Genomic DNA, 114,557 nt, shown 5'->3' on the forward strand with positions numbered 1-114,557 from the left:
TCTAGAGCGGTGGTTTGGGGCATCTTCCTGCCGCCTGCCGCCTGCCGCCTGCCGCCTGCCGCCTGCCGCCTGCCGCCTGCCGCCTGCCGCCTGCCGCCTGCCGCCTGCCGCCTGCCGGAGAATGGTCTTGCGGCAGACGGAGGTCTGGCGGGCACAACTGACTCGCCTTGATCGCTGGCGTACAGAGTGGATCGCGGGCCGATGCCGCGCTGGTGAGGAGCGGTCCTCGTCGGCCGGGCAGGCGGAGGCGTTCCAACCTGCGGCGCTCTGGCGGACGTTGCGGTGGTTCTACGGGCAGAAGCGCCACTCGGGCACGTGCCGGTCCCCCTCGTCCATGAGCGAGCGCGTGATCTACGAGTCGCGACACGAGCTGACGGCTACCGGCACTGGAGACGTCGGTCTTCAGCTCGCCGCAGCCTTTTACCCTTGAGCGAGGCCTCGGGGTCCAGCTTCTCCACCGAGCGTAGAGAAACCGTGCCATGAGACTGACCGGGATCGGCGAACAGGTCGTCAAAGCGATCCGGGCCCTCTCCGATGTCCTGCCTGAACCACGAAGCGCGGAAGATCACGCCCACCGGGGCTGACGGCGGCAGCGAGTAGCGGGAGATCCCGAATCGCCTCGGTACGTGTCAGAGCCGCTCACTTGGCTGCCTGCCATCCGTCTCGTCTCCGCAGGCGCTCCTCGGATCACACCACCAGGAGGAACCAGTGTCACGCCCGCAACTGCTCACCCCGCAGGAGAAGCTCGCCGACGCGAAGAAGCTGTTGAGCCTCCCGCGCATCGTCGTGATCTGCGGCTCCACCCGCTTCATGACCGAGATGAACGAGGCCGATCTGCAGGAGACCAAAGCCGGGAAGATCGTTGTCAAACCGGGCTGCGACATGAAGACGCCGCACGAACTCTGGTCCGAGCTTGTCGAGGCCGAGGCGCTCAAGGTTCGACTCGACGATCTGCACCGGGCGAAGATCCGGCTTGCTGACGAGGTGCTCGTAGTCGGCGACTACATCGGAGACAGCACCCGAGCCGAGATCGCCTATGCCCGGTCGCTGGGCAAGCCTGTGCGGTTCACGCACCCCGAAGTCGACCCGGACGCCTGACCGCACGCTGCCGCCTCGACAACCAGGACCGGCTGCCTGCCGCAGGTATCCCTCGGAATTGATCATCCAGGGAGTCCGACTGAACGGTCAGTCTGCCTGGCGTCTTCGCTGTGACCATTCCCGGACGAGACGAAGGTATCGAGGTCAGAGCAACCACGCTGGTCAGAAGGAGCGGCTACCTGCAGCGGTGCAGGTCTTTAGATTTCGTGGCCGGATCTCGTGAGCGATGGTCGGACGAGGCATGTCCGATGTGCGTCGGGACGGGCAGGTCAGGTCGGCCCCCGAAGGTCGGGCCGCCGCTGTGTATGGGGGTGCGGGGCTCTGATGGTGGCGCGGAGCTCTGATGGTGGCGCGAGGGCCTGATGGTGGTGCGCCGTGAGACGGCGGGAAGCTGTTCAGGGCCGCGTCGTTTCGTACCTGGTCAGGACCACGCCGCCGGCAAGTGTCCGCGTCTCCACCAGGTTCAGCTTCACCCAGCTGTCCAGTGCGGCGAAGAAGGGCGTGCCGCCGCCCACCAGGATCGGATGGGTGGCGATCACGTACTCGTCGATCAGCCCGGCGCGCATGGCCGCCCCGGCAAGCGTGGCGCCGCCGATGTTCATCGGGCCGCCGTCCTCGGCCTTGAGCCGGGTGATCTCGGCGATCGCGTCGCCGTTGACCAGTCGGGTGTTCCAGTCGACCTGGTCGATCGTCGAGGAGAACACCACCTTCGGCGTGTCCCGCCAGTTCCGCGCGAACTCGATTTCCGCCGGGGTGGCGTCGGGCTGCTGGTCGCCGGTCGGCCAGTAGGAGCTCATCGCCTCCCACAGCTTGCGCCCGTACAGCGACAGGCTGTTCGCCTGCTCGTGGTCGAGCCACCACTGGAACAGCTCGTGGCTCGGCGGTCCGCTCCAGCCGATGTCGTCGCCGTCCGCGGCGATGTAGCCGTCCAGGGTCAGGTTCATGCCGTAGATCAGTTTCCGCATGGCCCAGCCTTCCGTCCGTGGATGCCCGGCGTGTAGACCCGCGCGGCGCGGGAAACTCATCGGTGCGCGATGCGAGCTCGTCGGTGGTGCTCGTGCTCCGGCTCGGCGTGGAGCACTCGGTGGGTCGAAGGACGGTGGGGAGAGCGCGCGTCGTTCCCGCTCCTGGGCCGCGGCAGCGGTTCACGACGGTCCTGGAACCGGTTCGCGGCGAGGGCCCCGGTTCGGCCCCGGCGGGCGCGGTGGGCGTCACGGCTCCCGACGACGCCGGAGCCGCGGAACTCACGGCCCACGCCGACGACGACCGGGCCGTCGTCTCGGAGTCTCGCCAGCAGGCCCGGGGCCAGGGCGTGCGGCGCGACACCGCGGTCGTCAGCGGGCGGATCACCGACACCGCTCCTCACAGGGGCCGGCTCTCCGAATGCGGACGCGCGGACGAGTCGACGCGAAGACGAGTGGACGAGTGGACGCGCGGACCACGGCCGGATTCGTGAGGCGGGACGGCCGCCGGCGGTGCGTGCCGACCCACATCGCGGCCGCGGCACAGGCGACGCCGACGCCGACGCCGACGCCCGAGCGAACCCGCCGGCACCGCGCCGGAGTTGGCTCGTCCGGCCGGTGGCCCGAGCGACCGTTGGTTCAGATGACCATGACGCGGCGTCCGCGGGTGTGGCCGGCCCGGCTGTCGGTGTGCGCGGCCGCGGCCTCGGCGAGGGTGTACGACTTCTCGACCGGGATGTGCAGCCTTCCGCGCGCGATGAGGTCGGCGACCTCGGCGAGCGCGGCCGCCTTGTCGCCGGACACGCCGGAGAAGCGGACGCCGAGTGCCGGTGCCCCGAGATCACCGATGGAGATCACCTTCTGCGGGCTTCCGGTCAGCTCGACCAGCTCGCGGATCACGCCCGAGCCGGCCAGGTCGAGGGCCGCATCCACGTCCCCGAGCTTCCGCACCCGGCCGACCCAGCCGTCGCCGTACGTCGTGGCGAGGGCGCCCAGGCCCCGTAGATAGTCCTGATTCTTGGCTCCGGCCGTGCCGATCACCGTGATGCCGCGGTCACGGGCGATCTGCAGCACCGTCGAGCCGACTCCACCGGACGCGCCGCTGACCAGCAGTGTCTGCCCAGGACGCACGCCGACCTCGCGCATGATGCGCAGCGCGGTCTCCCCCACGGAGGGGTATCCGGCCGCCTCTTCGAACGTGAGCCCCTCGGGTATCCGCGCCCAGGAGTCCAGCACGGCGAACTCGGCGTACGTGCTCGATCCTCTGCCGAACACGGGGTCACCGGCCTCGATCCCTTCGACGTCCTCGCCGACCTCGTCCACCACACCGGCGGCGTCCTGGCCGACCCCGGCGGGCAGATCGACCGGATGGGTCTTCTGGAACTGGAACTGGCCTTCCCGGATCCTCCAGTCCACAGGGTTCACGCCCGCCGCCCGGACGGAGATGCGTACTTGGCCGGGGCCCGCATGGGGCTCCTCGGCGTCTATGACCTGCAGGACGTCCGGGCCGCCGAACTCGGCGAAGCTCACTTTTCTCATGCGGTGGACAGTAACACTAACCGTTAGCGTTTCGTATCGGTTATTGCTTTGTATTTGATAGCGTCAAGGAGTGACTGTGCCGCCCGGACGCCGTGAGCGTAAGAAGGCCGCGACCCGCCAGAAGATCGCGGACACCGCCCTGCGGCTCTTCCTGGAACGCGGGTACGACGCGGTGGGCATCCGGGATGTGGCTGCCGAGGCCGATGTGGCCGTGACCACGGTCTTCTCGCACTTCGCCGGGAAGGAGGCCCTGGTCTTCGAGCAGGACGAGGGCTTCGAGCAACGCCTCACACAGGCGGTCACCGACCGGGCGCCGGACGAGCCGTTGATCCCCGCTCTGCGTCGCGAGGTGCATGCTCTGGTGCGCCATTGCACGGCTGACAGCGCCGCCCCGGTCTGGCAGATGGTCACCGCGTCCCCCGCTCTGCGGGAGTACGAGGAGTCGATGAGGCTGCGCCACGCGGAGTCGCTGGCCGCGGCCATCGCGGCGGACCCTGGCCTGCCGCAGACGGAGACGGCCGGCCGGACCATCGCGCGGTTCGTGATCGACGCCTACGCCCTGGCCCGTGAGGCGGCCGACCCGCAGGCCGCGGTCGACGAGATCTTCCTGATGATCGAAGCGGCCTGGGAGGTCACCGGCGCGCGCTGAGACCCTCCGCAGGTGACATTTGTCGTCCACGGGATGATCGCGGAATGACTGAGATCGTTCTGATGTCCGACCCGAAGGTCGCAGCCGTGCCCGTCCAGGAGTGCGGTGAGCCGCTGGTGGACGTGCGCCGAGGCGGCGACCTGCTGGTCGACGACCGGAAGCTGTCGGACTCCGCCGGGGCCTTCGTCCACCTGCGGGAAGCGGTGCTCGAGCGACTCCTCGAAGCGCAGGTGCTGCTGCCTCGAGGACTGCGGCTGCTGTACGTCGAGGGATACCGCCCGCCGTCCCTGCAGCGACACTACTTCGACGAGTACGCGAACCAACTGCGCGCCGAGCACCCGGAATGGAGCGCGGAACAGATCCGCTCGGCGGCCAGCCGTTATGTGTCCCCGCCCGAGATCGCCCCGCACAGCGCCGGGGCGGCTGTCGACGTGACACTCGCCGACGCCGACGGGCGTGAACTGGACATGGGCACCCGTATGAACGCCTCTCCGGAGGAGAGTGCCGGTGCTTGCTACACCGCGGCCGGCAGTATCAGCGACGAGGCGCGCTCACGCCGAGGCATCCTCGGCACCGCGCTCACCGCTGCCGGCCTGGTCAACTACCCGACGGAGTGGTGGCACTGGTCGTACGGAGACCGCTACTGGGCCTTGGAACAAGGAGCGGCCGTCGCCCGCTACGGGGCCACAGAACTCGACGGCTGATCCCTACGTGGCCGGTCGGCTGCCCGGCCATGGCCGCCTTCTAGCCGAGCTTCCGGACGTGCGTGGTATCGGCGTCGAGGCGAGTGCCGTCGGCGCCGGACGGGGTGACTTCCGGTACCGGGGCGCCCCGGCCGTCGACGAGGGTGGAGTGCGGCTCGCCGGGCGCGAAGGCGTGGCGTTCGCCCCACTGCCGCAGAGTCAGGACGACCGGGAAGAGGTCGCGGCCGGCGTCGGTGAGTACGTACTCCTGGCGGCGGCCCGACGGTGCGGTGCGCTGGGCGACCAGGCCGTGAGCGGTGAGCTTGCGGAGGCGGTCGGTGAGGATGTTGCGGGCGATGCCGGTGCGCCGCTGGAACTCGGTGAACGACCGCGCCCCGTCCATCGCGTCCCGGACGACGAGAAGGCTCCACCGGTCGCCGACGAGATCGAGCGTGCGCGCCACCGGGCAGTCGGGGTCGGTCCAGTGAGGAGCGGCCCCGTCGGGGTTCGGGGCCCGGGTGCCGTTGCGCGCCATGAAGTCTCCCAATGAGTTGCGGATTGAAACCATTGTGCCGTAGCGTCAAATCAGTTGCAATCTGCTACTGAATGAAGATGGGGCGCTATGGACGTGTGGCGGAGGTTGCTGCTCGCGGTGGTGTGCGGTGTCGCCGTGGCGAGCGTCTACGCCGCGCAGCCGGTACTGGAACCGATGGCGCGTGACCTCGGTGTGCCGCAGGAGCACGCCGGCTGGATCGTCGCGATCGGCCAGTGCGGCTACTTGGCAGGGCTGCTTCTCCTGGTACCGCTGGGCGATGTGGGCGTCAACAGGCGCCGGCTCATTGCGGTGCATCTGGCGTTCACCGCGGCCGGGATGGTCCTCACGGCCTCGGCGTCGGGCGCGCGGGCGGCGTTCGTGGGGCTCGCGGCGGCCGGGCTGTTCGCCGTGGTCGTACAGACCGCGGTGGCCTACGCCGCATCGGTCTCGCCGCCTGCCGAACGCGGACGGAACATCGGGGTCGTGACCTCCGGCGTCGTGGTCGGGATCCTGGGCGCGCGGGTCGTCACGGGCACGCTCGCCGAGGTCTGGGGCTGGCGGAGCGTCTATGTGGTGCTCGCGGTGCTGTCGCTCGGGCTCGCGGCTCTCGTTCTCGTCGCGCTGCCGGCGGAGGAGGGAGGCGAACGATCTGCGGGGTACGGGCAGGCCGTCGTGTGCCTCGGTGGACTCTTCAGGCAGCGCCTCTTCCTGACGCGCGGGCTCATCGCGTTCTTCCTGTTCGCCTCGTTCGGAACGGTGTGGAGCGGGCTGTCCCTGTCGCTGATGGATGCGCCGTGGCGGCTGAACGAGAGTCAGGTCGGGCTGTTCGGCCTGGTCGGACTTGCCGGTGCGCTCGGCGCGGCACGTGCCGGGCGGTGGGCGGACGCGGGCCGGGCGGCCCCGGTCACCGGTCTCGCGCTCGGCCTGCTCGTCCTGTCCTGGGCGGTGATCGCGCAGCTCCCGTGGTCGCTGTGGCTGCTCGCCGCCGGCATCGTGGCTCTCGACTTCGCCGTTCAGGCCGTGCATGTCAGCAACCAGCACCTGCTCACCGCCGCGCATCCGGACCGCACCAGCAGCGTGATCGGCGGCTATATGGTCTTCTACTCGCTCGGGTCCGCGTTCGGTGCGGTCGCCACCACCGCCGTCCTCACCTCACACGGCTGGGCGGGTTCCAGTCTTCTCGGAGCCGGATTCGCGGCGTGCGCTCTGGCCGTCTGGGCGGTCGACAGGCGACTGTCTCCCGCGAGTGCGAAGCGGCCGACCGGGCTGGAACACAGTCTCGGGCCGTGAACGGCACGGTGAGCCGGATTCTGAGATTCCAGGATTGGTTCTCCGGACAACTTTGCATGGGCATGCGTTCGCATGCATACTATTTCTATGTCTAAGGTCCTCACCTCCCTGCCCATCGGCGAGCGCGTCGGCATCGCCTTCTCCGGCGGTCTCGACACCTCGGTCGCGGTCGCGTGGATGCGCGACAGGGGCGCCGTCCCGTGCACGTACACCGCCGACATCGGCCAGTACGACGAGCCCGACATCGCCTCGGTGCCCGGTCGCGCGTCGACGTACGGTGCCGAGATCTCACGTCTGGTCGACTGCCGTGCGGCGCTGGTCGAGGAGGGTCTTGCCGCGCTCACCTGCGGTGCGTTCCACATCCGCTCGGGCGGGCGGGCGTACTTCAACACGACGCCGCTCGGCCGTGCCGTCACCGGCACCCTGCTCGTACGGGCGATGCTCGAGGACGACGTGCAGATCTGGGGCGACGGATCGACGTTCAAGGGCAATGACATCGAGCGGTTCTACCGCTACGGGCTGCTCGCCAATCCGCACCTGCGGATCTACAAGCCCTGGCTGGACGCGGACTTCGTCACCGAACTCGGTGGCCGCAAGGAGATGTCGGAGTGGCTGCTCGCGCACGAGCTGCCCTACCGCGACAGCGCGGAGAAGGCGTACTCGACCGACGCGAACATCTGGGGTGCCACGCACGAGGCGAAGACCCTGGAGCACCTCGACGCGGGTGTCGAGACCGTGGACCCGATCATGGGCGTGCGGTTCTGGGACCCCGAGGTGGAGATCGCCGCCGAGACCGTGACCATCGGTTTCGAGCAGGGCCGCCCGGTGACGATCAACGGCAAGGAGTTCGCCACCCCGGTCGACCTGGTGATGGAGGCGAACGCCATCGGCGGCCGTCACGGCATGGGCATGTCCGACCAGATCGAGAACCGGGTGATCGAGGCCAAGAGCCGCGGCATCTACGAGGCGCCCGGCATGGCGCTGCTGCACGCCGCGTACGAACGCCTGGTCAACGCGATCCACAACGAGGACACCCTCGACAACTACTACACCGAGGGTCGGCGGCTCGGCCGGCTGATGTACGAGGGCCGTTGGCTCGACCCGCAGGCGCTGATGATCCGTGAGTCGCTGCAGCGCTGGGTCGGTACGGCGGTCACCGGCGAGGTCACGCTCCGCCTTCGGCGCGGTGACGACTACTCGATCCTGGACACCACGGGTCCGGCCTTCAGCTACCACCCGGACAAGCTGTCGATGGAGCGCACCGAGGACTCGGCGTTCGGCCCGGTGGACCGGATCGGCCAGCTCACCATGCGCAATCTCGACATCGCCGACTCGCGCGCCAAGCTCGAGCAGTACGCCGGGCTCGGCATGGTCGGCTCGACGCATCCCGCGCTCATCGGTGCGGCTCAGGCGGCGTCGACCGGGCTGATCGGCGCGATGCCGCAGGGCGGCGCCGACGCCATCGCCTCGCGGGGCCGGGTCTCCAGCGAGGACGAGATGCTCGACCACGCGGCCATGGAGTTCGGGACGGACTGACCGCCTGGCCGATCGACTGACGGACCGACCGCCTGGCCGGCCGGGCAGCGCCGGGTCGGTGCCGTCAGTCGACGTCCACGTTGTCCAGCAGGTGGAGGAGCGTGGACAGGACGCGGAGGCAGGTGTCGATCTCTGCGTCGGTGAGGTCGCCGTCGACCTGGCGCAGCATCGCCCGTTCGCGGTCGAGCACGGCGGTGACGGCCGCCAGGCCCGGTTCGGTGAGGCGGATCAGGGACGACCTTCTGTGCGCCGGGTTCGGGATCGATTCGGTCAGGCCGCGGGCCGTCGCCTCGTTGACCATGCGTTGCACGAACTGGCGGCTCAGCGCCTGCTCCCGGCCCATCTGCGGGACGGTCAGCGGACCGTGTGCGCGCAGCAGCGTGAGCACCGCGCGTACGCCCACGGACAGGCCCTCGGCCGGTACGTCCTGCTCGACCTTGCGCTGCGCGCGCCGGTACAGCGGGCCCACCAGGTCGAAGACCTCGGTGAGGCGGTCGGTCGGGCGGCGATCGGCCGGATTGCGATGCGGGGGAGTCGGTGGGGGTGCCGGGGTGCCGTCGCTTTCACTCATACCGTCATCATGACACCTCGGTTGTCATCTCCTTCAGGAAGTGACACCTTGGTTGTCATGAATCTGGATGATGTGTTCAGGCTCGACACCGGCCCGGCGGCCGACAGCGCGCAGGCGGCCGGCCCTCCGCTCGTACTGCTGCACGGCGGCTTCCTGGATCACGGCATGTGGTTCCGGCAGATTCCCGTACTGGCCGAACGCCATCGCGTCATCGCTCCGGACGCCCGCGGGCACGGGCGGTCCGCGGGCGCCACGGAGCCCTTCCGGCCCGTGGACGACGTGGCGGCACTGCTCCGGGAGTCGGACACCGGGCCCGCGGTGGTGATCGGCGTCTCGATGGGCGCGGCCACCGCGGTCGATCTGGCCCTCGAGTACCCGGACCTCGTTCGTGGCCTGGTCGTGAGTGGCGCCGGCACCAGCGAGCCGTATTTCACCGACCCCTGGACGACCGCCACCGCCGCAGGCTGGCAACGGGCCATGGCAGCCGGTGATCTGGACGCCTCGGTCGAGGCCTTCACCCTCTTCGCGGCCGGTCCTCGGCGCAGCCTCGACGAGGTCGACCCCGACGTGGTGGACCGGCTGCGGCGGATGGCCCGGGCGACCATGTCCCAACACACCGCCGACGAACCGGACTTCCTCCTCCCGGTCCACCGCACCTGGGAACGGGCCGCGGACATCGGCGTCCCGGTACTGGCCGTCAACGGCGCCGTCGACTCCCCCGATCACATCGGCATGGCCGAACGGCTCGTCCGTACCGTGCCCGACGGCCGCGCGATCTGCGTCGATGGGGCTGCTCACTACCCGAACATGGAACGGCCGGACGTCTTCGACCGAGCGGTCGGGGAGTTCCTGCGCGGCTTGTGAGGGGCCGCTCCGGCCGCAGTTCCCGCGTCCCGGTGCCCGAGCTCACGGGGTCCGACGACGAGCGCGGCGACGGCATGACAGCCTGAGGGCGGACCCAAGGGGAGGTGGTGGTCGCCTTGCGCGACTGGGAGTTGGCCAGGAGCTTCGACAGCGCCTCGGGCGAGGTGCGCTGGGAACGGCTGGGGGACCCCGCGGCGCCACCGGTGGTGCTGCTGCACGGGACGCCGTTCTCGTCGTACGTCTGGCGGGGCATCGCCCGTGCGCTGGCCGCGCGCCGTCAGGTGTACGTGTGGGACATGCCCGGCTACGGCAGCTCGGCGAAGTTCGAGGGCCAGGACGTGTCGCTGGCCGCCCAGGGCCAGGTCTTCGCCGAGCTGCTCCAGCACTGGGGACTCACCGAACCGGACGTCGTCGCCCACGACTTCGGCGGGGCGGTGGCGCTGCGCGCGCACCTGCTGCACGGGGCGCGTTACGGGCGGCTCGCGCTCGTGGATCCGGTCGCGCTCGCGCCGTGGGGGTCGCCGTTCTTCCGTCTGGTCGGCGAGAACGCGCAGGTCTTCGAGCAGCTGCCGCCGAACCTCCACCAGGCCCTGGTCCGTGAGTACATCAGCTCGGCCAGCAGCCCGGGGCTGCACCCGCTCGTGCTGGAGCGGCTCGTCGCACCATGGCTGGGCGAGCAGGGACTGCCCGCCTTCTACCGGCAGATCGCCCAGGCCGATCAGCGGTTCACCGACGAGGTCCAGGAGCGCTACGGGAGCATCGAGCTGCCCGTCCTGGTGTGCTGGGGGCAGGACGACACCTGGATCCCCGTGGCCAAGGCGCAGGAGCTGGCCGGGCTCATCCCGTCGGCCCGGCTGGTGCGGATTCCCGGCGCCGGGCATCTGGTCCAGGAGGACGCCCCCGCCGAACTCACCGCCGCGCTCACGGAGTTCCTCGGCTGACGGCGCCGTTCCCCGAGCTGGGCCTGCCGACTCCGAACCGGCGTCTCAGCGGCCCGCCTACTCCTCCTTCGCCCCCGTGTCCCGCGGGGGCGGCAGCAGTACCTGGTCGACGGCGTCGCGGAAGGACGGCCACAGGCCGGCGAACTCGTCGAGGGCGGCCTGCCCCGCCGGCGTCAGCTCGTAGTAGCGCCTCGGGGGCCCGGACGCCGACTCCTGCCAGCTGGTGCTGACGAAATCGTCCCGCCGCAGCCGGGAGAGCAGCGGATAGACCGTGCCCTGGCTGGTGGCCAGCGCCCCGGTCCGCTCCAGGTCCCGCAGCAGCTCCACGCCGTAGCGCGGTCCGCTCTGCATCATCGCCAGTACGCAGTACTCGAGCACGCCCTTGCGGAGCTGGCTCTCGGCCTTGCTCACCTTGCGATTGCTCGGGCTGCCCGGTTCCATGCAATGCACAGTACCTTGGTCGGGCCTCGGAGCGCGGCGGTGCGGGAGCGAAAATGGCTCGACCCCACTGCCCGATCCCGATGGACTGAACGACATGACCTCACACAGCACCCCGGACGTACCCGAAGAACTGCTTCCGCCGACCCGCAGAGCCCTGCTGCACCGCACGGCACGCGCCCAGTCGGAGGGCCGGTCCCCTTCACTCGTCGCCGCGGTGGTCAGGGACGGGCAGGTCGTCTGGAACGGGGCTCGGACCTGTGTGGACGGCCATGCACCGGACGACACCACGCAGTACCGCATCGGGTCACTCACCAAGATGTTCACCGCGGTCCTGGTGATGCGGCTGCGTGACGAGGGTCTGATCGATCTGGCCGATCCGCTGGAGAAGCACCTGCCCGGCACCGCTGCCGGCGAGGCCACCGTCCGCGACCTGCTCGCCCACACCGCCGGTCTCGCCGCCGAGGCTCCGGCGCCCTGGTGGGAACGGACCCCCGGCACCGCCCGCCCGCACCTCGACGACGTACTGGGCACGGATCCGCTGCTGCATCCGCCGGGGCAGCGGCACCACTACTCGAATCCTGGGTACACCCTGCTCGGCTCGCTGATCGAGAAGCTGCGCGGCGCCCCCTGGGCCGAGGTACTGCGCCGTGAGGTGCTCGAACCGCTCGGCCTGCGGCGCACCTCCGTGGGGCCCGAGGCGCCGCATGCGCGCGGCTGGGCCGTGCACCCGTGGGCGGACGTGATGCTGCCGGAGCCCTCCGAGGACCTCGGCCTGATGGCTCCGGCCGGACAACTGTGGTCCACGACAGCAGACTTGGCACGGTTCGCCGTCTTCCTCGTCGAGGGCGACGACCGGGTGCTGGGCGCCGAGACGGTCCGTGAGATGCGCAGGCCGGCGGCGCCGCTCGCGCCGGGCGACTGGAACGGTGGCTACGGGCTCGGCGTTCAGTTGATCCGCGCGGGCGAGCAGACTTTCGCCGGGCACACCGGTTCGCTGCCCGGCTTTCTCGCCTGCCTGCTCGTCAGCGAGGAGGAGGGGCTTGCGGCGGTCGCACTGGCCAACTGCACGTCCGGACCGGCTGTGGCGACGCTGACCGCGGAGCTGATCGCCATCGTCGCCGAGGCAGAGCCGCGCATCCCCGCGCCGTGGCGGCCGCTGCCCGAGGCGGACCCGGAGCTGCTCGCCCTGACGGGCTCCTGGTACTGGGGGACGCAGCACTTCGGGCTGCGGCTGGCCGCGGACGGCGGTGTCGAGTTCGGGCCGCAGAACGCCGGCGGCCGGCGATCGCGCTTCCGCGCCGCGGGCGACGGCACCTGGACCGGACTCGACGGCTACTTCGACGGTGAGGTGCTGAGGGCGGTGCGCGGCGACGACGGGGGCGTCAGCCACCTCGACCTGGGTTCGTTCGTGTTCACACGCGTGCCCTACGAGGCCGGTGCGCCCATCCCCGGCGGGGTGGACGAGGCGGGCTGGCGCGGCCTCGCGTGAAACGACGGGGCCTGTTTCACGTGAAACAGGCCCCGTCACCCCGTAACACGGCTCTCACAGCTGCAACTTGAAGCCCACATGCGAGGCGGTGAAGCCCAGCCGCTCGTAGAACCGGTGCGCGTCGGTACGGCTGACGTCGGAGGTCAGCTGCACCAGTTGGCAGCCGTCGTCCCGCGCGGTGTCCACGGCCCAGGCGATCAACTGGCTGCCGAGTCCACTGCCGCGCTCGTCCGCGTGTACCCGGACCGCCTCGATGACCGCACGCGTGGCACCCCGCCGCGACAGCCCGGGGATGTACGTCAACTGCAGCGTCCCCACGACGCGTTCGCCCCGTACGGCCACCGTGAGGTGCTGATTGGGGTCGTCGGTGAGGCGTTCGTGCGCGGCGAGGTACGGCGTGAGGTCGTCGGGTGACTCTCGCTGGGCGCCGAGGGGGTCGTCGGAGAGCATCGCCACGATGGCGGCGATGTCGGCGGTGCGCGCCGGGCGGATTTCCAGATCGGTCATGCTCCGGAGACTATGCCGAGACGGCAGCCTCTGCGGGCACGGCCTCAATGCCTTCGACTGCCCTGACCAACGGCGCCAGTTCAGGCTTTTCGGCTGCGGTGTCGAGGGCTTCGCGGAGTGCGGCGTCGTTGGTCGGCCGGGCCGCCGCCAAGAGCTGCCGGCCTTCCTCGGTGACGTCGGTGTAGATGCCCCGGCGGTCCGTGTCGCAGATGTACCGGGTCAGCAGGCCGCGGTCCTCGAGGCGGGCCACCAGGCGGGTGGTCGCGCTCTGGCTGAGTACCACCGCGTCGGCGACCTGCTTCATCTGGAGGTGGCCGCCGGTCCCGTTGTGCTGCCGGCTCAGCACGTCGAGCAGTGAGAACTCGCGCACGCTCAGTCCGTGGGCGCTCTGCAGCGCACGCTCGATATGTGCCTCGATCCGCCCGTGCAGCAAAGAGAGGGCGCACCAGCCCTGCGAGAGGGCGGTCAGGGCGGGGTCACTCGCGGCCATGTCTCTCCTCCGTCCGTCACGGATCCGGGCCTCCACGGATCCAGGCCTTCACGGATCCAGGCCTCGTCGATGAGGGCCTGGCACTCAGGATAGACCAGATCTGCAATAGCCCGCGCTTGCATTTAGTGCGCGTCTGCAATTATTGTCTCCGCTCGTAAGGATTCTCTGCATCTTCTGGAGGGCACTGCACATGCCTCTCGCAATCCTTGCCCTGGCGATCGGGGCTTTCGGGATCGGCACCACAGAGTTCGTGATCATGGGATTGCTCCCGGACGTTGCGGACACCTTCGACGTCTCCATCCCGCTCGCCGGCTATCTCGTCACCGGCTACGCACTCGGCGTCGTCCTCGGCGCCCCGCTCATGACCGCTCTGGGCACCCGCATCTCGCGCAAGCGCATGCTGCTCCTGCTGATGGGGCTCTTCATCGCGGGCAATGTGCTGTCGGCCGTCGCCCCCGCGTTCGGCGTGATGCTGGCCGGCCGGGTGGTCGCCTCGCTCGCGCACGGCGCGTTCTTCGGCATCGGCGCGGTGGTGGCCGCGGAGCTGGTCGCCCCGCAGCGCAGGGCCGGCGCGATCGCGATGATGTTCACCGGCCTGACGGTCGCGAACGTCGTGGGCGTCCCGCTCGGCACGTTCGTCGGGCAGAGCTTCGGCTGGCGGGTCACGTTCCTGTTCGTAGCCGCCCTCGGCGTGCTGGGGCTGCTGGGCGTCGCGCGTCTGGTGCCCGATCTGCCCAAGGCGGAGGGCGTACGGCTGCGCCACGAACTGGCCGCGTTCCGCAATGTGCAGGTACTGCTCGCGATGGCGATGACGGTGCTCGGCTTCGGTGGCGTCTTCGCGGCCGTCACCTACATCACGCCGATGATGACCGACATCGCGGGCTACGCCGACTCCTCGGTGACCTGGCTGCTCGCGCTCCTCGGGCTCGGCATGGTGGGCGGCAACCTGGTCGGCGGAAAGTTCGCGGACCGCGCCCTGATGCCCATGCTGTACGTCTCGCTCGGGTCCCTGGCCGTGGTGCTCGCGCTGTTCACGGTGACCGCGCACAACAAGGTCGCCGCCGCTGTGACGCTCCTGCTGATCGGCGGGCTCGGGTTCGCCACGGTGCCGCCGCTGCAGAAGCGCATCCTCGACCAGGCGTCGGGAGCGCCCACGCTCGCATCGGCCATGAACATCGGTGCCTTCAACCTCGGCAACGCCCTGTCGGCCTGGCTCGGTGGCCTGGTCATCGCCGCCGGCCTCGGCTACACCGCCCCGAACTGGGTGGGCGCCGCACTCGCGGCCTCGGCACTCGTACTCGCCGTCGTCTCGTCCACGCTCGAGCGGCGCGGGGCCGCCGGCAGCAGAGTCGTCACCGGCGCGCAGGCACTCACGGCCGTCCCCGAGGCCGAGCCGGCCCGTCGCTGACCGCGGGTGCCACGGCGGGTGGCTCAGCCGGCCGCCACGGTGAGCGGCGCGAACCTACGGGACCAGTCACCGGGCAGATCGGCGGTCCCGTACGTCATCACCGCGTTGAACCCGGCGGTGTCCACGTCCGGGGCCGCCTTGAGCCACCGCAGGAGTTCCTCGTGGCGTACGTCGATGTCGGTGCGCAGGGGACGGTCCGTGTGCCGGGCGAGGGAAGCGACCAGGGCCTTGGCCGTCTCGGTGTCCCGGGCGATCAGCGGGCCCACGACCTGGGTGTCCATGTTGGGCCAGGCCGCCGCGTAGCCGATCAGCTCCCCGTCGGCCTCGGCGACCCTGAACTGGTCGGCGAAGGCGGGGAGTCGGGCCAGGACATGGGTCCGGTCGGTGCCGAAGACCTCGGCGTCGATACGCAGTACTGCGGCGAGGTCCTCGCCGGTGGCGGCCCTGGTCGCGACATCGGGCAGCGGACCGGTCGGTGTGAAGCGGCCACGGACCATCTCGGCCCTGCCCACGGTCTTGAAGCCGAGCTCTTCGTACAGCGGCCGGCCGTTGGACGTCGCGTGCAGGGTCAGCGGAACGGGCCCGGTGTCCGCCAGAACCTGCTGCATCAGATGGCGTCCGATGCCCTGACGCGCATGCCGCTCGGCGACCAACACCATGCCGATGGCTGCCAGTTCGGGCCGGTCCACGGGCCCGTACGAGGTGACCACGCAGGCGGCGGCGAGTCCGCCGTCCGGATCGTCGATCCCGTACCCGCGGCCCGCCGCGAGGAGCAGGCCCCATTTGTGTTCCTCGCGGGGCCAGCCGCGGTCTTCGGAGAGGTCGGCGCAGGCCGTCAGATCGCGGACGGTGAGGGGCCTGGCGGGGGACGTGGCAAGTGAAGGTGTCGGCACGCGGTCAGGCTGGCTGACGTGCGCCCTCGGAGTCCACCTCTTTACCGGAGGCCGAACGTCGTTCACGGGAGGCCTCCCGTTGCTTTCGGCCACGCTTGGTCAGGCCCCAGGGCTTGAGGACCGAGACGGCCGCCATGAAGACGTAGGCGCTCAGCGAGACGATCGGTCCGGCGATGAGGCCGGTCGGATCGCCCAGTGGAGCCCCGGACGCGACCGTGGCGGCCGCGTCGGAGACTCCCGGGCGCAGCGCGAACAACGATGCGACGGTCGTGGCGAGGGTCAGCCAGAACTTGACGTAAACCCAACGGTGCCTGGCCAGCCCCCAGTGCGTGCCGAGCGACAGCACGAGGCCGCTCGCCAGCGTGAGCAACGCCAGCGGCAGGACCAGCCAGTCGGAGAAGATCTTCATCGAGCGGACGGCGGCTTCCGTCGTCGCCGCGGAGTCGGTGGTGATCGCCGCGACGGCCAGAGCGAGCAGTCCGAGCGTGAGCCCGAGCCAGCCGGCTGCGGCGGCGACATGGACAACGAGGGTGGCCCGGCGTGCGGGGCGGTCTAGTTTCACGTGAAACACGGTGCCGCGCGCACGGGATCAGGACGTCTGCCCACGGGAGTAACCGCGCCTACTGAGCCGGGCGTACGGACGGTGCCTGGGCGCCGCGGGCGTCATCGGCTCGGCGTAGCGGACCCCGGACGACCTCGGGCCGCGCGGAACGGGAACTGGGGGACGGGTACCCGTGCGACGGGCCGCACGCGGGGGAGACAGGCGGGAATCCGGCCGGGGCTCAGCCCAGATCCGGTGCGTGCATCGCCCGGACGCCCTCGATATTGGCGTCCAGGTAGTGGCGCAGCGACAGCGGAACCAGATGGACCGAGGCGATACCGACCCGGGTGAACGGGATGCGCACGATCTCGTACTCGCCGAGGGGTTCCTCGACCTCCGGCCCGTGCCGCAGAGACGGGTCGATGGAGGCCAGTCGGCAGACGAAGAAGTGCTGGACCTTGACGCCGGTGGCGCCGCCGTCCGACCCGATGTGCTCGACGGTGTCCACGAAGCAGGGCACCACATCGGTGATCTTGGCGCCCAGCTCCTCGTACACCTCACGGTGCAGAGCGTCGACGACGGTGGCGTCCTCCGGTTCCACTCCCCCGCCCGGCGTGACCCAGTAGGAATCCACTCCGGGCTTGGTGCGTTTGATCAGCAGCAGGCCATCGCCGTCGAGCAGGACGGCTCGGGCGGTGCGCTTGACCACGGGTCGGACGGTCATGCAAGGAATGTGGCCCGTGCCGTTCCACGTGAAACACCGCGCCCGGCTCGGTACGCCCCGGGCGAACGGTTCCACTGCGCCCCGACGGATCGCTCAGCTCCATGACGAGGCGGCTCGCAGCAGCCACTCGTGCGCCTTCGCGATGTGCGGCATCGCCAGCGTCCCCGTACGCACCACCAGGAAATACGTGCGCAGCGGCGGCACCGCGGGCTCGTGCAGTGCGACGACGTCCCCACGCGCCAGGGCGTCCGCGCAGAGATAGCGCGGCAGCACCGCGAGCCCCGCACCCGCCACCGCACAGGCGAGTACCGCCCGCAGGTCGGGCACCACGACCGTGCCCGAGGTGGCCGGCCGGGAGTCGAAGACCGCGGCCCAGTAGCGTGCGACGAACGGCAGCGACTCGTGCACCTCGACGACCGGCAGATCCTCCAGGGCATGAGCGCCCTCGCTACGGAGGCGGCCGGGGCCGATCCGCTGCGCGAGGCCGGGAGCGGCCACGAGCATGTGCTCCTCGTCGCAGAGCGCAGTCGCCGTGAGGAGCGCACCCCGCGGACGGGCGGTGGAAATGGCCAGATCATGGTGTCCGGCCGCGAGGCCCTCCAGAGCCTCCTCCGCATTGCCGAACGAGGCCCGCAGGGTGAAGCTCTGTCCGTCGTCGCCGGTCAGCGTCGTGAGGGTGGGCAGGGCACGTTCCGCGGTGAACTCCAACGGGCCCGCGAGATGGAGCGTGCGCATCGACGACTCCTGGTCGAGTCCGCTCTCCGCGATCTCCACCAGCGAATCCAGATGCGGAGCCGCCTTGTGCGCCAGCTCGTCGCCGATGGTCGTGGGCGTCACACCGCGCGCTTGCCGCAGGAACAGAGGCCGCCCCAACTGCCGTTCCAGCGTGCGGATCTGCGCGGTCACCGCGGGCTGGGACAGCCCGAGCAGTGCCGCGGCCCGGGTGAACGAACCGGCCCGGTGCACGGTGACAAAGGTGCGCAACAGGGCCAGATCCATCGAATGCCCCTCCCCTCCCATGTCCCCCGCAGGGCCCCAACTATAAATATGTCGATAGGTCGCTGTCGCTACCGTGATTGGACACTGACAGAGAGTCAACTAGCCTTGTGCAGGCGGTTCTTCGCGCGCAGAACCGGGACGGCCCGAGCCACGAGGGGGGAGGCTCGGGCCGTCCGTCTGCCGCGCTCGCGGACCGGCTAGCCGTGCGAGACGTCGAGTGCCCGCAGCACATCCGGGACGAGGTCGTCCGGGTCCTCGGCGCCGACCGAGAAGCGGATGAACCCCTCCGGCACCGCGTCGCCGCCCCAGCGCCCCCGGCGCTCCGCGGTGGAACGCACCCCGCCGAAACTGGTGGCTTCCTCGACCAGGCGAAGCGCGGCGAGGAAGCGCTCGGCCCGCTCCCGGGACTCCAGCGTGAACGACACCACGCTGCCGAAACGGCGCATCTGCCGGGCGGCGACGGCGTGCGCGGGATCATCCCCGAGTCCGGGATGGCGCAGGCCCGTGACATCTGTCCGCGCCCGCAGGGCCTCGGCGACCGCGAGCGCGTTGGCGTTCTGCCGGTCGACCCGCAACTGCAGGGTGGCGAGGGACCGGTGCGCGAGCCACGCCTCCATCGGCCCGGGGATGGCGCCGCCGATCTTCCGCCAGCGGCGAACGTCCGCCATGGCAGCAGCGTCCGCCCCGGTCACGTAACCGAGCAGCAGATCGCCGTGCCCGGTGAGCCCCTTCGTGCCGCTGGCCACCGAGAAGTCCGCACCGAGCGCCAGCGGACGCTGGCCGAGCGGAGTGGCCAGCGTGTTGTCCACCGCGACCTTGGCGCCGCGCTCGTGCGCCGCCGTCGCCAGACGGCGGATGTCGCACACGTCGAGGCCCGGATTAGACGGGGACTCGATCCACAACAACGAGGCGCCCTCGAGCAGTTCCAGCTGCGCGTCGCCGCCGGTGGGCGCGGTGCGCACCTCGATCCCGTACGCGGTGAGCTGCTCGCGTACGAGAGGCAGGGCCTGGTAGCCGTCGTCGGGCAGTACGGCCACATCACCGGTGCGCAGCTGGGAGAACAGGACGGCGGAGATCGCGGCCATGCCCGAGGCGAAGACCAGGGTCTCGGCCGGATCGACGCCGTCCGGCGCGGGCGCCTCGAGTTCACCGATGGCGCGCTCGAGATGCGTCCAGGTCGGGTTCTCGTCGCGGCCGTACGCATAGGGGCCGGCGGGGTCGCCCGGCAGGTGGAAGTGGGCGGCGAACACCGGCCCCGGCAGCGTCGGTTCGTGCTTCACGGGCTCCGGCATACCGGCCCGGACGGCCCGGGTGCCCTCGCCGACGAGCTGGTCCGATGTGCTGTCGCCGTGTGATGGGTGCTGTGTCATGCGGCGTCCTTGTCAGCCAGTGCCGCGCGGACTGCGCGGAGCAGTCCCGGAACCGCGGCTTCCACCATGTCCAGACACTCCTGGAATCCGTCCGGGCCCCCGTAGTAGGGATCGGGTACGTCCAGGCCGGTGTCGTCGTTGCCCGCCGCGGGGTCGTAGCTGCGCAGCAGACGTACCTTCGCGGCGTCGGCCGGTCCGGGTGCGAGCCGCTGCAGCGCACGCCGGTGGCCGGAGTCGAGGGCCACGACGAGGTCGAGCCGGTCGAAGTCCGCCGCGGTGAACTGCCGTGCGGTGAGGTCGCCGTCGTAGCCGTGCGCCTCGAGGACAGAGACCGTGCGTGGATCGGCGCCCTCGCCCTCGTGCCAGCCGCCGGTGCCGGCGCTCGACACCTCGATGCGGGACTCGAGTCCGGCATCGGCCACCCGGGCACGGAACACGGACTCGGCCATCGGGGAGCGACAGATGTTGCCCGTGCAGACGAAACTCACACGGAAGGGGACAGCGGCGCGGGTTTCGCGACGGGTTTCGGGGTCGTTCATCGGGATCGCTCAGTCACGGTCGTCGGGCAGGACCATGTTCATCGCCCAGGAGACGACGCTGATGATCAGGCCGCCCAGTACCGCGGTCCAGAAGCCCTCCACCTGGAAGCTCAGACTCAGCTTGTCGGCGAGCCACGAAGTGAGCAGCAGCATCAGCGCGTTCACCACCAAGGTGATCAGGCCGAGGGTGAGGATGAACAGCGGGAAGGTCAGCAGCTTCACGACCGGCTTGACGAGCCAGTTCACCAGGCCGAAGACAAGCGCCACCAGGATCAGTGTGAGCACCTTGCGGGGGGTGCTGTTGCCGGTCAGGGTGATCTTGTCCAGTAGCCAGATGGCCACGGCGAGTGCCGCTGAGTTCGCGATCGTCTTGACTACGAAATTCTTCATGTGTCTGATCGTGGCAGACGTGATCGGCGCCGGGCACCGGCGTGCGGCGGGGAGTGAGGGCGGACACGGCCATGAAGGCTTTTCGACTGGACGAGCTCGAGGCGGAGCGCGCGGCGAACAACGGCGCGTATCTCCAGTTCCTCAAGGAACGGAACATGTCCGTCGGCCTGTACGCGCTCGATGCGGGGGAGACGGATCCGCAGGCGCCGCACGCACAGGACGAGGTCTACTTCGTGGTGAGCGGCCACGCGTCCGTGACGGTCGGCACGGAGACGACCGCCGTCGGCCGGGGCAGTGTGGTGTACGTGCCGGCCAAGGTTCCCCACAAGTTCCATCACATCAGCGAGGACCTGAGGGTCCTCGTCGTCTTCTCGCCGCCGGAGGGCTGAGCTCCGTCGCACCGCCCACCTCACGCCCCATGGGAACCCTGAGGCGGCTCTCAGGGTTGGATCAGGGAAGGACAAGGGATCCGGGCGCCCCACGGGTGTGCCCCTCCGCCTAGCATCGAGGGCAGAGGCTCGGCGGACCGGAGTATCCGGGACCGGAGAGGCCGGGGACGCCAGAGACCGGAGAGATCCGGAGGAAGAGGTAGACGATGGACGTGCGGGAGATATTCGCGGGGTTGCCCTGGTGGGTGAAGTGGATTGCCGTGCCGGTGATCGCTCTCGTGGTGTTCGGCGGAGTGATCGGCTGGATCATCAGCGTCGTGGTCGGCCTGCTCTTCAAGGTCCTCGTCTTCGTGGCCCTCGTCGCCGGACTCATCTATGTCGTACGGAAGTTCATGTCCACCAGCTCATGACGACAGGGCCGCCCGGCCAGCTACCCAGCCGGCAGCGGCCCTTGTCGCGAGCAGGCAGCGCGGCGGACACGGCCGCGCACACCGCGCCGCGAGACGAACCGAGGCAGCCGCGCGGTGGAGAGGGACCGAGCCGGTGCGGCGCACAGGGCAGATGACGATGCAGATAAACGTTCCCCCACCCGGGGGAATGTTCCGGATGGAAGCTCCGCGCGACGCACGGCGCGGCTAAGGTCCGTAGGCGACGCGGAGTTGGGCCCTGTGGCGGGGCCATCCGCCAACCCCTGAGCGGGTTCCGTACGAGGTACCCCACGCACCTCGGGAGTGGACCTTGGCCACGCCAGTCAGCACCGCAGCACCGACCCTGATCGGTTCCGTACAGCGGGCCATGCGCCTGCTCGAGGCAGTCGGCTCGCACGAGCGCGGCGCCCCCGCCAAGCGGCTCGCGCGCGAAGCCGGCCTCGCCCTCCCCACTGCCTACCACCTGTTGCGCACCCTCGCCCACGAGGGATATCTCCGCCGTGAGCACGGTCTGTTCGTGCTCGGCGAGGCCGCCGAGCGGCTCGGCAGCAGCGGTGTCCGGCAGACCAGACGCAGCGTGATCAGCGAGGACATGGCCCACTGGCGCGACGCCGTCGGCGTCCCCGTCTACTTCGCGGTGTACCGCGGCGGCGAGGTGGAGGTGCTCGCCGTCTCCGACACCCCGGGCAACCCGGCCGTCGAGGAGTGGGCAGACTTCCGTGAGACGGCTCACGCCCATGCGATCGGCCAGTGCCTGCTCTCCCAGTTGGACGAGGAGGCGCAGCGCGACCACCTCTCGCGTTACCCCGTCGCCCCCACCACTGCCTACGGAGTTCCCGACGAGCAGGCCCTGTTGCGCAGACTTGCCGACACCGGCCGGATGCAACCGGTGGTGGAGTTCCAGGAGTACGCCCTCGGTTCCGTCTGCGCCGCCGTACCCATCACCGCGGGAGCGACCGCCGCCACCATGGCCATCTCACTGCCGCTGCACCAGGCCGACCGACTGACGCCCGCCGTACGTGAGTTGCAGCACGGTATCGGTCAGAGACTCGGCTCGCTGGCATTCTCTATCAGCATCTGAAAACTCACAGCTTGTGATCTCCTGGGTACGTTGAGCAAGATTCAGGTTGGGGCGGGAAGATGATTCCTGGCCAACTCGCCGCCACAGCAACGGGGTAGTTGATGCAAGAGTCCGTCCAGGCAGAAGTCATGATGAATTTCCTCGTCTCCGAGGAGCTCTCGTTCCGCATCCCGGTGGAGTTGCGGTACGAGGCGCACGACCCGTATGCCGTGCGGCTGACCTTCCACCTGCCCGGGGACGCGCCCGTGACCTGGGCCTTCAGTCGCGAGCTGCTCGTCGACGGGATCAACGGCCCCTGCGGGGAGGGTGACGTGCACATCGCGCCGCACAGCACCCAACTCAACGACGCCGTCATCCGGTTGCAGGTCGGCGCGGACCAGGCGCTGTTCCGGGCCGGGATCGCGCCGCTCATCGCCTTCCTCGACCGGACCGACAAGATCGTCCCGCTCGGGCAGGAAGCGACCCTGGAGGACTTCGACAGCGACCTGGACGACGAGCTCGGACGCATCCTCGCGGAGGAGCAGAGCGCCGGCTGACGATCCGCGCCTCCGCGATCATGCCGTAACGCTTCAGCGCTTGCGGCGCCTGCCCCCGCCGCCCCGGCCAGAGCGCCTCGGCGGCGTCTGAGCGCCTGACGGCCCGGCCGTGTCCGCCTCGGCGCCCGGACGGTCGGCGGACACCATGAGGGCCGCGAGGGCCGTCGTGAGCGGCACCGAGGCGACCAGTCCGATCGACCCGATCAGCGTGCGCACGATCTCCTCCGCGACCAACTCACTGTTCGCCACGGTGCCGACGCCCGACTGGGCGATGGAGAACAGCAGGAGCAACGGCAGTGCCGCACCGGCGTACGCGAGCACCAAGGTGTTGACCACGGAGGCGATGTGGTCACGGCCGATCCGGATGCCCGCGCTGTACAGCTGGCGCCGGCTCATCGTCGGATCGGCCTGGTGCAGCTCCCAGACCGCCGAGGTCTGCGTCACGGTCACATCGTCGAGTACACCCAACGAGCCGATGATGACGCCGGCCAGCAACAGGCCGCTCATGTCGATATCGGGATAAAGCCCGTGAATCAGTCCGGTGTTGTCGTCGGTGTTGCCGGTCAGTGACGCCCAGCCGATGAAGACGGAACCGAGCACGCCGATCAACAGCAACGAGATCAGGGTGCCCAGCACCGCGACCGATGTTCGCGCGGTGATGCCATGACACATATAGAGCGCGATGAGCATGATGGCGCTGGCCCCGACCACCGCGACCACCAGCGGATTCGAACCCTGCAGGATCGCCGGCAGGATGAACAGCGTGAGCAGCGCGAAGCTCACCACCAGCGCCACGAGGGCCATCAGCCCGCGCAGCCGGCCGACTACCACCACGGCGAGCGCGAAGATGCCGGCAAGCAGGGCCAGGGGGAGCCGCCGGTTCACATCGGTCACCGAGTACTGCAGTTCCTTCGGCGCGTCGGGGGCGTAGGCCACCACGACCTCCTGGCCCTTCTCCAGCTTCCGCGAGGTGTCGGGCTGGATGACCTCCTCGAAGGTGCGGCCCTTGTTCTCGCCGCTGGTCACCTTGATCGTCGCCTTCCCGCAGGTGCCCTTGGCACGCTGCTCGGCGGACGAGCCCTCCGGTGTCGAGGTGTCGCCGGTGGGCGGTGGCTGGGAGGCGTTGACGTCCTTGCAGTCGACGGTGTCGACGCGTTCGACCGTGGCCGATTCGGTCTGCCGGTCGAAGCCGACACCACTGCGTTCATGGCCGGGCGTGCCACCGGGCCAGAGCACGGCGAGCCCGACCACGACCGCCACCGCGAACGGGATCAGCACGGCGGCGATCACCTTGCGCAGGTGCCGGGACACCGGCGCGGCCGGGCCGTGGCTGTGGCTGTGGCCGTGGCCTGGGGCGGGCGGAGGACCGGGGGGCTCGGGCGGCTGCTGCATCGTGGTCACCTGTCGATCATCGCAAGAGCGTCGGGGGCCCTCTGTTCATCGCGGCCGTGATGACGCTAGCGTGGAGGCACGTTTGTACACGCGGGAGCTCGGAGCACCGGGCTGAGAGGGCGCTGAACTTCGTACGGCGGACCGGCCGATGCCGGATCCACGGACACGGAGAACCGCTGCGTCGACCGCCGAACCTGTTACCGGGTAATGCCGGCGTAGGGAGTAGGTCTCATGACCACATCGGACATCAGCACGTCTGCCTCCGGGAGCGACAGCGGCGCGGAGGCCGGACCGTCCATCGGCTGGCACAAGGCGTACATCGAGGGCTCGCGCCCCGATCTGCGTGTGCCGGTCCGCCAGGTGCACCTCACCAACGGCCATGCCGTCACCCTGTACGACACTTCGGGGCCGTACACCGACCCCGGGACTCGAACCGACGTCCGGCGCGGACTCGCGCCGCTGCGGGAGAACTGGATCATCGGGCGCGGTGACACGGCGGAGTACTCCGGCCGTCCCGTCCGGCCCGAGGACGACGGAATCAAGCACACCTCACCGCGCGGCGGCCTCGGGAACCTCGACGCCGTCTTCCCCGGCAGGCCCCGGCAGCCACGCCGTGGCCGCGACGGGCGGGCGGTGACGCAACTGGCGTACGCGCGCAGGGGCGAGATCACACCGGAGATGGAGTTCATCGGCATCCGGGAGAACCTGGATCCGGCCGTGGTCCGCGACGAGGTCGCGGCCGGACGCGCGGTCATCCCGGCCAACGTCAACCACCCCGAGATCGAGCCGATGATCATCGGCAAGCGGTTCCTGGTGAAGGTGAACGCCAACATCGGTAATTCCGCGGTCACTTCCTCCATCGAGGAGGAGGTGGACAAGATGACCTGGGCCACGCGCTGGGGCGCGGACACCGTGATGGACCTCTCCACCGGCCGCAACATCCACACCACGCGCGAATGGGTCCTGCGCAACTCCCCGGTCCCGATCGGCACCGTGCCGCTCTACCAGGCACTGGAGAAGGTCGACGGCCGGGCCGAGGAACTGACCTGGGAGGTCTACCGGGACACCGTGATCGAACAGGCCGAGCAGGGCGTCGACTACATGACCGTCCACGCCGGCGTGCGGCTGCCGTTCGTCCCGCTGACGGCGAACCGCAAGACCGGCATCGTCTCGCGCGGCGGATCCATCATGGCCGCCTGGTGTCTGGCCCACCACAAGGAGAGCTTCCTCTACGAGAACTTCGAGGAACTCTGCGAGATCCTCGCGTCCTACGACGTCACGTACTCGCTCGGCGACGGACTGCGCCCCGGCTCGATCGCGGACGCCAACGACCGTGCGCAGTTCGCCGAACTGGAGACGCTCGGTGAGCTGAACCGGATCGCCAAGCGCCATGACGTACAGACGATGATCGAGGGCCCCGGCCATGTGCCCATGCACAAGATCAAGGAGAACATCGACCTCCAGCAGGAGATCTGCGAAGAGGCGCCCTTCTACACTCTCGGCCCGCTGACCACGGACATCGCTCCGGCCTACGACCACATCACCTCGGGGATCGGGGCGGCGATGATCGGCTGGTGGGGCACCGCGATGCTCTGCTACGTCACGCCCAAGGAGCACCTCGGCCTGCCGAACCGCGACGACGTGAAGACCGGCGTCATCACGTACAAGATCGCGGCCCATGCGGCGGATCTGGCCAAGGGGCATCCGGGGGCGCAGGACTGGGACGACGCACTGTCCGACGCACGGTTCGAGTTCCGCTGGGAGGACCAGTTCAATCTGGCTCTCGACCCGGACACCGCGCGGGAGTTCCACGACGAGACCCTCCCCGCGGAACCGGCGAAGACGGCGCACTTCTGCTCGATGTGCGGCCCGAAGTTCTGCTCGATGAAGATCAGCCACAGCATCAACGAGCAGTTCGGCGGCCGGGACGTCGACGGCACGGCGTCCGACGAGGAGATCGCCGACGGCATGCTGAAGAAGTCCAAGGAGTTCGCGGAGGCGGGCCACCGCGTGTACCTGCCGCTCGCGGACTGACGCACACCTGGGCCTGCCGCACGGACGGTTCTCCTCAGCAGGCTGTCGTACTTCACCGTGTTTCACGTGAAACACGGTGAAGTACGGCGGAGTGCGGTGAACCGGGACGCTACTCGGGCTGGTGGTCGGGCCCGCCGAAGTCCGGACTGGTGAAATCCGGGCTCGAATAGCTCGGCGGCGGGCCCGCATCGGGTCCGCCGTCCGGGCTGCTGAACCCGGGCCGGTGGTAGCCGAGTTGAGGCATCCGGGCGACCTCGCTGCCCGTATCGCCGTCCGGGCCCGAGGAACTGGTCAGCGCCTCGCGCAGGAACGGCAGCACCCCGCGTTCGAGCAGTGCCTGGTGCCAGGCCTCTCTGGCCCGGTCGACCGCCGCGTCCCGCTCGGCGGTCGCATCCGCGCGCAGCGACGTCGGCGCGTTACGCAGCGCGGTGAGCAGCAGCCCCACCGCGGCGACGAGGATCCCCGCGGCCGTGAGCGCGGCGAACACCCAGCCGGTCGTCAGCAGCGCGTCGGCGACCGTCGGCTCAGGGCTGAGCATCTTCAGCACGTACCCGATGATCAGGAAGATGGCTGCTGCCGTACCGGCCAACACCGGCGCGAGCACGGCGAGTACGGCGACCAGGCCGGCACCGGCGGTCTCCGTCACCCCGCCCAAGCCGGTCGCGAGGCCCACCGCGCCCGGGCCCGTCCGGGAAGCGGGCTCGGTACGCATCCGAGCGCTCGGTCGGCGCAGCTCGCCGCGCAACTGAACGAAGTGCTGGTACTCGGCAGCGGCGGCCGCCGTGATGAGCGCCGTGGCGTTCAAGGCCATGGTGCGCAACTGCTCGACGGTCAGGCGGTCACCGACGTCGGCCAGATCCGGGTTGTGCTGGGCGGAACGCAGCGCCTCATCGAGGATCCGCTCGTAATCCTGGCGGTCCTCGTTCAGCAGGTGCGGAGCGCTGTTCATGTGCATCCCCCGATGCTCCGTAGGGCCCTGAGCCCGCGCGGTGGCGGGCGGTCGGGCGGAAACGGAGGAGAGCCTGCTACGGATAAGCCGATGGTAGAGCGGTTACGGCACGCGGTGACAGGGGGTTTCCGGAAATTGGCCCCCGGCGCGGCCCGGTCATATGTGACCTGCGTTTGCCGGGGTAACGATCAGTCTTCGAGCGGAAGTCGGCGGACCAGAAGCTTTCCGGCCATGGTCACACCACCGTCCATCGCGATCGCGAGCCCGTCCGCGTAGACGTGCGGTCCCTCGACCTTCGGCCCCTCCGAGTCCTCGCCCTCCTCGGACCCCACCTCGCCGAGCAGGTACGGGATCGGGCTGTGGCCGTGCACCACCCGCGTGCCGCCGAAGGCGTCGAGCAGCTCGCGCACCGCGGACGGGCCGGATTCGTCACGGAAGGCGAAGCGCTTGGTGAACTTCCGGAACAGTTCCCAGCATTCGTCCGCGTCCTTGCGGGTGAGCGCCTCGCGGATGGTGTCGTTGACGGCCTCGATGGAGTCGCCGTAGTCGAGGTAGACGGTGGTGTCGGAGTGCATCAGCAGATGCCCGTCCGCCAACTCCATCGCGTCGAGCCGGGACATCCACTGCAGATGGACGTCCTGCAGGCGGTCCATGTCCGATTTCTGACCGCCGTTCAGCAGCCAGGCGGCCTGGAACGTGGCAGTGCCCGCACCGGAGTTGACGGGCGTGTCGCCGAACCGCTTCGCGCCGAGCAGCAGCAGCTCGTGATTTCCCATCAGCGCCTTGCAGTAGCCGCCTGCTGCCGCCGCCTCCGCGGACAGCCGCATGACGAGGTCGATCACGCCGATACCGTCAGGGCCGCGGTCGGTGAAGTCGCCGAGGAACCACAGTCGTGCGTTGCCGGCCGACCAGGCGCCGTCCGTGTCGATCAGACCCTGCTCGTGCAGCGCTGCCGTCAGCTCGTCGAGATAACCGTGGCAGTCGCCGACGACGTAGAGCGGCCCGGGCGACCCGCCGTCGACCGGCTCCGAGGCAGCCTCGGGAACCGTCACCTGGACCGTGTCGCCCCGGTTGATGACCGGCAGATCGCGTTGGGTCGGCGTGTAGCCCTCGGGCTCCGCGGGCGGCGCAGCGGGCTCTGCGGGGGGCTCGCCGGTCTGCTGTACATAGGCGGGCACCCTGAAGTCGCGGACCGTGTCCGTCCGCACCGCGGGTCCCTGACCGGCCCCCTGAGTCATCGACCCCTCCACCACCGTCGCACCGCATTCCGTCACCGGATCGGGTCGCCTGGTCGCGGCAGCCCGAAGTGTCGTGCGCCCATCATAGGAATGCGGATCGCCGAGTGTGATGCACCAGGGGTGGTGAATCGAAGCGGGTCCGGCGGTGCACCGTGGTTTTCTCCCGAATTGAGGGTATGAGCGCGTTTTCGATCTCGGGATCGTGGCGCGGCGCCGCGTCCCGAAGTCGCCCTCCGGCACATCGGGACCGCCCGCGCCCGCTCCGAGTCGGTCGTCAGTCGGTCGTCAGTCAGTCGGTCGTCGTCAGTCCGTCGTCTAGGTCTTGTCGTTGGGCGTACGCGGTGGGCTGACGGTCGTGCGGGGCGGGCGGCGCTGGGACGAGGTCCGCACGATCAGCTCCGTCGGTATCACCTGCTCGACCGGTTGGTCGCCGTCGATGCCCTCGATCGCGTCGATCAGGAGCTGGATGACGGCGGTTCCGATGCGGCGGGGCTTCAGCGAAAGGGTCGTCATCGGCGGCTCGGTGTTGGCGTACACCGTCGACTCGCTGCAGCAGACCAGCAGCAGGTCGTCGGGGACGCGCAGTCCGTACCGGCGGGCGGCGGCGAGCAGGTCCGTGCCGTTGGGGTCGAAGAGGCCGTAGACCGCGTCGGGGCGGTCGGGGCGCGCGAGGAGCCGGTCGGCGGCGACGGCCCCGGCGCAGGGGTCGTGCGCCGGATAGGTCTCGTACACCGGGTCCTGGTCGACGTGCCGGCACCAGCGCAGGTACGCGTCCGTGGACAGCCGTGTGTAGGTGTCCGTGGTGGTGCCGGTGAGCAGGCCGATCCGGCGGGCGCCGGCGGCGGAGAGGTGGTCGAGGATGCCGAGGACGGCGGCCTCGTGGTCGTTGTCCACCCAGGCGGTGACGGGCAGTTGGCCTGCGGGGCGGCCGTCGGAGACGACGGGCAGCCCTTGGCGCATCAGCTCGCTGACGACCGGGTCCTGGTCCGAGGGGTCGATGACGACCGTCCCGTCCAGGGCGACGTTCGACCAGACGTCGTGTCTGGAGGTCGCCGGCAGGATGACCAGCGCGTAGCCGCGGGCGAGCGCGGCCGAGGTCGCGGCTCTGGCCATCTCCGCGAAGTACGCGAACTCGGTGAAGGTGAAAGGTTCATCCCCGTACGTGGTGACAGTCAGGCCGATCAGGCCGGACTTGCCGGTACGGAGCGTTCGGGCCGCAGCGGACGGGCGATAGCCCAGCCGTTCGGCGACCTCGCGGACGTGGCGACGGGTGGCGTCGGGGAGCCGGCCCTTGCCGTTGAGTGCGTCGGACACAGTCGTGATGGAGACACCGGCGGCGGCGGCCACGTCCCGGATGCCCGCTCGACTTTGCCGGGTCCCCCGAGACTGAGCCCGGCTTACCTGGTGCTTCCCTGCTGCTGTCATGGCGAGCCGATAGTAGGGCTCATGAGGGGCCTCGGCGGGGGCGCATATGCAGGCGTTGACAGGCACGTTTCTGCAAGGTGGTTCATGGTCAAGTCCCTTGAATTGTAAGGGAGTTGGGCGTTCCAGCGCCACTCTCCCGTCCGTGGGAACGCATGAGCCTGCCAAATATGCGATGTTTCGAAGAGGTCTCAACTCACCTGCACGGGTGACGCGCGCCACGGCGCGGGCCACCGGCGCACGGATCGGCAGGTCACGCCCCCTGGCCCGGCAGGAGGTCACGATCCCGCTGCGGCATTCGCAGTGGGCCCGAATCCTCATAGGGTGAGCAGTATTCGAACCTGGGTGTGACGAGGAGGACGTGCGGTGAGCGAGAAGAGCCCGAGGCTGCGTGCCGAGCTGGACGGTGTCCCGACGTACAAGCCGGGCAAGCCCGCCGCGGCGGGCGGACCGGTCGCCTACAAGCTGTCCTCCAACGAGAACCCGTACCCGCCGCTGCCGGGCGTGCTCGAGCGGGCCGTCGCCGCGGCGGGCAGCTTCAACCGCTACCCCGACATGGCATGTACGGGGCTGATGAACGAGCTGTCGGACCGATTCGGCGTCCCGCTCTCGCACCTCGCCACCGGCACCGGCTCGGTCGGCGTCGCCCAGCAGCTGCTGCAGGCCACGGCCGGTGTGGGCGACGAGGTGATCTACGCCTGGCGGTCCTTCGAGGCGTACCCGATCGTCACGCAGGTCAGCGGCGCGACCTCGGTCCAGGTGCCGCTGGACGCCGACGACGTGCACGACCTGGACGCGATGGCCGACGCGATCACCGAGCGGACGCGGCTGATCTTCGTCTGCAATCCGAACAACCCGACCGGCACCGTGGTGCGCCGGGCCGAGCTCGAGCGCTTCCTCGACCGGGTGCCGAGCGATGTGCTGGTGGTGCTCGACGAGGCGTACCGCGAGTTCATCCGGGACGCCGACGTCCCCGACGGCATCGAGCTCTACCGTGACCGGCCGAACGTCTGCGTGCTGCGCACCTTCTCCAAGGCGTACGGCCTCGCGGGGCTACGGGTCGGTTTCGCCGTCGCGCACGAGCCCGTGGCGGCGGCGCTGCGCAAGACGGCCGTGCCGTTCGGGGTGAGCCAGCTCGCCCAGGAGGCGGCCGTGGCGAGTCTGCGCTGCGAGGACGAACTCCTCGGCCGGGTCGGGGCGTTGGTGGCCGAGCGGACGAGGGTCGTCGATGCGCTGCGCGGCCAGGGGTGGACGGTTCCCGAGACCCAGGCGAACTTCGTGTGGCTGCGCACCGGTGAGCGGACGCTCGACTTCGCGGCGGCCTGTGAGGAGGCCGGAGTCGTGGTCAGGCCGTTCGCGGTTGACGGGGTGCGGGTCACGATCGGGGAGTCCGAGGCGAACGACCTCTTCGTGCAGGCGGCGGGGGCGTTCCTCAAGGAGTCCTGAGTCGGTCGTCCCGAGGCAGTGGTCCTCGGTCGGCGCGGGCCGGTCCTGTCGGGCCGGCCCGCGCCGCATCCCAACCGGCGCTGATATACGAACAATTCGGGCGGGCTCGTCGTCATGGCGAGCCCGCTTTCGCCTGCTCACGGGGCGATCGGCAGTGAAGGGGGACCCCCGCCGACCGGCCTCGAATCGCTGTGCTCCATAATGCTTGTGAATGTGAACGCGTTCACAAGCGTGTCTGTTCGGTCCCAGGATGTGTGGGACCAAACAGGCAAACTGCCGCTGTGACCACGGCGACTTAAGGAGACTGCGACGTGGACCTGGCTCTGGCGCCGGAAACCCTGGCGCGCTGGCAGTTCGGAATCACCACCGTCTACCACTTCCTGTTCGTCCCGCTCACCATCTCGCTCGCCGCCCTGGTGGCGGGCCTGCAGACCGCATGGGTACGGACCGAGAAGGAGAAGTACCTCAAGGCCACCAAGTTCTGGGGCAAGCTCTTCCTGATCAACATCGCGATGGGGGTCGTCACCGGCATCCTGCAGGAGTTCCAGTTCGGCATGAACTGGTCCGACTACTCGCGGTTCGTCGGCGACATCTTCGGGGCGCCGCTGGCCTTCGAGGCGCTCATCGCGTTCTTCTTCGAGTCCACCTTCATCGGCCTGTGGATCTTCGGCTGGGACCGGCTGCCGAAGAAGCTGCACCTGGCGACGATCTGGATGGTCTCCATCGGGACCATCCTCTCCGCGTACTTCATCCTCGCGGCCAACTCCTGGATGCAGCACCCCGTCGGCTACCGCATCAACGGCGAACGCGGCCGGGCCGAACTCACCGACTTCATGGCCGTACTCACCCAGAACACGGCCGTCGCCCAGATGTTCCACACCATGACCGCCGCCTTCCTCGTCGGTGGTGCGTTCATGGCCGGTATCGCCGCGTACCACCTGGCACGCAAGAAGCACGTACCGGTCATGAAGACCTCGCTGCGCCTCGGCCTCGTCACCATCGCCGTCAGCGGGCTGCTCACCGCCGTCAGCGGCGACACCCTCGGCAAGATCATGTACGAGCAGCAGCCGATGAAGATGGCCGCCGCCGAGGCACTGTGGGACGGCGAGGCGCCCGCACCGTTCTCGATCTTCGCCTACGGGGACGTCGACGAGGGGCACAACAAGGTCGCCATAGAGATCCCCGGCCTGCTCTCCTTCCTCGCCCACAACGACTTCAGCACCTTCGTGCCGGGCATCAACGACGTCCAGGAGACCCTCGAGAAGAAGCACGGCCCCGGCGACTACCGGCCCAACATCCCCGTCGCGTACTGGGGATTTCGATGGATGATCGGCTTCGGCATGGCATCCCTCGGCATCGGGCTGCTCGGCCTGTGGCTGACCCGCAAGAGGTTCCTGCTGCCGCCGGCGATGCGGGTCGGTGAGGACGAGGTGCCGCACCTGGTCCTCTTCCGGAACAAGCCACTGAGCGCGCGCATCTCGAAGTGGTACTGGCTGCTCCTGCTGTGGACGATGCTCTTCCCGCTGATCGCCAACTCCTGGGGCTGGATCTTCACCGAGATGGGCCGCCAGCCGTGGGTCGTCTACGGCGTCCTCAAGACCGAGTCCGCCGTCTCCCCCAACGTCTCGCAGGGCGAGGTCATCACCTCGATGTCCCTCTTCACCCTGCTGTACGCCGTCCTCGCCTTCATCGAGGTCCGGCTCATCGCGAAGTACGCCAAGGCCGGACCGCCGGAACTCACCGAGTCCGACCTCAACCCGCCCACCAAGATCGGCGGCGACGACCGCGACGCCGACCGGCCGATGGCCTTCTCGTACTGAGTAGCTGAGGAGAGCTGAGGTATGGAACTCCACGACGTCTGGTTCGTACTCATCGCCGTTCTGTGGATCGGCTACTTCTTCCTCGAGGGATTCGACTTCGGGGTCGGCGTCCTGACCAAACTCCTGGCGCGCGACCGCAAGGAACGCCGCGTCCTGATCAACACGATCGGGCCGGTCTGGGACGGCAACGAAGTCTGGCTGCTCACCGCGGGCGGAGCCACCTTCGCCGCGTTCCCGGAGTGGTACGCGACGCTGTTCTCCGGCTTCTATCTGCCGCTGCTGCTGATTCTGCTCTGCCTCATCGTGCGCGGCGTCGCCTTCGAGTACCGGCACAAGCGGGACGAGTCGCGCTGGCAGACCAACTGGGAGCACGCGATCTTCTGGACCTCGGTCGGTCCGGCCTTCCTGTGGGGTGTGGCCTTCGCCAACATCGTGCGCGGAGTCAAGATCGACCGGGAGATGGAGTACGTCGGGAACTTCTGGGACCTGCTCAACCCGTACGCGCTCCTCGGCGGGCTGGTCACGCTGAGCCTCTTCACCTTCCACGGCACGGTGTTCACCGCGCTCAAGACGGATGGCGAAATCCGCGTGCGGGCACGCAAGTTGGCGCTCGGACTCGGAGCGGTGACCGCGGCCCTCGCGCTCGGATTCCTGATCTGGACGCAGGCCGGCCACGGGGACGGGCAGAGTCTCGTCGCGATGCTGATCGCGGCGGTGGCGCTCGTCGCGGCGCTCGGCGCGATCAAACTGGGCCGGGAAGGCTGGTCGTTCGCGCTCTCCGGGATCACCATCGCGGCGGCCGTCGCCATGCTGTTCCTGACGCTCTTCCCGAACGTCATGCCGTCCTCGCTCGACGACGCCTGGAACCTCACCGTCACCAACGCCTCGTCGAGTCCGTACACCCTGAAGATCATGACCTGGTGCGCGGGCATCGCCACACCCGTCGTGCTGATGTACCAGGGATGGACCTACTGGGTGTTCCGGAAGCGGATCAGTACGCGTCACATCGCCGACGCACACTGATCCTTTCGTTCCCTGCCGGCCACGCGCCGTCGTCCGAGCGCCGTCGTCCGAGCGCCGTTTCACGTGAAACGGCGCTGTCTGGGGGCTGTTTCACGTGAAACCGATCGATCCTCGCCTGCTGCGCTACGCCCGGGCCACCCGCGTCTTCCTCGTCGCCGTGGTGGTGCTGGGGCTGGTCGGGGCCGGACTCGTCATCGCTCAGGCGATGCTCATCGCCGAGATCGTGGTGGGGGCCTTCGAGCACGGGCTGGGAACGGCCGACCTGACCACACCGCTCCTACTGCTCGGGGCGGTGGCGGTGGGCCGAGCCGTGGTCGGCTGGCTCACCGAACTCGCCGCGCACCGGGCCAGCGCCGCGGTCAAGTCCGAGCTCCGCAGCCGGCTCGTCCAGCGCGCTGCGGCGCTCGGACCGGGCTGGCTGAGCGGGCAGCGCACCGGCTCCCTGGTCTCGCTCGCCACCCGCGGGATCGACGCCCTCGACGACTACTTCGCCCGCTATCTGCCCCAGTTGGGGCTGGCGGTCGTGGTGCCCGTCGCGGTGCTGGCGCGGATCGTCACCGAGGACTGGGTGTCCGCGGCGATCATCGTCGGAACGCTGCCGTTGATCCCCGTCTTCATGGTGCTGATCGGCTGGGCCACCCAGAGCCGCATGGACCGGCAGTGGCGCCTGCTCTCACGGCTGTCCGGACACTTCCTCGACGTCGTCGCCGGGCTCCCGACGCTCAAGGTCTTCGGCCGTGCCAAGGCGCAGGCCGAGTCGATCCGACAGATCACCGGCGAGTACCGGCGAGCCACCATGCGCACCCTGCGGATCGCCTTCCTGTCCTCCTTCGCGCTGGAGCTGCTGTCCACGCTGTCGGTCGCACTCGTCGCGGTCACCATCGGCATGCGCCTCGTGCACGGCGAGATGGACCTCTACATCGGCCTCCTGGTGCTCGTCCTCGCCCCCGAGGCGTATCTGCCGATCCGGCAGGTCGGTGCGCAGTACCACGCCGCCGCCGAAGGGCTCGCCGCGGCCGAGGAGATCTTCGACGTACTCGAGACGCCCGTGCCGGCCGACGGCCGAGGAGCCGTCCCCGAGGGCGGGTTGAGCCTGGAGGACGTGACCGTCCGCTATCCGGGACGCCGGACCGCCGCCGTCTCCGGGGCGTCGCTCACCGTCGCCCCGGGGGAGACGGTCGCCCTCGTAGGCCCCAGCGGCGCCGGCAAATCGACGCTGCTGAACGTCGTACTCGGATTCGTGACCCCCGACGAAGGACGGATGCGGATCGGCGGCACCGACCTCGCCGAACTGTCCCTGGCCGACTGGCGCGAACGGATCGCCTGGGTGCCTCAACTGCCGCACGTGTACGCCGGAACCATCGCCGAGAACGTACGGCTCGCACGCCCCGACGCAACCGACGACGCCGTCCGCACGGCGCTGCGGGACGCCGGCGCGCTCGATTTCGTGGACGCACTGCCGCGGGGCGCCGACACGGCGCTGGGCGAAGGCGGCGTCGGCCTCTCGGCCGGGCAGCGCCAACGTCTCGCGCTGGCACGGGCGTTCCTGGCCGACCGCCCCGTCCTCCTGCTCGACGAACCCACCGCAGGGCTCGACGGAGCCACCGAGGCCGAGATCACGGCGACCGTACGGCGCCTCGCCGCCGGCCGCACCGTGCTCCTCGTCGTACACCGTCCGGCCCTGCTCGCCGTCGCCGACCGGGTCGTACGGATCGAGGAGCCCGCCCGGGCGACGCTTCCCGGGCAGACGGACGGATCGCAGGGGCTCGGCGCCGGCGAAGCCACGGCCCGCGTGCGTGAGCCCGGCCTTGCCGTGGCGGAGGCGGCCGGCGAGGACCTGCGGCACGAGCGGGCGGCGTCGCGGCAGGGCGCACTCGCCCGGGTGCGTGCCATGGCCGGAGAGCGCCGCGGGCGACTGCTGCTCGGACTGCTGCTGGGCAGCCTGGCGCTCGGCAGCGCGGTCGGCCTCATGGCCACCTCGGGCTGGCTCATCTCGCGCGCCTCACAACAACCGCCCGTGCTCTACCTGATGGTCGCCGTCACCGCGACCCGTGCCTTCGGTATCGGCCGCTCCGTCTTTCGCTACGCGGAGCGCGTCGTCACCCACGACGCCGTTCTGCGCATGCTCGCCGACACCCGCGTCGCGGTCTACCGGCGCCTCGAACGGCTCGCACCCGCCGGCCTCGGCCGCACCCGGCGCGGGGACCTCCTCGCCCGCCTGGTGGGCGACGTCGACGCGCTGCAGGACTACTGGCTGCGCTGGCTGCTGCCCGTCGGCGCCGCCGTACTCGTCGCCGCCGGATCCGCCGGATTCACCGCCTGGCTCCTGCCCGAAGCAGGCGCGATCCTCGCCGTGGGCCTGCTGCTCGCCGGAGTCGGCGTACCCCTGCTCAGTGGCGCGCTCGCCCGGCGAGCCGAACGCCGACTCGCCCCGGCGCGCGGCGAACTCGCCACCCACGTCGCCGACTTGCTCACCGGGACAGCCGAACTCACGGTGGCCGGCGCGATCGGCCGACGATCCGCACAGGTCGCCGACGCCGACCGTGAGCTCACCACCATCGCCGCACGCGGCGCCGCCGCCACCGCCCTCGGTACCGGACTCTCCGCCCTCACCTGCGGCCTCACCGTGGCCGCCGCCGCACTGGCCGGAGTCGCGGCGCTGCGCGACGGCCGGCTCGACGGCGTCGCCCTCGCCGTGGTGGTGCTGACACCGCTCGCCGCGTTCGAGGCCGTCACCGGGCTGCCGCTCGCGGTCCAGTACCGCCAGCGCGTACGCCGGAGCGCCGAGCGTGTCCACGAGGTCCTGGACGCGGCCGAACCCGTCCGCGAACCCGAGACGGCCACCGACAGCGCCGGGCCGTTCCCCCTGGAGGTACGCGGCCTCGCCGCACGGCACACCGGCCAGGAACGCGCTGCGCTCCACGGAATCGACCTGACGCTCACCGAGGGCAGGCGCGTGGCCGTCGTCGGGCCGAGCGGTTCGGGCAAGACGACGCTCGCACAGGTGCTGCTCCGCTTCCTCGACAGCGAGGACGGTCGGTACACGCTCGGCGGAGTACAGGCCTCCGCGCTGGACGGCGACGACGTACGCCGCATGGTCGGGCTCTGCGCCCAGGACGCCCACGTCTTCGACAGCTCGGTACGCGAGAACCTGCGCCTCGCCAGGACCGGGGCGAGCGACACCGAACTGCGCACGGCACTCGCCCGCGCCCGGCTCCTCGACTGGGTCGACTCGCTGCCGGACGGGATCGACACCCCGGTGGGCGAGCACGGCGCCCGGCTCTCCGGTGGCCAGCGGCAGCGGCTCGCACTGGCCCGTGCGCTGCTCGCGGACTTCCCTGTCCTGGTACTCGACGAGCCGGCCGAACACCTCGACCTGCCCACCGCCGACGCCCTCACCGCGGATCTCCTCGCGGCCACCGAGGGACGGACCACGCTGCTGATCACGCACCGGCTGGCCGGTCTCGAGGCGGTGGACGAGGTCCTCGTGCTCGATCACGGCACCCTCGTGCAGCGTGGCCCGTACCGGGAACTGGTGGAGGCCGACGGGCCGCTGCGCCGGATGCGCGACCGGGAGCGTGAGACCGAGCTGCTGCTCGCGGGCGGGCCGGTGTGAGAGGGCTCCGGCGCACGGGAAGCCGGTGCGGGAGGGGCAGGACCGTAAAGAATCCGACTTTCTTCACCAAATGGGACTTATTAGGGTCGACGGTATGCCCGACGTGCCCGACGCACCCCGCCCCCGCGACCCGGACGCGGCCCCGACCCGCGACGCCTCCGGCACGGCCGACGTCTCGCGCGCAGCCGACGTCTCCCGCACGGCCGACCCGTCCGGCGCGGCCGAGCAAGCAGCCCGCAGCCTGCGAGGCCTGCCCGGCGACCTCGCCGCCCGACTGCCGCAACTCCTCGAGGCCATGGTCTCCACCGGCAGCGGACTACATCTCCACACCACACTCCACCGCATCGCGGAAACCGCCGCAGGCCTCACCGGCGCCCGCTACGCGGCGATCGGAGTCCTCAACGAACAACACGACGGCCTCGCCGACTTCGTCACCCACGGAATCCCACCCGACCAGCGCGAACTGATCGGCAGACTCCCCGACGGCCGCAGCGGCATCCTCGGCGCCCTCATCGACGACCCCGTCCCCCTGCGCCTCGACGACCTCGCGCGCGACCCCCGCTCCGTCGGCTTCCCCCCGAACCATCCCCCCATGAGCACCTTCCTCGGCGTACCCATCCGCGTCGGCGACGAGATCTTCGGCAACCTCTACCTCACCGAGAAGGCCGACGGCGCCGCCTTCAGCGCGTACGACCTGCACATGGTCGAGGTGCTGGCCACCGAGGCCGGCATCCAGATCGGCAACGCCCGCCTCTACGAATCCACCCGCCAACGAGAGCGCTGGATCGACGGCTCCGTGGCCGTCACCACGACCCTCCTGTCCGGCGCCGACGCCGAGGAAGCGCTGGTCGTCGTAGCCGAGCAGGCCCGCCGCCTCGCCGACGCGGAAGCCGGCATCGTGCTGAGGCCGGCCCCGCACGGCGGCCTCGAGATCGCCGCGGTGGCCGGCAGCACCCGAGAGCTGCTCGGTGTCGTGGTACCTCCGGAATCACCTGCCGTCGACCAAGTACTCGCCGGTGAACCGGTGTTCGTGGACGACGCGAGCGCCGACCCGCAGATGATCACGGCCCTGGCAAGGCCCTACGGGCCCAGCATGCTCCTGCCGCTGCAGAGCGGAGGACGTGTACTCGGAGCCCTCGCCACCCCCCGCCTGTGCGGCGGAAGACCCTTCACCCGCGACGAGAAGACGCTGGCCACCCAGTTCGCCTCACAGGCCGCCCTGGCCCTGATGATGGCCGAGGCGCAACGCGACCGGGAACGCCTCGCCGTCTACAAGGACCGCGACCGCATCGCCCGCGACCTGCACGACCTCGTCATCCAACGGCTCTTCGCCACCGGCATGATGCTGGAGAGCGCACAACGCCAGTCCGTCGTCCCCGAGGTGCAGACCGGCATCGGCCGCGTCGTCGACGAACTCGACGTGACCATCCAGGAGATCCGCACCGCGATCTTCGCCCTCCAGCAGGATCCGGACGAACAGCCCTCAGGCCTACGCACCCGGGTCCTCAGGGAGATCAACATGGCCGCCGTCCCGCTCGGCTTCAAACCCGCCTGCCACTTCGTCGGCGCCGTCGACACCCTGGTGGACGAACTGACCGGGAAGAACCTGATCGCCGCGCTCCGCGAGACCCTCTCCAACGCCTTCCGGCACGCGGGCGCCTCCCGCATCGAGGTCAGCGTCGACGCGGAGGCGATCCTTCCCGGGGAACGCAAGGGCGTACGCCTGACCGTCGCCGACGACGGCGTAGGCATCCCCGAAGGCGGCAGACGCAGCGGCCTGAAAAACCTCAAACGCCGGGCCGAGGCACTGGGCGGCGACAGCGGCCACGGCCCCGGCCTCGACGGATCCGGAGCGACGGTGACGTGGCAGGCACCGTACTGATCGAGCGGCGACCCGCAGGGACAGTGAGGCCGGTGACGGTGACGGTGACGGCCACGGTGACCGGCCGGAAGCGCCACCGACCGCGACCGTGAACAGCGGCCGGTGCCGCGACCCTGTTCGGCTCAGCGCCGGTGCGCCGTACGGGTCACCCATGACCCTGACGTACCCCTCGTACGCGCGCCGGGCGGCACACCGGGTGACGATCCGTAAATGCGCCTTCCACACTGTCATGCCGTCCTCGCGCCGGTGCTCTGTGTGTTGCTCGCGCTGCTCGCCCCGCCCGCCCGGGCATCGGACGGCCCGAGCGCGAGCGGCGAAGTGGCCCGCCTGTACGAGGAAGCGGCGGCCGCGACGCAGAAGTACGAAGACGGCAAGAAGGCAGCAGCCAGAGAACGCACCCGAGCCGGCCGCCTCGAGGGACTACTGACCCGGCAACGCAGCGAACTCGCCCTGCTGCACGCCGACTTGGGCCGCATCGCCCGATCCCAGTACCGCACCGGAGGCGGCATCCCCTACACCGCCCAACTGCTCATGGCGGACGACCCGGACCAGCTGATGCGCGGTCAGCGCGCCGCATGGCAGGCGGATCTGGCCGTCGACAACGCCATCAGCAAGACCCGGCGCGCCACGGACCGGCTCGAGCGGGACGAGCGAACGGCACGTTCCGCGTGGCAGGCGTTCGACCGGCGCCAATCCCAGCTGGCGAGCCTCAGGACCGGCATCGAACGCAAACTGGAGGACGCCCAGTGGAAGCTGCAGGGCGACGCCGACGGCCAGGTCACCGCCGGACAGTGCCGGGGCGCCGTGCGTCTCGACCAGCCCGCGTTGCCGACCGGGAAGGACTGGGTGAAACCGGTCCGCACGTACCAGCTGTCGGCCGGCTTCGGCGGGTCCGGTGAACGCTGGTCGAGCCGGCACACCGGGCAGGACTTCGCCGTGGACATCGGCACACCCGTGCGCTCGATCGGCGCGGGGCGGATCGAACGGGTCTCCTGCGGTGGGTCGTTCGGGATGGAGGTCGTCGTACGGCACGACGGCGGCTACTACTCGCAGTACGCGCACCTCGCCGCGGTCACCGTCGACCAGGGCGAGCGGGTGCAGCCGGGGCAATGGGTCGGACAGTCGGGCACGACGGGCAATTCCACCGGGCCCCATCTGCACTTCGAGGTACGCCTCACCCCGCAGCTCGGATCCGGGGTGGATCCGCGGCGCTGGCTGGAGGAACACGGCGTGAAGCTGTGAGGGGCCGCTGTGCTCCGCGGTGCGACCTGCCGTCGAGCGGCCGTGCTGTGGTCCTCCTGCGAGGTGCGGGCCTTGGCCGACGCGGTCGGGCCGCCTCCTGGTGTGACGTTTCTTCAGGCGATGTCGCCGACGCCGTCGGAGTCGGCGGCGCGGCGGACGACCCGGTCGCCGATCTGCTCGGCCACGATCCGCTCCACGACGACCGCGACACCGTCGTCGTTGTTGGCAACCGTGCGGCCGGAGGCAGCGGCGATCACGTCCGGGTGAGCGTTGCCCATCGCGTACGACTCACCGGCCCAGGTGAGCATCTCCACGTCGTTCGGCATGTCACCGAAGGCGACGACCTCGTCCGGGCCGATACCGCGCTCGGCACAACACAGCGCGAGCGTGCTCGCCTTGGACACCCCCGGTCCGCTGATCTCCAGAAGAGCGGTCGGGCTCGAGCGGGTGACTCCGGCGCGGTCACCGATCACCTCGCGCGCCAGTTGCAGGAACGCGTCCGGCGCGAGCTCCGGGTGGTACGCGAGGAGCTTCAGGACCGGCTGATCGGCGACGTCCGAGTCCTCGGCGAGCAGCTTCTCCACGGGCGCGATCGAGGCGGCCGCGTCCAGGTGCATCGGCGGGTACGTGAGCTCGTGGTGGATGCCGCCGGCCCGTTCGACGGCGAAGGACGTACCGGGAACGGCGGTGCGCAGGGCGTCCACGACAGTCAGCGAGGCCTCACGCTCCAGGGCCCTGATCTTCACGAAACGGTGGTTGACGTGGCCGTCCTGCAGGTCGACGACCGCGGCTCCGTTGCCGCAGATGGCGAGGCCGTGGCCGTGCACGTGGTCACTGACGACGTTCATCCAGCGGGCCGGGCGGCCGGTGACGAAGAAGACCTCGATTCCGGCCGTCTCCGCCGCGGCGAGCGCGGCGACCGTGCGCTCGGACAGTGATTTGTCGTCGCGCAGGAGCGTGCCGTCCAGGTCCGTGGCGATCAGACGGATCGGGCGGGCGGGGGCCGGAGGGCGTGCGGGCTCGGAGGTCACCGGGTCATTCTCCCGCATATGCCAGCACGGGTGTGCGGGAGGGCGCACACCTGAGTTCTTTTCGGCCATGGAGCGCCGTGTGGGGGCGCGAGGAGGGGCGGGCGCAGGGAGGGGTGCCGGTGCGGCGGTCCGCGGCCGGGCGGTGGGAATCGCGGCGGGTGCGGGAGGTGCTCGGGGGCGCGACGTGCGGGGGTCGGGGAGGTGCGCGGGGGCGGTCGGTGGGGCGGGTGCGGCTATCGGTTGAGCTGGCCGGCGGCCTCGGTCGCGATGCGCTCGAAGACCTTCTCGTCGGCGGCGAAAACGGAGTCCGCGATCGGCCAGTGCACGGCGATCTCGGTGAACCCCAGTTCCGCGTACGGACCCGCGAAGTCGACGAAGGCGTCCACGGAGGAGAGCGGGTGCCCGTTCCGCGCGGCCGTGGCCGGGTGGAACTCCGGGGTGAACCCGGACAGCAGGAAACGGGACGGCTCATCGCGGCCCCGGCCGATCGCGTCGCAGGCCGCGGACAGCTTCTCGCCCTGCGCTCGCACCGCCGCCAGCGACTCGTCGACGGTGCCCGTCTCGTAGAGCTTCGGGTCACCGGTGGTGACCCAGGCCTGGCCGTACCGCGCGGCCAGCTTCAGCCCGCGCGGACCGGTCGCCGCAACCGCGAACGGCAGGCGTGGACGCTGGACACAGCCCGGGACGTTGCGCGCCTCGGTGGCGGAGTAGAAGGTGCCCTCGTGGGTCACTTCGGTGGGCTCGCGCAGCAGACGGTCGAGCAGGGGGACGAACTCACCGAAGCGGTCGGCCCGTTCGCGTGGCGTCCACGGGGTTTCGTCGCGCCCGAGCAGGGTGGTGGCATCGAAACCGCTGCCGCCGGCGCCGATACCGAGTGTGATGCGGCCGTCCGAGACGTCGTCGAGAGAGACGAGTTCCTTGGCGAGGGTCACCGGGTGCCGGAAGTTGGGCGAGGTGACCAGGGTGCCGAGGCGCAGGCGACTGGTCGCCGTCGCGGCCGCGGTCAGGGTGGGCACGGCGCCGAACCAGGGCCCGTCCCGGAAGGTCCGCCAGGACAGGTGGTCATAGGTGTACGCGGCGTGGAACCCGAGCTCCTCGGCTCGCTGCCACTGCGCGCGCCCGCCGTCGGTCCAGCGGCGTACGGGGAGGATCACGGTGCTCAGACGCATGGGGCCGACCATATGGGGGGAGGGGGGTGGGGCGCATGTTTGGGTGGGGCGGCTTACTCGCTTCCCGACTTCCCGGGGGCCCTCCCCCCCGCCCCCTCCCCACCCCTCCTCCCCTCGCGCCGCCTGTGCCGTCACCGGCAGCCCGCCGCGCCCCGTGCAGCCCACTCGCCCGCCGGTCCCCACAGCGAATCCACTTGCGCCCCGTCGGCCCGAGCCCTCAACATCGCCCGCCAGCCGCCAGCCGCCAGCCGCCAGCCGCCAGCCGCCAGCCGCCAGCCGCCAGCCGCCAGCCGCCAGCCGCCAGCCGCCAGCCGCCAGCCGCCAGCCGCCAGCCGCCAGCCGCCAGCCGCCAGCCGCCAGCCGCCAGCCGCCAGCCGCCTCGCCGCGGCGCGGTCTCGTTTGTGTCGTGTCCTCCTCGTTCTTCGCTCTGGCCGAAATCATCCGTCGTCAGACGTCAATGGCTTCCGGCACGCTCGAGCAGTAAGTCGCCGATTTTTTACCTGAGTTAGGCATGATCCACAGCCAACCCGAGTTATCCACAGGCTACTTGGATCGACTGTGGACAACTGGCGTCCAATTTAGGGTATTTGGTCAATTCCCTCTGTCTGGCCTGTACTTGGAACGCAAGCATCCAAAGTCCTTGCAGCCACCTCACGTTCGGCAGCGAGGGCGATGAAGCGTGGCGCGTTCTCGCTCCCAACTAGCTGATTTACCGCATGGATCGTCGAGGCCGGCAAGGGGACACGGTGATCCAGGCTGGCCGTCGGAACATCCGTCGCCCCCAAGTGGCGATGGAGGTGATGGTTGGCGAACTTACGCATGGCTCTGGCAAGTTCGGCATCGACCGTGTGCTGTGCGAGTGGTCGCAAGCGCCGTACGAGCGCGGCCGCCTGTGCCGCTTCGCCGTCGGACGGAGGCGAGTGTCCCAGGTAGCGAGCGAAGACATGCTCGGTCGTGAACTCCAGGAATCGGGCGGCAATATGCTCCATCTGCCCCCTCAACTCCCTTAGATGGCTGGAGATTGCACTGAGCGGAACACCTGCCGCATGCAACTCCACGGCGACGGAAAGCTCTTGAGGGCTCGGTACCAGGAACTCGTCGTCCTTTCCCGGCGCGCGCTCCAGGATTCCCAGAGCGATCGCCTCCTGCAGAGCGGACTCGTCCAGTCGCGCTTCCTCCGGTTGTGTCCCCTTGTCGCCCGCAGCTGCCTCACTGCCCGTCAGATTCCGGAATCGAGCGGCTAGTTCGGAACGGGTGATGCGATCGGCCTTCTCGTCCGACCAAGGTCCGGCGACCTCTGCAGCGAGGCCGAGTACCCCACCGAGACCACGTCCCGTGTCCCACGCCTCCAACAGCTCCTTGATGGAGGCCAAGGTGTATCCACGCTCCAACAGGTCCGCGATCTGGTGCAGTCGGGTCAGGTGGACAGCCCCATAGACGTTCGCCCTGCCCCGGCGCTCCGGCCGAGGCAGCAGGCCGCGGTCCTGGTAGGCGCGGATAGTACGAACCGTGGCACCGCTCTGCTGCGCCAGATCCTCGATCCGGTATTCGTACGCCGTCGCGCCCCCGGACCCCGAGGTCGACGTCCGGTCAGACGCCCCGTCAGGCGCCGAACCGAACTCCACAGGCTGCCCCTTGTCCGCGTCGGCTGCGACTCCCGCAATCTCCCCGTTCACAGCGGTGGCTCCGTACGGGCGACGGCGCGCAGGGCACGGGGCGCGAAGCGGGACATGAAGCGGGCTCCGCGCGCCTCGGGGGTCACGGGGACCACGGCGTCGTTACGGACGACCGCCCGCAGTATCGCGTCGGCGACCTTCTCCGGCGGGTAGTTCCGCAGCCCGTAGAGGCGGGAGGAGCGGCGCTGCCGGCGCGTCTGCTCCGCGTCGTCGACTCCGGTGAAGCGTGCCGTCGCGGTGATGTTGGTGTTCACGAAGCCGGGGCAGATGGCTGTGACGCCGATGTCCTGGCTCGCCAGTTCGGCGCGCAGGCATTCACTGAGCATCAGTACCGCGGCTTTCGATGTGCTGTACGCGGGAAGTGCCCTGGAGGGCTGATAGGCCGCGGCCGAGGCTGTGTTGACGATGTGGCCGCCCTGGCCGCGCTCGGCCATCTGTCGACCGAAGATCCGGCAGCCGTGGATGACGCCCCACAGGTTGACGTCGAGCACCTTCTTCCAGTCCTCGGACGTGGTGGTGAAGAAGGAGCCGGACAGGCCGATGCCCGCGTTGTTCACCAGGACGTCCACCACGCCGTACTCGGCGGAGACCTTCTCGGCGAGCTTCTCCATCGCCTGCTCGTCGCTGACGTCCGTGGTCTCGCCCCAGGCCTCGGGGGCCCCGACCAGCCGGGCGAGGTCCGCGGTGCGCGCGACTCCGTCGGCGTCGCGGTCCACGGCGATCACCCGGGCGCCCGCTTCGGCGAAGGCGAAGGCGGTCGCCCGTCCGATGCCGCTGGCCGCGCCGGTCACCAGGACCAGCCGGCCGCCGAAGTGCTCCGCGTGGGAGGCGGCCCGGGAACCGGGGCGGGCGGTGGTCGCTCCGGTCGTGGCCGATGTGCCGCCGGGGCCGAGGTCCTCGTGGCGGATGGCGAAGTCGGCGATCCAGGAAGCCAGTTGGTCGGGGCGGGTTCGGGGTGCCCAGTGTTTTGCGGCGAGTTGGCGTCGGAGCAGCTGCGGAACCCAGCGGTCGAGTTCGTCGTAGAGCCGCGGGGACAGGAAGCTGTCGCCGGTGGGCGTGATGAGCTGCACCGGCGCGTGCGCGTAGGCGTCGGGGCGGGGGCGGCTGAGGCGTGCGCGGACGTTGTCCCGGTAGAGCCAGGCTCCGTGGGCGGCGTCCTCGCGGAGTGATTCGGTCGGGTAGTCCCCGGGGGCTACCTTCTCCAGGCGCTTGAGGATCTTGGGCCACTGGGTGCCGAGCGGCCCTCGCCAGGCGAGTTCGGGCAGGACCGGGGTGTGCAGCATGTAGACGTACCACGACTTCGCGCCCTGGCCGAGGAGTTGGCCGGCCCGGCGGGGGGTCGGTCGGGACATGCGCTTCTTGATCCAGTGGCCGAAGTGGTCGAGGGACGGTCCGGACATCGAGGTGAAGGAGGCGATCCGGCCCTCGGTGCGCTTGACGGTGACGAATTCCCAGGACTGCACCGAGCCCCAGTCGTGGCCGACGACGTGAACGGGTTTGTCGGGGCTGACCGCGTCGATCACCGCGAGGAAGTCGTCGGTCAGCTTTTCGAGGGTGAATCCGCCGCGCAGCGGTGTCGGTGGGGTGGAGCGGCCGTGTCCGCGTACGTCGTAGAGGACGACGTGGAAGTCGTCGCGCAGGCGGTCCGCGACCTCGGACCACACTTCCTTGGAGTCGGGGTATCCGTGCACGAGGACGAGGGTGGGGTGAGTGGGGTCGCCGAGTTCGACGATGCACAGGTCGATTCCGCCGGTGCGGACCCAGCGCTCTCGCGCTCCTTGGAGACTCATGCGGCAGTCCTTTCCTCGGCCCAGCGCCGTACGTGCGGAAGGTCGTCGTCGAGCCAGAAGGCGCTCTGCTCGGGGTCGCGGGAATCGGTGACGACGAGGAGTTCCTCGAACTTCGCGCCGGTGCCGCGGAATCCGAGATGGGGTTCGACCGCCCACAGGCCCGGCTGCGGCGGATGGTCCGAGAAGCGGTAGGGGCTCCAGAGCGGGGACCAGCCGTCCCGGTGTCCGTGCAGTGCGTCGCCGGCGAGACCCTTGAGGGCGTGGGTGCCGAAGCCGAGGACGGTGGGTGACCAGCGTCCTTCGCGGACCCGGTCGACCTTGTGGGCGATGACACCGAAGGGGTAGGCGCGGTGCCGGTTGAGATGGCCCTGGTGTCTCATCAGGCGTTCCACGTCCCGGTAGATCTCGCGCAGGGGGCGGCGTTCGCGGACTTCGCGCAGGATCAGGTCGCGGTGCGCCTCGAGGTCGAGGAGGAGGCGGTCGTGCACGGGGTTGAGCCCGAGGCAGCCCGAGTATCCGATGTCGGCGGTGAAGCCCTGGTGGATCGGGGCCATGTCGAGGATGAAGGGCATGCCGGGCTCGAGCCGGCGGGAGGTGGGGAAGAACTGCAGCGGTACGCGGAAGCCGGTGAAGGCGGTGCGGTCGCCGAACCAGGCGAACGGCAGGTGGAACCAGTCGCGCACTCCGCGGGCGCGGAGCCAGTCGCGCTGCATACGGGCGGCTTCGCGCTCGGTGACGCCCGGCCTGAGGCGGGCCGCGACCGATTCCGCGCACTCGTAGGCGAGGCGCTGCACGGCTCTGAATCCCCGGAGATCCGTGCGGAGTTGGCTGTCGACTGCTGGGGTCATGCCACCTTCCGTCCCTGTGCGCTACGTGTTCGTAACTTGACACTGATGAATGTGACAATGGCCGACGGCTGCGTCAAGAGGTGCGCAACTGCCTGTGGAAAACCCGGCTGATGTGGATAACGCCGTCACCCGAGGACGAGCGCCAAGGACGAGCGCCAAGGACGAGCGCCGAGGACGAGCGCCGAGAAAGTACGCCGAGGAAGAACGCCGAGGAAGCCCGCCGCCACCCGAGGAAGGCAGAACGACTCCTCGGAAAGAGCCGGGCGACCCCGTCCGTCCCTGGGACGACCCCTACGGGCCCGTACGCCCCAAGTCTGAGACGCAAGCCAGCATCTGGGTTGACGACCGGTGTGGCGGACGCCACTAACGTCGATGCCGTGACTGTGATCGCGACCGAAAGCCTCAGCAAGCGGTTCCCCAAGGTGACCGCTCTCGACCGGCTCTCCGTGGATATCGGCCAGGGCGTGACCGGCCTGGTGGGTGCCAACGGAGCCGGCAAGTCCACCATGATCAAAATCCTGCTCGGCCTGTCTCCCGCTACGGAGGGGCGCGCCGAGGTACTCGGGCTCGACGTGGCGACCAAGGGATCCGAGATCCGTGAACGCGTCGGCTACATGCCCGAGCACGACTGCCTGCCACCCGACGTCTCGGCCACCGAGTTCGTGGTGCACATGGCGCGGATGTCGGGCCTGCCACCGACCGCCGCCCGTGAGCGCACCGCCGACACGCTGCGGCACGTCGGCCTCTACGAGGAGCGCTACCGCCCGATGGGCGGCTATTCGACGGGCATGAAGCAGCGGGTCAAGCTGGCCCAGGCGCTCGTCCACGACCCCGAGCTCGTCCTCCTGGACGAGCCGACCAACGGCCTCGACCCCGTCGGCCGGGACGAGATGCTCGCCCTGATCCGCCGGGTACACACCGACTTCGGCATCTCCGTGCTGGTCACCTCGCACCTGCTGGGCGAGCTGGAGCGGACCTGCGACCACGTCGTCATCATCGACGGCGGAACGCTGCTGCGCTCCAGTTCCACCAGCGACTTCACCCAGGCGATGGGCACGCTCGCCGTCGAGGTCACCGACACCGACGCACACCCGGACGGCACCGCCGCCCTGCGCGAGCGGCTGACCACGGCGGGAGTCAGCGTCCACGCGCGCGAGGAGGACGGTCTGCCGGGCGCGGGCCACATCCTGCTCGTCGAGGCGACGGGCGAGGAGACCTACGACGTCGTGCGCGACACCGTGGCCGGTCTCGGCCTCGGCCTCGTGCGCATGGAGCAGCGGCGTCACCACATCGCGGAGGTCTTCCGCACGGACGCGGCCGAGGCCACGGACGCCTCGCCCGCGGGGACCACCGCCCCACCCGGAGGGCCCGCCGCGGCGGACCAGGCAGCGGAGGCCAGCGCACGATGACCACCGAAACGACCCGGATCCACAACATCGGCTACCGCGACTACGACGGTCCCCGTCTCGGTCGCGCCTACGCCCGCCGCTCGCTCTACTCGCAGTCCCTGCGCGGCGCCTACGGTCTCGGCCGGTCCGCGAAGTCCAAGGTCCTGCCGATGATCCTGTTCGCGGTGATGTGCGTGCCGGCGGCGATCATCGTCGCGGTGGCCGTGGCCACGGACCTCAAGAGCCTGCCGCTGGACTACACGCGCTACGCCGTCGTCACGCAGGCCGTCATCGGCCTGTTCCTGGCCGCACAGGCACCCCAGTCGGTCTCCCGTGACCTGCGGTTCAGGACGGTGCCGCTGTACTTCTCCCGGCCCATCGAGCGTGTCGACTACGTGCTGGCCAAGTACGCGGCCATGGCCTCCGCGCTGTTCGTCCTGACCGCCGCACCGGTCGTCGTGCTCTACGTCGGCTCGCTGCTCGCCAAGATGGATTTCGCGGACCAGACCAAGGGGTTCGCACAGGGGTTGGTCTCCGTGGCACTGCTGTCCCTGCTCTTCGCCGGGCTCGGCCTGGTGATGGCCGCGCTCACCCCGCGCCGCGGGTTCGGTGTGGCGGCCGTGATCGCCATCATGACCATCTCGTACGGCGCGGTGTCGACGCTGCAGGCCATCGCCTGGGACCAGGACTCCACCGGAGCCGTGTCGTGGCTCGGCCTGTTCTCGCCGATCACTCTCGTGGACGGCGTACAGACCGCGTTCCTCGGGGCCTCCTCGTCGTTCCCCGGCGGCTACGGACCGGGTGCCGGGCAGGGCGTGGTCTACCTGCTCGTCGTACTCGCCCTGATCGCCGGCTCGTACGCCGCCCTGATGCGCCGCTACCGGAAGGTCGGCCTGTGATGCCGCGACCCCGCCAGCACGCCACCACCCGCACTCGGAGAAACGGGCCGCGCCCATGACGACCATCCGTATCGACCACACCTCCCGCTGGTTCGGCAATGTGGTGGCGGTCAACGACGTCACCATGACGATCGGGCCGGGTGTCACCGGACTGCTCGGGCCGAACGGAGCGGGCAAGTCCACCCTCATCAACATGATGGGCGGATTCCTCGCCCCCTCGACAGGCACCGTGACGCTCGACGAGAAGCCGATCTGGCGCAACGAGCAGATCTACCGGCAGATCGGCATCGTCCCCGAGCGCGAGGCGATGTACGACTTCCTCACGGGGCGCGAATTCGTCGTCGCCAACGCCGAGTTGCACGGACTCGGCAAGAAGGCCGCCGAGAACGCGCTGTCCACCGTCGAGATGGAGTACGCGCAGGACCGCAAGATCTCCACGTACAGCAAGGGCATGCGGCAGCGCGTGAAGATGGCCTCCGCCCTGGTGCACCACCCGGAGGTACTGCTGCTGGACGAGCCGTTCAACGGCATGGACCCGCGCCAGCGGATGCACCTCATGGAGCTGCTGCGGCGCATGGGCGACGAGGGTCGTACCGTGCTCTTCTCCTCGCACATCCTGGAGGAGGTGGAGCAACTCGCCTCGCACATCGAGGTGGTCGTGGCCGGACGGCACGCCGCGTCCGGTGACTTCCGGCGGATCCGGCGGCTCATGACGGACCGTCCGCACCGCTATCTGGTGCGCTCCAGCGACGACCGTGCTCTCGCCGCCGCTCTGATCGCCGATCCGTCGACCGCGGGCATCGAGGTCGATCTGACCGAGGGTGCGCTGCTCGTCCAGGCCGTCGACTTCGGCCGGTTCACCGAACTGCTGCCCCAGGTCGCACGCGACCGCGGCATCCGTCTCCTGACGGTCTCGCCCTCGGACGAGTCCCTCGAGTCGGTCTTCTCCTACCTCGTCGCGGCCTGAAGGGAGCCTTTGACATGTATGACCCCACAGTCGCCCGGCTCACCTACCGGGCCCTGCTCGGCCGCCGTCGCGCGCTGATCCTGTTCTCACTGCCCGCCCTGCTGATCGTGATCGCCGTCGCGGTCCGGACGCTCAGCGGTGCCGACGACCAGGTCGCGGCCGACGTGCTCGGCGGTTTCGCGCTCGCCACGATGGTGCCGCTGATCGGCGTGATCGCCGGTACGGGCGCCATCGGGCCGGAGATCGACGACGGCTCCGTCGTGTATCTCCTGGCCAAACCCATCAAGCGGCCCACCATCATCGTCACCAAGCTGATCGTCGCGATCGCCGTGACGATGGTCTTCTCGGCCGTACCCACGTTCATCGCCGGAATGATCCTCAACGGCAACGGACAACAGGTCGCCATCGCCTACACGATCGCCGCCCTCGTCGGATCGATCGCGTACGCCGCCCTGTTCCTGCTGCTCGGCACGGTCAGCAAGCACGCCGTGGTCTTCGGGCTCGTGTACGCGCTGGTGTGGGAGTCGCTGTTCGGCTCGCTCGTCGCCGGGGCCAGGACGCTGAGCGTGCAGCAGTGGTCCCTGGCCGTCGCCCAGAAGGTGTCCGGCGGTGACCTGGTCAGCTCCGATGTGGGACTGCCGCTCGCGGTCGTCCTGCTCGTGGGGGTGACCGTGCTCGCCACCTGGTACGCGGGACAGAAGCTCCGCACGTTGACGCTCGCCGGGGACGAGTGAGCGCCGACAGCCTTCGGTGAGAACGATGTACGCGCGCGTGGTGGCGGTTTCGGCCTCCACGCGCGCGTAGAGGTCGATCCGGGGACGTACGTCGGACGTCCCGGCCCATCCCGTACCCGAGGCCGATCCGGGCCCGGCGCGGCCGCCCTAGCGTCGTCCGCATGCGGATCGGAATTCTCGGAACAGGCAATGTGGCCCGCGCGATCGGCGCCGGAGCGCAAGCGGCCGGCCACGACGTCAGATACGGCTCGCGCGACGCGGAGTCCAGACGCAAGGAGCTCGACCTGCCGGCGGTCCCGGTGGCGGACGCGGCGGCCCACGGCGAGATCGTCGTGAACGCCATCGGGGGCAACGCCTCACTGGCCCTCCTGCCCACCCTGCGCGACCCGTTGACCGGCAAGGTGCTGCTCGACATCGCCATCGACCTCACCGAGGACATGCAGCTGGTCCACGTCGACTTCAGCCTCGGGGAACAGCTGCAGACCGCACTCCCCGGCACTCGGGTGGTCAAGGCCCTCTGCACGATGGACTCTTCCGTGATGGTGAGCCCGCAGGTGCTCGCCGGAGCGAGCTCCGTCTTCCTCTCCGGAGACGACGACTCCGCCAAGCAGCAGGTCGACACGCTCCTCGCGGAGTTCGGGTGGCCGGCCGGATCCCGGGTGGACCTGGGCGGGATCGCGACGGCGCGGGCGCAGGAGCACTTCGCGTTGTTCTTCGTCGCCGCCGCGGGCGCGCTCGACAGTCACACGTTCAACATCAGGCTGGTACCGGCCGCCGAGTCGTGACGCCCACGCGGCCCACGCCCTGCAGCCCGCGGCCGGCCACGGCGAAATTCGGTGGCGAACAGGCGTACGTCCCCGGCACAGTGGACGTACGAGCGGCCGCCGGCGACGGTGTCCGCCGAGGGGGAGCGGAGCGCGGCGACGCGGATCAGCGGCGTGCCGTGCTCCCGGCAGGGCGGCGCGAGGCGGCAGGCTCCGGAGTGGTCATCACACTCCGTCGCAGCCGCTGCCCGGCGCGCCGCCCGGGGGGTGGTCCTCGGCCGCACATCGCGCCGAGGCCGCCCTTCGCGCCTGACGTACGGGACCTTCTGGGCAGCGAAGATCCCGCGCGGCTCAGGACTCCAACTGCTCGACAAGTACCGGGACATGACTGTGTTCCGGTTCCTTGACCGCGGTGAGCAGCGTCGCCGGGCCCTTCCCGAGCAGCTCGCGGAGATGTTCGAGGGCGGAGGCGGCGGGCTCGGCGCCCAGCTCGGCCTCGTAGCGCCGACGGAACTCGGCGTAATCGCTGTCGGGACCGTGGAACCAGCGGCGGAGCTCCGTCGACGGCGTGACGTCCTTCGGCCATGCGTCGATGTGTGCGTCGGCCTTGCTGAGGCCGCGTGGCCACAGCCGGTCGACCAGGATCCGGGTCCCGTCGTCCTCGGACGGGGGCTCGTAGACCCGCCGGACACGGACCTGCGGCTGGGACGAGGCACGGCGCGCGGTCATGCGTCCAGGCTCCCAAGCCGCCCGGCGGTACGCCACCGCAGAACCCGCCCCGCGGGACGGGCCCGAGCAGAGTTCAGCCGAGCAGTCGCTCGAGTACGACCGCGATACCGTCCTCGTCGTTCGACGAAGTGACCTCGTCGGCCACGGACTTGAGTTCCGGGTGGGCATTGGCCATCGCCACGCCGTGCGCGGCCCAGCCGAACATCGGTACGTCGTTCGGCATGTCGCCGAAGGCGATCGTGGAGGCGGCGGAGACCTTCAGGCGGCGGGCGGCGAGCGAGAGTCCGGTCGCCTTGGACAGTCCGAGCGGCAGCAGCTCGACGACCCCGGGACCCGCCATGGTGACGCTCACCAGGTCGCCGGCGATGCGCAGGGCGACCGCTGCGAGCTCGTCGTCGGTCAGGTTCGGGTGCTGGATGTAGACCTTGTTGAGCGGCGCGGACCACAGGTCGGTGGAGTCCGTGAAGGCCACGACCGGAAGCGGGCCCTGCCCGACGTCATAACCGGGCCCGACGATCACCTCGCCGTCCACTCCGTCGCGGCTGGCGGCGACCGCGAGGGGGCCCGTCTCCGCCTGGATCTTGTCCAGGGCGAGGCCGGCGAGCCGACGGTCCAGGGTCACCGACGTCAGCAGCCGGTGCTCTCCCGCGTGGTAGACCTGCGCGCCCTGGCCGCAGACGGCGATCCCGTCGTAGCCGAGGTCGTCCAGGATGTGCCGCGTCCACGGCACGGCGCGGCCGGTCACCACGATGTGCGCGGCGCCCCGCGCGCACGCGGTGGCCAGCGCCCCACGCGTGCGCGCGGAGACCGTGTGGTCGTCGCGCAGCAGCGTGCCGTCGAGGTCGGTGGCGATCAGCTGGTACGGGAACGCTCCGGCGGGAGCGGGGGCAGCCGTCACTTCGCGACCGGCTCGAGCAGCTCGCGGCCGCCCAGGTAGGGGCGGAGGACCTCGGGTACCCGCACCGAACCGTCCGACTGCTGATGGTTCTCGAGCAGCGCGACGATGGTGCGCGGTACGGCGCACAGCGTGCCGTTCAGCGTGGCGAGCGGGCGGACCTTCTGCTCGTCCCGCATCCGGATCGCCAGGCGGCGGGACTGGAACTCGGTGCAGTCCGACGTCGACGTCAGCTCCCGGTACTTGCCCTGCGTCGGGATCCACGCCTCGCAGTCGTACTTGCGGGCCGCGGACGAACCGAGGTCGCCGGTCGCCACGTCGATCACCCGGAACGGCAGCTCGAGCGCGGTCAGCCACTCCTTCTCCCAGGTGAGCAGCCGCTGGTGCTCCGCCTCGGAGTCCTCGGGCTTCACGTACGAGAACATCTCGACCTTGTCGAACTGGTGGACCCGGAAGATGCCCCGGGTGTCCTTGCCGTGCGATCCGGCCTCGCGGCGGAAGCAAGGCGAGAAACCGGCGTAGCGCAGCGGCAGTCGGTCCGCGTCGATGATCTCGTCCATGTGGTACGCGGCGAGCGCCACCTCGGAGGTGCCGACCAGGTACAGGTCGTCCTTCTCCAGGTGGTAGACGTCGGCCGCGGCCTGGCCGAGGAAGCCGGTGCCGGCCATCGACTGCGGGCGGACCAGGGCGGGCGTGAGCATGGGCGTGAAACCGGCCGCGGTGGCCTGGGCGATCGCCGCGTTGACGAGGGCGAGCTCGAGGAGGGCGCCGACGCCGGTCAGGAAGTAGAAGCGTGAGCCGGAGACCTTCGCACCGCGCTCCACGTCGATCGCGCCGAGCGCCGTGCCCAGCTCCAGGTGGTCCTTGGGCGCGAAGCCCTCCTGGTCGAAGTCGCGGAAGGTGCCGTGCGTCTCGAGGGTGACGAAGTCCTCCTCGCCGCCCACGGGGACGTCGGGGTGGACCAGGTTCCCCAGGCGGAGCAGCAGCTCGTCGGTCTCGGCCTTGGCCTCGTCCTTGGCCGCGTCGGCGGCCTTGACCGCGGCGGCCAGCTCGCCCGTCTTCTTGAGGAGTTCGGCCTTCTCGTCGCCCGTGGCCTTGGGGATGAGCTTGCCGAGCGACTTCTGTTCGGCGCGGAGCTCGTCGAAGCGGACGCCGGACGACCTGCGCCGCTCGTCGGCGGAGAGCAGGGAGTCGACGAGGGCGACATCCTCTCCACGGGCGCGCTGGGAGGCGCGGACACGGTCGGGGTCCTCACGGAGCAGGCGAAGGTCAATCACGCGGTCAAGGCTACCGGTGCGGGTGGTCGGCCCTCGACTTGATATTCCCTTGTGCGTGGAAATGCCCTTTTTGCCGAATTCAATAGACGTCTGCGGATCACCGGGGGCGGTCGAAGTCGCTGCTTCCGGAGCGAAATCCGGCCGCCTGTACGAGGTGCTCGCGCGGAGGCGGAGGGCTGCCGAGGTGCGGTCAATGGCCATCCGGGAATGCCCGGTTCGTGCCACGCGGGTGGCGGGGTGTTGACCGGGTTCCCTTGCGGGGAGGGCGACTTGGCGGTGCGTTGTCCACAGAAGTGCGCCACCCCGGAAAAGTTATCCACAGGCTGTGTTCAAGATCTGTGGATACCGGAAGTGATCATTCTGCATCCGGAATGCGAGGGGAAGAATTCCCGGATCAAACCGGCGCGACACCCTCTTTCGAGTGGAAGTGGCTCGCCCCAAAGAGTTGATCAATGGAATTGCGCTGACGAAGGGTGACGTGCGGGGCTGTGGAGGGACTTGAGGCCTAGAGGCCGATTTGTCGACCAAGTCGCGTTCTGGTGTCGACTTGTCCCCAGGTCGAGACCCGACCCTGTGGATAACTCCTGTGGACAATGAAAATCCGCAGGTAGGACCGGGGTGCCGGGCCGTCGTCAGCCCTCCAGCATCCCTCCCCGGAACGTCCTCGCCTCCGGCCGCCGGCCGAGGACCGGTCAGAACCGGCCGTCCTGCACCCTGGCCAGCCAGTCGGCCGCGGCCATGAACTCACCGTCCGTGGTCCCGGCACGTGCTTCGGTCACGTCGGACACCGCGACACCGGCCCGCGGATACGAACCGAGGAAGCGCACCTTCGGCGCGATCCGCCGCAGCCCCATCAGGGCCTCGCCCACCCGGCGCTCGGCGACATGACCCTCGGCGTCCACGGCGAAGCAGTAGTTGCCGATGCCGGCGCCCGTGGGCCGGGACTGGATCAGCATCAGGTTGACGCCGCGCACCGCGAACTCCTGCAGCAGCTCCAGCAGTGCGCCCGGGTGGTCCTCACCCAGCCAGATCACCACCGACGTCTTGTCCGCACCGGTGGGCGCCGCGGGACGGGCCGGGCGGCCGACCAGGACGAAGCGGGTCTCCGCGTTCTCCGCGTCGTGGATGTCGGTGACCAGCGGCTCGAGTCCGTACGTGGCCGCCGCGAAGATCCCGGCGAAGGCGGCGTCGAAGTGGCCCTCCTGCACCAGGCGCGCGCCGTCGGCGTTGGAGGCCGCGGACTCCCACAGCGCGTCGGGCAGATTGGCGGCGAGCCAGTTGCGCACCTGCGGCTGGGACACCGGGTGACCGGTCACGGTCTTGATGTCGGAGAGCGTGGTGCCGGGCCGGGCGAGCAGGGCGAAGGTGATCGGGAAGAGGACCTCGCGGTAGATCATCAGCGGCTCGCCGGTGGCGAGTTCGTCGAGAGTCGCGGTGACGCCGCCCTCCACGGAGTTCTCGATCGGCACCAGGGCGCCGGCCGCGTCGCCGCTGCGCACCGCGTCGAGGGCCGCGGGGACGGACACCATCGGGACCAGCTCCCGGGTGGCCGCCTCCGGGAGCTTGCGAAGTGCGGCCTCGGTGAAGGTGCCCTCCGGGCCGAGGTACGTGTAGCGAGTCGCCGACATGCGTAGTCCCTACTGGCGTCGAGTGAACGGTGGCGCTGCCGGTGCCGCCGGACAGGCTCCCGGGCACTGCCCCGGGGCCGCGGCGCGGTTCGCCGACATACGGTCAGCCTAATGCGCCGTACGAGTCCCGGTCCGCCTGTGGCCAGAGGCTGACCCGCGCGCAGGGGCCGCGGAAGCAGAGCCTGCGCCGGATGCCGCTACGTGCGCGTAACGGCCGAAAAGGGGGCGGCCTCCACGCGCGCGTAGAGGGCGAAAAGGGAACAGGCACCATGCTCCACGCGCGCGTGGAGCTACGGAAACGAGCGACTGCCCCGCCTCAGCCCTCCAGCAGCTCCTGCCCCACGTACTCGCCGTTGCGCGCCCCACGCGGCACCGCGAACACGGCGCTCGACTCGTGCCGGATGAACTTCGACAGCGCGTCCCCGCGGTCGAGCTTGCGCTGCACGGGCACGAAGCCGCGGTGCGGATCCGCCTGCCAGGCGATGAACAGCAGACCCGCGTCCGGCACACCGTCCGCGTCGTAGCCGTCGTGGAACGAGAAGGGGCGGCGCAGCATCGCGGCGCCGCCGTTCTGGTCGGGCCGGGAGATCCGGGCGTGCGCGTCGGACGCGACGAGTAGTTTGCCGTCCTTGCCGACCGCGTCGAGCTTCGGCTCGGTGGTCTCACTGCCGCCCGACAGCGGCGCACCGTCCTTCTTGCGGCGGCCGATCACCTGCTCCTGTGCGCCGGAGGACAGCCCGTCCCAGTCGTCGAGGAGCATCCGGATGCGGCGTACGACCGCATACGAGCCACCCGCCATCCAGGCAGGCCGGCGTGCGCCCTCGCCGGTGGCGAAGAGCCGCTCGCGAAAGTCGTCGTCGGACTCCTGGGGATTGTTCGTCCCGTCGACCTGCCCCATCAGGTTCCGCGTCGTCATCGGTCGCGCGGTGGCACCGGGGGACCGGTTGAAGCCGTTCATCTGCCAGCGCACCCGGGCCGCCTTGCCGGCCTCGCGCTGCAGCGAGCGCAGGGCGTCGAAGGCGACGAGCGCATCGTCGGCACCGATCTGCACCCACAGGTCGCCGTTGCTGCGCTTCGGATCGAGGCGGTCGGAGGAGAAGTCGGGCAGCGGGTCGAGTGCGCCGGGACGCTGCGCCTCGAGCCCGGTCCTGGCGAAGAAGCTGTGCCCGAACCCGAAGGTCACGGTCAGCGACGACGGCCCGGCGTCGAGGGCGATCCCCGTGGAGTCGTCGAGCGTGTGGCCGGCCATCAGCCGGCGGGCCGTGGCCGACCAGCGGCGCAGCAGCGCGGCGGCCTCCGTGCGCCCGGCCGACGGCACGAGATCGAAGGCCACCAGGTGGCAGTGGGCCTGCGCAGCAGTGGTGATGCCCGGCTGCCGGGCTCCTTCGAAACCGACGGAACGGTCGCCGACGGAAGCCAGCCGCGCCCCTTCCTCGTCCCGCGTTCCGGCCGCCGCCGCGTACCCGCCGCCGAGACCCGCCGCCCCGAGGACGACCCCGGTGGCGCCCGCCGTCCCGATCAGCCGGCGCCGCGAAATCGTGCTCCCGCGCGCGTGGCCCTCGTCCGGTGCGGAGCCCGAGCCGGATGTACCGGAGTCGGATCGCGCGCCGGATTCCGGGTCGACAGATCGCGCGCCGGATTCCGGGTCGACAGAAGGGTCGACGTCAGGGGCGGAATCCGAGTTCCTTGAGGAGCCAGCCATGGTCGTTCAGCCGATCTTCGCGTTTCTGGTGACGGTCACTTGGTCGATGTCCGAGGTACGGACGGTGACGGAGAACTGCCAGTCGCCGCCCATCGGGACCTGCACTCCGCTCGCCGACCAGTGTCCCGTGGTGATGTGCTCCGGGGTGACCGGCAGCGGCCCGATGTCCTTGGCCTTCAAGGTGAGGGACACCTTGATCTCCGGTACGTCGAACGGCTTGCCGCCCGGGGTGTCGGCGAAGAGGTGCAGGTCGTTGTTGCCGGTCCTGCCCGGGGTGAGCTCGAGTCGGACGGTGCCGCGGCCGTTCTCGCCGCCGGTGTCGAAGGGCAGCTCGAGGTTCGTCGGTCCCGACTGCTCGCTGCTCGACGCGGACTGCTGCCGGTTGCTGGCCTCCTCCTCCGTACGCCCCGGCTCGACGCCGGTCAGCACGGTGGTCACGGCCAGGACCGCCACGGCGACGGCTGCCTCGGCGAGCACCGTGCGGCGCAGGCCGAGCCGTTCGGGGTCGCCGTCACGGCGCCGCTTGTCGGCCGCGGCCTCGACGGCGGCACGCTGCCTGGCCAACTGAGCCTCGCGGGCGCGCGTGCCGGGCCCGGAGCGATCGCTCTTGCCGGTCCCCTTCCCCGTACGCTCGCCGCCGCCCCCTGCGGCATCCGGCGCCTCGGTGTCCTCGGCGGGCTCGGTGTTCGTGCCCTCGTCCGTGGTCACCGAGAGCCGCGCCGTCCAGCGGCGGGATATCCGAGCCATCCCCACCAGGACCGCGATCAGACCGATCTTGATGAGCAGCAGCTGGCCGTACCAGGTGCCGGTGAGCGCCGACCAGGAACCGACCTGCCGCCAGGACTGGTAGACGCCGGTGACCGCCAGCGCCACCACCGACCAGAAGGCGACCGACGAGAAGCGCAGTACCGCCGGGCGTGGAACCGCGGGCGCCCGGTACAGCGCGACGAGCAGCGCCGCGAGCCCGCCGAGCCAGAGCGCGACGGCCAGCAGGTGCACGACGTCCATCGGCATCGCCAGCGCGGTCTGGATGCCCGTCGAGGCGTGCTCGGCGAGTGCCCAGGTCGCGGCCAGGCCGATCGCGACGACCGCACCGCCGATGCCGAGCCCGAACCCGAGATCCCTGCGCTCGTCCGCGTCCCGCGGTGCACGACCGGAACCCGCCTTCTCGGCGCCCGGTTCCCCGTCCGGCGCTCCCCCGTCGCCCTCGTCCCGTCGCGCGTACGCCCCGAAGAGCACCGCCACGAAAAGCGCGGCCGCGGCGAGCAGCAGCAACCGGGAGACCAGCGCGGCCCCCGTCTTCGTACTGAGTACGTCCCCGAGGCTGCCCAGGTCGAACACGTCGCCGAGCTTCCCCGAGCCGGTGTAGGAACCGCGCAGCAGCAGCATCGCCAGGGTGGACGCGGTCAACGCCAGCCACCCGCCGACCACCAGCCGCTGCAGCGGCCGCAGTCCGGCACCCCGCGGCCAGCAGATCAGCAGGAACGCCGCCCCGCCGACCAGGACCGCGAACCCCGCGTACGCCACATACCGGGCCGCCCCGTAGAGCGTGCCGACGACACCGCCGCCCGCCTCCGTGTCGGGCAGCGCCACGGAGGTGTCCGAAGCAGCCCCGATGGAGAAGGTGAAGGCCCCCGAGACCGGATGGCTGTCGGCGGAAACCGCCTGCCAGGCGACGGTGTAGGTGCCGTCCGGAAGGCCGGGCTTCAGGGCGGTCGCGTACCTGACGTCCGAACCGCTGCTGAGATCGGAGATGGTCCCCTTGTCGGCCCGCTTGCCCGCGGGGTCGAGGACCCGGATCGACCCCTTGGACAGCGCGACCTTCTCCGAGAAGCTGAGCTCCACCTGCTCCGGAGCCTGCTCGACCACCGAGCCCTGCTTCGGATCGCTCCCGGTCAGCGCGGCATGCGCGTCGGCGGGCGCGGCCCAGACGAGGAGCGAGCCGAGCGTCACGACGAGCAGCAGCAGGAGTTGCCCGGTGCGCGGCACGGCCGTGATCGTGCGCGAGGCGGTTCTGCTCGATTCCCACGCCGCCGCACGCGGGGCGGTCCTGGTCGGTTTCAACACCGTGGATCCCTCTCTGGAACGGACGGTTCCGCACCGGGGTACAGCCGGGTCCGGTGCGGCGCCCGCTGCCGCGGCTGCGGAACGCCTCACCAGGTCCTCGGGGAGCCTCACTCGGCCTTCGGGTTGTACGTCGCTTCCTTCACCTCGAGGTGGGTCTCGACCGTGCCGGACTCGGCGAACTTCAGGCGGAGCGAGACCTTCTGGCCGAGCTTCGGCTTCTTCTCGAGCTCGAGGAACATCAGATGGTTGCCGCCCCGCTGCAGGCGCAGCTCGCCGTCCGCCGGCACCTCGAGCGACTCGACGTGCTTCATCTTCTGGTCGACGGTCTCGTGGATCTGCACCTCGCCGGCGATGTCGCTGGTCGCGGAGAGGAGCTTGTCCGGTGCGGCGCCGCCGTTCTTCACGGTGAGGAACCCGCCGGCCATGTGATCGCTCGCGGGTACGGGCAGATAGCCGTCGGAGACCGTCAGTTCGGGCTTGGCGGCGTCCGAGTCCCCGCCGCCCGAGTCGGAGCCGCAGCCGACGAGCAGCAGTCCCGCCGAGAGCGCGAGCCCTCCGGCGAGCAGACGCCGCGGAACCCGCCAATCCGAGTGGTGCTTGGTCACGGCTTGGCTCCCTCGGCGAGCTTGGGCAGGTCCTTGGCGTAGTCATCGGCGCTCGTGGTCTCGCCGTTGTAGAAGACGTAGCCCTCGTCGGTCTTCGGCGAGAAGGCCATGACCTGCTTGCCGTGGGTCGAGGTGATCGAGCCGTCCTTCTCCTTGACCGGCTTGTCGATGGAGATGCCGAGCGTGCGGGCGCCCGCCTGGATGGTCGGGAAGTCGCCGGTCAGACCGATGAAGGAAGGATCCTGCCCCTTGAGCCACTTGCCGAGCTCCTTGGGGGTGTCCCGCTCGGGGTCGCTGCTGATCATGATCACCTGCAGCTGCTTGCGGACGTCGGCGGGTACGTCCTTCAGGGCGAGAGCGAGGTTGCTCATCGTCAGCGGGCAGACGTCGGGGCAGTTGGTGTAGCCGAAGTAGACGAGCGTCGGCTTGCCCTTGGTCCGCTCGATCAGGTCGAACTCCTTGCCGTTCGTGTCCGTGAGGATCATGTCGGGCTTCTTGAAGGGAGTGTCGAGCACGGTCGCGGCCTTGGTCTCCTTCTCGGCGGAGACCTCCGCGGTGGGCTTGTCCTTGTCGTCTCCTGCGCTGCTGCAGGCGGACAGCGTCAGGGCGGCGGCGCTGAGCAGGGCGGCGGCGATCACACGGTTCTTGCGCATACGAAAATGTCCCAGATGTGGTCGATCCGTTCCGCGCCGGGGCCGGTCAGCGGCCCCGGCGCGGAACGGCTGAAGTCAGCTGCTGGTGCGGCGGCGGCCGGCGAGGACACCGAAGGCGACGCCGGCGGCGCCCACGACGATGCCGACGATGCCGAGGACCCGGGCGGTGTTGTCCGAGGAGTCCGCGGATTCGGCGGCGTTCTCGTCGCCGTCCTTGTCGTCCTTGTCCGCGGCGGCCGCCTTGCTGTCGTCGCCGTGGCTGTCGTCGGCGTCCTCGAGCTCGAGGACCGGGGCCGGGTGCTCGGGCTCGGCGGCACCCTCCTTGGGCTCCTCGATCCAGCGCACGACCTCCTTGTCGTCGTAGCTCTGGACGGCCTTGAACACCAATTGGTCGGCGTTCTCGGGCAGCGCGCCGATCGAGACCGGGAACTGCTGGAACTCGCCGGTCTTCACGCCGTCCCCGTCCGCGGTCCAGGTGACCTTGGAGACGGCCTCGTCGATCTTCGAACCGTGCACCTCGAGCGGCTTGTCGAGCTTCGACTTGGTGACCTTGATGTCCCAGCCGGGTACCGGCTGCGGCATCACGGAGGCGAGCGGGTGGTCGGTCGGGAAGCTGACCTCGAGCTTGTTCGTGGCGGCCTTGTCGCTCTCGTTCGGCACCTTGAAGTTGACGGTGGCGTAACCGCCCTTGGCGGCCTCGCCCTCGGGCTGCACGCTGACGTGCGCGAAGGCGGTACCGGACAGGGCGAGCACGGCGGTGGCCGCGACGGCCGGCACGGCGATCAGGCGGGTCATCCGGCGGGCGGGGGCAACAGTGGTCTTGGGCATGGCGAACACTCCGCTTTCAGCAGTGAGGTTGAGGGGGTGCGCGTGGACGCGCGCGCGTGCGACGCGGCACCCCGGACCTCCTGCGGTGGGGATGCGCGTCAGGCAGCGAGAGCGAGGACGTCCCGGGCGGGCCGGCAGGCGCCGGTCAGCGGGGAGGGTCCGGAGGGCGCGGGCGGCCCGCGCCTGATCACCGTGTCCGCGAGCGTCTCCGTACGGGGCGTCGGTGCGGAGCGCGGCGCGGTGGGCGGCGAGAGTGCCAGCGCGTCGGCGTCCGGCACCGGCCCGCGGACGAGGGCCCGTACGAGCGCGAGTGCGGCACACAGTGCGCGGACCGGCGCACCGTGCGTGAGGCCGTCCCTGGACACCGCGGACAGTTCCACGAGCCGGAGCAGGGCCAGGTCGCCGCGGCGCAGCAGCCAGCCCGCGGCGAGCGCCGCGAGCAAGTGGCCGAGCAGCATGGGTACGTCGGGCAGCAGCCCCGTACCGCCGGATTCCACGGCCGGTTCGGGCGAGGCGCCCATGGCCATGCTGTGGTGGTGTTCGTGGCCGGTGGGCGGGGTGTCCGGATTCATGCCGGCGACGGTGAGGATGCGCCGCGCCTCGGCGGGGTTCATCACCGCGGCCCCGGCGCCGCACACCAGTTTCGAGGCCCGCTGGATCAGCGAGGCATCGGCCGGGGGCCAGCCCTGTGCCGCCGCGGCCGCACCATGCTGCCCGGCCCCGAACACCACATGCAGCGCGAGCTGCCCGGCGGCGAGTGCGGCGGCGATGCCGGGCAGTGAACGCGCCCGTCCGGCGAACGGCACGACGAGGCCGAGCGAGGCCAGGAACCCGACACCCACGGTCCACAGCGGCACCGTGTGCGAGGAGGCGAGTGCGTGCCCCCCTGCGGACAGCACGACGCAGACCGCGGCGAACACCACGGCCCTCATCAACCGGAGACCGGCTCCGGCCCGCTGCTCGAACGCGTGGGGGGCAGGCATGACGCCTCATCATCGCACTGGGCCCACCCTGCGGGTACGGCAGGTCCACAAGGTCCGGAACATCACGTTCAGGCATACGAGGCGTCCCATACCGGACAACGACCGGCTTCGCCCGCACGTCCCCGCACGCCCCGACCGCCCCTCCGGCACCCCGCGCACCGGCCGACTTACACCCCCATCGCCGGCCCGCGCATCCGCCGTATGGGCGGTATCACGTCAACTCCGGGCTTACACAAGGGCGATCACGGACATACGTATCGGTATGTCGAGTCGGGCCGGGAGGCTGGAGCATGAGCATCTGGTGGTCTCTCCAACTACGGCGTGAAGCCGAGAGTGTTCCGCTCGCGCGCCGGCTCCTGCGGGGCGCGATGGACACGGCAGGCGTGGATCCGGACATCTCCTACGACCTGTCGGTGGCCCTCAGCGAGGCCTGCGCCAACGCCGTCGAGCACGGCGGTCCCACCACGTCCGGCACCGTCCGCGCCGCCTCCCGCTCGTACCGCGTCACCGCCTACCTCGACGGCGAGATGTGCCGTATCGAGGTGGCCGATTCAGGACCCGGCTTCCCCTCTGCGGACCGCCGCACTCCGCCTGCCTCCCCGGCTTCCGCCGACGCCGAGCACGGCCGCGGCCTCTGTCTGATCGAGGAGATCGCCGACCACGTCTCCTTCGGCAACAGTCCGGGCACCGGCGGCGCGGTCGTCAGCTTCGACAAGATCCTCAAGTGGCGTGACGGGGCCCTGCTCCAGACGGTCTGAATACCGCCGGCCGGTATTCACCGCCGGACGAACGAACGATGGCCGGGCAACCCCGAGGGTGCCCGGCCATCGGCCCTGCTGCGGTCGCTGCGTCGGCAGCCGGTCGGTCAGCCCTTGAGCTCGGCCATCCACGCCTCGACGTCGGCCGAGCGGCGCGGCAGTCCGTCGGACAGGTTCCGGTTGCCGTCCTCGGTGACCAGGATGTCGTCCTCGATACGGACACCGATGCCGCGGTACTCCTCGGGCACGGTGAGGTCGTCCGCCTGGAAGTAGAGGCCCGGCTCGACGGTCAGGCACATGCCCGGCTCGAGCGTGCCCGCGACATACGTCTCGGTGCGCGCGGCGGCGCAGTCGTGGACGTCGAGACCGAGCATGTGGCCGGTGCCGTGCAGGGTCCAGCGACGCTGCAGGCCGAGCTCCAGGACCCGCTCGACCGGGCCCTCGACGAGGCCCCACTCGACCAGCTTCTCGGCGAGCACCCGCTGCGCGGCGTCGTGGAAGTCGCGGTACTTGGCTCCCGGCTTGACCGCCGCGATGCCGGCCTCCTGGGCCTCGTACACGGCGTCGTAGATCTTGCGCTGCAGGTCGCCGAACCGGCCGTTGATCGGCAGGGTGCGGGTCACGTCGGCGGTGTAGAGCTCGTTCGTCTCCACGCCGGCGTCGAGCAGGAGGAGGTCGCCGGAGCGGACCGGTCCGTCGTTGCGCACCCAGTGCAGGGTGGTGGCGTGCGGGCCCGCGGCGCAGATCGAGCCGTAGCCGACGTCGTTGCCCTCGACGCGGGCGCGCAGGAAGAAGGTGCCCTCGATGTACCGCTCGCTGGTGGCCTCGGCCTTGTCCAGGACGCGGACGACGTCCTCGAAGCCGCGCGCGGTGGACGCGCAGGCCTGCTCGAGCTGGGTGATCTCGAAGGCGTCCTTGACGAGGCGCGCCTCGGAGAGGAAGACCCGCAGCTCCTCGTCGCGCTCGGCGGTGACCTTGTCGGCCAGCGCCTGCTCGATGCCGGCGTCGTGGCCGCGCACGACCCGGACCGGACCGGTGGCCTCGGCGAGCGCGGCGGGCAGCTCGCGCACATCGGATGCGGGGATGCCGTAGAGCTGCTCGGCCTCGGTGAGGGAGTGGCGGCGGCCCACCCACAGCTCGCCCTGGCCGTTCAGCCAGAACTCGCCGTTCTCCCGGTTGGAACGCGGCAGCAGATAGAGGGTGGCCGTGTGTCCCTCGGCGGCCGGCTCAAGGACGAGGACGCCGTCCTCGGTCTGATTGCCGGTCAGGTAGGCGTACTCGACCGATGCGCGGAACGGGTACTCCGTGTCGTTGGAACGGGTCCGCAGGTTGCCCGCCGGGACGACCAGGCGCTCGCCGGGGAAGCGGGCCGAGAGGTCCGCGCGGCGGCGCGCGGTGTGCTCGGCCTGCGCGACCGGCTCGAGGCCGTGCAGCTCCGTGTCCGCCCAGCCCGACTGCATGCTGGCCGCGAGCTCGTCGGAGACTCCCGGGTACAGGCCGTTCTTCCGCTGCTTGACCGGCTCTTCCTCGGACTCTTCCGCGCTCTGGGGGGTGAGCTCCTCGGCCACGTTGCCTCCTCGATACGACATAAGACCGCCCTCCATCGTATGTGTGAACGAACGACGGAGGGCGGCCTCGGGCGTGTGAGATTTCAGTCGAAACGGGCGGCCAGCAGGACCACGTCCTCCGCACTGTCCGCCCGGTCGAGCCCGTCGGGCAGCACGGTGTGCAGGACGTGGTCGACGATGCCCTCGGGATCGTCGCGCAGCGCGGCGGGCACACTCGCGGCGGCGGCGTGCAGTCGCGCGTACGCCCGGTCCATGGCGTCGCCGGTGCGGTGCAGCAACCCGTCCGTGCAGAGCAGCAGCGTCTCGCCGGGATTGAGGATCAGGTCGACGCTCGGCGCCTCCCAGCAGGCCAGCATGCCGAGCGGCGCCGAGAGGGACGTCTCCGCGAACTCGGTCCTGCGGTTCCCGAGCACCAGCGGCGGGATGTGCCCCGCACCCGCGATCACGATCTTCCGCAGTCGTGGCTCGCAGAACGCGAAGAGGGCGGTGGCGCTCCTGGCCGGCTCGGTCAGCCGGAGGAGCAGTTCGAGGTCGGACAGTACGGCGACCGGATCCTCGCCCTCCATCACGGCGTACGCGCGCAGGGACGCCCGCAGCCGTCCCATCGCCGCGACCGCGCTCGGTCCGGCACCGGTCACCGAGCCGACGGCGAGGCCGAGTGCGCCGTCGGGGAGCGGCAGTGCGTCGTACCAGTCGCCGCCGCCGCGCGGTCCTGTGCGATGCCGGGCGGCCATGCGGACGCCGGCGACGCGCGGCAGGCGGGCCGGAAGGAGCTCGTCGGCGATGGTGGCCATGGTGGTGCGGGCCCGCTCGAGTTCGACGAGTCGGGCCAGGTGTTCGCCGGCGGCGCGGAGATAGCGGCCGGCCAGGTGGCGGCGGCGCTCGGGGGGTTCGGCCGGTTCGTCGTACAGCCAGACGACGGCGCCGAGCCGGCCGGTGGCCTCGCCGGTGAGCGGCACCGTGTAGCTGGCCGCGTAACCGAGCCGGACGGCGACCTCGCGGTGGCGGGGGTCGAGGCCGTCCTCGGCGAGCAGGTCGGGGTGGGCGATCTCGCCGTCGCAGCCCGGCTGTCCGTCGAGGATGCGGCCGATCGCGGTGACGCCCCGGGGGACGGTCTCGATATGGCCGAGGTCGGCGTGCGCGAGGCCGAGTCCGACGGTGGTGTCCGGGCCGTGGCCGTCGGCGGGTTCGAGTACGAGCAGTCCGCGGCGGGCACCCACCAGTCCGGCGCCGGCGTCCAGGACTTCGCGCAGAGCGCTGAGCATGGTGGTCGTACGCGCGAGACGTTCCGTCAGTTCGTGCAGTGTGGTGAGGTCGGAGACCCAGCCGGCGAGCCTGTCCTGAATGACGGCCGAGGGGGCGGGCGCGGGCGCGACAGTGTGCGCGGGGGGTGGAACCGTTGAATCGATTCCAGCCACTTTCCCCAGCTTCGGGGTAGTCATGGCGTCCGGCTTTCGGGCCGGTGCATATTGCTCGATAGCATCGCAAACCCCCTGTCATGCTGCGTCGCTAGCAATGCCTCCACATCTACACGGAGAGAAGAGGAGATGTCCAGCATTGTCCTGCTGGGATTCCTGGTGTCCAGGGGAAACAGGGGAGAAAATCAACATGGCTGAAAACTGACAGCAGTAAAGGCGAATTGCGGTCGACTGACCCTGCTCAACACGGCGTCACGGCGGTCGTGGCGGGTACGTAGTCGGTGTAGGACAGGGACAGTTGGGCCGTCCCGGAACCTGACGACGCACTCGGACGTCTTAACGGACAGCGACCGCGTCCCCCACTCTCCAGTGGCGAAAACGGCGGAGAACAGCGAGCACGCACACGGCGAACGCGCACGGCAGGTAAGCGCCAGGCACGCGCCACCCTCCGCCAGGCTTTAATGAAGCACAGCCAACGCTCGACTCCAAGAGGCTCCTCATGCCTCGGGCTCGGGGTGTGCAGCGCCGATCTTGTACGCACAGTGAACTGACGCACGCTTGGTGTGAAGTGGCCCTCGGCGTTCAACGGAAAGGAACGAGCGCTCATGCGCGAGATCCTCGGAAGGCGACGCAGGCTCCTGTCGAAGCGAAACGGTGGGCGCCCTGACCAGATCGGCGCGGCACTGGGTTTCGCCACGGCATGGAGATGGCCCGTACTCCCCGGCGTGGGCAGCGCCCAGTCCGGCACACCCGGCTGCGCCTGCCCGGACCCGGAGTGCCCGGTGCCGGGGGCGCACCCCTTCGACCCCGGCCTGCTGGCCGCGACGACCGACGAGCGCATGGTCCGCTGGTGGTGGACCAACCGTCCGGCAGCACCCATCGTGCTGGCCACCGGAGCGCCGGGACCGTGCGCGGTCAGCCTGCCGGCCGCATCGGCGGCCCACGCCCTGGCCCTGCTCGACAGCGGTGGTGCCCGGCTCGGCCCCGTCGTCGCGGCGCCGGACCGCTGGACGCTGTTCGTCGCTCCCTACTCGATGGCCCAGCTCGGGGAGCTGCTTTACGCCAAGGACTGGGTGCCCGGGTCGCTGCGCTTCCACAGCGAGGGCGGCTATGTCGTCCTGCCGCCGTCGCAGACGGCGAGCGGTGGGGTGCGCTGGGAGCGCGGGCCCGGTGTGGACGCCGGTGCGCGGGGAGCGAGTGCGCTGCCCCGTGGTGAAGCGCCGTGGCTGCCCCAGGTCGAGTCCGTCGTGGATGTCCTGGTGGAGACCCTCACTCGTACGGGTGTGAGCGCGCCCGAGTTCTAGACGGCTCGGGCGCGCGCCGCCCCGGCGGTGGCAGGGCGCGGCTACGTTCGGACTCATCCCTGGTCGTCGTACGGCAGTTGAGTCGGTGAGTCCCCTGAAACGAGTCGGCCCGGCGGTGCTGATGGGCGTCGCCGCGTTCGCTGTGCTGCTTCCCTTCGCTGTCGCATCGGCGGGGCCGTTCGCCGCGGCCGGGCGCGGGCGGGCCCCGGCGGACGCGACACATCCCGGGGATGCCCTGGGGCCGGTCGCGAGCTCCGGTGATCCGTCGGAGCGCCGCGATCCGGTGGGGGTGGGCGGCCGAGCCGAGCAGTGCGGGCCCGAACTGGCCTCGGCCGACGGAGTCGAGGCCCAGACCTGTGTGATCTCCCAGGCCGGCAGCGCCTGGGCCCGTACCTACTACCGCAATGCCACAGGTGACGTGCTGCGGGCCGTCCTGACGCTGATGGCGCCCGGCGGCCGCACGGTGCGCACGCATTGCCGGATCGTGACCGGCGACGAACCGGGGATCTGCGAGACGCCGCGTGAACCGGTGCGCGGTGGAGCCGGCACGGCAGTGGCGGAATTTGCGGGTGCACGCGACGATGGACCGCTGCTGCTGCGGTCGGGGAGTAACTCGCCCGGAACCGGAGGGCGTTGAGAAAAGCCGAGGTCGGGGCTCGAGGAGAGGCCGGTGTGCCGGCCCGGCTCCGGACATGAAAGCGCCCGGTCGCTGGCGACGGGGGATGCACCAGCGACCGGGCTACTTGAACGGTAACAAGAGATCGGCCGTTCGCAAATTCGATCTCGCCCGTCTCGAGCCGTATTCACCTGCGACTACGGCGAGTTGTGACTGGACTCATACCGTCCGGTCGCTCGCCGTCGCCCGGTGCCGATCTACGCCTCCGGAGCATGGGGCCGAACGGCTCGCACCGCGGGACATCCGGCCCTGCTCCGGTCGTACGCGCCGGGCTTACGGCGTGATCAGCTCAGGGTGACCTGGCGGTTGGTCAGCCCGCCGCGGGCCCGGCGCTCCTCCGCGGTGAGCGGTGCGTCGCTCGCCAGGGCCTCGGCCAGACGCTCGGCGAAGGCGGCGGCCGGCTTCTCGACGTCCTCGGCCGTCACCTCGCTCGGCAGGTCCCACACCGGGACCATCAGACCGTGGGCGCGGAACGAACCGACGAGACGGGTGCCTTCGCCGAGGCTCGAGCTCCCGGCCGCGTGCAGCCGGGCGAGCGCGTCGAGGAGCTGCTCCTCGGGGTGCGGCATGACCCAGCGCAGGTGGTTCTTGTCCGGGGTCTCGCACCAGTAGGCGGCCTCGACGGAGGCGAGCCTGCCGGTGGGGATGGCCGCCTCGTTGGCCCGCTCCAGAGAGGCGGAGACCTCCGCCGTGGCGTTCTCCGAGTCCGGGACCCAGAACTCGAATCCGCTGTGCACGACCGGCTCGAAGGGCGCGTCAGGGGCGAGCAGGTCCTGCAGCCGCGGGCCGTCCGCAGGGGCGCGGCGGCCGGAGACCGGATTACCCGGCTCGGTGTCGATCGCACGCTGCAGGACGTCCGCGAGGTCGCGGCTGAGGTCGCCCGACGAGGTGTCGTTCTGCAGGCCGACGAGTACCGAGCCGTCATCGCGGCGCAGCCCCGGCCAGGCCATCGGGAGCACCGTCGCGAGCGTCACGGCCGGTACGCCCTCGGGCAGTCCGTCCTTGAGGGTCAGGTCGACCGTCGCCGCGGGGACGAGCTCACGCAGCGCGACCCAGTCGCCCTCGCCGGACAGGCCCTCGAACGGGCGCTGGACCAGCTCGGTCACCGCATGTGCCGCCTCGCGGCCGTGACACGCCTTGTACCGGCGACCCGAACCGCACGGGCAGGGCTCACGGGCACCGACTACCGGGATCTCGCCCTCGGTGATCCGGGCCGCCGAGGGCGCGCCGGCACGCTGCTTGGCCTTGGACTGAGGGCGCTTCTTGGCCATGGTGGCTGTCTCCCGGTGACGTCATCCTGCGTACGGGCGCGAGCCTAGCCGCTCGGTCCGACAGCGCGGTCGCCAGAGGGGGACCGGCCACTTCCGGGTGAACGGGACGACGCCCTCCCGGATACCGCGGCGGGCACGGTCAGGCCAAGTCCTCGAAGGGGTCGGCGAAGTCGATGTCGACCGAGGCCAGTGAGCCGGGGCTCGCCAGGCGTGCGTCGAGGTCGGAGCGTACGTCCCCGCCCGCGAGGACGACCCAGACGGTCACCTCGCCGGGGGCGGTGTCCCGTACGCCCCAGTCGTCGGAGAGCGCGGTGATGATGTTCAGCCCGCGGCCGCCGCGTGCGGTGACCGAGGGAGTGGCTGGAACCGGACGGGTCGGACCACCGCCGTCCGTCACTTCGACCGTCAGCCTGCCGGCCGCGTCGACATGCCACGAGGCGCGAACGTCCCCGTCGCCGACAGCTGATGCGCCCAGTGGCCTGCCGTGTCGGCAGGCATTGCTGAGCAGTTCGGAAAGGATCAATACAGCGTCATCAACGACCGAATCAGACACGCCTTTCCTGCGCAATTGCGTACGCATGCGATGTCTTGCCTGGCCCACGCCCGCAGGGCCATGAGGTACGGCCATGCTTGACGACGCGGGCACCTCCTGTGCCACCACCAACGCCACCCCCGAGACCTCCTTTGCCCCACGCCACGGTGTGGATGCCCCACTGGGCAGGACCGGAAACCGGCCAATCGCCCTCTGGTGACGCACTCGTAACCATCGAACACGTACCGAACGCGCCGGTGCACTCTGCGTGTGTGACAGCAGGTGTGTGTGGGAGTCCGGTGTGCGGAAATCGTGCTCCACGCGCGCGTGAAGTGTGTCCGCCTGTCACCCTTTTCCGGGGTCCGTCAGATGCGGCGGAGTTTCCGGTGTCCTTCAGCGCCGGCCGAGCCGGCCGAGCACCGACCGCGGCCGGTTGGTGATGATCGCGTCGACGCCGAGTCGGGTGCACAGGTCGACGTCCTCCGGCTCGTTCACCGTCCACACGTGCACCTGATTCCCCGCGCGCTGCAGCTTCTCCACGTATCCGGGGTGATTGCGCAGGATGCGGATCCCGGGACCGGCGATGCGGACCCCGGGCGGCAGCCGTCCGTCACGGTGCCGCGGCGAGACGAACTGCATCAGATAGACGGTCGGCAGGGTCGGCGCCGCGGCACGGACCCGGTGCAGCGACCGGGCCGAGAAGCTCATCACCCGCACCGGCGACGGCCCGTCCTCGGGCGGCGCGTCCAGGCCGAACCGTTTGAGCAGGAGCAGCAGACGCTCCTCCACCTGACCCGCCCACCGGGTCGGGTGCTTGGTCTCGATGGCCAGCTCCACCGGGCGCCCTGCGTCCGAGACCAGCTCGAGCAGCCGCTCGAGCGTCAGCACGGAGGTGTCCTCCCAGTCGGGCGCCTCCGCGGCGTCGTCCGGTGCAGAGCCGGCGTGCCAGGAGCCGAAGTCGAGGGCCGCCAGATCGGCGAGCTCCAGGGCGGAGACGGCGCCACGGCCGTTTGACGTACGGTTGACGCGGCGGTCGTGCACACATACGAGATGACCGTCGGCGGTCAGCCGTACATCGCATTCCAGGGCGTCCGCGCCGTCTTCGATGGCCTTCTTGTACGCGGCGAGCGTGTGCTCGGGGGCGTCCTGAGAGGCACCGCGGTGGGCGACGACTTGGGGCGAGTGCGGCCCAGGTCCGGGAACCGGGGCCTGTGGTGCGGAAGTCACCGCGTCATCGTGCCACTTCGGGCGGTACGAACCGAGCGAAGGGCGCCGCCGCGGGTACGTGTATCGAGCGTCCGCCGGGTCAGTCGTACGCCCAGGTGCCGGATGCACAGGTGCGGCTTATGGTGCCCTGACGTCCGGTGGGAAAAGCTGATGGCAGACATTCGTAGACCTGGCATCCGTAGAACTGGGCCTTGACCGATCGTGCAGGACGACGTCGCCGTGGACCGAGGAGAAAGAGCTGTGAGCACCGAGAACGAGGGCAACGAGGTACCCCCCGCCCCGTCCGAGCCGCCCGCCGCTCCGCCGGCCGCACCCGATACGCCCGCCGCGCACGCAGCGGACGGCGCGGCACCATCCGCCCCGGCGGACCGGACCGGCGAGAGCGCCACCACCCCGCCCGCAGAGGGCGCCACGACCCAACTGCCGCCCGTACCGCCGGCCCCGGAAGACCATGCCGCGCACGGCCACCCGGCACCGGGCCCCGCCCCGCAGGGCTGGGCCGCACCGCCACCCGCGGTGCCCGCCTACGCGGGAGCGGGCGGCGGAGGCCACGAGTGGGGCGCGGCGTACCAGCCGCCTCCGCACGCGTCGGGCCGCGGCAAGGGCGGCCTCGTCGCGGGCGTGCTCGCCGCCGCTCTGGTGGCGGGAGGCCTCGGCGGCGGAATCGGCTACTGGGCGGCCGAGCGCAACGACAACTCGGCCGACTCCACCACCGTCTCCGCGTCCGAGACCCCCGCCGACCTGAAGCGCGAGCCCGGCACCGTTTCCGCGATCGCCCAGAAGGCTCTGCCGAGCGTCGTCACCATCGACGCCCAGAGCGGCGGCGGCGAGGGCGGCACGGGCACCGGTTTCGTGTACGACCGCGAGGGCCACATCCTGACCAACAACCACGTGGTCGCCTCCGCGGCCGAGGGCGGTCAGGTCTCGGCGACGTTCTCCAACGGCAAGAAGTACGACGCCGAGGTCATCGGCCGCGCCCAGGGTTACGACGTCGCCGTACTGAAGCTGAAGAAGGCCGACGGCCTCAAGCCCTTGTCCCTGGGCAACTCGGAGAAGGTGGCCGTCGGCGACTCGACCATCGCGATCGGCGCTCCCTTCGGCCTCTCCAACACCGTCACGACAGGCATCATCAGCGCCAAGAACCGCCCGGTCACCTCCAGCGACGGCGCGAGCAACAAGAGCTCGTACATGAGCGCCCTGCAGACCGACGCCTCGATCAACCCGGGCAACTCCGGCGGCCCGCTCCTCGACGCGCGCGGCGCTGTCATCGGCATCAACTCCGCCATCAAGCCCGCGGAGAGCGGTTCGGGACTCGGCGGCGGCCAGGGCGGTTCCATCGGCCTCGGCTTCGCCATCCCGATCAACCAGGTGAAGAACGTCGCGGAGCAGCTCATCAAGTCGGGCAAGGCTGTCTACCCGATGATCGGCGCCTCGGTCTCGATCGAGGAGCGCTCCGACGGTGGTGCCCAGGTCTCCAGCAAGGGCGCCGGCGGCGGCGCGGAGCCGGTCACGCCGGGCGGCCCGGCCGACAAGGCGGGCATCGAGCCCGGCGACGTCATCACCAAGCTGAACGACCGCATCATCGACAGCGGCCCGACCCTCATCAGCGAGATCTGGACCCACAAGCCCGGCGAGAAGGTGAAGCTCACCTACAAGCGCGACGGCAAGGAACGGACGGTCGACGTGGAGCTCGGCAGCAAGGGCGAGGACTGAGTTCTCGCGCGACGCACGACGGCCGGTGAACGCCGCCGGTGAACGGCCGCTGTAGTCAAGGCGTCCACACCGAACCCTCCTGACTCCGGGTGCCTCCCGGGGCGGGAGGGTTCCGCCGTTCTGTCGTTCCGCCGTTCCGTCGTTCTGTGGTTCCTGCGGATCCCCCGCTCCGACGCTCCGATGCCGAGGCATTTACGTATGCCCGACTATTATGGATACTCGAATAGTCGGCAAAACGAAGATGCCGCCGGACGACGTTGCCAGGCGCCAGTAGTCGGCAGTCGGCAATCGGCAGGAGAGGGGCGCACGTTGGCGGTGAACACGGCGTGGATGCGGGCGGTGCTGCCCCTCTGCCTGCTCGGGGTGCTGGACGCCGAGGAGAAGAACTACGGGTACGCGCTCCTGAGCCGCCTCAGCGACGCAGGTCTCGAAGGCGTGAAACCCGCGACCCTGTATCCCGCCCTGACCCGGCTGGAGGAGGCGGGAGCCGTCGAGATCGAGTGGGGAGCGGGCGACGGCGGCCCGGGACGGAAGTACTACCGCATCACCGAGCAGGGGCGGGAACAACTCCGGCGGGACAGCGCCGCCTGGCGCGATCTGAACCGCACGGTCACCTCCCTGGCCAAGGACCGCACGGCGGCAGACTCATGACGACCACGGGGGCAGTTTCATGACGACCACACAGAAGCTCGTCTGGCCGCACGAGGAGGACGAGCAGTGGGCGGCGGCCGTCCAGCTGCGCCTCGCACTCGACCAGCACGCCCCGGTCGACATCGCGCACGAGGTACTGGCCGAGGCCCACGACGCGGTCACCGAGGCGGGCCGCAGCGCACCGGACCTCTTCGGCGACCCCGCGGAGTACGCGCGCGCCGCGGCCGATGAACGGCTCGGCGAGGAGTACCGCGCGCAACGGGACTCCCACGGAACGACACCCGGCGAGCGCCTCACCGCAGCTCTCGCCACGCTCGGCTTCGTGGGGATCATCGTCCCCGTGCTGCGCTGGATCAACGAAGGCCTGTGGTGGCAGGTCAGTTGGCCGTCACTCGCCGGGTTCGCGACCGTCGTCGCGGTGGCCGTCCTCGTCTCCTTCGCCCTCGCGCTCAGGGCCGCGGGCCGCATCGCCGGCACGTGGATCTGTGCGGCCGGCGCCGTCGTCGTGATGGGCGCCGGCGCCGCTGCCGCCGGCCTCCTGCCCGACGGGACGCTGTTCGACTTCCCCCTCCCGCTCCTGGCGGCGGCGGGCGGTGCCACCCTCGTCGGCGCCGTCATGTTCCCCGACGCCACCGTCGACCGCTGGTTCACCCAGAGCTGCCGCGGCAGCGACGAGCGCTGGCTGTCCCACGCGGAGGGCCTGCTGCGCGGCCGTCACGCCATGTCGGCCGCCGAAGCACGTGCCCACATCCAGGAGGCACGCCAGCACCTGGCCGCCTCCGGCGAGAGCGCCGAGGACGCCTTCGGCGAGGCCGAGGTCTACGCGATGCACCTGTCCGAAGGCCCGCGCAGGGAACAGCGGTTGGCCCGGCGCAATCTGTACGGCGCCACAGCCTTCGCCCTCCTGGTCGCCGTGTCCTTCGCCGACGATCTACGCGATCCGGACCCGACGTCCCCGTGGTTCTGGCTCACGACAGCAGCGGCCGCCTACTTCGTCTGGTACGTGGCACGCGGCTGGCGCCGGGCATTCACCACCGCCGCACCCAAGCGTCCAACCCGCGACACCGAGCCCGGTAAGCTGTAGCCCGCTCCGCCCGACGGACCGGAGCCGAGGTGGGTTGCCCGAGCGGCCTAAGGGAACGGTCTTGAAAACCGTCGAGGTGCAAACCTCCGTGGGTTCAAATCCCACACCCACCGCAGTAGTTGAAGGCCCCTGACCAGGCGAAACGGTCAGGGGCCTTCGGCATGCCCAGTGTCCGTCGGGGACCGCTGTTCCCCTTGGTTTCCCGGTCGAACGGGCACGGGAGGGGCACGCGGAGGGCACAGCGATCAACGGCGACGCCGCCGCGTCAGTCGCCCGCGAACCACACGTAACTGCCCGGAGTGGACACGCACTCCCCCAGTAGTGCCGCAAGATCATCGAGCGCTGCGCGTTGCCGCGCATCGGGGCACTTTTCTCTCAGGCCGGGTACTTCGCTGAGGGCGGCTGCGGCTTCCTGCTCGTTCATCACCCTGTCGCCGTACGGGTCGACAGTGGCGAGCCGCCCGGGAACGCCGAGGTAGTGAAGCGACCCCAACGCGTCGGTCAACGCCTCTCCGTCACCGCCACACCTCCGCAAGAACGTCGCGCGCGACTTCCTCCAGTTGCGGGCTGGACGAGCGGAGTGCAGCTCCACGTCAATTGCCATGCTCGCCATTGTTCATGCGGCGAACGGCGTGCCGTACGTACGTCGTGTCCATGATTGGCGAAAGATTCCAGGGGGTGGTCGTCCTTCCCCGCCGTCCAGCCGTCATGGTTGTTCGGCTGCGAGTCGCAGGGAGTCTGCGACTCGCTCGGGGCGGCAGCGGCGCAGGCCTTCGGCCAGGGGCACCCACTCCCACCGGTCGTGCTCGGGGTCGACCAGCTCGACCGGGGTGCCCCAAGGTGCGTCGAGCAGGAACTGGGCCCAGTTCGCCTGGGTGCTCGGCAACGGCCGCAGCGTGGAGGCGAGAGCGGCCAGGTGTGGTCCGGCCTCCTCGGCCAACTCGCGCACCGCCCCTTCACGCACGTCCTCTCCGGGCTGCCGGGCACCGGCCGGTGGTGTCCAGGCCCAGTCGCCCTCGAAGTCGGGTCCTTCGTGGGCCCGGTGCAGCAGCAAGTACCGCGTTCCGTCGGGGGACTTGGTCCTTACCACCACGGTTGACCCGTACGGGGGCTCCGGGTTGATCGGCAATCCGTCGTAGGTGGTGCGCGGCTCCGGGGTGGGCTGTGCGGTGTCGTCAGCAACCATGGCGACGACCCTTATGGAGACGATGCCGGGCCGTCAACGGCCCCTCCGGCCGGACCGGCAGGTTCCCGCCGAAGCCGGATGCTGTGGATGGCGTCGGGGCTGACGGCGCTCACGCGGGTTCATGTCCTTCGCTGCTGTACGGCACAACGAAAAGGCCCCGGACTGATCGTCCGGGGCCTCTCACCTGTGTGCACTCGGCAGGATTCGAACCTGCAACCTTCTGATCCGTAGTCAGATGCTCTATCCGTTAAGCTACGAGTGCTTGTCTCCGGGGCTTTTCCGCCCCGTCGGCGTTGCGGGAACAACATTACATGACCCGCGCCGGGAGGCGAAATCCGTTTACCGAACCCGGGCTGACCTGCGGGTTCACCGCTGGAATGGGCTGTTTTGGAAACGACTCAGGGAGCCCGGTCACGTGGACCGAACTCCCTGAGTCGTACTGCGGAGGCGGAGGGATTTGAACCCTCGATGGGGGGTAAACCCCAAACCGCATTAGCAGTGCGGCGCCATAGACCGGACTAGGCGACGCCTCCAGCACACCCGCGCGAAGCGCGTGATGTTGCAGATGATGGCACAGCGGCGCGCTGCGTCACCAATCGGCCCCTACGGTACTAGGCCCCCGGGCCGGCGGGCAAAGCATCTTCGCGGGGCGCAACGTCGGCGCCGTACGGGCGTTAGTCGTAGTGGTCGTCAGTACGACCGACGTGCGATCGCCTCGAACCCTGGAGCCCTCATGCTGCGCCGCCTGGCCGTCACCGCTGTTGCGTCCGTCGCCGCGCTCTGCGCGGCACCCGGCCTCGCGCAGGCCGCCGATGCCGCGCCCCTGCCGCTCGGCCGGCTCGACCTGCCGCCGGTCGAACCGGACCGCCTCACCGTGACCGTCGCGGAGACGGGAGGCGCCGGTGACGGGACGTACGAGCTGGAGTGCGGTCCCGGCGTCGCGGCCGGTACGCATCCCGCCGCCGAGGCCGCCTGCGAGCAGCTCGACGGTCTGGCGGCCGAGGACCGCGACCCGTTCGCCCCGGTATCGGCCGATGCGATGTGCACCATGCAGTACGGCGGTCCGGCCACCGCACGCGTGACCGGCAGCTGGCAGGGGAAGCCGGTGGACGCTGCGTTCGAGCGGGGCGACGGCTGTGAGATCGGTCGCTGGGACGCGTTGGTTCCCGTACTGCCCGAGGTCTGAGTCCAGGTGGGAGGTGGCGCGACGGTCCCGTGACCGCGTGCCCGCGAGGCGCTCACAGCTCCTTCGTGCGACCTCCCTGTCATCCGGCGTCGCGCGGGCAACCCGTGCCCGTAGACTCGCTCCCGTGACACGCAACGGGCCAAGGGGCAAGATGGCCTCGGCGGTCGGCAAGGTGCGGTAAAGGGAGGATCCGTCGTCGTGAGCAGCAGGCCATCCCGAGGCGCTGCTCGCCTCGCAGCCATACTCGATGCCCTACCGGACGCACTCCTGCTGGTCAACGCCAACGGCACGGTCGTCAACGCCAACACCATCGCGCTCGAGACCTTCGAGACCAGGGGCTGGGCACTGGTGGGGCGCGGACTGCTCGATCTGCTGCCGGAGTTCGACTCCCGGCTGATCCCCGGATCGATGCGCAGGCCCGACTCCTCCGACGGGCGGGGCCAGACCAAGCCGCGGCGCATGACAGCACGGCGTACGGACGGCAGTGAGTTCCCCGTCGAGGTCACCAGCGCGAATCTGGAGGACGGGCGGGACGCGTACGAGAGCCATGGCTATTCCGGGGACGAGCTGCTGATGCTCGTTGTCCGCGATCTCTCCGGGACCGTGGACACCGAGGCCGAGCTCGTGCGTTCGCAGCGGCAGACGGAGATGATCCTGCGGGCCGCCGCCGAGGGGCTCGTCGGCACGGACACCGATGGCTGTGTCGTGCTGGTGAACCCGGCCGCCGCGCAGATCCTCGGCTATCGCGCCAGCGATCTCGGCGGTAAGCAACTGCACCCGCTCGTCCAGCACTCGCGTCCCGACGGTGAGCCCTTCCCGTACGAGGAGAGTGCGCTCGCCGACACTCTGCGGTCCGGGCGCAAGCACCGGGTGCGCGGACAGGTTCTGTGGGCGAAGGACGGCAGTCAGGTGCCGGTGGATCTGACCACCGCGCCCGTGCGGGACGGCGACCAGCTGGTGGGCGCCGTTCTCGCGTTCACCGACCGCAGGTCGTACGACAAGCTGGTGGCCCGGCACGGCAAGGAGACCGAGGAGGCGCAGCGGCGCTACGACATGCTCGCTGAGCAGTCCCAGGAGCAGTACGCGACGCTGGCCGAAGAGGCGAAGGACCGGTACGCGGCGCTCGCCGAGCGGGAGCAGGACCGCTACGAGACGCTCGCCGAGCAGGAATCCGCGCGCTACGAGTCGCTTTCCGTGCGGCACTCTCAACTCCTCGCGGTGCTCGGTGACTCGCTGCGTGGACCGCTCGACCAACTGCGCGGCGAGCTCGGTGCGCTCGCCGCCGATCCGGCCGGGCAACTGTGGCCCGAGGCCAACCAGGTGCTGCACCACCTGTCCGCCGGGTATGCGCGCATGACGACGCTCGTCGACAACGTCCTGGCGTACCAGCTCCTCGATTCCGGTGCCGAGAAGCTGCACCGCGAGGTCGTGCTGCTCGACCAGGTCGTGGCGGCCGGTGTCGACGGTGCGGTCGAGCTGATCGGGCCAGGGCGGGCCCAGTTCGCGGTGCATGCGCCGGCGATCGAGGTGGAGGTCGACGCGGCGCGGCTCGCGACGGCGCTCGCGCATCTGATCGCCGATGTGGCCGGCATCGATGCCACCGGCAACACCCGTGCGCCGGCTGCCGCCGCACCTGGCGGGTTCCTGGACTCGACGGTCGTCGTCGCGGCGGCCCAGCGGGGCGAGGTCGTACGGATCGAGGTGCGTGGTCCGTACAGCGGCGGGGATCCGGTGCACGAGCCGATCGTGCGCGGGATCGTGTGTGCCCACGGCGGGGTGCTGCAGACCCACGAGGTGCCGGGTACGCCCGGCAGTGCGTATGTGCTCGAGGTGCCGATCGGCGGGGCAGTCGACGGCGGTGCGGGGCTCGGCGAGCAGGACGGTGGGGAGAGCGTCGAGGGCGGGCGGCGGCGTGGCCGGCGCTCTTCGGTGAGTTCGTTCCTGGACAACGGTGCGGCGGAGCTCGAGGCGGATGGCGGGTCTGCGGCGGGCGAACTCGCGGAGGCCGGTGCGGAGTCGGCCGAGGGGGCGCAGGCGCCGACCGGTCGGCGGAGGCGGCGTGCGGCAGCGGGTGGCGATGGTTCTGAGGGGCAGGTTCCGGGGCGGGGCGGGCAGCTTCCGCGGCGGGACGGCCGGTCTTCGGCGGCGGCCCGCGAGGCGGAAGCGCGTCCTGACGACGCGGGCGTAGCCGGCGGCTCGGACTTCGGTGGGGTGGCGGCCGGTTCGGAGCAGGGCGGCGACGGTGGTGCCGCGTCCGGCGGGACCGGGCGCCGGCGCCGTCGGCAGGCCGGAGTGCTGGAGGGCACGGGCGACGGTGGGGCCGTCGGACAGGGCGAGGGTACGGACGCCGGGCAGGTGGGAAACGGTGGCGGCGAGGCGGCTGCCGGGCCGTACGGTGCCGTGGTCGCTGCGGGTGAGCCGTCCGGCGCAGGCATGCCGCACGGTCTCGGTGCGACGGTGCCGCCGCAGGGCATGGCGATGCCGCAGGCCGAGGCGCCGACCGGGCGCCGGGCCCGGCGTGATCCCGCGAGCGCGCTGCCTGCGCTGCCGTCGGCGGGAGCGGAAGGTGCGGGCGCCGGTGGCGAGGTCGAGCAGGCGGCCAGACCGGGTGGGCGGCGCGCTCGTCGCGCGCTCGCGGCCGCCCGTGAACGTGCGGCGCAGCAGGAGCCGGGCGAGCGCACGCCGTTCGCGCTGCCGCCCGCCGAGGCGGACCGTACGGCCGGGTCGCCCGACCATGCGAGCGAACTGACCGGGGAGGTGGCCAGGTTCCCCGGGGCGGGTGATGCCGGTCAGCAGGGCTTGGGCGTGCCCGTTCCCGAGCAGGCGGAATCCGGACTGCCGGCCGCTGGTCAGCCGTCTGCCGGCGGTCAGTCGGCCGCTGGTCAGGTTGGGCACGTCGGGCCTGGTGGTGTGCCGCAGGCCGGTGCCGGACGGGCGGAGATTCCTGGGCAGGGTGCCTACTTGGACCAGCCCGTTGCCGTCGCGGGGCATCTTCAGGAGCAGCCGTACGCCGATGACTCCGGGCAGGTCGGGCAGGGCGGGCCGGTGCACCGGGGTGCGGGGCCCGACGCTGGTTCCGGTCATGCCGGTTCCGTAGCGCCGTCGCCGTCGCCGTCCGGGCCGGAGGATCCGCGGGTCGCGCACGGTGGCACCGGACAGCCGGTCGCGGCGCAGCAGGCGGGTGCAGGGGTGACGGTGGACGAGTCCGAGCCGCAGATCCCTCATCAGGCCCCGGATCCGCGTGCCGCGCAGCAGGCCGACCCGAGGTCCGCGCCGCTGCCCCATCAAGCCGGCTCACAGGTCAGCCGGCACTCCGGTCCTCAAGGGCTCCAGGGCGCGCACCACGGGCAGCAACCGCCCGGTGGTGACGGTGACTTCGTCGTGTCCCCCGGCGTCCCGCCCGAGCAGGCCGCCGCGCACGACATCGCGGACAGCGGTCCCTCGGCCGATCACACGCCGCCGCAGGCCCACCCCGTACAGCGGCCTACCGGTCGCCGCCGTGCGGCCGCGCTGCAGGAGGCGGGTGGCGACGCGTCCGGTACGGGCCACCCGGTCCCGGACGGCCCGACCGGTCACGACGCTGCCGGTGTTTCCGTTCCGGGAGCACTCCCTGCGGCGTTGCCGCCCGAGCAGCCGGCCGACGGTCCCGTGGGCCACGGCGAGCCGGAGCCGCCGAACGCGGTCCAGCCGTCCAACGCGCCCGAGCCGCGGGCCCGGCTCGCTCAGCCGTTGCCCGCCGAGGCAGGCACCGACGGGCGTGGGACGGCGGCCGCCGAGATCGACGATCCCAGCAACTCGACGCAGGGCAGGGCCATAAGGGTGCGCACGCTGGGGCAAGGTGTCCCGTTCGCACAGCACGTTGCGGAACAGCAGCGCAGGCCGCAGCCCCAGTCGCTCCCCTCCGCGCCGCAGCCGCTGCCCGGGACGCAGAGCGCCGGGGCCGCGTCCGCGCCGCAGGCCGGGCAGGACGCGACCGGGCAGACGCGGACCGGTGGCGGTCAGCCGGCGGGCGGTTCCGGCCGTCGTCGTCGACTGGGTACGCCCGGTGAAGCGGAACGGCACACCGGCGCGGGCCAGGGCGCGACGGGTCAGACCCCGGCAGGCCCGAACGTGTCCGGTCACGACGTACCGGAGGGACCGGACGCGACGGCCCAAGCCGGGCCGCAGGCGCCGGCCCAGCACCAGGTGCCTGGCCGCCGGGAGGCGCACGGGCCGTCGGGGAATGCACCGGCGGCCGCTCAGCCTCCCGCCGGGCCCGACGCGACCGGTGGTCGGGGGCAGGCACATCCGGCCGCCCCGTCGCTGCCAGCTCAGGGCGCGCCCGGGCAGCCCACGCATCAGACTCAGGGCCGGGCGTTCGCCATAGGAGCACCGGACGCCGGTGCCGAGGGACCCGAGCCGCTGGACGGTCCGAACGGCGCGGTGGAGGTGGCCAACCGACCCCAGCCGCAGCCGATGGACGACGAACTTCCGCCCGAGCCCCTGGACAACCCACGCCGGCTGCTCGTCTGGCCCGCTCCGGACGTGTCCACGGAGCAGGCGCTCAGCGACCGTGGCTACCGGCCGGTGATCGTCAACTCACGTGACGAGGTGGACGCCCAGATCGCCGCCTTCCCGGCTGCGCTCTTCGTGGATCCGCTCACCGGTCCGATCACCCGTACCGCACTGCAGTCGCTGCGCCAGGCCGCCGTCGCGGCCGAGGTTCCGGTGCTGGTGACGGCGGGTCTCGGACAGGCCACGCGGGAGGCGGCGTACGGCGCCGGCCCCGCCGTACTCCTCAAGGCGCTCGCTCCGCGGGACAGCGAGCAGCACCCGTCGCGGGTTCTGCTCATCGAGGAGCACCCCGAGATCGCGCTTGCGCTGACGACCTCGCTGGAACGGCGGGGCATGCAGGTGGCCCAGGCGGGCAACGATGCCGAGGCCGTCGATCTCGCGACCCGGATGCACCCGAACTTGGTCGTGATGGACCTGATGCAGGTGCGCCGTCGGCGGGCCGGGATCGTCGACTGGCTGCGGGCCAACGGGCGCCTCAACCGCACCCCGCTCGTCGTCTACACCGCCGCCGTCGATCAGGCCGAGCTCCCGCGCCTCGCCTCGGGCGAGACGGTGCTCTTCCTCGCCGAACGTTCGACGAGCACCGAGGTGCAGTCCCGGATCGTCGACCTGCTGGCGAAGATCGGTACCAACTGATCGGTACCAACTGATCGGTACCAACTGATCGGTACCAACTGATCGGTACCAATTGATCGGTACCAATTGATCGGTACCAGCTGATCGCAACTGGCTGATGGGCTGAGTGGAGTCAACTGAGCTGTTCTGGCGTGGTGTTCGTACGCGGCTCCCTCGTGCGGGCGCCTCGGCCGGGATGGACGGACAACGGGGCGATGTTCCACGTGAAACATCGCCCCGTCACGGCCCGGCGCTGCGGGGGCCGGCCTGTACACCTACTGCTGGGGCTTCACCTGCTCCACGTCCAACTCGCCCTCCGCGTACTGCCGGCGGATGACCTTCTTGTCGAACTTGCCGACGCTCGTCTTCGGTACGGCCGGGATGATCGCCCAGCGCTCCGGCAGCTGCCACTTGGCGATCTTCTCGGCGAGGAACGCGCGCAGTGTCGCGAAGTCCGTGCTCGCGCCTTCCCGGAGAACCACGGTCGCCAGCGGCCGCTCCCCCCACCTGTCGTCCGGTACGGCCACGACGGCCGCCTCGGCGACATCGGGGTGCGCCATCAGGACGTTCTCCAGGTCCATCGACGAGATCCACTCGCCGCCGGACTTGATGACGTCCTTCGCCCGGTCGGTGAGCGTGAGGTAGCCGTCGGGGCTGATGGTCCCGACGTCGCCCGTCTTCAGCCAGCCGTCCTCGCTGAACTTGTCCGCGGGGCGGAAGTCCTCGCCCGCCGCACCGCCGTAGTAGGCGCCGGCGATCCACGGGCCGCGCACCTCGAGTTCACCGGCGGACTCGCCGTCCCAGGGCAGCACCTCGCCGTCGGGTCCGGTCAGCCGAGGCTCGACGCCGGCCGGGAAACGTCCCTGGGTGAGCCGGTAACCCAGCTCTTCTTCCTCATTCGCGTCGGCGGGCGGGCGGGCGATCGTGCCGAGCGGCGAGGTCTCGGTCATCCCCCAGGCGTGGCAGACCTGGACGCCGAGCTTGTCGTACGCCTCCATCAGGCTGGGCGGGCAGGCGGCGCCGCCGATGGTCACCTGGGTGAGCGAGCTGATGTCGCGCGGCTTGGCGGTGAGTTCGGCGAGGAGCCCCTGCCAGATGGTGGGTACGGCCGCCGCGTGCGTCGGACGCACGCTCTCGATCATCTCGGCCAGGGGCTCGGGTTGCAGGAAGCGGTCCGGCATCAGCATGTTCACGCCGGTCATGAAGACGGCGTGCGGAAGTCCCCAGGCGTTGACGTGGAATTGGGGGACTACGACCAGGGTGGTGTCGTGGTCGGTGAGGCCCATCGACTGCGCCATGTTCACCTGCATCGAGTGCAGGTAGATCGAACGGTGCGAGTAGACGACGCCCTTCGGGTCACCCGTCGTGCCGGAGGTGTAGCACATGGCGGCCGCGGTGTTCTCGTCGAGCTCGGGCCAGTCGTAGCTGGTCGGCTTGCCGGCGATCAGCTCCTCGTACTCGTGGACCGGAACGGCGGCGTCGGCCAGCGGCGTGCGGTCGCCCGGGCCGCTGACGACGATGTGCTCGACGCTCGCCAGATGCGGCAGCAGCGGTGCGAGCAGGGGGATCAGCGAGCCGTTCACCAGGACGACCCGGTCGGCCGCGTGATTCACGATCCACGCGAGCTGCTCGGCGGGCAGCCGGAGGTTGAGGGTGTGCAGGACTGCGCCCATACAGGGAACGGCGTAGTAGGCCTCGACGTGCTCGGCGTTGTTCCACATCAGTGTGGCAACGCGCTGATCGCCCTCGACGCCCAGGTCCTCGCGCAGGGCGCGGGCCAGCTGGGCGGCCCGTTCTCCGATCTCGCCGTAGCTGCGATGCTGCGGGGCACCGTCACCGGTCCACGTCGTCACGTGCGAGGAACTGTGGATGGTCGACCCGTGCCTGAGCAGGCGGGTCACGGTCAGCGGTACATCCTGCATGGTGCTCAGCACGGCGTCCTCCCGGTGGGCGCTACGGAGCAGTAGGTTTCCGCCGATTCTCACTTCATACCAGTCGGTATGTCACTAGCTCCGTGCGTACGAAAATGAGGGATCTGGCCGGAAGCCGCTTACTGCGGGCCTTCCGTATCCTCGCCGAGCCGGGGTGTGGGCGGTGTGAGGGCGGGCGCGGGGCGCTGCTCCGAACGGGGCCCTTCGCAAGGAAGAGCGTCCGGCGGGTGTGGGCGGTGCGGGCGGTGCGTGGGGAGATGGCCGCGTGGGAGTCAGCGGACCGGGTTGAGCTCCGGGTCGTCCCGGAGCTTGGCGAGGGCGCGGCTGACCGCGCTCTTCACCGTGCCGATCGAGACATCGAGCACCTCCGCGGTCTGCGCCTCGCTGAGATCCTCGTAGTACCGCAGGACGACCATGGCGCGTTGCCGGGCCGGCAGCTTCATGATCGCGCGCCACATCGCGTCCCTGAGCACCTGCTGTTCGGCGGGGTCACCCACCGGTGCGGGATCCGGCTCGGGCAGCTCCTCGCAGGCGAACTCGTCCACCTTGCGCTTGCGCCACTGCGACGTGCGGGTGTTCAACAGGGCCCGGCGTACGTATCCGTCGAGCGCCCGGTGATCCTCGATCCGCTCCCACGCGACGTACGTTTTGGTGAGCGCGGTCTGCAGCAGGTCCTCGGCGTCGCAGGGGTTCGCGGTCAGCGAGCGCGCGGTGCGCAGCAGTACGGGCTGGCGGGCCCGCATGTACGAGGCGAACGACGGATAGGACGGCGCGGGGGCGGTCCTCGCGGAGACCTTCGATGCGCTGGTGCAGACAGGCGTGGTCATAGCTCAACGCTAGGAGTGCGGCCTGTCCGAGCGGATCGGCCGGAGGTCCCGAAGCGGTGTCCGCCTCAGGTTGTACGAGGGGTGCTACCTCCACCTCCTGAGGGTGGAGGAGGCTTTGCGCCTTCCTCGGGGTATCGCCGGATGCCCTCCCTTGCGGGGTGCCTCTGTGCTGCATGAATTGTGCCGTGGCTGTGGTCGTCGTGCTCGTCGTGCTCGTCGTGCTCGCAGTGCGCGTAGTGCCGTCGTGCGGGCCCGACCCGCTGTGGCGGGCCCGACGTCGGCCGTGGACGGTGGGGTTCAGGTGACGATGCGGGCCACCGGGGCTTCGACCAGGTTGCGGTCGACGTTGAGCGTGCGGCCGCCGTACGTCTCCTTGGAGTTGCCCCGGTACTGGTGGATCCGGCGGTGCGGGAACCAGGAGCCCTGGTCGAGCGCCGGTTCGCCGTACAGGTCGGGAGCGGTGTTCCAACGTGCGAACCAGATCACCTCGGGCAGGTCCTCCACTCCTGCCCGCCGTGCCTGCTGCATGTGCGTCACGCCGGAGTCCGCGCTGCTGTAGAAGCCGGGCAGGTAGCCCTGGCTGCGTACTTCACGGTTCCAGGCGCGGACGAAGGCGAGGGTCTTGTCGGCGCACGCCTTCTTCTTGATGTCGTAGGACTCCATGTCGAGGTAGAGCGGGCTGCGGGGCTGGATGCCGAGTGCCTCCGCCCGGTTGACCGCGTCCCGTCCTTCGGCCTTGCCCTGTCCCTTCGGGTCTCCGGTGATGCGCACGTCTTGCTTGTTCTTGGCGTGGACGCACGGCGACTGCGAGCCGACGTACAGCGGCAGCACCCCCCAGCCCTGGTCGTCCACGGACCGCATCCACGAGCGGTCGAGGTTCGGTTGCTTCTTGCAGTGCCGGCCCCTGCCTCCGACGTAGACGCCGACCGCCCCGTAGTCGGACGAGCGCCAGGCCGACATCGTCGAGGTGGCCGGGGCTTCGCAGGTGTCGAACGCCCAGCCGCGGTAGACCTGGGCGCGAGCGATCTCCTCGCCGGGATCGGCGGCACCGGCCGGCGCCACGCAGGTGAGCGGGAGCAGAGCAGCCACCGGGAGCAGCGCGCGCTTCATGGCCAGTCTCATGATCGGTTCAATTCGTGCCATGTCATGAGTGAACGGGCCGGGGGCCGCAAAAGCCCCCGAACACACGCCGGTTCAGCCGTCCGAGCCCAGAATCAACCCTGATGTGGGGACACCGGTACCGGCGGTGACCAGCACCCAGGACGCTTCGGGTATCTGATTCACCGCCGCGCCCCGTATCTGGCGGACTCCCTCGGCGATGCCGTTCATCCCGTGCAGATACGCCTCGCCGAGCTGCCCGCCGTGGGTGTTGATCGGCAGCGCCTCCTGCGCGACGAAGTCCGCTGCCTCACCGGGTTTGCAGAAACCGAACTCCTCCAGCTGCATCAGTACGAACGGAGTGAAGTGGTCGTAGAGGATGCCGACATCCATGTCCGTCGGTCCGAGACCGGAGGTCCGCCACAACTGCCGGGCCACCACGCCCATTTCGGGCAGGCCGGTGAGATCGTCCCGGTAGAAGCTCGTCATCTGCTCCTGCCCGCGGCCCGCCCCCTGGGCCGCGGCGGCGATGACCGCCGGTGAACGGCGCAGATCCCGGGCCCGCTCCACGCTGGTCACGACGACCGCCTGGCCGCCGTCGGTCTCCTGGCAGCAGTCGAGCAGGCGCAACGGCTCCACGATCCACCGTGAGGCGGCGTGATCCTCGAGAGTGATCGGCTTGCCGTGGAAGTAGGCGGCCGGGTTCGTCGCCGCGTACTTGCGGTCGACGACGGCGACCCGGCCGAAGGCCTCGGGCGTCAGACCGTGCGTGTGCAGATAGCGCTGGGCGGACATCGCGACCCAGGAAGCAGGGGTGAGCAGGCCGAACGGCAGTGACCAGCCGAGTGCGGCTCCCTCGGCGGACGGCTCGCGATGCTGCACGCCGGACCCGAATCTGCGCCCCGACCGTTCGTTGAACGCCCGGTAGCAGACGACCACTTCGGCCACACCGCTCGCCACCGCGAGTGCCGCCTGCTGGACGGTCGCGCAGGCCGCACCGCCGCCGTAGTGGATCCGTGAGAAGAACGAGAGCTCCCCCATGCCGGACGCCTGGGCCACGGTGATCTCCGGGCTGGTGTCCATCGTGAACGTCACCAGGCCGTCCACGTCGGCCGGTGTGAGCCCCGCGTCGTCCAGGGCGACCCGTACGGCCTCGACGGCCAGGGTCAGTTCGCTGCGCCCGGAGTCCTTGGAGAACTCGGTGGCGCCGATGCCCACGATCGCCGCCCTCCCGCCCAGGCGGTCCGCCCTGCTGACGCTCATGCCGCACCTCCTTCCGCTCGGGTGCCAGTGATCGGCGCACCGCGGGCACCGGCCGGCGGGCGGGTGACGGTCACCGAACCGGTGACGTGCTTGCCCAGGTCGTTGGCGCCCACCACCTGGATCTGCAGGGTGTCGCCGTCGACGGCGGTCACATGGCCGGTCAACACCATCGTGTCGCCCGGGTAGTTGGGCACGCCCAGGCGTATCGACACCTTCCGCAGGGTCGCGTCGGGAAACTGGTCGGTGATGTAGCGACCGACGAGGCCGTTCGTGGTCAGGATGTTCATGAAGATGTCGGGGGAGCCCTTCTGGCGGGCCAGCTCGGCATCGTGGTGGACGTCCTGGTAGTCGCGGGAGGCGATGGCTCCGGCCACGATCAGCGTGCGGGTGACGGGGATCGTGAGTGGCGGCAGCTCGTACCCGACCCGCACGTCCGCGTCCGCGCCCGTGCCCGTGTCTATGTCCTTGTCTGTGTCCGTGGCCATCTCCTCTTCCCTGTGCATGGCCCGCTCCTCGTCCCGCGCCGTGAACCGCCCCGTGCTCGTGCTGACGCCTGCGCTCATCCGGGTTCCTCCGCCGCGGCCGTGAACGGCGATCGCGTCGCCCAGCTCCGCCAGGACCTGAGCGCCGCAGCCCAGGTAGGCGTCGAGCTGACGGCCCCACAGGAAGTGGCGGTGCACGGGATGTTCCACATCTGCTCCCGTCCCGCCGTGCAGGTGCTGACCGGTGTGCACGACGCGCTTGCCCGCCTCGGACGCCCACCAGGCGGCGGTGAGCGCGGCCTGCTCGTGGGGAAGCCGCTGGTCCCGGCGCCAGGCTGCCTCGTAAGCGGTCACCCGTATCGCCTCGGTGTCCATATGGGCGTCGGCGGCACGCAGCAGTACGGCCTGCTTGGCGGCGAGCGGCTTGCCGAACTGCTCCCGGACGGAGGTGTACTCCACAGCCCGGGCCAGCGAACCGGCGCACACCCCTGCCTGCAGCCCCCCGAAGGCCACGCGTGCCGATGCCAGCACGTCGCGGTACACCCCAGCGGCATCGGACCGGCCGTCGAGTCCGGGCTGCGCAGAGCTCGCTTCCCGATCGAACTGTGCCGGTTCGCCGAGCAGTTCGCCTCGTGCCCCGTCGAGCACGAGTCTTCCTGCCGACCACGGCGCGGTCAGCTCCACCGGCTCCACACCTGAGGGCGCCTGCCCTCCACTTCCGGGCGTACGGCCGGTCTCCGTCAGGAAGCAGCCGACTGATGTCCCGCCGTCCGGAAGGGCCAATCGCGCCGGCACCAGCACCCGGGTCGCGTCCCGCAACCAAGGCACCGCGGCCAGCGTCCCGGACAGCCGCCACCCGGCACCGTCGGCCTCCGCCACGACCGACCGCAGCGGGAACGCGCCGGTCACCACCTCGGCGCCGCTCCGCAGCCGCGGCAGCAAGCTCTCGCGTTGCCGCACGGTCCCGTGCTCGGCCACCGCATGCACTCCGTACAGGCAGGTGACGGCGAACGGAACCTGAGCCGTGCAGCGTCCCTGCTCCTCCAGAAGCAGGACGAGGCCGAGCAGCCCGAGCTCCTCGACGGCGGCCGGGAGCCCCGCGGTGCACAGGGCCGACCACAGCTCCCGGTCGGTGCCGGTGCCGGCCTTCGCCAGGCGCTCGGGAGTCGACAGGTCCCGGAAGATCTGTGCGGCGAGGTCACGGGCGGCCGCCTGCTCCTCGGTGGGCGTGAAGTCCATCTCAGCCCTCACCTCCACCGACACCGGCCATCCGGAACATCGGCAGCCGCAACCCGGCCTCCACCTGCTGGAACTCCAGCCGCACCGGGGCGCCGATCCGGACCTGCCGGGGCGGGACACCCACCACGTTGCTCACCAGCCGCACGCCCTCGGACAGCTCTATCAGGCCCACCGCATACGGCGGGTCGAAGGCCGGGAACGGCGGATGGTGCATCACCACGTAAGAGAAGACGGTGCCGTCGCCGCTCGCCCGGACCGTGTCCCAGCCGGCTGCCCCGCAGGCGTTGCAGCCGGGCAGCCAGGGGAAGCGCAGGGTGGCGCACTCCGTGCAGCGCTGGATGAGCAGCTCGTCGCGCTGCACTCCGTCCCAGAATCCGGCATTGTCGCGATTGACGACCGGACGGGGTCTCGCCTGCGGCTCGACGGCTCCCCTCGGGCCGGTGCTGCCGTCGCCTGAACTCCGCTTTCCCGGCGCGTACTTGAGGATGCGGAAGCGGTGCGTCCCGGCCGGCTGTCCGCCTGCCCGGACGTCCATGCGCGTGGTCACGAAGTGGCCCGTGCCGAGCTTGGTGGTCTTCAGTGGGGACACCGATTCGATGACCGCGTCGAAGGTGATCCCGTCTCCCACCCGCAGGGGCCGCAGATACTCCTGCTCGCAGTCGGTGGCGACGACCGAGGTGTATCCGGCGTCGTCGAGCAGCGCGAACAACTCCTCGTGCGCCGTAGTGCGGCCCGCATGCCCGGAGAGTCCGCCCATCGTCCAGGCCTGCAGCATCGTCGCCGGAGCGACGGCGTCCGGTCCTCGGTACGCAGGGCCGGCATCGCCCATCGCCTCGCACCAGTGCCGGATCATCGCCTCGTTCACCACGTCCTTGCCCTGGCCGGACTCGGCGGCCGAACGGCCCTCGTACGCCCGCAGTTGCTCGTACAGATCCATCTCTCACGCACCTCCCCTCTTCGGCCTGCGCATGCCGAGTCGCATCGTCGCGACGATCTCCCGCTGCACCTCGCTCACCCCGCCCCCGAAGGTGTTGATCTGGGCCGCGCGGTTCATCCGCTCCAGCTCGCCGTCCCCGAGGACCCCCGGCGATCCGGAACGGACGAGACCGGTCTCGCCCACAATTTCCTGACACATGCGATACACCTCGACCGCCGATTCGGTTCCCACCAATTTCACGCCCGCGGCGTCGCCAGGGGCCAGCGTCCCGGCCCCGACATCGCCCACCAAACGCCAGTTGAGCAGGCGCGTTGCCGCGATCCTGGCGTGTACTTCGGCCAGCCTCGAGCGCACCCACGAGGTGTCAATGGGGCGCTCTCCGGTCACCGGATCGGGTGAGCGGGCGAAGGCGAGCGCGCTCGCGTAGCAGTCCTCGGCCTGCATGCCGATGGCGGCCAGTGCGACCCGCTCGTGGTTCAACTGGTTGGTGATCAGCTCCCAGCCCGCGTTCTCCCGGCCGACGAGATGGGTCGCGGGCACCCGGATGCCGTCGTAGTACGTGGCCGTGGTGGTGAGCCCGCCCACCGTCTCGATCGGCGTCCAGGAGAACCCGGGGGCGTCCGTCGGCACCAGGACGATCGAGATCCCGCGGTGCTTGGGTGCCTCCGGGTCGGTGCGGCAGGCCAGCCAGATCCAGTCGGCGTGCTGTGCGTTCGACGTGAAGATCTTCTGGCCGTCGATCAACCAGGAATCGCCCGCTCCGGCGTGCGTGCGGCCCTGCGCCTCGCTGTCGGCCCCGCCGACCGTCCCGCCGTCGGGCCCACTGTCCGTTCCCCCGTCGGCGCCCTGCCCCCGCACGCGTCGCGCTCTGGTTCGCAGGGCCGCCAGGTCCGTGCCGGCGGACGGCTCGCTGTATCCGATGGCGAAGACGATCTCGCCGCTCAGGATGCGCGGCAGGAAGTAGTCCTTCTGGTCCTGGCTTCCGTACTTCATCAGGGTCGGGCCGACGGTGTTCAGGGTGACCATCGATACGGGCGCGCCGGCGCGGTAGGCCTCGTCGAAGAAGACGAACTGTTCGTCGGGGCCGCGCCCTTGTCCGCCGTACTCGACCGGCCAGCCGATGCCGAGTCGTCCGTCGCGACCCATGCGGCGCAGCAGTTCCCGCTGTCCTGCCGGGTCGTCGACGCGCTCGCGCGGCATCACCGAGCGGAAATACGTGCGCAGTTCGGCTCGCAGGCGTTCCTGGCGTTCGGTGGGGGCGAGGTGCACGGCGCGGACCTCCCGGAACCTCGGGCTCAGCAGGGTTTCTGACTGTCCGTCAGATCCGTGCTGCCTGTCAAGGTCGCCGACGCCTCCAGGATGCGCGCGTCACCGTCCGCGCCACCGCAACTCCCGCCCCTGCAGGCCGAAGCGCCTGCGCGGCGGCACCTTCCGTGCCGCCGCGCAGACGCTTCACACACCCCTCGGAGCCATCCCCCCGGAAGGCCCCGGGGAGCGGCTCACCTCACCAGAGTTCGGTGAAGTTGATGGCCACGTCGTGGCTCGACTGGTCGACGACCGTGAAGGCGGAGTCGTTGACCTGCGCGTTGTTGTTGCTGTTCGATGCGCCGGTGCCGGTGGCGACCTGCTGGTTGGTCGCGGAGTTTCCGCTGTTGTCGTCGCCGACACCGCTGCCGGTGATCGTCGCGACGCTCGTGTTCGACCCGTCGTCCGCGAAACCGCCGTTGTCCGCCTGGGCAACGCCGCTGAACAGCGCCGCCGCAAGGGGCAGGGCGGCAGCGGCGGCGAGGACGCGGGCGGTACGGATGCTTGCCATGTCTATTCCTCCAGAACCGGAATTACCGGCTGAGTGCGGCTGGTACCCGGGCAGTTGGCCGACCGCTCCGGGCGATGTTCACGACGTCGCGAGATCAGAGTTGCCCAGCCGATCACTGTCGAACCACCCCGAAAGCCCCGGTTCGCTCGCAAGCGTGAGGACAAGTCGATAAACCCCCATACAGCCATCAAATGTCCTGCTCAGGGGTGCACCGGTGGCGCACGGGCGGCGCACTCGGGCGGCGGTCGGGGCGCCGCAAGAGGTGAAGCGTTACGCCGGAATCCGGGCCCGGGGTCCGAGGGAGTCCCACCTCACCTCTTCGTCACCGGTTCCCCCCTTCCCTTCTTCGAACATACGTACGAACATAGAGGTATGGCCACCTCCGAACGGCATGCCGCCACCCTGGCGCTCGCCCATGCACTCTCCGCCGCCGAGCGCGGTCTGGCCGTGATCCCGCTCTCCCGCTCGAAGCTCCCCGCCCTGCGCTCGCCGCACCGCGACGACCCGACTCCCACCGTCTGCCACGGCGAGTGCGGCCGTACCGGGCACGGCGTGTACGACGCGACGACCGACCTGTCGCGGATCCGGCAGCTCTTCGCCGCCGCGCCCTGGGCCACCGGATACGGCATCGCGTGCGGCCTCGCTCCCCACCATCTGATCGGCATCGACCTCGACACCAAGTCGCCGTCCGACTCGTCGGCCACACTGCGTGAGCTGGCCCTGCGGCACCTGTTCACGATCCAGCCGACCGTCGTCGTGGTCACGCCGAGCGGCGGACGTCACCTGTGGCTCACCGGCCCGCCCGATGTCGTGGTCCCCAACTCGGCGAGCCGCCTCGCGCCCGGCATCGATGTGCGCGGCGCCGGCGGCTATCTCGTCGGCCCCGGCTCGCGTACCGAGCACGGCGTCTACAGCACGGTCCCGGGTACGACCCATCTCGCGCCCGCCCCGTGTCCTCGCGCGCTGCTCCGCCTCATCGCACCCTCCCCGCGCGCGTCCCGGCCGGTGGCAGGTGGAACGCAGGGGCAGGGGTACGGCCTCGTGCAGTTCGTCCAGGCGGCGCGGATCGGACAGCGCAACACCCGGCTGTTCTGGGCCGCTTGCCGCGCCTACGAGAACGGGCTCGGTGACGCCCTCACCGCCGCACTCACCGACGCGGCGGTCCGGGCCGGACTCGATGCGCACGAGGCCCGCGCCACCATCGCGTCCGCCGCCCGCCTCACCACGGGCCGCCCGGCGACGGACAGTTGACCGTGGTCGTGCGGGCGGGGGTGGCGCGGGGGCGACGTTCCGTGTAACCGGTTCAAGCGGTTGAACGGCATCGGGTAACCGGTCTGAAGGGTTTCAGGCGAGCGCTGTAACCGGTCGAACTGGTTCGCCCTGACCGGTCCGACTGGCCAGGGCGAACGGGCCGGACCGCATCGTCAGGCCGACGCCGGGGCCCGGTCCGGGACACCGGTCGCGGTGACGCGGCGACGGCGGCCCGGCATGCCGAAGGTGGGGTTGGCCACGCCCCAGGCCGCGCCCTTGCAGACCAACTCCTTGTAGAAGGCGGCGAAGCGGCCGGTGAGTGCGGCATTGACGGAGCGGTCGTCGGCCGTGACGTACTGGATCAGGCCCTCCTTGCGGCCGAGCGAGATGCACTGGTTGAAGTAGCGGATCGGGGTCTTCGGCAGCTTGCCGCCGGTCAGCAGAGCGGCGACGGTGTCGGCGGCCTGCCAGGAGGTGGGCACGCCCGAAGCGCAGGACATGCGCAGCGGCTTGTCGCCCGGCCCCATGACCAGCGCCGCGTCGCCGATGGCGTAGACGTCCGGGTGGGAGACCGAGCGCATCGCCTCGTCGACCACGATCCGGCCGCTGTCGCCGACCTCGAGCGCGGTGGCCGCGGCGATCGGATGTACCGCGAAACCGGTGGTCCACACGGTGACGGCGGCCGGGATCGATGTGCCGTCGGCGTCGGTCACGTGGTCGGCCCCGACGCCGGTGACGGGGGTGTTCTCGTGCGCCGTGATGCCGAGTTTGCCGAAGACCTTCCGCAGGTGGCGGCGGCCCTTGGCGGAGAGCCAGTCGCCCAGCTCGCCGTGGGTGGCGAGGGCGACGTCGAGGTCCGGGCGGGCCTCGGCGATCTCGGTCGCCGCCTCGATGCCGGTGAGCCCGCCGCCGACCACGACCACGGTCTCGCCGGCGGTCAGGCGGCCCAGACGTTCGCGCAGCCGGAGAGCGCCCGGGCGGCTCGCGATCTGGTGGGCGTGCTCGGCGGTGCCGGGGACGCCGTGGCTGTTCCAGGCGCTGCCGAGGGCGTAGACGAGGGTGTCGTACGGGAGTTCCACGGTGCCGTTCTGCCGGGTTCCGTTCGCCTGGGAATCAAGCGCATCTACGACGGAGACGGTGTGGCGGTCGACGTCGATCGCCGTGACCGACCCCTGCTTCAGCTCGACCCCGGTGCCGGCGAACATCTCGCTGAACGGGCGGGGCTTGAGGTCCTGTCCGACGGCGAGCTGGTGCATCCTGACCCGCTCGACGAAGTCGGGTTCGGCGTTGACGAGAGTGATGGTGACGTCCTCGCGGTGCAGGCGCTTGGCGAGGCGCCCGGCGGCGCTGGCTCCGGTGTAACCGGCTCCGAGGACGATGATCCGGTGCTGCATGTCCTTGCTCCTGTCTGAGGCGGCTTCGTCCCTTGAACCGGGCAGCCCGCCGTTTCCTGACAGGAGTGTGGTGTGACACAGGTCACATCGAGGCCGTTGTGTGCGGCCCGGGGTGGTTCAGAAGGGCTCGACGAGCGGTGCGCCGTGATCCGTCGCCGCCCAGCGCCGGTTCGCGCGTTCGAGCTTGTCGGGGTTGACCTGGTTGTGGACGGCGGCGATGCCGTCCGGGGTGACCTCGATGGACGTGGTTCCGATGACACGGCCCTCGACGACGGCCACCAGGCCCGGCTCGCCGTTGACGGTCGCGGCGTGGATCTCCGTCGGGCCGCCGGTGAAGGCTCGTTTGACCGCGCTGGGCTTGAACAGACCCCGGATGAACTTCGCGACCGCGACGGCTCCGTCGACCGCCTTGGCGCGTGCCGGGACGTGGCCGCCGCCGTCGCCGATGGAGACGGCATCCTCCGTGAGCAGCCGCACGAGGGGTTCGGTCCGGCCACTGGTGGCGGCCGCGAGGAACTCGTCGATGACCCGCCGAGCGGCGGCCTCGTCGACCTCGGCGCGGGCCTTGCCCGACGCGACGTGCTTCTTGGCACGGTGGAAGATCTGCTGGCTCGCGGCCTCGGTGATGTCGAGGATCTCGGCGACCTCGCCATGCGGGTAGCCGAAGGCCTCCTTCAGTACGTAGACGGCCCGTTCGTTGGGCGAGAGCCGCTCCAGGAGGGCGAGGACCGCGAACGAGACCGATTCGCGCTGCTCGGCGGTGTCGGCGGGGCCCAGCATCGGGTCGCCGTCGAGCAGCGGCTCGGGGAGCCATTGGCCGATGTAGCTCTCGCGGCGGGCGCGGGCCGAGGTGAGCTGGTTGAGACAGAGGTTGGTGAGGACCTTCGTCAGCCAGGCCTCGGGGACCTCGATGCGGTCGACGTCGGTGGCCTGCCAGCGCAGGAACGTGTCCTGCACGGCGTCCTCCGCCTCGCTCGAGGAGCCGAGGAGGCGATACGCGATGGCCTCGAGGCGGGGCCTCGACGCCTCGAACCGGTCCACATCGTGCGCGGTCAAGGGCATGGGTCGGATCCTAGAGGGTGTCCGCGGGCTGCGCCCGGGGGCGTTCGAGGGTGGGTGCGTTTCCGCAGCTGAGCGGTGGTTGGCGGGGGCGGTTCTCGTCCCGCACCGCGGACAGGGCGGGCTTGGAACCGGGACGGTTGGATTCCGGCCGTCGGAACGCGGGCCCGCGGCCGGCGACTTTGTCCACAGGGTGTGGGTTATCCACAGGGCGGAGCGCTTTGTCAGTGGCGGGGATCATGCTGGGTGCATGATGTGGCGGAGTACGGGGATGCGGTGGCGTGCTGGTCGGCCGGTGCTCGGCTGGTCGGTGCAGGGGCGTGACGAGCGGCGGGAGTCGGCGCCGACCGTGGGCCGGCCGCTGGCCTTCGCCTGCCGGGGTGGGCGGCGGTGTCTCGGGGTGTGGCGCGGTGGCCGGCACACCGAGTGCCCGCGGGCGGCGGAGGTGCCCGCGCGGGGTGCGCGGGCGCAGTGCCCGGAGTGTGCGCGGATCGACCGTTCGTACTCGGTGGCCGCCGACACGGCGGTGGACGATCCGCGTCCGTACGGGGTGTACCTGGCGTACTTCGGGCCGGGGCTGCTCAAGGTGGGGATCACCGCGGTGGAGCGGGGGCCGGCGAGGTTGCTGGAGCAGGGGGCGGTGGCGTTCGTCTGGCTGGGGAGAGGGCCGTTGATGGCGGCGCGGCGGGCGGAGGCGGTGCTGGGTGGTGCGTTGGGGGTGCCGGATCGGGTGCCGTATGCGCGGAAGAGGGCGGTGCGAGGTGTCCTGCCGGAGGTGCGGGAGCGGTTGTCCGAGTTGCGGGAGTGCCATGCGCGGGTGGGTGAAGTGGAGGGGTGGCCGGAGTCGTTGAGCCGTCTGCCGTTCGAACCGGTGGACCACAGTGCGGAGTTCGGGCTTCCGGCGCTGGAGTCGGCTGCTGCCGGGCAGGTCGCAGGGGACGGTGGTGGAGGTGCTGTGGTGCGGGAGTTGGCGGAGGACGGCGTGGTCGGCGGGAGGTTGCTGGCCGCGGCGGGACCTGATCTGCATCTGTGGTCGTCCTGGCGCGACCCGGGGACCGGGCGGGTGCGGGACGGCGTGGTCGTGGTGGACACACGGCTGATGAGTGGGTGGGGTCTGGTGGCCGCTGAGCCGGATGAGGACGCGGTGGGGGTGAGCGTTCCCGTGGTGGAGGGCGGTGCGGGGGCGGGGACGGCCGGTGGAGTGCAGGGAGGGCTGTTCTGAGGCGCGGACGCCGATGAGGTGTGGGGTCGTGACCGTCGAGGAGAAGCGTGGACAGGCAGGTGGTCGTGGAACGAGAGTGGGGGAATGTGTGACGTGGTGGGTGAGGAGACCGGGGCTGCGGCCGGTGAGGTGACGGCCGGCGAAGTGGAGGGCGTGCGGGCGTTCTGGGAGGGGCTGAGACTGCCGGGGCTCGTCGACGTCCATACGCACTTCATGCCGGAGCGGGTGCTGCGCAAGGTCTGGGCGTACTTCGACGCCGTCGGGCCGCTGACGGGACGCGAGTGGCCGATCACGTACCGGCTGGCGGAAGAGCAACGGGTCGAGGTGCTCCGGGAGTTCGGGGTGCGGGCGTTCACAGCCATGCTCTATCCGCACAAGCCGGGGATGGCGGCCTGGCTCAATGCCTGGGGTGCGGACTTCGCCGCGCGGACACCGGACTGCCTGCACACCGCGACGCTGTTTCCCGAGGAGGGCGTCGGGGAGTACGTGCGGCAGGCGGTCGAAGCCGGGGCGCGGGTCTTCAAGTCCCATCTGCAGGTGGGTGCCTACGACCCGAACGATCCGCTGCTCGATCCGGCGTGGGGACTGCTCGCGGAGGCCGGTGTTCCGGTGGTGATGCACTGCGGTTCGGGTCCCGTCCCGGGCAAGCACACCGGCCCGGAGCCGATCGGGCGACTGCTCGCTCGACACCCCCGGCTACGGCTCGTCGTGGCGCACATGGGGATGCCGGAGTACACGGACTTCCTCGACCTGGCCGAGCGGTACGCGGGGGTGCACCTCGACACGACAATGGCGTTCACGGACTTCACCGAGGGCGCGATGCCGTTTCCGGTACAGGCGCGGGCGAGGCTCGTGGAGCTCGGTGACCGGGTGATGTTGGGGACGGACTTCCCCAACATCCCTTATCCGTACGGGCATCAGCTGGAGGCGCTCGCGCGTCTGGAGCTCGGGGAGGAGTGGCTGCGAGCGGTGTGCCACGGGAACGGGGCGCGGCTCTTCGGGCTGCCGGCGGAGTAGCCGGAGCGCCGGTGGGGCGAGGGCGCGGGTCTCCCCGCGCGCTCCGCGGCAGCGTCCCCGCGGCGCTCGGTTCTCCGGCCGAGTCCGGACCCCCGGTCCGCGGGCCTGACCGGCTCGTGGAGTGCGTCGTAGGGGGCCGGATGCGTTTCTCAGGGAATTCACAGGTTCCGGAAAGGAGGATTTCAGGGCGGGTGGTCAGGGTGAGGGCATGACCACAATCTCGCGACAGGGCCGGGCCGGCGAAGGGCCGGGCGCCGCTACCGATGCCAGGGCAGACATCCGCAGGCCCGACGGCTCCCGCGTGCGGGTGCTCGTCGTCGACGACGAGGCCTCGCTGACCGAGCTGCTGTCCATGACCCTGCGGTACGAGGGCTGGGAGGTGCGGACGGCTCAGGACGGGGCGAGCGCGGTGCGTGCGGCCAGGTCGTTCCGGCCGGATGCCGTGGTGCTCGACGTGATGCTGCCCGACATGCACGGCCTCGCGGTGCTCGGGCGGCTGCGGCACGACCTGCCGGACGTTCCGGTGCTGTTCCTGACCGCGAAGGACGCCGTGGAGGACCGGATCGCCGGGCTCACCGCGGGCGGGGACGACTACGTGACCAAGCCGTTCAGTCTCGAGGAGGTCGTGGCGCGGCTGCGCGGACTCATCCGGCGTTCGGGAGCGGTGGCGCGGCGCAGCGAGTCCCTGCTCGTCGTCGGCGACCTCACCCTCGACGAGGACAGCCACGAGGTGACGCGGGGTGGCCGGTCGATCCATCTGACGGCCACCGAGTTCGAGCTGCTCCGGTACCTGATGCGCAATCCGCGGCGGGTGTTGAGCAAGGCGCAGATCCTCGACCGGGTGTGGAGCTACGACTTCGGTGGGCAGGCCAACGTCGTCGAGCTGTACATCTCGTACCTGCGACGGAAGATCGATGCCGGGAACGCGCCGATGATCCACACGCGACGTGGCGCGGGCTATCTGCTCAAGGCTGCCGACCCGGCTCCGGAGCCGGCTTCCGCACCCGCCTCCGTCCCCGCCGCGGCCTCCGCGTGACACGTGGAACGCGGGCTCCCCGAACGGGAGCCCCGCGCCGCCACGTTGCGGACCTTCCTCGGCCGTGTCCACGAAGTCCTGCCCAGCACGCCCAGCACGCGCACCACGCGCAGCATTCACAGCGCTCGTAGCACTCACAGAGCCCGGCACGCTCCCCCGGCCTCCGGCCGGGAGGGCCCCCGCTCGCCGCCCCGGCCGAAAAGCCGAGTACGTCCAGTACGAGGGCTTCCGGCCGGCGCACCGCGAGCACGCACCGGACACCACGATCAACGCGATCAACGCGATCACCACGAGCACCGCACAGGACCTTACGGACACGACGTAGAGCCATGTCACCGTCATCACCTACCAGCGACCGCCGGCCGCCAGTCACCGGCGACCGCCGCGGTCTGCGGCACCGGTTCCGCGGCCGGACGGCCTCCGACGAAGCCACCGGTGCGGGCGCCCGTGCCCGTCGGCCCCGCGGTCACCGGTCCTTGCGCACGCGGCTGGTCGTTTCCGCCGTCGTACTGATCGCTCTGGTGTGTGCGGTGATCGGGACCGTCACGACGGTGGCGCTGCACTCGTATCTGTACAAGCAGTTGGACGCCCAGTTGTCCGAGGTCGCGCAGCGCGCCGGCGGGCCGCCGCGCGGTGACGGCCCGCCGGGATTCGACGGGCGCGATCCGCTGCGTTTCCTCGCGCTCGGTGGCCAGGACATAGGCACGGTGGGGGCGGTACTCGAGGACGGCAAGGTCACGCGTGCCGCGGTCAGCGAATCCGGCGCGGAGCCGACCGAGCGCGCCCAGGTCAGCGAACTCGCTGCCGATCAGGCCAAGTCGCTGGGCTCCGTCACGCGCGACGGCCGGCCGCACAGCGTGGACCTGCCCGGACTCGGCGGCTACCGCGTGCAGTACACGCAGGGTGGCGCGAACGGCGAGATGCTCGTCGCCGTACCGACGAAGACGGTCGAGGACACGGTCGGCACCCTCGTGGTGGTCGAGCTGTGCGTCGCGGGCGCCGGTCTGGTGGCGGCCGGAATCGCGGGCGCGGCGATGGTGGGTATCGCGCTGCGACCGTTGCGCCGGGTGGCCGCGACGGCGACCCGGGTGTCCGAACTCCCCTTGCACAGCGGCGAACCCGACCTCTCCGAACGGGTGCCGGACGCGGATCCGCGGACCGAGGTCGGCCAGGTCGGGGCGGCGCTCAACCGCATGCTCGACCACGTGCACTCCGCGCTCAGTGCGCGGCAGGAGAGCGAGACGCGGGTACGGCGGTTCGTCGCGGACGCCAGCCATGAGCTGCGTACGCCGCTCGCGTCGATCCGGGGCTACGCGGAACTGACGCGGCGCGGACGCGAGGAGACCGGGCCCGACACCCGGCACGCGCTCGGCCGGATCGAGTCCGAGGCGTCCCGGATGACGGTCCTGGTGGAGGACCTGTTGCTGCTCGCACGGCTCGACGCCGGACGCCCGCTCGAGAAGCGGAGCACCGATCTCTCCCCGCTCGTCGTGGACGCGGTCAGCGATGCGCGCGCCGCGGGGCCGGCCCACCACTGGCGGCTCGAACTGCCCGAGGAGCCCGCGCTGGTACGGGCCGATGCGCCCCGGCTGCAGCAGGTTCTGGTGAACCTGCTGGCCAACGCCCGCACCCACACCCCGCCCGGCACCACGGTCACCGCCCGGGTGGCGCTCGTCCCTCGCACCGACCCCGCCTCGGACACCCGCCGTGAGACGCGACGTGCTGCCTGCCGGGAGGTCCGCGTCGAGGTCGAGGACGACGGACCGGGGATGGCGGCCGAGCTGGTGCCGCAGGTCTTCGAACGGTTCGCGCGCGGGGACGAGTCCCGGTCGCGGACCGGAGGGAACGCGGGATCGACGGGGCTCGGCCTGGCGATCGTACGAGCGGTGGTGACGGCGCACGACGGGCGCGTGACCGCCGAGAGCGCGCCCGGGCGTACGGTCTTCGCCGTCACGCTGCCGTCCGATCCGGCCGGCCCGTCCGATCTGCCTGCCCCGTCCGGACCGGCCGAGGTGTCCGAGGCCCCGGAGCCCTCGACGGCGCTCGAGCAAGGCTGACGAGACGGGCGCGCCCGCAGCATCGGCTTCGCGTGCGGTTCGCATGGTCTGCTTCGCGTGCGGTTGGCACGGTCCGCCCCGCGCACGGCTCGCACGGTCCCGCCCCACCCACAGCTCGCACGGTCCGCGCCGCCCACACCGCGCCCTCTCGGTCTCGCCCCCGGCGTGGCCTCGCGCCCGCGCGGCCCCAGCTTTGGCGGGGCCTTATGCCTCGCGGCCCCACCTTCTCGGTCTCGCCCCCGGCGTGGCCTCGCGCCCCCGCGGCCCCAGCCTCAGCGGGGCCTCATGCCTCGCGACCCCACCCCTCGACCCCACCCCCTCGATCTCACCCCGGCGTGACCTCGCGCCCCCGCGGCCCCAGCCTCAGCGGGGCCTCATGCCTCGCGGCCCCACCTCTCGCGGCCCCACCCCTCGACCCCACCCCCGGCGTGACCTCGTCTCCTGGCAGTCCATCCGCCCCCCCGACTCACAGCCCCACCACAGCCTCAGCACATCGCTGTGACAGGCCACTTGGCGAATGTCGTGGCATGCGAAGCGATTCCCCTGAGACGGCGACGGCGGCGGCGCGCGGCGGCGCACTCCCCGCGCGCGCCCCCGTACCGGTGGGCGGCGACGGCCCGCCCGTCCTGGACGTGGTGATTCCGGTCTACAACGAGGAGAAGGACCTGGAGGCCTGCGTCCGGAGACTGCACGCCCACCTCGCGGAGACATTCCCGTACGGCAGCGGCGGCTTCCGGATCACCGTCGCCGACAACGCGAGCACCGACCGTACGCCGGGAATCGCCGAGGCCCTGGCGCGTGAACTGGACGCCGTCACCTCGTTCCGCCTCGACCGCAAGGGGCGCGGGCGGGCGCTGCGGACCGTGTGGTCGCAGTCGGACGCGCCCGTGCTCGCGTACATGGACGTCGACCTGTCCACCGACCTCAACGCGCTGCTTCCGCTGGTCGCCCCGCTGATCTCCGGCCACTCGGACCTCGCGATCGGCTCGCGCCTCGCGCGCACGTCGCGCGTGGTGCGCGGGCCGCGCCGGGAGTTCATCTCGCGGGCGTACAACCTGATTCTGCGGGGGTCCCTGCATGCCAGGTTCAGCGATGCCCAGTGCGGGTTCAAGGCGATCCGGCGGGACGTCGCGCAGCGGCTGCTGCCGATGGTCGAGGACACCGGCTGGTTCTTCGACACCGAACTGCTCGTGCTCGCCGAGCGCGCCGGGCTGCGCATCCACGAGGTGCCGGTGGACTGGGTAGACGACCCCGAATCGACCGTGCACGTGGTGCGGACGGCCACCGACGACCTCAAGGGCGTGTGGCGCGTGGGCCGGGCGCTCGCCGTCGGCGCTCTCCCGCTCGACCGGCTCGCACGCCCCTTCGGGGACGACCCGCGTGACCGGCGCATCGAGGGCGTACCGCGCGGGCTCGCACGCCAGCTCGTCGGATTCTGCGTGGTCGGCGTGCTGTCGACGCTCTTCTATCTGGCGCTCTACTCCCTGTTCCGCACCGGACTCGGCCCGCAGCTGGCGAACGCGGGGGCCCTGCTCGTCTCCGCCGTCGCCAACACCGCCGCGAACCGGAGGCTCACCTTCGGTGTACGCGGTCGGGAGCGGGCGGTACGGCACCAGGCGCAGGGGCTCGTGGTGTTCGCCATCGGCCTCGCCCTGACGAGTGGTTCGCTCGCCGCGCTCGACGCGGCCGGCGGCGGGGCCTCGCACGCGACCGAGCTGACCGTCCTGATCGCCGCCAACCTCGCGGCCACCATCCTCCGCTTCCTGCTCCTGCGGGCCTGGGTCTTCCCGGACCGCCGCCAGGCGACCCCCGCGAGCCACCGCAGCGACGCCGAAGAACGCGAACACCCCCGCGCCCTCGTCCGGACCACCACCCCCGACAACCCCGGGACACACCGATGACCAAGCCCACCCTCCGTACGATCTGGCGCGGCAGGGCCGACGATCCCCCCTTCGTCCGCCCCGCCCTGCTGGTCCTGCTGCTCGCCACGGCCGGGCTCTATCTCTGGCAGCTCAGTGCTTCCGGTTACGCCAACTCCTTCTACTCCGCAGCGGTCCAGGCGGGCGGCGAGAGCTGGAAGGCACTCTTCTTCGGCTCGTCCGACGCGGGCAACTCGATCACCGTCGACAAGCCGCCGGCCGCGCTGTGGCCGATGGCCCTGTCCGTACGCCTCTTCGGTCTCGGCTCCTGGCAGATCCTGGTGCCCGAGGTGCTGATGGGCGTGGGCACCGCGGCGGTGCTCCACGCGGCGGTGCGGCGGCGGTTCTCGGCGGCGGCCGGGCTGATCACGGTGGGGGCGTTCGCGCTCACGCCGGTCGCGGCGCTGATGTTCCGCTTCAACAATCCGGACGCACTGCTCGCGCTCCTGATGACCGTCACGGTGTACTGCGTCCTGCGCGCGCTCGAGGAGGCGCGCACCAAGTGGCTGCTCTGGGCCGGGGTCGCGGTCGGCTTCGCGTTCCTCACGAAGACGCTGCAGGCCTTTTTGATCCTGCCGCCGCTCGCCGTGCTCTACGCGGTGTGCGCGCCGACGACCGTACGCCGCAGGTTCGGCCAACTCGCCCTGGCTACCGGCGCGATGGTGGTCGCCGGCGGCTGGTGGGTGGCGATCGTCGAGCTGTGGCCGGCCGGCTCGCGGCCGTACATCGGCGGGTCGCAGAACAACTCGTTCCTGGAGCTCACCTTCGGCTACAACGGACTCGGCCGGATCAACGGCGAGGAGGCCGGCAGCGTCGGCGGCGGAGGCGGCCCCGGTGGTGGTGGCGGTGGCTGGGGGACCACCGGCTGGGACCGGATGTTCGCCGGCACCATCGGCGGTCAGATCGCGTGGCTGCTGCCGGCCGCACTGCTGCTGCTCGTGGCGGGTCTGGTGCTGACCCGGCGTGCGGCGCGGACGGACACGGCGCGCGCGGCGTTCCTCGCCTGGGGCGGTTCGCTCGTCATGACGGCGGGCGTCTTCAGCTTCATGCAGGGGATCTTCCACGAGTACTACACGGTGGCGCTGGCCCCGTACATCGCGGCCCTGGTCGGCATGGGAGCCACCGTGCTGTGGGAGGAACGTGGCCGGATCCTGCCGGTCGCGGCGCTGTCGGTGACCGTCGCGGCGACCGCCTGGTGGGGGTACGTGCTGCTCGGGCGCTCCGACGGGTACCTGCCCTGGCTGCGCTGGGCCGTGCTCGTCGGTGGTCTGGTGGCCGCGTGCGGCCTGCTGCTCGCAGGTCGCGGACGGCGTGAACTCGCCCTGCTGGCCGGGGGATTGGGCCTTGCCGCGTCGCTGGCCGGCCCGCTCGCGTACACCCTGACGACGGTGAACGAGGGCCATGCGGGCTCGATCGTCACGGCGGGGCCCGCGGTGTCGGGCGGCCGCGGCGGCATGGGCGGCCCGCCCGGTGGCGGCGGTCCGGGCGGCGGCGGTATGCAGCCTCCCGGCGGCAACGCGGCGCAGACCGGCGGCGGGAAGGCCGCCGGGAACGGCGGCCAACAGGACGGCCGCCCGTCCTTCGGAGGCGGCGGCCCGGACGGAAACGGAACCAGAGGAAACGGAACCGGAGGAAACGGCCCCGGCAACGGATCCGGCGCGGGCGCCGACGGCCGGACCCCGGGCAAGGCCCCCAACGGCCGCGGCGCCAACGGCGGAACCGGCGGCACCCCTCCCAACGGCTTCCCCGGCAACGGCGAGCGCCCCGGCGGTGGCCGAGGCGGGGGCGGGGCCATGGGCGGCCTGCTCAACGGCGCCCAGGTGAGCGCCAAGGTCCAGGCGAAGCTCGAGCAGAACGCGGGGGACTACACCTGGGCGGCAGCCGCCATCGGCTCCCAGAACGCGGCCAGCTACCAACTCGCCACCGAGCGCCCGGTGATGCCGATCGGTGGATTCAACGGCAGCGACCCGTCACCGACCCTCGCCCGGTTCAAGCAGTACGTCGCCGCGGGGAAGATCCACTACTTCATCGGCGGCTCGGACGAGGAAGGCGAAACCGGAGGCGGCCGTGGCGCAGGCATGGGCGGCGGCCCCGGCGGCAACAGCAGCTCGTCCCTCACCACCTGGATCCAGTCCACCTTCAAGAAGGTCACGGTCGACGGCACGACGCTCTACGACCTGACGGCCGAGAAGGCCTGACGCCCAAGACGGGCTGAGGACCAACTCGACGCAAGAGCCCGCTCGACCCAACAGCCCGCTCGAGCCGCCCCGCTCGAGCCGCCCCCGAAGCAGGCTCACCCACCCCCAGGCTCACCCACCCCCAGGCTCGCCCCCGAACCGCCGCAGCGGCGGCGAGGACGCACCCCCACGTCCTCGCCGCCGCTGCGGTACGTCAAGCAGTACCGCTCACCCCCGCCGAACCCGCAGATCCGCAACAACCGGAAGATGATCGGACCCCACACCCCCACGCACCGCAGCACCGGAGACACCTAGCCCGCCCCCCACCGCGACGTAGTCGATCCGCTTCACCGGCTCAGCCGCGGGAAACGTCGGCGCCCCTGGATCCGCATCCCGCAACTCCTGCCACAACGGGCCCAGTTCACCGGCCGAAGGCTCCGCGTTGAAGTCGCCGAGCAGCACCTGCCGCGGACAGCGCCCCCGCGTGTCGCAGTCCTCGGCCATGATCCGACGGGTGTCGGCGATCTGAGCGACCCGTATCGACGGATCGGGCCGGTAGTCGAGATGCGTCACGTACACATGCACCGGCACCCCGCGCACGCGCAGCACCACTTCCCCGAATCCCGGAGCGGGCGCCGGCACCGGGTCGGGGTCCTGCGTCGACAGCCGGGTGATCTCGTGGTTCTCGGCTTCGAGGATGCGGTGCCGGGACAGTACGGCCACTCCGTACTCGCGCCGCGGCTCGCCCGCACCGGCCGGATCCAGGCTGTAGATCGGCGCGAAGTAGACGTACATGTCGAGTGCTTCGGCGAGTTCGCCGGCGAGATCGCGCCACTCGCTGCGCTGGTCCCAGTGCACATCGACCTCCTGCAGGCCGATGACGTCCGCGTCGAGCGCGCGCAGCTCGCGCACCTGCCGCTCGAGATCGAAGACTTCGTCCGCCCCGGCCCCCGCATGCATGTTGTACGAGACGGCCCGCAACGAAGGTCCGTGCCCTCCCCCATGCCCGGGCGCCCCCTCGGCCGCACCCGCGGGCGCCACCGCCAGTGCGCTCAACACCCCGCCCGCGACTGCGAGTTGCAGCACCCGGCGGCACCGCGCCGACGTCCGTTCCGAGCCCCGTCCCCTGTCCCGTCCCATATCCCGTCCCCTGTCCGGTTCTGATCGTCCGTGTCTGCCGGATGTACTTGTCGGGCAACTTGTCAGGTTCGCGTCGAGAACGGTACCGCGAGAACTCGTTTTACGCCGTACAGTGATTCTTATACGGTGTATAACGCTTACGAAAGGAGGCCCGCCCCACATGACCACCACGACACCCGAGCCCAAACCCGGCTCAGGCCCCGAGCGGCCCGACTCCCCGTCCGCGTCCCACCCCCAGCGCTGGCTGATCCTCGCCGTGATCTGCCTCGCCCAGCTCACCGTGCTGCTCGACAACACCGTCCTGAGCGTGGCCATCCCGTCGCTCACCCGCGAACTGCACGCCTCCACCTCCGACATCCAGTGGATGATCAACGCCTACTCGCTCGTCCAGGCGGGCCTGCTGCTCACCGCGGGCAGCGCGGCCGACCGCTACGGCCGCCGCAAGCTGCTCCTCGCCGGACTCGCCCTCTTCGGAGCCGGCTCGCTCGCCGCCGGATTCGCCCAGTCCGCGGGCCAGTTGATCGCCGCGCGGGCGGGCATGGGCGTCGGTGGTGCGCTCCTGATGACGACGACGCTCGCCGTGATCGTCCAGGTCTTCGACGACTCCGAGCGGGTCAGGGCGATCGCCCTGTGGTCCACGGTCAGTTCCCTCGGCTTCGCCTCGGGTCCGCTGATCGGCGGCGTCCTGCTCGACCACTTCTGGTGGGGCTCGATCTTCCTCATCAACCTGCCGGTCGCCGTACTGGGCCTGCTCGCCGTCGCCCGCCTCGTACCGGAGTCGAAGGCGCCCCGACAGAGCTCGGACAGCGCCCCGGACGACGGGGTCAGCCAGGGTGAACGGCCCGATCTGCTCGGTGCGTTGCTCTCCACGATCGGTATGACCGGCGTGGTCCTGGCCATCATCTCGGGGCCCGAGCACGGCTGGACCTCGGGCCGGGTGCTGCTGTCCGCGACGGTCGGGCTGCTGGTACTCGGTGCCTTCGCGCTCTGGGAGCTGCGCATCCCGTATCCGATGCTGGACATGCACTTCTTCCGCAATCAGCGGTTCGTCGGAGCTGTGGCGGGCGCCGTGCTCGTCGCGTTCGGGATGAGCGGCTCGCTGTTCCTGCTCACCCAGCACCTGCAGTTCGTCCTCGGGTACGGGCCTCTCGACGCGGGCCTGCGCACCGCGCCGATGGCCCTCACCGTGGTCGCCCTGAACCTGTCCGGCGTCGGTGCCAAGGTGGTGCTGCGCGCGGGCACCCCCACCGCCATCGCGTACGGCATGTCCCTGGTGGCCGCGGGTCTCGCGGCGATCGCCGTGCTCGGGTCCGGCGGGTACGGCGGGATGCTGCTCGGCCTGGTGGTGATGGGCGCGGGCGTGGCCCTGGCCATGCCCGCGATGGCCAACGCGATCATGAGCGCGATCCCGCCGGAGAAGGCGGGCGTCGGCGCCGGGGTGAACGGCACCCTCGCGGAGTTCGGCAACGGCCTCGGAGTGGCCGTACTGGGCGCGGTCCTGAACGCCAGGTTCGCCGCCCTGGTCGCCGTGACCGCGACCTCCTTCCCGGCGGCGATGGCGGCCGCGGGATCGGCGGGCGAACGCCGCGAGATCAGCGACGCCTTCGCGACCGGTCTGGAGACCAGCCAACTCGCGGGCGCCGCAGCCGTGTTGGTCGGCGGTCTGCTCGCCGCCGCGTTGCTCAGGCGCGCGGAGCGGGCAGACTCCGCCCGCAGGAGCGACGGGGCTGGCGGCACCGCGGGCATCACGCACGGTGGGGAGGCCGGGGGCCCGACCGGATGAGTCGGGCATAGCATCAAAGGGCGGACCGGGGGCCTCCGGTCCGCCCGGGGCCCGAAGGCGAGACCGCGCAGGCCCGAGGCCCGCCGATACGACCCGGGAAGGTGTGCCATGGCGAAGGCGGCCGACCGCAGCAAGCGTCCGGTGCGGACCAGTGTGTGGCTCGACGGCAAGGCGGCCGGCCCGACGGGCGGCGTCCGCAGGACGGACCAGCCCTCCGGACTCGATCTGGACCGCATCGTCACGGCGACGGTCGCACTGCTCGACGCCGACGGCCTGGGCAAGTTCTCGATGCGCAAGCTGGCCGGCGAGCTGGGCGTCACCGCGATGTCCGTGTACTGGTACGTCGACACCAAGGACGACCTGCTCGAACTCGCCATGGACGCGGTCTGCGCCGAACTCCCGGTGGACGACGCGGACGCGGACTCCGCAGCCGGCCGGGACTGGCGCGAGCGCCTGCGCACCCTGGCGCACGGCTACCGCGCCGTCCTCGTCCGGCACCCGTGGTTCACCACGCTGATGGGCAACTTCCTCAACGTGGGCCCGCACGCGATGGAGTTCTCCCAGGCCGTGCAGCGCGTGACGGCCGACACCGGCCTGCCGCCCGAGCGCCAGATGGGGGCGCTCGGAGCGACCTTCCAGTTCGTCTACGGATTCAGCACGATCGAGGGCCACTTCAAGCAGCGCTGCGCCGCGGCGGGGATGACCCAGGACGAGTACTACACCGAGGCGATGGGCTCGATCCGCCAGGTGCCCGACGTGGCGGGCTACGTGCAGAGCTCGGACCAGATCATGTCGGCTCGCGGCGGGGCCACCGTCGAGGAGATGCGGGACCGGGACTTCGAGGTCGCCCTCGACGTACTGATCGCGGGCATCGAGGCGTCGACACCCTGAACGTCCGCCCGGGCCCGGCGCCGCTGTCGGACCTCAGGCGAGCCGAGCCGGGAACCCTCCGGTGGCGATCGGGCCCCAGCGCTCCGGCGTCACCCGGATCAGCGACTTGCCCTGCTTCACCATCGCCGCCCGGTACTCGTCCCAGTCCGAGTGCTCCCCGGAGATGTTCCGGAAGTACTCGACGAGCGGCTCGACGGAATCGGGGACGTCGAGGACCTCCGCCGTGCCGTCGACCTGGACCCAGGGCCCGTTCCACTCGTCGCTCAGGACGAGGACGGTGACGCGCTCGTCCCGCTTGGCGTTGCGCGTCTTGGCGCGCTCCGGATAGGTGGACATGACCAGACGGCCCGAGTCGTCGACCCCGAGGGTGAGCGGCGAGGCCTGCGGCCCGCCGTCCGCACGCCTGGTGAGCAGTACGCCCCGGTGCCGAGGACGGACGAAGTCCAGCAACTCGGCCAGTTCCACACGGTTGTTGCTCGCGATATTGGCAGCCATACCGCGACCCTAGAGCCTGTCCGGTACGGATGGCAGATGCCGCCCCGGGACCCCGTGGGGCGGTCCGGAGCGGCTGCAGCGTCTTATGGCGCTGACCGGATCAGGCTCCGGGCAGGGCCGCGCCCTGCACCGCCTGGATGTCCAGTTCCACCTTCAGGGTCGTGCCGATGGCGGAGATGCCCGCCTGCACGACCTGGTTGTAGTTCATCGCGAAGTCCTCGCGGTGCAGTTCGGCGGTGGCGTGGAAGGCCGCCCGCAGACCGCCCCACGGGTCGGGTCCGGTGCCGAGGTAGGCCAGGTCGAGGTCGACGGGGCGTACGACGCCGTGCAGGGCGAGTTCGCCGTGCACGGTGTAGCGGTCGGGTCCGGCCGGGGTCAGGCCCGTACTGCGGTAGGCGATCTCCGGGAACCGCTCCACGTCGAGGAAGTCGGGGGAGACCAGGTGCTTGTCGCGCATGCTGTTGCCGGTGTCGATGGACGGGGCCGCGATCGAGGCGTCCACCCGGGACGAAGCCGGGTCCTCGCCGATCTCTATGCGCCCCGAGAACTCGGTGAACCGGCCGTGCACGCTGGAGATCCCCAGGTGCCGGGCGACCGCGCCCACCGAGGAGTGCGCGGGGTCGAGGGTCCAGACCCCGGGCGGTGGCAGTTCGGCGCCGCCCTGCCGGGTCAGCACCACCGTGCCCACGTCGGCCCGTCCGCTCGCGGTGACCAGGGCGGTGGCGGCGGACGGCGCATAGCCCAGTGCCGTCACGATCACGGTGTACGGCCCCGGCTCGAGCGCCGACGCGTCACTGACGGCGCCGTCCGCGTCGGCCTCGGCGCGCAGCACCTGGTTGCCCCGCATGTCGGTCAGGGTGACCACCGCGTGCTGTACGGCCCACCCGTCGCGGGTACGGACCCGGGCACTCAGTCCCATGGCTTGCTCTCCTCACACGTCGCTCGCCCCACCCTCGGGTGGAGCTGCCCACCGTCGGGTGGGAAAGAGATGGGCCCGGCGGGCCGTCCCCTGCCCGCCGGGCCCCTTTCCCGGCCGGGCCGGACGCGCACCTCCGCTCGGGATGCGCGCCCTGCCCCGGGTTCTTGCGGGGCCGTGTCCGGTTGGACCGGCCCCCGGTCCGTGCCGGTCTCCCGGCACGCACCTGGTCGTGACGCCGCGACCTCTTACTCGCCCGGGTGGGCGAGCTCGATGTCGTGTCCCTCGGCACCGCGGCCCGAGACGGTCAGCCCGGTGGCCACCGGCGGATACCCGGTCGCGATGACCGTGTACTCACCACTGTCCAGATCACCGAAGGCGTACGCCCCGTCGGACCCGGTGGTCGAAGTGGCGACCACATTGCCCGCCCCGTCGACCAGGGTCACCCGGGCCGCCGGGAGCGGCAGCCCTTCGGCGAGCACCGTGCCGGTGACCTGGGCCCCGGCCAGCAGCTCGATCTCGATGCGGGTCAGGCCCTGGTGTCCGACCTCGACCGGGAGCGCCGTCGGGCGGTGCCCCTCGGCGTTGACCGCGACGGTCACGGGCCCGGGGATCAGCTCACCGAAGGCGAACTCGCCCTTCCCGTCGCTGAGCCCGGTGGCCAGCACGTCGCCGCGCACGTCGGTGACGACGACCATGGCCCCGCCGACCGGCAGCACACCGTCCGCGGTCCGCACCACACCGGTGAGCCCGCTGGTCCCGCTGAGCAGGATGTCGTACGCGACCGGCCCGTCCCCGACGACGACCGTCGAGGCCTGCGGCTGGAAGCCGTCCGCCGAGGCGATCAGGACGTAACTGCCGGCGCTCGGGGCGTCGAGCGTGTATCCGCCGTCCGCCTGGGCGATGGCGCGGCCGAGCTGGCGTCCCGCGAGCGAGATCAGGGTGACGGTCGCGCGGGCCACGGGCACGCCTTCGGCCCCGCGGATCACTCCGCCGACCGGGATGCCCGGCGCGGGCGGTGTGCTGTCCACCGCGGCGAGCGGCTGGGTGACGGTGTCCTTGGTGAACGTCGCGTCCATCGCGTTCCCCGCGGGGAACGCGGCCTCGGGGGCCGAGGCCGGGACCGCGGCGGCGACCGTCTCGGCCGGCGCCTCGCTCTCGGACGCGCTGCTGGCCTTGGTCCGCAGCGGGACCTCCTTGATGAAGAGGACCAGCAGGAAGGCCACGAACGCGGCCGGGGCGGCGAACAGGAAGATGTCGGCGACGCCGTTTCCGTAGGCGGCTTCCATCACTCCGCGGAACGGCTGGGGCAGCTCGGACACGTTCGGGATGCCCCCGCCGCCGGTACCGCCGTGGCCCATACCCGCAGCCTTCGGGCCGAGTTCGGCGAGGCCGTCCTTGACGTAGTCGGTGACGCGGCTGCCGAGCAGGGCGCCGAGCGCCGAGACGCCCATCGCACCGCCGAGGGACCGGAAGAAGGTGACGACGGAGCTGGCCGCGCCGAGGTCGCCCGGGTCCACCTGGTTCTGCGTGCACAGGACCAGGTTCTGCATCATCATGCCGACGCCGAGGCCCATCAGGGCCATGAAGATCGCGACGTGCCAGTACGTGGTGTCGTACTCGATGGTCGAGAGCAGTCCGAGGCCGGCCGTGACGAGGGCGGCGCCGGCGACGAGCCAGGCCTTCCAGCGACCGGTCTTGGTGATGATGAGACCGGAGACGGTCGACGAGACGAAGAGTCCGGCGATCATCGGGATGGTCATGACGCCCGACATCGTCGGGGACTCGCCCCTGGCCAGCTGGAAGTACTGGCTGAAGTAGACGGTGCCCGCGAACATCGCGATACCGACGAACAGCGAGGCGAGCGAGGACAGGGCGATCGTCCGGTTGCGGAAGAGCCGCAGCGGAATGATCGGCTCCTTGGCCCGCGACTCGACGAAGACGAAGATCAGGCCGAGCACCACCGAGCCGGCGACCATGGCCCCGGTCTGCCAGGACATCCAGTCGTACTTGTCACCGGCGAAGGTGACCCAGAGCAGCAGCAGGCAGACGGCGGCCGAGATGAAGAAGGCGCCGGCCCAGTCGACCTTCACGCCCTCGCGCTTGACGATCGGGAGCTTCAGGGTCTTCTGCAGCACGATCAGGGCGACGACGGCGAACGGCACGCCGACGTAGAAGCACCAGCGCCAGCCGAGCCACGACGTGTCGGTGATGACGCCGCCGAGCAGCGGGCCACCGACGGTGGCCACGGCGAAGGTGGCACCGAGGTAACCGCTGTACCGGCCGCGCTCGCGGGGCGAGATCATCGCGGCCATGACGATCTGCGCCAGTGCGGAGAGTCCGCCGACGCCGATGCCCTGCACGACCCGGCAGGCGATCAGCATCTCGGCGCTCTGCGAGAGGCCGGCCACGATCGAGCCTATGACGAAGATGGTCAGGGCTATCTGGACGAGCGCCTTCTTGCTGAACAGGTCGGCGAGCTTGCCCCAGAGCGGGGTGGTGGCCGTCATCGACAGCAGCGTCGCCGTGACGACCCAGGTGTAGGCGGACTGGCCGCCGCCCAGGTCGCCCACGATGCGGGGGAGCGCGTTGGAGACGATCGTCGACGACAGGATCGCGACGAACATGCCGAGCAGCAGCCCGGACAGCGCCTCCATGATCTGCCGGTGCGACATCGCCGGGCCTTCGGCGGGGGCTCCCCCGTGCTTGGCGTGGCTGGCCCGCACACCGGCTGGTGTGGTCGTTGCCATGTACTTCCTTTGCTTATGCGGGTGTACGGGTGGTTGTTCCGCGGGTCGTCCTGCAGTCGCCGAAGGCGTCGCGCAGTCGGGCCAGCAAGGTCACCAGGTGTCCGACGTCGTCGTCGGACCAGTCCTCGAGGTGGCGCGTGAGCGAGTCCATGTAGCGGCTCGCCAGGTCTTCGAGAAGATCGGAGCCCGCGGGGGTGAGCCGCAGAATGCGCGAACGCCGGTCGACGGGGTCCTGGCACCTTTCGACCCAGCCGTGGTTGACCACATGGGCCACATGACGGCTCGTCACCGACATGTCCACAGCGAGGAGTTCGGCGAGCCGGCCCATCCGCATCTCGCCGTTCCTGTCGAGGAGCGTGAGTACGGCGGCCGAGCCCGGTGGGCAGTTGGTGGGCAGAATGCGCCCTAGTTCTCTTTTTACGGCGCCGATGGCGCTCAGTTGTCGGGCGAGCTCTTCGAACTGCTCCCGCGATGCCATGGGCACCCCCCGATGTTTTGTTGCTTAGGGCAACGATAGATCTGCT

The 114,557-nt window shown here is 70.7% G+C and carries 97 protein-coding genes, 3 tRNA genes, 1 pseudogene and 1 riboswitch; of the genes and pseudogenes, 43 read left to right on the forward strand and 58 right to left on the reverse strand.

Annotated elements, in window-relative coordinates; translation table 11 throughout:
• Positions 1–708 precede the first annotated feature (708 nt).
• Complete coding sequence (locus tag DSC45_RS26710; protein ID WP_162929358.1) at positions 709–1,098, forward strand: hypothetical protein; 390 nt, start codon at positions 709–711, stop codon at positions 1,096–1,098.
• Positions 1,099–1,493: 395 nt separating this feature from the next.
• Here DSC45_RS26710 and DSC45_RS26715 read toward each other — a convergent pair whose 3' ends face one another.
• Entirely contained in the window at positions 1,494–2,063 is a 570-nt protein-coding gene (locus tag DSC45_RS26715; protein WP_119294527.1) for a dihydrofolate reductase family protein, read from the reverse strand.
• Positions 2,064–2,699: 636 nt separating this feature from the next.
• On the reverse strand, positions 2,700–3,599 hold the full coding sequence (locus tag DSC45_RS26725) for an NADP-dependent oxidoreductase (protein WP_119294529.1): 900 nt from the start codon (positions 3,597–3,599) through the stop codon (positions 2,700–2,702).
• A gap of 70 nt (positions 3,600–3,669) precedes the next feature.
• Here DSC45_RS26725 and DSC45_RS26730 point away from each other — a divergent pair, with 70 nt between their 5' ends.
• Positions 3,670–4,248 (forward strand): TetR/AcrR family transcriptional regulator, encoded by a 579-nt coding sequence (locus DSC45_RS26730; protein WP_119294530.1) that lies wholly within the window; start codon positions 3,670–3,672, stop codon positions 4,246–4,248.
• A gap of 44 nt (positions 4,249–4,292) precedes the next feature.
• Positions 4,293–4,952, forward strand: a complete 660-nt coding sequence (locus DSC45_RS26735) for a M15 family metallopeptidase (RefSeq protein WP_119294531.1) — start codon at positions 4,293–4,295, stop codon at positions 4,950–4,952.
• Positions 4,953–4,992: 40 nt separating this feature from the next.
• Here the strand turns inward: DSC45_RS26735 and DSC45_RS26740 are convergent, their stop codons facing one another.
• A complete protein-coding gene (locus DSC45_RS26740) occupies positions 4,993–5,466 on the reverse strand; it encodes a winged helix-turn-helix transcriptional regulator (protein ID WP_119294532.1) in 474 nt (157 codons plus the stop codon).
• A gap of 87 nt (positions 5,467–5,553) precedes the next feature.
• Here DSC45_RS26740 and DSC45_RS26745 point away from each other — a divergent pair, with 87 nt between their 5' ends.
• A complete protein-coding gene (locus DSC45_RS26745; RefSeq protein ID WP_119294533.1) occupies positions 5,554–6,756 on the forward strand; it encodes an MFS transporter in 1,203 nt (400 codons plus the stop codon).
• An 87-nt stretch (positions 6,757–6,843) separates the two neighbouring features.
• Positions 6,844–8,292: an argininosuccinate synthase gene (argG, locus tag DSC45_RS26750; RefSeq protein WP_119294534.1), complete on the forward strand. Its 1,449-nt coding sequence runs from the start codon at positions 6,844–6,846 to the stop codon at positions 8,290–8,292.
• 64 nt (positions 8,293–8,356) lie between these two features.
• On the opposite strand, the gene DSC45_RS26755 is transcribed toward argG, so the two are convergent.
• The gene (locus DSC45_RS26755) at positions 8,357–8,863 is read right to left on the reverse strand and encodes a MarR family winged helix-turn-helix transcriptional regulator (RefSeq protein WP_119294535.1); all 507 of its coding nucleotides are present in this window, start codon (positions 8,861–8,863) and stop codon (positions 8,357–8,359) included.
• 57 nt (positions 8,864–8,920) lie between these two features.
• Here DSC45_RS26755 and DSC45_RS26760 point away from each other — a divergent pair, with 57 nt between their 5' ends.
• Positions 8,921–9,727, forward strand: a complete 807-nt coding sequence (locus DSC45_RS26760; RefSeq protein WP_240434867.1) for an alpha/beta fold hydrolase — start codon at positions 8,921–8,923, stop codon at positions 9,725–9,727.
• 116 nt (positions 9,728–9,843) lie between these two features.
• A complete protein-coding gene (locus tag DSC45_RS26765; RefSeq protein ID WP_119294690.1) occupies positions 9,844–10,668 on the forward strand; it encodes an alpha/beta fold hydrolase in 825 nt (274 codons plus the stop codon).
• Between the two features lie 57 nt (positions 10,669–10,725).
• Here the strand turns inward: DSC45_RS26765 and DSC45_RS26770 are convergent, their stop codons facing one another.
• The gene (locus DSC45_RS26770; protein WP_119294537.1) at positions 10,726–11,109 is read right to left on the reverse strand and encodes a PadR family transcriptional regulator; all 384 of its coding nucleotides are present in this window, start codon (positions 11,107–11,109) and stop codon (positions 10,726–10,728) included.
• 94 nt (positions 11,110–11,203) lie between these two features.
• On the opposite strand from DSC45_RS26770, the gene DSC45_RS26775 reads away from it, so the two are divergent.
• A complete protein-coding gene (locus DSC45_RS26775; RefSeq protein WP_119294538.1) occupies positions 11,204–12,598 on the forward strand; it encodes a serine hydrolase domain-containing protein in 1,395 nt (464 codons plus the stop codon).
• A 54-nt stretch (positions 12,599–12,652) separates the two neighbouring features.
• Here the strand turns inward: DSC45_RS26775 and DSC45_RS26780 are convergent, their stop codons facing one another.
• Together DSC45_RS26780 and DSC45_RS26785 are read right to left on the reverse strand one after the other, a co-directional pair.
• Positions 12,653–13,105 (reverse strand): GNAT family N-acetyltransferase, encoded by a 453-nt coding sequence (locus DSC45_RS26780; RefSeq protein ID WP_119294539.1) that lies wholly within the window; start codon positions 13,103–13,105, stop codon positions 12,653–12,655.
• A gap of 10 nt (positions 13,106–13,115) precedes the next feature.
• Complete coding sequence (locus DSC45_RS26785) at positions 13,116–13,595, reverse strand: MarR family winged helix-turn-helix transcriptional regulator (protein ID WP_119294540.1); 480 nt, start codon at positions 13,593–13,595, stop codon at positions 13,116–13,118.
• Positions 13,596–13,785: 190 nt separating this feature from the next.
• On the opposite strand from DSC45_RS26785, the gene DSC45_RS26790 reads away from it, so the two are divergent.
• A complete protein-coding gene (locus DSC45_RS26790; RefSeq protein ID WP_119294541.1) occupies positions 13,786–15,003 on the forward strand; it encodes an MFS transporter in 1,218 nt (405 codons plus the stop codon).
• Between the two features lie 23 nt (positions 15,004–15,026).
• On the opposite strand, the gene DSC45_RS26795 is transcribed toward DSC45_RS26790, so the two are convergent.
• The 7 genes from DSC45_RS26795 to DSC45_RS26825 form a co-directional block, all read right to left on the reverse strand.
• Entirely contained in the window at positions 15,027–15,896 is an 870-nt protein-coding gene (locus DSC45_RS26795) for a GNAT family N-acetyltransferase (protein WP_119294542.1), read from the reverse strand.
• A gap of 4 nt (positions 15,897–15,900) precedes the next feature.
• The gene (locus DSC45_RS26800) at positions 15,901–16,458 is read right to left on the reverse strand and encodes a DUF2269 domain-containing protein (protein ID WP_119294543.1); all 558 of its coding nucleotides are present in this window, start codon (positions 16,456–16,458) and stop codon (positions 15,901–15,903) included.
• A gap of 220 nt (positions 16,459–16,678) precedes the next feature.
• Complete coding sequence (locus DSC45_RS26805) at positions 16,679–17,161, reverse strand: NUDIX domain-containing protein (protein WP_119294544.1); 483 nt, start codon at positions 17,159–17,161, stop codon at positions 16,679–16,681.
• 93 nt (positions 17,162–17,254) lie between these two features.
• A complete protein-coding gene (locus tag DSC45_RS26810) occupies positions 17,255–18,160 on the reverse strand; it encodes a LysR family transcriptional regulator (protein WP_119294545.1) in 906 nt (301 codons plus the stop codon).
• A gap of 197 nt (positions 18,161–18,357) precedes the next feature.
• A complete protein-coding gene (locus DSC45_RS26815) occupies positions 18,358–19,530 on the reverse strand; it encodes a cystathionine gamma-lyase (protein WP_119294546.1) in 1,173 nt (390 codons plus the stop codon).
• Positions 19,527–20,069: a low molecular weight protein-tyrosine-phosphatase gene (locus DSC45_RS26820; RefSeq protein ID WP_119294547.1), complete on the reverse strand. Its 543-nt coding sequence runs from the start codon at positions 20,067–20,069 to the stop codon at positions 19,527–19,529. Before DSC45_RS26820 ends, DSC45_RS26815 begins: the two co-directional genes overlap by 4 nt.
• Before the next feature lie 9 nt (positions 20,070–20,078).
• Positions 20,079–20,459 (reverse strand): phage holin family protein, encoded by a 381-nt coding sequence (locus DSC45_RS26825; RefSeq protein WP_119294548.1) that lies wholly within the window; start codon positions 20,457–20,459, stop codon positions 20,079–20,081.
• 71 nt (positions 20,460–20,530) lie between these two features.
• Between DSC45_RS26825 and DSC45_RS26830 the strand changes: the two genes are divergently transcribed.
• The 4 genes from DSC45_RS26830 (at position 20,531) to DSC45_RS26845 (ending at position 22,893) form a co-directional block, all read left to right on the forward strand.
• Complete coding sequence (locus DSC45_RS26830) at positions 20,531–20,848, forward strand: cupin domain-containing protein (protein WP_119294549.1); 318 nt, start codon at positions 20,531–20,533, stop codon at positions 20,846–20,848.
• 212 nt (positions 20,849–21,060) lie between these two features.
• The gene (locus DSC45_RS26835; RefSeq protein ID WP_119294691.1) at positions 21,061–21,258 is read left to right on the forward strand and encodes a DUF5326 family protein; all 198 of its coding nucleotides are present in this window, start codon (positions 21,061–21,063) and stop codon (positions 21,256–21,258) included.
• 361 nt (positions 21,259–21,619) lie between these two features.
• Positions 21,620–22,357 carry an IclR family transcriptional regulator gene (locus DSC45_RS26840; RefSeq protein ID WP_346426682.1) on the forward strand — a complete coding sequence of 246 codons (738 nt, stop codon included), beginning with the start codon at positions 21,620–21,622 and terminating at the stop codon, positions 22,355–22,357.
• Positions 22,358–22,458: 101 nt separating this feature from the next.
• On the forward strand, positions 22,459–22,893 hold the full coding sequence (locus tag DSC45_RS26845) for an SsgA family sporulation/cell division regulator (RefSeq protein ID WP_119294550.1): 435 nt from the start codon (positions 22,459–22,461) through the stop codon (positions 22,891–22,893).
• Positions 22,894–22,926: 33 nt separating this feature from the next.
• Here the strand turns inward: DSC45_RS26845 and DSC45_RS26850 are convergent, their stop codons facing one another.
• Positions 22,927–24,285: a YibE/F family protein gene (locus DSC45_RS26850; RefSeq protein WP_205571446.1), complete on the reverse strand. Its 1,359-nt coding sequence runs from the start codon at positions 24,283–24,285 to the stop codon at positions 22,927–22,929.
• Between the two features lie 80 nt (positions 24,286–24,365).
• Positions 24,366–24,524: riboswitch (TPP riboswitch) on the forward strand.
• Here DSC45_RS26850 and thiC point away from each other — a divergent pair.
• On the forward strand, positions 24,517–26,319 hold the full coding sequence (gene thiC, locus DSC45_RS26855) for a phosphomethylpyrimidine synthase ThiC (protein WP_119294552.1): 1,803 nt from the start codon (positions 24,517–24,519) through the stop codon (positions 26,317–26,319). Its footprint overlaps the riboswitch before it by 8 nt.
• 109 nt (positions 26,320–26,428) lie before the next feature.
• Here the strand turns inward: thiC and DSC45_RS26860 are convergent, their stop codons facing one another.
• The 3 genes from DSC45_RS26860 to DSC45_RS26870 form a co-directional block, all read right to left on the reverse strand.
• Entirely contained in the window at positions 26,429–27,274 is an 846-nt protein-coding gene (locus DSC45_RS26860; RefSeq protein WP_119294553.1) for a hypothetical protein, read from the reverse strand.
• 182 nt (positions 27,275–27,456) lie between these two features.
• Positions 27,457–28,506, reverse strand: a complete 1,050-nt coding sequence (locus DSC45_RS26865) for a metallophosphoesterase (RefSeq protein WP_119294554.1) — start codon at positions 28,504–28,506, stop codon at positions 27,457–27,459.
• Between the two features lie 315 nt (positions 28,507–28,821).
• Positions 28,822–29,931 carry a LacI family DNA-binding transcriptional regulator gene (locus DSC45_RS26870; protein WP_119294555.1) on the reverse strand — a complete coding sequence of 370 codons (1,110 nt, stop codon included), beginning with the start codon at positions 29,929–29,931 and terminating at the stop codon, positions 28,822–28,824.
• 363 nt (positions 29,932–30,294) lie between these two features.
• Here DSC45_RS26870 and hisC point away from each other — a divergent pair, with 363 nt between their 5' ends.
• From hisC to DSC45_RS26900, 6 genes are all read left to right on the forward strand, one after another.
• Positions 30,295–31,374, forward strand: a complete 1,080-nt coding sequence (hisC, locus tag DSC45_RS26875; protein WP_119294556.1) for a histidinol-phosphate transaminase — start codon at positions 30,295–30,297, stop codon at positions 31,372–31,374.
• A 311-nt stretch (positions 31,375–31,685) separates the two neighbouring features.
• Positions 31,686–33,194, forward strand: coding sequence for a cytochrome ubiquinol oxidase subunit I (locus DSC45_RS26880; protein ID WP_119294557.1), 1,509 nt, complete (start codon positions 31,686–31,688; stop codon positions 33,192–33,194).
• Between the two features lie 21 nt (positions 33,195–33,215).
• Positions 33,216–34,217, forward strand: a complete 1,002-nt coding sequence (cydB, locus tag DSC45_RS26885; protein WP_119294558.1) for a cytochrome d ubiquinol oxidase subunit II — start codon at positions 33,216–33,218, stop codon at positions 34,215–34,217.
• Positions 34,218–34,311: 94 nt separating this feature from the next.
• Positions 34,312–37,833 carry a thiol reductant ABC exporter subunit CydD gene (cydD, locus tag DSC45_RS26890; RefSeq protein ID WP_119294559.1) on the forward strand — a complete coding sequence of 1,174 codons (3,522 nt, stop codon included), beginning with the start codon at positions 34,312–34,314 and terminating at the stop codon, positions 37,831–37,833.
• A gap of 94 nt (positions 37,834–37,927) precedes the next feature.
• The gene (locus tag DSC45_RS26895) at positions 37,928–39,715 is read left to right on the forward strand and encodes a GAF domain-containing sensor histidine kinase (protein WP_119294560.1); all 1,788 of its coding nucleotides are present in this window, start codon (positions 37,928–37,930) and stop codon (positions 39,713–39,715) included.
• 210 nt (positions 39,716–39,925) lie between these two features.
• On the forward strand, positions 39,926–40,957 hold the full coding sequence (locus DSC45_RS26900) for a M23 family metallopeptidase (protein WP_119294561.1): 1,032 nt from the start codon (positions 39,926–39,928) through the stop codon (positions 40,955–40,957).
• Positions 40,958–41,070: 113 nt separating this feature from the next.
• On the opposite strand, the gene DSC45_RS26905 is transcribed toward DSC45_RS26900, so the two are convergent.
• The 5 genes from DSC45_RS26905 to DSC45_RS26930 form a co-directional block, all read right to left on the reverse strand.
• Positions 41,071–42,006, reverse strand: coding sequence for an HAD-IIB family hydrolase (locus tag DSC45_RS26905; RefSeq protein WP_119294562.1), 936 nt, complete (start codon positions 42,004–42,006; stop codon positions 41,071–41,073).
• 215 nt (positions 42,007–42,221) lie between these two features.
• Positions 42,222–43,169 (reverse strand): LLM class flavin-dependent oxidoreductase, encoded by a 948-nt coding sequence (locus tag DSC45_RS26910; RefSeq protein ID WP_119294563.1) that lies wholly within the window; start codon positions 43,167–43,169, stop codon positions 42,222–42,224.
• 566 nt (positions 43,170–43,735) lie between these two features.
• Complete coding sequence (locus DSC45_RS26920; protein ID WP_240434878.1) at positions 43,736–44,698, reverse strand: MerR family transcriptional regulator; 963 nt, start codon at positions 44,696–44,698, stop codon at positions 43,736–43,738.
• A 131-nt stretch (positions 44,699–44,829) separates the two neighbouring features.
• Positions 44,830–46,623, reverse strand: coding sequence for an SDR family oxidoreductase (locus DSC45_RS26925; RefSeq protein ID WP_119294564.1), 1,794 nt, complete (start codon positions 46,621–46,623; stop codon positions 44,830–44,832).
• Positions 46,620–47,471 carry a M24 family metallopeptidase gene (locus tag DSC45_RS26930; RefSeq protein ID WP_119294565.1) on the reverse strand — a complete coding sequence of 284 codons (852 nt, stop codon included), beginning with the start codon at positions 47,469–47,471 and terminating at the stop codon, positions 46,620–46,622. The genes DSC45_RS26925 and DSC45_RS26930 overlap by 4 nt, the downstream gene beginning before the upstream one ends.
• 383 nt (positions 47,472–47,854) lie before the next feature.
• Between DSC45_RS26930 and DSC45_RS26935 the strand changes: the two genes are divergently transcribed.
• From DSC45_RS26935 to DSC45_RS26955, 5 genes are all read left to right on the forward strand, one after another.
• A complete protein-coding gene (locus tag DSC45_RS26935) occupies positions 47,855–48,880 on the forward strand; it encodes an ABC transporter ATP-binding protein (RefSeq protein WP_119294694.1) in 1,026 nt (341 codons plus the stop codon).
• Entirely contained in the window at positions 48,877–49,758 is an 882-nt protein-coding gene (locus DSC45_RS26940; protein WP_119294566.1) for an ABC transporter permease, read from the forward strand. The genes DSC45_RS26935 and DSC45_RS26940 overlap by 4 nt, the downstream gene beginning before the upstream one ends.
• A 55-nt stretch (positions 49,759–49,813) precedes the next feature.
• Positions 49,814–50,725: an ABC transporter ATP-binding protein gene (locus DSC45_RS26945; RefSeq protein ID WP_119294567.1), complete on the forward strand. Its 912-nt coding sequence runs from the start codon at positions 49,814–49,816 to the stop codon at positions 50,723–50,725.
• A gap of 14 nt (positions 50,726–50,739) precedes the next feature.
• Positions 50,740–51,459, forward strand: coding sequence for an ABC transporter permease (locus DSC45_RS26950; protein WP_119294568.1), 720 nt, complete (start codon positions 50,740–50,742; stop codon positions 51,457–51,459).
• 161 nt (positions 51,460–51,620) lie between these two features.
• Entirely contained in the window at positions 51,621–52,244 is a 624-nt protein-coding gene (locus DSC45_RS26955) for an NADPH-dependent F420 reductase (RefSeq protein WP_119294569.1), read from the forward strand.
• Between the two features lie 330 nt (positions 52,245–52,574).
• On the opposite strand, the gene DSC45_RS26960 is transcribed toward DSC45_RS26955, so the two are convergent.
• The 10 genes from DSC45_RS26960 to DSC45_RS27005 all read right to left on the reverse strand — a co-directional run bounded on the left by DSC45_RS26960 (position 52,575) and on the right by DSC45_RS27005 (position 63,590).
• The gene (locus DSC45_RS26960; RefSeq protein WP_119294570.1) at positions 52,575–52,952 is read right to left on the reverse strand and encodes a DUF488 domain-containing protein; all 378 of its coding nucleotides are present in this window, start codon (positions 52,950–52,952) and stop codon (positions 52,575–52,577) included.
• A gap of 73 nt (positions 52,953–53,025) precedes the next feature.
• Positions 53,026–53,850 (reverse strand): HAD family hydrolase, encoded by an 825-nt coding sequence (locus DSC45_RS26965; RefSeq protein WP_119294571.1) that lies wholly within the window; start codon positions 53,848–53,850, stop codon positions 53,026–53,028.
• Positions 53,847–55,124, reverse strand: a complete 1,278-nt coding sequence (serS, locus tag DSC45_RS26970) for a serine--tRNA ligase (RefSeq protein WP_119294572.1) — start codon at positions 55,122–55,124, stop codon at positions 53,847–53,849. The genes DSC45_RS26965 and serS overlap by 4 nt, the downstream gene beginning before the upstream one ends.
• 692 nt (positions 55,125–55,816) lie before the next feature.
• Complete coding sequence (gene pheA, locus DSC45_RS26975) at positions 55,817–56,752, reverse strand: prephenate dehydratase (protein WP_119294573.1); 936 nt, start codon at positions 56,750–56,752, stop codon at positions 55,817–55,819.
• 316 nt (positions 56,753–57,068) lie between these two features.
• The gene (efeB, locus tag DSC45_RS26980; RefSeq protein WP_119294574.1) at positions 57,069–58,454 is read right to left on the reverse strand and encodes an iron uptake transporter deferrochelatase/peroxidase subunit; all 1,386 of its coding nucleotides are present in this window, start codon (positions 58,452–58,454) and stop codon (positions 57,069–57,071) included.
• A gap of 6 nt (positions 58,455–58,460) precedes the next feature.
• The gene (locus DSC45_RS26985) at positions 58,461–60,443 is read right to left on the reverse strand and encodes a copper resistance CopC/CopD family protein (RefSeq protein ID WP_240434868.1); all 1,983 of its coding nucleotides are present in this window, start codon (positions 60,441–60,443) and stop codon (positions 58,461–58,463) included.
• 185 nt (positions 60,444–60,628) lie between these two features.
• Positions 60,629–61,126: a copper chaperone PCu(A)C gene (locus DSC45_RS26990; protein WP_240434869.1), complete on the reverse strand. Its 498-nt coding sequence runs from the start codon at positions 61,124–61,126 to the stop codon at positions 60,629–60,631.
• Positions 61,123–61,779, reverse strand: coding sequence for an SCO family protein (locus tag DSC45_RS26995; protein WP_119294575.1), 657 nt, complete (start codon positions 61,777–61,779; stop codon positions 61,123–61,125). The genes DSC45_RS26990 and DSC45_RS26995 overlap by 4 nt, the downstream gene beginning before the upstream one ends.
• Before the next feature lie 75 nt (positions 61,780–61,854).
• The gene (locus DSC45_RS27000) at positions 61,855–62,607 is read right to left on the reverse strand and encodes a YcnI family copper-binding membrane protein (RefSeq protein ID WP_119294697.1); all 753 of its coding nucleotides are present in this window, start codon (positions 62,605–62,607) and stop codon (positions 61,855–61,857) included.
• 98 nt (positions 62,608–62,705) lie between these two features.
• Positions 62,706–63,590 carry a hypothetical protein gene (locus tag DSC45_RS27005; RefSeq protein ID WP_119294576.1) on the reverse strand — a complete coding sequence of 295 codons (885 nt, stop codon included), beginning with the start codon at positions 63,588–63,590 and terminating at the stop codon, positions 62,706–62,708.
• A 290-nt stretch (positions 63,591–63,880) separates the two neighbouring features.
• Here DSC45_RS27005 and DSC45_RS27010 point away from each other — a divergent pair, with 290 nt between their 5' ends.
• Entirely contained in the window at positions 63,881–64,348 is a 468-nt protein-coding gene (locus DSC45_RS27010; protein ID WP_119294577.1) for an ATP-binding protein, read from the forward strand.
• 107 nt (positions 64,349–64,455) lie between these two features.
• Here the strand turns inward: DSC45_RS27010 and DSC45_RS27015 are convergent, their stop codons facing one another.
• Positions 64,456–65,937 carry an aminopeptidase P family protein gene (locus DSC45_RS27015; protein ID WP_119294578.1) on the reverse strand — a complete coding sequence of 494 codons (1,482 nt, stop codon included), beginning with the start codon at positions 65,935–65,937 and terminating at the stop codon, positions 64,456–64,458.
• 62 nt (positions 65,938–65,999) lie between these two features.
• Positions 66,000–67,358 (reverse strand): PP2C family protein-serine/threonine phosphatase, encoded by a 1,359-nt coding sequence (locus DSC45_RS27020; RefSeq protein WP_205571441.1) that lies wholly within the window; start codon positions 67,356–67,358, stop codon positions 66,000–66,002.
• A 581-nt stretch (positions 67,359–67,939) separates the two neighbouring features.
• On the opposite strand from DSC45_RS27020, the gene DSC45_RS27025 reads away from it, so the two are divergent.
• Positions 67,940–68,638: a bifunctional DNA primase/polymerase gene (locus tag DSC45_RS27025; RefSeq protein ID WP_119294580.1), complete on the forward strand. Its 699-nt coding sequence runs from the start codon at positions 67,940–67,942 to the stop codon at positions 68,636–68,638.
• An 85-nt stretch (positions 68,639–68,723) separates the two neighbouring features.
• Positions 68,724–69,275, forward strand: coding sequence for a hypothetical protein (locus tag DSC45_RS27030; RefSeq protein ID WP_240434870.1), 552 nt, complete (start codon positions 68,724–68,726; stop codon positions 69,273–69,275).
• A gap of 323 nt (positions 69,276–69,598) precedes the next feature.
• On the opposite strand, the gene DSC45_RS27035 is transcribed toward DSC45_RS27030, so the two are convergent.
• The 3 genes from DSC45_RS27035 to DSC45_RS27045 all read right to left on the reverse strand — a co-directional run bounded on the left by DSC45_RS27035 (position 69,599) and on the right by DSC45_RS27045 (position 72,344).
• The gene (locus tag DSC45_RS27035; RefSeq protein WP_119294581.1) at positions 69,599–70,585 is read right to left on the reverse strand and encodes a DUF5926 family protein; all 987 of its coding nucleotides are present in this window, start codon (positions 70,583–70,585) and stop codon (positions 69,599–69,601) included.
• A gap of 139 nt (positions 70,586–70,724) precedes the next feature.
• Positions 70,725–71,342 carry an ATP-binding protein gene (locus DSC45_RS27040; protein ID WP_119294582.1) on the reverse strand — a complete coding sequence of 206 codons (618 nt, stop codon included), beginning with the start codon at positions 71,340–71,342 and terminating at the stop codon, positions 70,725–70,727.
• A gap of 168 nt (positions 71,343–71,510) precedes the next feature.
• Positions 71,511–72,344 (reverse strand): glycerophosphodiester phosphodiesterase, encoded by an 834-nt coding sequence (locus DSC45_RS27045; RefSeq protein ID WP_119294583.1) that lies wholly within the window; start codon positions 72,342–72,344, stop codon positions 71,511–71,513.
• Between the two features lie 240 nt (positions 72,345–72,584).
• On the opposite strand from DSC45_RS27045, the gene DSC45_RS27050 reads away from it, so the two are divergent.
• From DSC45_RS27050 to DSC45_RS27065, 4 genes are all read left to right on the forward strand, one after another.
• A complete protein-coding gene (locus DSC45_RS27050) occupies positions 72,585–74,057 on the forward strand; it encodes a S1C family serine protease (protein WP_119294584.1) in 1,473 nt (490 codons plus the stop codon).
• Positions 74,058–74,372: 315 nt separating this feature from the next.
• Positions 74,373–74,708: a PadR family transcriptional regulator gene (locus tag DSC45_RS27055; protein ID WP_240434879.1), complete on the forward strand. Its 336-nt coding sequence runs from the start codon at positions 74,373–74,375 to the stop codon at positions 74,706–74,708.
• A gap of 19 nt (positions 74,709–74,727) precedes the next feature.
• Complete coding sequence (locus tag DSC45_RS27060; RefSeq protein WP_119294586.1) at positions 74,728–75,792, forward strand: hypothetical protein; 1,065 nt, start codon at positions 74,728–74,730, stop codon at positions 75,790–75,792.
• A gap of 28 nt (positions 75,793–75,820) precedes the next feature.
• A tRNA-Ser gene (locus DSC45_RS27065) sits at positions 75,821–75,905 on the forward strand.
• Positions 75,906–76,057: 152 nt separating this feature from the next.
• On the opposite strand, the gene DSC45_RS27070 is transcribed toward DSC45_RS27065, so the two are convergent.
• The 4 genes from DSC45_RS27070 to DSC45_RS27085 all read right to left on the reverse strand — a co-directional run bounded on the left by DSC45_RS27070 (position 76,058) and on the right by DSC45_RS27085 (position 77,511).
• A complete protein-coding gene (locus DSC45_RS27070) occupies positions 76,058–76,396 on the reverse strand; it encodes a hypothetical protein (protein ID WP_119294699.1) in 339 nt (112 codons plus the stop codon).
• 102 nt (positions 76,397–76,498) lie between these two features.
• Positions 76,499–76,978, reverse strand: coding sequence for an NUDIX domain-containing protein (locus DSC45_RS27075; protein ID WP_119294587.1), 480 nt, complete (start codon positions 76,976–76,978; stop codon positions 76,499–76,501).
• Between the two features lie 189 nt (positions 76,979–77,167).
• Positions 77,168–77,240, reverse strand: a tRNA-Arg gene (locus DSC45_RS27080).
• A 180-nt stretch (positions 77,241–77,420) separates the two neighbouring features.
• A tRNA-Ser gene (locus tag DSC45_RS27085) sits at positions 77,421–77,511 on the reverse strand.
• 200 nt (positions 77,512–77,711) lie between these two features.
• Between DSC45_RS27085 and DSC45_RS27090 the strand changes: the two genes are divergently transcribed.
• Together DSC45_RS27090 and DSC45_RS27095 are read left to right on the forward strand one after the other, a co-directional pair.
• Positions 77,712–78,164, forward strand: a complete 453-nt coding sequence (locus DSC45_RS27090; RefSeq protein WP_119294588.1) for an SSI family serine proteinase inhibitor — start codon at positions 77,712–77,714, stop codon at positions 78,162–78,164.
• Between the two features lie 198 nt (positions 78,165–78,362).
• The gene (locus DSC45_RS27095) at positions 78,363–83,354 is read left to right on the forward strand and encodes a PAS domain-containing protein (RefSeq protein ID WP_119294589.1); all 4,992 of its coding nucleotides are present in this window, start codon (positions 78,363–78,365) and stop codon (positions 83,352–83,354) included.
• A gap of 254 nt (positions 83,355–83,608) precedes the next feature.
• Here the strand turns inward: DSC45_RS27095 and DSC45_RS27100 are convergent, their stop codons facing one another.
• The 9 genes and pseudogenes from DSC45_RS27100 to DSC45_RS27140 form a co-directional block, all read right to left on the reverse strand.
• The gene (locus DSC45_RS27100) at positions 83,609–85,267 is read right to left on the reverse strand and encodes a long-chain fatty acid--CoA ligase (protein ID WP_119294590.1); all 1,659 of its coding nucleotides are present in this window, start codon (positions 85,265–85,267) and stop codon (positions 83,609–83,611) included.
• Between the two features lie 269 nt (positions 85,268–85,536).
• Positions 85,537–86,091: a SigE family RNA polymerase sigma factor gene (locus DSC45_RS27105; protein ID WP_119294591.1), complete on the reverse strand. Its 555-nt coding sequence runs from the start codon at positions 86,089–86,091 to the stop codon at positions 85,537–85,539.
• Between the two features lie 297 nt (positions 86,092–86,388).
• A complete protein-coding gene (locus tag DSC45_RS27110; protein WP_119294592.1) occupies positions 86,389–87,234 on the reverse strand; it encodes a DUF1906 domain-containing protein in 846 nt (281 codons plus the stop codon).
• 51 nt (positions 87,235–87,285) lie between these two features.
• Entirely contained in the window at positions 87,286–88,452 is a 1,167-nt protein-coding gene (locus DSC45_RS27115) for a lipid-transfer protein (protein ID WP_119294593.1), read from the reverse strand.
• Positions 88,449–88,883, reverse strand: coding sequence for a MaoC family dehydratase (locus DSC45_RS27120; RefSeq protein ID WP_205571448.1), 435 nt, complete (start codon positions 88,881–88,883; stop codon positions 88,449–88,451). The genes DSC45_RS27115 and DSC45_RS27120 overlap by 4 nt, the downstream gene beginning before the upstream one ends.
• Positions 88,884–89,042: 159 nt before the next feature.
• Positions 89,043–90,173, reverse strand: a pseudogene (locus DSC45_RS27125) (acyl-CoA dehydrogenase family protein); the annotation flags it as partial.
• Position 90,174: 1 nt separating this feature from the next.
• Positions 90,175–91,110 carry a bifunctional MaoC family dehydratase N-terminal/OB-fold nucleic acid binding domain-containing protein gene (locus DSC45_RS27130; RefSeq protein WP_119294594.1) on the reverse strand — a complete coding sequence of 312 codons (936 nt, stop codon included), beginning with the start codon at positions 91,108–91,110 and terminating at the stop codon, positions 90,175–90,177.
• Positions 91,111–91,113: 3 nt separating this feature from the next.
• Positions 91,114–92,379 carry an acyl-CoA dehydrogenase family protein gene (locus DSC45_RS27135; protein WP_119294595.1) on the reverse strand — a complete coding sequence of 422 codons (1,266 nt, stop codon included), beginning with the start codon at positions 92,377–92,379 and terminating at the stop codon, positions 91,114–91,116.
• Positions 92,380–92,614: 235 nt separating this feature from the next.
• Positions 92,615–92,926 (reverse strand): hypothetical protein, encoded by a 312-nt coding sequence (locus DSC45_RS27140; protein ID WP_119294596.1) that lies wholly within the window; start codon positions 92,924–92,926, stop codon positions 92,615–92,617.
• 372 nt (positions 92,927–93,298) lie between these two features.
• Between DSC45_RS27140 and DSC45_RS27145 the strand changes: the two genes are divergently transcribed.
• On the forward strand, positions 93,299–94,177 hold the full coding sequence (locus DSC45_RS27145; protein ID WP_119294597.1) for a bifunctional DNA primase/polymerase: 879 nt from the start codon (positions 93,299–93,301) through the stop codon (positions 94,175–94,177).
• Between the two features lie 173 nt (positions 94,178–94,350).
• On the opposite strand, the gene DSC45_RS27150 is transcribed toward DSC45_RS27145, so the two are convergent.
• Entirely contained in the window at positions 94,351–95,571 is a 1,221-nt protein-coding gene (locus DSC45_RS27150; protein WP_119294598.1) for an NAD(P)/FAD-dependent oxidoreductase, read from the reverse strand.
• 117 nt (positions 95,572–95,688) lie between these two features.
• Positions 95,689–96,633 (reverse strand): RNA polymerase sigma factor SigJ, encoded by a 945-nt coding sequence (sigJ, locus tag DSC45_RS27155; protein WP_119294599.1) that lies wholly within the window; start codon positions 96,631–96,633, stop codon positions 95,689–95,691.
• Between the two features lie 268 nt (positions 96,634–96,901).
• On the opposite strand from sigJ, the gene DSC45_RS27160 reads away from it, so the two are divergent.
• The 6 genes from DSC45_RS27160 to DSC45_RS27185 all read left to right on the forward strand — a co-directional run bounded on the left by DSC45_RS27160 (position 96,902) and on the right by DSC45_RS27185 (position 106,079).
• On the forward strand, positions 96,902–97,852 hold the full coding sequence (locus DSC45_RS27160; RefSeq protein ID WP_119294600.1) for a DUF2797 domain-containing protein: 951 nt from the start codon (positions 96,902–96,904) through the stop codon (positions 97,850–97,852).
• Between the two features lie 84 nt (positions 97,853–97,936).
• Positions 97,937–98,869, forward strand: a complete 933-nt coding sequence (locus DSC45_RS27165; RefSeq protein WP_205571442.1) for an amidohydrolase family protein — start codon at positions 97,937–97,939, stop codon at positions 98,867–98,869.
• Positions 98,870–99,077: 208 nt separating this feature from the next.
• Positions 99,078–99,905 (forward strand): response regulator transcription factor, encoded by an 828-nt coding sequence (locus DSC45_RS27170; protein WP_119294601.1) that lies wholly within the window; start codon positions 99,078–99,080, stop codon positions 99,903–99,905.
• A gap of 476 nt (positions 99,906–100,381) precedes the next feature.
• Positions 100,382–101,962, forward strand: coding sequence for a sensor histidine kinase (locus DSC45_RS27175; protein ID WP_240434871.1), 1,581 nt, complete (start codon positions 100,382–100,384; stop codon positions 101,960–101,962).
• Positions 101,963–102,489: 527 nt separating this feature from the next.
• The gene (locus tag DSC45_RS27180) at positions 102,490–103,863 is read left to right on the forward strand and encodes a bifunctional glycosyltransferase family 2/GtrA family protein (protein ID WP_119294603.1); all 1,374 of its coding nucleotides are present in this window, start codon (positions 102,490–102,492) and stop codon (positions 103,861–103,863) included.
• Positions 103,860–106,079, forward strand: a complete 2,220-nt coding sequence (locus DSC45_RS27185; RefSeq protein WP_119294604.1) for a glycosyltransferase family 39 protein — start codon at positions 103,860–103,862, stop codon at positions 106,077–106,079. The genes DSC45_RS27180 and DSC45_RS27185 overlap by 4 nt, the downstream gene beginning before the upstream one ends.
• Positions 106,080–106,286: 207 nt before the next feature.
• Here the strand turns inward: DSC45_RS27185 and DSC45_RS27190 are convergent, their stop codons facing one another.
• Positions 106,287–107,198: an endonuclease/exonuclease/phosphatase family protein gene (locus DSC45_RS27190; RefSeq protein ID WP_119294605.1), complete on the reverse strand. Its 912-nt coding sequence runs from the start codon at positions 107,196–107,198 to the stop codon at positions 106,287–106,289.
• A 160-nt stretch (positions 107,199–107,358) separates the two neighbouring features.
• Between DSC45_RS27190 and DSC45_RS27195 the strand changes: the two genes are divergently transcribed.
• Positions 107,359–108,981, forward strand: a complete 1,623-nt coding sequence (locus DSC45_RS27195) for an MFS transporter (protein WP_119294606.1) — start codon at positions 107,359–107,361, stop codon at positions 108,979–108,981.
• Positions 108,982–109,089: 108 nt separating this feature from the next.
• Positions 109,090–109,872 carry a TetR/AcrR family transcriptional regulator gene (locus tag DSC45_RS27200; RefSeq protein ID WP_119294607.1) on the forward strand — a complete coding sequence of 261 codons (783 nt, stop codon included), beginning with the start codon at positions 109,090–109,092 and terminating at the stop codon, positions 109,870–109,872.
• A 33-nt stretch (positions 109,873–109,905) separates the two neighbouring features.
• Here DSC45_RS27200 and DSC45_RS27205 read toward each other — a convergent pair whose 3' ends face one another.
• The 4 genes from DSC45_RS27205 to DSC45_RS27220 all read right to left on the reverse strand — a co-directional run bounded on the left by DSC45_RS27205 (position 109,906) and on the right by DSC45_RS27220 (position 114,511).
• Positions 109,906–110,367 (reverse strand): PPOX class F420-dependent oxidoreductase, encoded by a 462-nt coding sequence (locus tag DSC45_RS27205; protein ID WP_119294608.1) that lies wholly within the window; start codon positions 110,365–110,367, stop codon positions 109,906–109,908.
• 100 nt (positions 110,368–110,467) lie between these two features.
• The gene (locus DSC45_RS27210) at positions 110,468–111,286 is read right to left on the reverse strand and encodes a YceI family protein (RefSeq protein ID WP_119294609.1); all 819 of its coding nucleotides are present in this window, start codon (positions 111,284–111,286) and stop codon (positions 110,468–110,470) included.
• 245 nt (positions 111,287–111,531) lie between these two features.
• Positions 111,532–114,033 carry an MFS transporter gene (locus tag DSC45_RS27215; protein ID WP_119294610.1) on the reverse strand — a complete coding sequence of 834 codons (2,502 nt, stop codon included), beginning with the start codon at positions 114,031–114,033 and terminating at the stop codon, positions 111,532–111,534.
• 13 nt (positions 114,034–114,046) lie between these two features.
• On the reverse strand, positions 114,047–114,511 hold the full coding sequence (locus tag DSC45_RS27220) for a MarR family winged helix-turn-helix transcriptional regulator (protein WP_119294611.1): 465 nt from the start codon (positions 114,509–114,511) through the stop codon (positions 114,047–114,049).
• Positions 114,512–114,557: the final 46 nt, after the last annotated feature.

It is taken from the genome of Streptomyces sp. YIM 130001, from assembly GCF_003574445.1.
Classification (GTDB): domain Bacteria; phylum Actinomycetota; class Actinomycetes; order Streptomycetales; family Streptomycetaceae; genus Streptomyces.

Excerpts from the sequence above, each read along its gene's own strand:
- DSC45_RS26715 (WP_119294527.1), bottom strand. The coding sequence starts at position 2,063 with ATGCGGAAACTGATCTACGGCATGAACCTGACCCTGGACGGCTACATC.
- DSC45_RS26725 (WP_119294529.1), bottom strand. The coding sequence starts at position 3,599 with ATGAGAAAAGTGAGCTTCGCCGAGTTCGGCGGCCCGGACGTCCTGCAG.
- DSC45_RS26735 (WP_119294531.1), top strand. The coding sequence starts at position 4,293 with ATGACTGAGATCGTTCTGATGTCCGACCCGAAGGTCGCAGCCGTGCCC.
- DSC45_RS26740 (WP_119294532.1), bottom strand. The coding sequence starts at position 5,466 with ATGGCGCGCAACGGCACCCGGGCCCCGAACCCCGACGGGGCCGCTCCT.
- DSC45_RS26745 (WP_119294533.1), top strand. The coding sequence starts at position 5,554 with ATGGACGTGTGGCGGAGGTTGCTGCTCGCGGTGGTGTGCGGTGTCGCC.
- argG (WP_119294534.1), top strand. The coding sequence starts at position 6,844 with ATGTCTAAGGTCCTCACCTCCCTGCCCATCGGCGAGCGCGTCGGCATC.
- DSC45_RS26755 (WP_119294535.1), bottom strand. The coding sequence starts at position 8,863 with ATGAGTGAAAGCGACGGCACCCCGGCACCCCCACCGACTCCCCCGCAT.
- DSC45_RS26760 (WP_240434867.1), top strand. The coding sequence starts at position 8,921 with ATGAATCTGGATGATGTGTTCAGGCTCGACACCGGCCCGGCGGCCGAC.
- DSC45_RS26770 (WP_119294537.1), bottom strand. The coding sequence starts at position 11,109 with ATGGAACCGGGCAGCCCGAGCAATCGCAAGGTGAGCAAGGCCGAGAGC.
- DSC45_RS26775 (WP_119294538.1), top strand. The coding sequence starts at position 11,204 with ATGACCTCACACAGCACCCCGGACGTACCCGAAGAACTGCTTCCGCCG.
- DSC45_RS26780 (WP_119294539.1), bottom strand. The coding sequence starts at position 13,105 with ATGACCGATCTGGAAATCCGCCCGGCGCGCACCGCCGACATCGCCGCC.
- DSC45_RS26785 (WP_119294540.1), bottom strand. The coding sequence starts at position 13,595 with ATGGCCGCGAGTGACCCCGCCCTGACCGCCCTCTCGCAGGGCTGGTGC.
- DSC45_RS26790 (WP_119294541.1), top strand. The coding sequence starts at position 13,786 with ATGCCTCTCGCAATCCTTGCCCTGGCGATCGGGGCTTTCGGGATCGGC.
- DSC45_RS26805 (WP_119294544.1), bottom strand. The coding sequence starts at position 17,161 with ATGACCGTCCGACCCGTGGTCAAGCGCACCGCCCGAGCCGTCCTGCTC.
- DSC45_RS26810 (WP_119294545.1), bottom strand. The coding sequence starts at position 18,160 with ATGGATCTGGCCCTGTTGCGCACCTTTGTCACCGTGCACCGGGCCGGT.
- DSC45_RS26815 (WP_119294546.1), bottom strand. The coding sequence starts at position 19,530 with ATGACACAGCACCCATCACACGGCGACAGCACATCGGACCAGCTCGTC.
- DSC45_RS26820 (WP_119294547.1), bottom strand. The coding sequence starts at position 20,069 with ATGAACGACCCCGAAACCCGTCGCGAAACCCGCGCCGCTGTCCCCTTC.
- DSC45_RS26825 (WP_119294548.1), bottom strand. The coding sequence starts at position 20,459 with ATGAAGAATTTCGTAGTCAAGACGATCGCGAACTCAGCGGCACTCGCC.
- DSC45_RS26830 (WP_119294549.1), top strand. The coding sequence starts at position 20,531 with ATGAAGGCTTTTCGACTGGACGAGCTCGAGGCGGAGCGCGCGGCGAAC.
- DSC45_RS26845 (WP_119294550.1), top strand. The coding sequence starts at position 22,459 with ATGCAAGAGTCCGTCCAGGCAGAAGTCATGATGAATTTCCTCGTCTCC.
- DSC45_RS26850 (WP_205571446.1), bottom strand. The coding sequence starts at position 24,285 with ATGCAGCAGCCGCCCGAGCCCCCCGGTCCTCCGCCCGCCCCAGGCCAC.
- thiC (WP_119294552.1), top strand. The coding sequence starts at position 24,517 with ATGACCACATCGGACATCAGCACGTCTGCCTCCGGGAGCGACAGCGGC.
- DSC45_RS26860 (WP_119294553.1), bottom strand. The coding sequence starts at position 27,274 with ATGCACATGAACAGCGCTCCGCACCTGCTGAACGAGGACCGCCAGGAT.
- DSC45_RS26865 (WP_119294554.1), bottom strand. The coding sequence starts at position 28,506 with ATGACTCAGGGGGCCGGTCAGGGACCCGCGGTGCGGACGGACACGGTC.
- DSC45_RS26870 (WP_119294555.1), bottom strand. The coding sequence starts at position 29,931 with ATGACAGCAGCAGGGAAGCACCAGGTAAGCCGGGCTCAGTCTCGGGGG.
- cydB (WP_119294558.1), top strand. The coding sequence starts at position 33,216 with ATGGAACTCCACGACGTCTGGTTCGTACTCATCGCCGTTCTGTGGATC.
- DSC45_RS26895 (WP_119294560.1), top strand. The coding sequence starts at position 37,928 with ATGCCCGACGTGCCCGACGCACCCCGCCCCCGCGACCCGGACGCGGCC.
- DSC45_RS26900 (WP_119294561.1), top strand. The coding sequence starts at position 39,926 with ATGCGCCTTCCACACTGTCATGCCGTCCTCGCGCCGGTGCTCTGTGTG.
- DSC45_RS26905 (WP_119294562.1), bottom strand. The coding sequence starts at position 42,006 with ATGCGGGAGAATGACCCGGTGACCTCCGAGCCCGCACGCCCTCCGGCC.
- DSC45_RS26910 (WP_119294563.1), bottom strand. The coding sequence starts at position 43,169 with ATGGTCGGCCCCATGCGTCTGAGCACCGTGATCCTCCCCGTACGCCGC.
- DSC45_RS26925 (WP_119294564.1), bottom strand. The coding sequence starts at position 46,623 with ATGAGTCTCCAAGGAGCGCGAGAGCGCTGGGTCCGCACCGGCGGAATC.
- DSC45_RS26930 (WP_119294565.1), bottom strand. The coding sequence starts at position 47,471 with ATGACCCCAGCAGTCGACAGCCAACTCCGCACGGATCTCCGGGGATTC.
- DSC45_RS26940 (WP_119294566.1), top strand. The coding sequence starts at position 48,877 with ATGACCACCGAAACGACCCGGATCCACAACATCGGCTACCGCGACTAC.
- DSC45_RS26945 (WP_119294567.1), top strand. The coding sequence starts at position 49,814 with ATGACGACCATCCGTATCGACCACACCTCCCGCTGGTTCGGCAATGTG.
- DSC45_RS26950 (WP_119294568.1), top strand. The coding sequence starts at position 50,740 with ATGTATGACCCCACAGTCGCCCGGCTCACCTACCGGGCCCTGCTCGGC.
- DSC45_RS26955 (WP_119294569.1), top strand. The coding sequence starts at position 51,621 with ATGCGGATCGGAATTCTCGGAACAGGCAATGTGGCCCGCGCGATCGGC.
- DSC45_RS26960 (WP_119294570.1), bottom strand. The coding sequence starts at position 52,952 with ATGACCGCGCGCCGTGCCTCGTCCCAGCCGCAGGTCCGTGTCCGGCGG.
- pheA (WP_119294573.1), bottom strand. The coding sequence starts at position 56,752 with ATGTCGGCGACTCGCTACACGTACCTCGGCCCGGAGGGCACCTTCACC.
- efeB (WP_119294574.1), bottom strand. The coding sequence starts at position 58,454 with ATGGCTGGCTCCTCAAGGAACTCGGATTCCGCCCCTGACGTCGACCCT.
- DSC45_RS26995 (WP_119294575.1), bottom strand. The coding sequence starts at position 61,779 with ATGCGCAAGAACCGTGTGATCGCCGCCGCCCTGCTCAGCGCCGCCGCC.
- DSC45_RS27000 (WP_119294697.1), bottom strand. The coding sequence starts at position 62,607 with ATGCCCAAGACCACTGTTGCCCCCGCCCGCCGGATGACCCGCCTGATC.
- DSC45_RS27005 (WP_119294576.1), bottom strand. The coding sequence starts at position 63,590 with ATGCCTGCCCCCCACGCGTTCGAGCAGCGGGCCGGAGCCGGTCTCCGG.
- DSC45_RS27010 (WP_119294577.1), top strand. The coding sequence starts at position 63,881 with ATGAGCATCTGGTGGTCTCTCCAACTACGGCGTGAAGCCGAGAGTGTT.
- DSC45_RS27015 (WP_119294578.1), bottom strand. The coding sequence starts at position 65,937 with ATGTCGTATCGAGGAGGCAACGTGGCCGAGGAGCTCACCCCCCAGAGC.
- DSC45_RS27020 (WP_205571441.1), bottom strand. The coding sequence starts at position 67,358 with ATGACTACCCCGAAGCTGGGGAAAGTGGCTGGAATCGATTCAACGGTT.
- DSC45_RS27025 (WP_119294580.1), top strand. The coding sequence starts at position 67,940 with ATGCGCGAGATCCTCGGAAGGCGACGCAGGCTCCTGTCGAAGCGAAAC.
- DSC45_RS27035 (WP_119294581.1), bottom strand. The coding sequence starts at position 70,585 with ATGGCCAAGAAGCGCCCTCAGTCCAAGGCCAAGCAGCGTGCCGGCGCG.
- DSC45_RS27060 (WP_119294586.1), top strand. The coding sequence starts at position 74,728 with ATGACGACCACACAGAAGCTCGTCTGGCCGCACGAGGAGGACGAGCAG.
- DSC45_RS27070 (WP_119294699.1), bottom strand. The coding sequence starts at position 76,396 with ATGGCAATTGACGTGGAGCTGCACTCCGCTCGTCCAGCCCGCAACTGG.
- DSC45_RS27075 (WP_119294587.1), bottom strand. The coding sequence starts at position 76,978 with ATGGTTGCTGACGACACCGCACAGCCCACCCCGGAGCCGCGCACCACC.
- DSC45_RS27090 (WP_119294588.1), top strand. The coding sequence starts at position 77,712 with ATGCTGCGCCGCCTGGCCGTCACCGCTGTTGCGTCCGTCGCCGCGCTC.
- DSC45_RS27105 (WP_119294591.1), bottom strand. The coding sequence starts at position 86,091 with ATGACCACGCCTGTCTGCACCAGCGCATCGAAGGTCTCCGCGAGGACC.
- DSC45_RS27110 (WP_119294592.1), bottom strand. The coding sequence starts at position 87,234 with ATGGCACGAATTGAACCGATCATGAGACTGGCCATGAAGCGCGCGCTG.
- DSC45_RS27115 (WP_119294593.1), bottom strand. The coding sequence starts at position 88,452 with ATGAGCGTCAGCAGGGCGGACCGCCTGGGCGGGAGGGCGGCGATCGTG.
- DSC45_RS27130 (WP_119294594.1), bottom strand. The coding sequence starts at position 91,110 with ATGGATCTGTACGAGCAACTGCGGGCGTACGAGGGCCGTTCGGCCGCC.
- DSC45_RS27140 (WP_119294596.1), bottom strand. The coding sequence starts at position 92,926 with ATGGCAAGCATCCGTACCGCCCGCGTCCTCGCCGCCGCTGCCGCCCTG.
- DSC45_RS27145 (WP_119294597.1), top strand. The coding sequence starts at position 93,299 with ATGGCCACCTCCGAACGGCATGCCGCCACCCTGGCGCTCGCCCATGCA.
- DSC45_RS27150 (WP_119294598.1), bottom strand. The coding sequence starts at position 95,571 with ATGCAGCACCGGATCATCGTCCTCGGAGCCGGTTACACCGGAGCCAGC.
- sigJ (WP_119294599.1), bottom strand. The coding sequence starts at position 96,633 with ATGCCCTTGACCGCGCACGATGTGGACCGGTTCGAGGCGTCGAGGCCC.
- DSC45_RS27160 (WP_119294600.1), top strand. The coding sequence starts at position 96,902 with ATGCGGTGGCGTGCTGGTCGGCCGGTGCTCGGCTGGTCGGTGCAGGGG.
- DSC45_RS27165 (WP_205571442.1), top strand. The coding sequence starts at position 97,937 with ATGTGTGACGTGGTGGGTGAGGAGACCGGGGCTGCGGCCGGTGAGGTG.
- DSC45_RS27170 (WP_119294601.1), top strand. The coding sequence starts at position 99,078 with ATGACCACAATCTCGCGACAGGGCCGGGCCGGCGAAGGGCCGGGCGCC.
- DSC45_RS27180 (WP_119294603.1), top strand. The coding sequence starts at position 102,490 with ATGCGAAGCGATTCCCCTGAGACGGCGACGGCGGCGGCGCGCGGCGGC.
- DSC45_RS27185 (WP_119294604.1), top strand. The coding sequence starts at position 103,860 with ATGACCAAGCCCACCCTCCGTACGATCTGGCGCGGCAGGGCCGACGAT.
- DSC45_RS27190 (WP_119294605.1), bottom strand. The coding sequence starts at position 107,198 with ATGGGACGGGACAGGGGACGGGGCTCGGAACGGACGTCGGCGCGGTGC.
- DSC45_RS27195 (WP_119294606.1), top strand. The coding sequence starts at position 107,359 with ATGACCACCACGACACCCGAGCCCAAACCCGGCTCAGGCCCCGAGCGG.
- DSC45_RS27200 (WP_119294607.1), top strand. The coding sequence starts at position 109,090 with ATGGCGAAGGCGGCCGACCGCAGCAAGCGTCCGGTGCGGACCAGTGTG.
- DSC45_RS27205 (WP_119294608.1), bottom strand. The coding sequence starts at position 110,367 with ATGGCTGCCAATATCGCGAGCAACAACCGTGTGGAACTGGCCGAGTTG.
- DSC45_RS27210 (WP_119294609.1), bottom strand. The coding sequence starts at position 111,286 with ATGGGACTGAGTGCCCGGGTCCGTACCCGCGACGGGTGGGCCGTACAG.
- DSC45_RS27215 (WP_119294610.1), bottom strand. The coding sequence starts at position 114,033 with ATGGCAACGACCACACCAGCCGGTGTGCGGGCCAGCCACGCCAAGCAC.
- DSC45_RS27220 (WP_119294611.1), bottom strand. The coding sequence starts at position 114,511 with ATGGCATCGCGGGAGCAGTTCGAAGAGCTCGCCCGACAACTGAGCGCC.